Genomic DNA, 115,343 nt, shown 5'->3' on the forward strand with positions numbered 1-115,343 from the left:
TTTACAGACCATAAACAAAGAACAGGACCAGATATTGTTTGCTCTATGGATGAAAATGATTGTAAAGAGTTGATTGAAGGTAGTAATATGATTTGGAAAATGCGTGGTGGCACAAAAAAACCAGCAAAAGAAGAGCAGGTAACTATAGATTTTGCGTTTGCTACAGTAGTTACTATCAAAGAGATTAAAAAAGGAGAGGTTTTTACAAAAGATAATCTGTGGGTAAAAAGACCTGGAACAGGAGAAATTTTAGCTGAAGATTATAATTCTATTTTAGGAAAGAAAGCTACTAGAAATATTGATAATGATGCGCATTTAAGTTTAAATGATATTTGTATATAAAAATGACTGACATTATTAATTTTATTTCGTTTCTTCAAAAAAAAGTTTTCAAACCAGTTTTAATACCTAGTTACATAGTTAATAGAGCTTTAGAAAGTACTATTTTAGATGTAAGATATCATTTTCCAGAGACTAATGAAAACGAAATTATATTTAGGATAATTAATAATAAGAACGAATTAGCCATTTTCTTATACCGATTAGGTAGCGAATTACATAATGTTAATCTAGATAATTTAACGCCTCAGGTACATTGGTTACTAAAAGAATTATGCTCTTGTGAAATTTATTTTAATAATAAAATAGATGAAGGTTTTTATATAGTTCATGGGCAATCTACTATTATTGGAAGTAGAAATAAAATTGGTAGAGGTTTTAAAATTCATCAAGGGTGTACAATTGGGCATAAAATTAATGGAAAAGGAACAGGTAATATCATAGGAAATAATGTAGTTATGTACTGTAATTCGTCTATTATAGGAGAAAATAAAATTGCAGATAACGTTGTTATTGGAGCTCATACTCTTGTAAATAAAGATGTAGAAAAAGATAAAATTGTAATAACAAACACTAAAACTATTTACAGAGAATAAATGAAAAAGATAGTTTTCTTAACAGGAACTCGTGCAGATTTTGGGAAGCTTAAATCATTAATAAGAATTACTCAAAAATCTACAGATTTTGACGTGCAGATATTTGCTACAGGAATGCATTTAGATGAAAAATATGGTCTTACTGTAAATGAAATTTATAAAAGTGGTTTTACGAATATAGCTACTTTTCAAAACCATGTAGGCGCAGAGTTTATGGATAGAACTCTAGCAAAAACAATTCAAGGTTTTTCTGAATATATAGCTATTCAAAAACCAGATTTAATTATTGTTCATGGAGATAGAGTAGAAGCTCTAGCAGGCGCTATTGTTGGGAGTTTAAATAATATTTTGGTTGGACATATAGAGGGAGGAGAGATATCTGGTACTATTGACGAACTTATTAGACATTCTGTTAGTAAATTATCTCATATACATTTGGTTTCTAATCTAGAAGCAAAAAAAAGGTTGATTCAAATGGGGGAATTAGAAAGCTCTTTGCATGTTATAGGTTCTCCTGATTTAGATTTAATGAACCCTAAAAAATTACCTAAATTAACAGAAGTTAAAAATTATTACGATATTAAATTTAAAGAGTTTGCTATTGTAATGTATCACCCAGTAACTACAGAATATCATAAGATTATAGAACAAACGAAGACCTTTGTAGATGCTTTACTAGCATCTACAAATAACTATATTGTTATTTATCCTAATAACGATTTAGGAACTAAAGAAATACTAAAAGAATATCAAAGACTCGAAAATAATAAACGATTTAAAATTTTTCCTTCTTTAAGATTTGAATATTTCTTAAAACTTTTAAGTAAGGCGCAATTTATAATAGGCAATTCTAGCGCAGGTATAAGAGAAGCTCCTTTTTATAATATTCCAACAATAGATGTAGGAACTAGGCAACACAATAGAGGTAATGCAATTTCTATTAAGAATGTAAAACATAACGAGCAGCAAATATTAGAAACAATAAACAATGTTGAAAATAGTTCTAAAAATAATGTAAATATAGAATTTGGAAATGGAGAAAGTGATATTTTATTTTTAGAATTACTTAAGACAGAAAATTTATGGAAAGTAAATAGACAAAAACAATTTCAAGATCTATAGAATGAAAGTATTAGCAATTATACCTGCCAGAGGAGGGTCTAAAGGAATTCCTATGAAAAACATTATTAATTTCAGGGGAAAACCGTTAATACAATGGACTATTGAAGCCGCATTACAATCTAAATATATTACAGAAACCATTGTATCATCTGATAGTAATGAAATTCTAGAAGTTGCTAAAAAAAATAAAGATGTATTACTATTAAAAAGACCTAACTATTTAGCAGAAGATTCAACCAGAACAGAACCTGTATTAAAACATGCTATAACTAGTTTACAAAATAAAAAATATGACTATATTATTTTATTACAGCCAACCTCTCCATTAAGGGATTCTAAAGATATAGATGCTTCTTTTAAAAAAATAGAAAAACAAAATGCAGATTCTTTAATTAGTGTTTGTAGTGTAGAGCATCATCCGTATAAAACTTTTAAATTAGATGAAAACGGTTTCTTAAAAGGTATTATTAATAATGATTTTCCTTTTAGTCCAAGGCAAATATTACCCGATACTTACAGAGCAAATGGAGCAATTTATATTATTAAAACTAAGAAATTTCTTGAAAAAGAACTTTTAATAACAGATAATACGATAGATTACCAGATGAGCAAACAAAAAAGTTTAGATATAGATACTAAAGAAGATTTAATATAATAGTTTATGAGCATATTAATTGTGGTTCCCGATGGAGTAGGTATTAGAAACTATTTGTTTGCAGATATTATTCCTTTACTATTAAAATCTAAAAATAAAGTAATTGTATATCATTCTTTAGATGTTAATGCACTAAATGAAGTAAAAAAACTGCATAATATAGATTTTGAAGATAAAGTAATTAAAAACTATAAAGAATCTATTAAACATAAGTTTTTTAGAGAAACTATTGCTTTTGCTAGGTTAAACTACAACGCACAATTAGTGAAAAATACTACGATTTTAAAGAATTGGAATTATAATAAAAAAGGTGTACAAAAGCTTTTTTATAAGCTAGTACAAGTTTTAGCTAAGTTTTGTAGTAAAAAATATTCTCGAATTTTATGGTTAGAAAATAAATATGAAAACTGTTCTCTAAAATATTTAAACAATGAAATAGATTTTTTAAAAAAAATAGAACCAAAAACAATTTTTTGTACACATCAAAGAGCTATTAAAGCAATACCTATAGTTAAAGCTGCTAATTTATTAGGAATAAAAACAGTTGGTGTAATTTATTCTTGGGATAATATACCAAAAGCTAGATTAGCCGTTAAAACTGATAAATATTTAGTTTGGTCTAAGTACATGAAAGAAGAGGTTAAACTATTTTACCCAGAAATAAGTAAAGATAAAATTATAGTTACTGGTACACCTCAGTTTGATTTCTATAAGGACAAAAATAATATCTTACCAAAACAAGTTTTCTTTGAAAAATATAATTTAGATTTAAAAAAGAAAACAATTTGTTTTTCTGGTGATGATGTACTGACCTCTCCTTATGATCCAAATTATTTAGAAGATATTTGTAAAGCTATCGTGAAAAATGATCATGAAAAAGAGTATCAAATTATCTTTAGAAGATGTCCAGTAGATATATCAGATAGGTATAAAAAAATTTTAGAGAAATATGTAGATATAGTTATTCCTATAGAACCAGCATGGAGTAATAATTCTAAAAACTGGACAACTTTATATCCTTATTATGAAGACATAAAAATACTTACAAATATTTGCGCTCATTCAGATTTTGTTATTAATTTAGGGTCTACAATGGCTCATGATTTTGCTTTTTTTAATAAACCTGCAGCATATTTAAATTACAATACAGTTAAAGATTTTAATTGGGATGTAGATACCATATATAAATTTCAACATTTTAAGTCGATGCCTACAAAACAATCTGTATATTGGATAAACTCTAAAAAAGAAATTTTTTCGGTTATTAAAGAAGCTATAAATCGAAAGTATTCTTTAGGCACTGAATGGTTAAAAACAATAAATTTAGATAGTGATAACATTTCTAAGAATATTGTGAATAATCTTACAAATTAAATTTATTATTTAAAATGCATATTCTTTTTTTGACAAATGAGTATCCTTATAAAAATGAAGCCCATGGAGGTATAGGTACTTTTATTAAGTTTTTAGCAGAACAATTGATAGAAAACAATATAAAGATTTCTGTATTAGGGGTTTATAATATTCAAGAAGATGAAACTTATAAACTTAATAAAATAGATGTTTATAGGTTAAAAATATCTAAATGGAAATTTGCAAAATTTTACGATCATAAGATTAGAATTTTAAAATGCATAAAAGAAATCCATAAAAAAAAACAAATAGATATTATTGAAGGAAGTGAATTGAATTTTGCTTTTTTCCCTTACAAATCATCATATAAGAAAGTAATTAGGTTACATGGAGGGCACCATTTTTTTGCCTCTGAAGAGCAAAGAAAAGTTAATAATTGGAAAGCTTATCAAGAAAAAATATCTTTTAAAAAAGCAGATAATTTTGTAGCAGTAAGTAATTATGTTGGCTACAAGACAAAAAGGCTTTTAAAAAACAACTTTACTTACACTACCATCTATAATAGTATTGATTTACGACCTTTTTATAAGAGTTCTTATAATAAAGAACATTTATACAAGTTGTTATTTGTTGGAACGGTTTGTTATAAGAAAGGAATAGATAGTTTAATAGATGCTATACCAATTATAAAAAAGAAATATCCAAATGTGGTTTTAGAAATAATAGGTAGAGATTGGGTAGATAATAATGGTAATTCTTACACAGGATTATTAAAGAAAAGAATAAAAGACATAGATAAACATAATATAAAATTTACAGGTAGTATTCCATACAAGGATATACCTAGAAGACTAGAGGAAGCTCAATTATGCGTTTATCCCTCAATATCAGAATCTTTTGGGTTAACTTTAATTGAGGGAATGGCTATGGGAAAAGCAATTATAGCGAGTAATATAAAACCCTTTAATGAAATTGTAGGAAATTCTAATTCAGTACTCTTTTTTAAACCCAACTCTAAAGAAGATATTAGTGAAAAAGTAGTTCATTTATTTTCAGACCATAAAAAGAGATTAGAATTAATAGAAAAGAGTAGGAAACATATCTTAGAATGTTTTGATTCTGATAGTATTTTAGAAGATAATATTTCATTTTATAAATCAATTTTAAGATAATGAAATTTGGAATTATAACGCATGCAATTCATAAACAGCATTCTGACAAAATTTATGCTTATGAGCCTTATGTAAGAGAGATGAATTTATGGGCTAAATATGTCACTGAAATAAAAATTTTATCACCAATTTCAAAAGAAAAACTAACTGCTATAGAAAGTGAATATACTGGAGTTAAAGTTAAATTAGAAAAAATACCTAGTCTGCATATTAAAAATATTGCATATGCATTGCATAATATTTTATACATTCCTTTAATTTTTTTTAAAATTATAAAATTTATAAAAAATGTAGATCATATACATTTACGATGCCCTGGTAATATTGGACTTTTAGGTGCTTTAGCTCAAATATTTTACCCTTCTAAACTAAAGACAGTAAAATATGCAGGTAATTGGGATCCAAATAGCAAACAGCCTGTTAGTTATAAGATTCAAAAATGGATTTTATCGAATACTTTTTTAACAAAAAACTGCAAGGTTTTGGTTTACGGAAATTGGGAAAATCAATCAAAAAATATAATTCCTTTTTTTACAGCATCCTATAAAAAAAATGAAATAGAAATAGTAAAGACTAAAAACTTATCATCAGTAATTAAATTTATCTATGTTGGCGCTTTCTCGGTTGGTAAACAACCTATGTTAAGTGTAAAAGTTATAGAAAAACTTTCTAAACAAGGTTTTAATGTACATTTAAATATGTACGGAAATGGTGATAAATTTACTGAAATATATAATTACATAAAGGAAAATTCGCTTCAAAACATCATTGTTTTACATGGAAATAAACCCAAAATTGAAGTAAAACAAGCTTTTAAAGAATCACATTTTTTACTGTTTATTTCTAAATCTGAAGGTTGGCCTAAAGTTGTGGCAGAAGCAATGTTTTGGAGTTGTTTACCAATATCATCAAATGTTTCATGTGTAAATTACATGCTTGGTAATGGTTCAAGAGGAAGTGTTTTAAAACCTGATGCTAACATTGAAGATATTATGATTGAAATAAAAAGATATTTAAATGATGAAAAAAGATATCAAGAAAAAGTTTTAAATGCAACCAATTGGTCTCAAGAGTATACTTTAGACAAATTTGAAGTTGAAATTAAAAAAATTTTAGAGAATAATTATGAGTAATTTAGGTGTTGTTCAGATTATTGATTCATTAGAAACAGGTGGTGCAGAAGTATTAGCGGTTAATATAGCCAACGGTTTAAATGAAATAGGTTTAAACTCACATATTTGTGCAACAAGAAAAGAAGGTAAATTAATAGAAAACATCAATAATAAAGCAAATTATATATTTTTAGATAGAAAAAAAACGGTAGATATTAAAGCTTTAATGAAATTAAAAAGATATGTAAATATGAATAACATATCAGTGATTCATGCACATGCAACCTCAATATTTATGGCTTTTTGTATAAAAGTAATAAATCCTAAATTAAAAGTAATATGGCATGATCACTATGGAAAAAGTGAAAACTTGAACTATAGATCAAGTATATTTCTAAAACTTTTTTCATTTTTTACGCATTCTATAATATCAGTGAATGTAAAGTTGAAAGACTGGTCTGAAAAAAAATTATACTGTAAAAATGTTTTTTTTGTAAATAATTTTGCGAGCTTTAATTTAGTAAAAGAAAAAACAAAATTGAATGGTGAAAATGGAAAGAGAATAATTCATTTGGCAGCTTTTCGAAATCAAAAAAATCATCAATTTTTGATAGAGGCTTTTGCAAAACTAAATAAAGATAAGCCAGATTGGACTTTGCATTTAGTAGGAAGACTTGGGAATGATTTATATACACAAAAAAACTTAGCATTAATTAAAGAATTGAATTTAGAAAAGCATATTTTTGTTTATGATGTTAAAATGGATATCAAAAATATTTTATTACAATCAGATATTGGGGTTTTATCGTCCAGTTCAGAGGGTTTGCCTTTGGCTCTTTTAGAATACGGTTTAGCTAAGTTGCCTGTAGTTTGTACAAATGTTGGTCAATGTTCAGATGTTGTTATTGATAAAAAAACGGGTTATTTAATTGAAAGCAATAATATGAATCAACTAGTTGATAAATTAGAATTGTTAATAGAATCAGAAACTGATCGAATTAAGTTTGGACAAAATAATGAAATCAATATTAAGAAAAACTATTCTATAGGTCCTTTTTTAAAAAAAATAATTAAAATTTATAATTCTTAATTTTGATAAAATTAATCCTTCAAAATAAACTTGTATTCATATTAGTGCATCTAGCTTTTGGCTACTTAGGTACATTTAGTTTTTTTCCAAAAATTTTTGGTTTTGGTATTATTTTAATTCCTATTTATTTCATTTTTAATTCAAAAAATGAAAATGAAGAAGCGTTACTTTTTGCAGCTTATATTGTTGGTGCAGAGGTTTACATTCGTATGACTAGTGGTTTTATATTTTATGAAACAGGAAAGTATATTGTTATATTATACCTTCTATTAGGAATGTTTGTAGGTAAATTTAAACAAATTTTTTCTGTCCAATATGTCTTTTACCTTTTACTCTTATTATTAGGAATTATATTTACTAAAGTTCCTGAAGGAGAATCGTTAAGAAAAAATATTCTTTTTAATTTAAGTGGACCAATTGTATTAGGTATTTCTGCAATATACTGCTATCAGAGAAAGGTTTCCGCTCAAAGATTAATGGATGTTTTATACTTTATGCTATTGCCATTATTTTCTATGATAATTTATCTTTATTTTAGGACACCAGATTTAAGTGAAATAGTATTTGGAGGTGAAGCAAATTTTAAAACCTCTGGAGGATTTGGGCCAAATCAAGTTGCAACTGCAATTGGTCTAGGTATGTTTATTTTAACAGTTTATATACTATCAAATAAACAACTAACTGGTTTAATTTATATCGCTGCTATTTTTTTAATTTATTTTTCTTATCGTGGTTTATTAACTTTTTCACGAGGTGGAATTTTAACAGCTATAATTTCTATTGCTTTTTTTGTTGTATTTTTCTTGATGTACAAAAAAATATCATTTACAAAGTTTTTTAGATACCTAATGCTAGCATTGGTTTTTATATTGTCTATTTGGATATATACATTAGACATTACAAACGGAATGTTAAATAATCGTTATACAGGAAAAAATGCAATTGGAGTTCAGAAAGATATTACGACAGGTAGAGTAGATATTTTGAAAATTCAAATGGGTAATTTTTTAGAGAATCCTTTAGGTATCGGTGTTGGTAATGGTAAGTATGAAAGGCTAAAAAAAGGAGAAGCAATTACTGCAGCATCACATAATGAAGTCGGTCGTTTGTTAGAAGAACACGGTTACATAGGTTTTATTTTATTAATAACACTAATTACAATTCCGTTATTTAACTTCCTAAAAGGGAATTCTTATCAAAAAGCATTTATAATTGCATTTTATTTGATTTGGTTTTTAACAATAAATCATTCTGCTATGAGAATTGCTCTTCCTGGATTCGTTTACGCTTTAAGTTTGTTAAATATCACAAATATTGATGAATTAGAAAACACAGAAGACGAGAATTTAATGATTGCCGAAAATGAGTATTAAAATTCTCTACATAGGTAATAACAATACTAAAAATGAAACTACTTTAAAACTATTAAGTAATTCTCTTTTAAATGAGGATTATGATATAATTGTTACGTCTAACAAACAAAATAAGTTTTTTAGGCTTTTAGATATGTGCGTTCATATACTAAAACTAAGTTTTAAATTAGATTTTGTTATTATTGATACTTACAGTACAACAAACTTTTATTATGCTTTTATATGTTCTCAAATTTGTAGAATTTTTAAATTAAAATACATTACTGTTTTACATGGAGGTAATTTACCAAGTAGACTCAAAAAAAATAAATTCTTATCTAGTTTAATTTTTAATAATGCTTACAAGAATGTTTCGCCTTCCATGTATCTAAAAAAGGAATTTGAAAATTATAATTATGTAGTTGATGAAATACCAAATATTATTCAAATTGATAAATATCCGTTTTTAAAAAGAAATAATATAAAACCTAAGTTGCTCTTTGTAAGAGCCTTTCATGAAATTTATAATCCAATAATGGCTTTAAATGTATTAAAAGAAGTTTTGAAATCTTTCCCAGAAGCAACTTTGTGCATGATTGGTCCAATAAAAGATAATTCACATCAAAATTTTTTAAATCTTGCGAGTCAATATAATTTAATTGATAAAATTGAAATTACAGGTTTCTTATCTAAGGAAGAGTGGCATAAAAAATCTAAAGAATTTGATATATTTATAAATACTTCTAATTTTGATAATATGCCCGTTAGTGTTATCGAAGCTATGGCTTTGGGTTTGCCAATTGTTTCTACCAACGTTGGTGGACTTCCATATTTAATAGATGAAAATATTAGTGGTTTATTAGTTGATAAAAACGATGTTAAAGCAATGGCGAATGCCATCAATTTAATAGTTGAAGGAAAGCATCAGAATCTAGCAATAAATGCCAGAAAAAAAGTAGAAAGTTTTAGCTGGAATTCAGTAAGAAAAAAGTGGTTAGAAATACTAAAATAGATGATACACAAGTTTATTTACCTTTTAGGACAAACTTTTAGGAATCCATCTCTTAGAAAAAACTATCAGTTTTTAAAAACTACTGAGAATTGGTCTTTAGAACAGTTAGAAGAATATCAGTTTAAAAAAATTAGAGAAATAATAAAGTTAGCAATAGAAAATTCTACTTTTTATAGAGATAAATTTGCTAAAGTCAATACTCAAAAAATTAAATCGCTTGATGATTTGAAATTAATTCCTGTTTTGACTAAAGAGGAATTAATTGAAAACGTTAATGAAATTCACACCAATTTAAAGTTTCGTAAACAATTTTTGGCAACAACATCAGGTACTTCTGGTCAATCATTAAAATTTTACAGAAATGAAGAAGCAGATTCGTTTAATAGAGCAGCAATTCAACGAGGTTATTCTTGGCATAATGTTAATCCTTGGGATAGAAATGGGTATTTCTGGGGATTTAATTTCTCCTTTATTTCTAAAATAAAAAATAAGCTTTTAGACAAACTCCAAAATAGATTTAGAATCTTTAGTTTTGAAGACAAGTCTCTAAAGAGTTTCATCAAGAAAACTAAAAATGCAACTTATATTCAAGGTTATTCTTCAATGATTTATCAAACTGCTGTATTAATCAATAAACTCAATTTAGAAAAACCTAAAAACTTAAAATTAGTTAAAGGTACATCAGAAAAAATCTTTGATTCATATCAAGAAGAAATAAAAAAAGCTTTCGGATTGAAAATGGTTAGTGAATATGGCGCTACCGAAGCAGGAATTATAGGTTTTGAATGCGATAGAGGAAGTATTCACATAAATATGGAAGGTGTTTACGTTGAAGAAGTTAACAACGAGATTTTAATAACGAATCTGCAATTAAAATCATTTCCTATTATTAGATATAAGTTAGGCGATTATATTTCTTTGGCTCCAAGAAATGAGAATTGTACTTGCGGAAAGAAACATCTAATTATTAAAGAAATAACAGGTAGAGTAGGAGAAAATATTTACGGGATAGAAAATATGTATCCAAGTTTATATTTGTATTACATTTTTAAAAATATTTCAAAAAAAGAAAATATAAATTTAAACTATCAAGTTTTACAAGAAGAAAAAGGTAAATTGGTGTTTTTAATTCAGAATCAAATCGAAGCAGAACTTCAGCAAAAGCTTTGTAAAGAAATAAAGCAACATTTTAAAGATGATATCAATTTCGAAATTAATACGGATACAGAGTTAAAAAAATCTAACGGTAAATTAAAAAACTTTATTTCTACCATAAATGAATAATTTGGTTTCTATAATAACACCTAGTTATAATTCATCAGCTTTTATATCAAAAACCATAAATAGTGTTTTAAATCAAACCTATAAAAATTGGGAAATGATTATTGTTGATGATTGTTCTACGGATGGCAGCAATAAATTGATTGAAAGTTTTATCGCGAAAGACAGCAGGATTATGCTACATAAATTAGCTAAAAACTCTGGAACAGCAATAGCAAGAAATACTGCAATAGATATAGCAAACGGTGAATTTATAGCTTTTTTAGATAGTGATGATATTTGGTTGCCTAACAAATTAGAGCTTCAAATAGATTTTATGATTCAAAACAATTATAATTTCACACACACCTCTTACAGCACTATAAATGAAACATCAGAAAAACCAATTAAAAACTTTATTTGTAGATCAACTCTAAATTATAAAAACATGCTTTATTCTAATAGAATTGGATGTTTAACAGTAATTTATAATGCTAATAAATTGGGTAAAATTTACATGCCAAATGTTAGAAAAAGGCAAGATTATGCGCTGTGGTTAAAAATTTTAAAAATTGAAGAACACGCCTTTGGTATTCCAGAAATTTTAGCACATTATAGATTAAGAAACCAGTCTATTTCTAATAATAAGTTTGAAATGCTTAAGTGGAACTTCCATCTATTTAAAAATATTGAAAAAATGTCATATGTTAAATCATTTTTTTATCTTTCGTGCAATGTTTTGAATAAACTATTTTAATGAATCAAAAAAAATATTTTAATATATCTGAGCGTAAAATTTTGCTTAGAGTAATAGATACAATAGTTATTATTACTAGCTTGTATTTTTCTTTTGAAATATTAAATTTTAGTTATTTTAACTTTTATAGTAATAGTTTATTAGTTTGGGCATTCTTACTTATTTCATATTATTTAATTTTTGGAGAAATTTTTCAATTATTTAATTTGAACATTTCTAACAATAGGTATCTAGTACTTAGAAGTATCGTTGTTACTGCTTTTGCAACAACAATATTTTACGTTTTCACACCATTTTTATCACCTATTCTACCTAATAATAGACTTCAAATTGTCTATCTTTTTTTAATTCTAGCAATACCAATTGTTGTTTGGAGGTTTTTATACATTCAGTTAATATTTTCTCCAAAGTATTTTAAAACTATAATTTTTATCGGGAAATCTGATAAGATAAAAGGGATGTTAGAAAAAATTCAAAAAGATAACTTTCATAACCTTAGGGCTTATTTTTCTGATAAAGAAATAGATAATGTTAAGGGTTTTAGAAATGTTGAAACTGAAAAACTTTCAGAATTTTTTACTGATAATAGTATAAATGAGATTATAGTTTCTAAAGATGGTTTATCTGATGAAGTTTTAGAATCGTTAAATAAAGAGTTGATTTTTCTTTTTCAAAAAGGATTTAATATTGCAAGTTACGAGTCTTTTTATGAAGAAATAAACTTAAGAGTTCCTAAAGAATATTTAGAACTTAATTTTTATAAGCATATTAATTTTAGTAAAAACAATACTAACAGGTTTTATTTATTTGGTTTAAGAGTAACAGATGTTTTTATTGCTTTAATTGGTTTGATTGCTTTTTTAGTTGTTTTTCCTATAATTTTAATAGGAAATATTTTTGCTAATCGTGGTCCTCTTTTTTATTCTCAAGATAGAGTAGGGCAAAATGGTAAGATTTTTAAGATTTATAAACTTAGGTCTATGGTTACAAATGCAGAGAACAATGGTGCAGTTTGGGCTCAAAAAAATGATACAAGAATCACAACATTCGGTAAATTTTTAAGACATACAAGGTTAGATGAAGTTCCTCAATTTTACAACATCTTAAAAGGGGATATGGGAATTATTGGTCCTAGACCAGAAAGACCAGAATTTGTAAACGATTTAGAAAACAAAATTCCGTTTTACTCTATAAGAAATATTGTTAGACCTGGATTAACGGGTTGGGCTCAGGTAAATTACCCGTATGCAAATACAATTAAAGAACAAGAAATAAAACTTAGATACGATTTGTATTATATAAAAGAAAGAAGTGCTTTTCTTGATTTTAAAATCTTAATTAAAACCATTACAACAATCTTATTTTATAGAGGGCAATAAGTTTTTTAGTAAATAGAAATATCTAATATTTAATAATATTAAAATCGGAATTAAAGTTACAGGAAAGCTCTGTAAACCTAATATCCATAATAACGGAACTAGATTCAATAAAACTATAGTCCCTTTTAAATAACTTTTCATCCAAAGTTTTACCGATTTTTTTAATAATAAAAATGCAATAATAATATTAGGGATAAATGCCCATAATACATTAAAATTATTTGGAGCAGTTGTATGTGATGAAAATAACCATAGATAAGTTAAAATTAAACCAATTAAACCGGTTATAAAGAAGATTAAAAAATCTAAAACTTTAGATCTTTTATTATTTTTAATATTCTTAACAGTTATAAATAAAACTATAATTAAAAGAGCAGAAAAAATAAAAATCGGACTTACAATAAAGTTATTATTTTGAACTTCTTTATAATTTAATAATACATCTTCTCGTTTAACAAAGTCTACAATTCTTCCGTTTCTTTTAATTTTAGCATTCTTAGATGTTTTGTACAAATAATCAGGTAAATAAGTGTAGGCAATTTGATTTCTTTCTTTATCTAAGATAGTACCAGCAATTAAATTAATTCCAAAGTTACCCCAAGTATTCCAGGTAATTTCGTTGTTCATTAATTGCCTTAATGTTTTATTATTTTCTATCTCATTACTTTCTAAAATTAAATTTTCTTTTAAAACTTCAAGAGAAATATCTTTAAGTTTAGATGCACAATTATTAAAAAAAGGATCGTATAAATACGTTGCATTTTCTTTTAGAGCATTTTTTTCTAAATATAAAAAGACTTGCTGTTTTTCTGATGTATTTAAATTTAAAACCTGTTGTTTTAACCAACGTTTATCTCTCATGTAACTATTAAAAAAATAGACAAAATCATATTTAGCCAATAGGTAGTACATTTTACCGTGAGCAAAATTTAATAGAAAATTAGGTTTATCAAAATCAAATATTCCATAGTTATAAATAACATCTAAATTTAAAGAAGGGTCTTTAATTCTAATTGCAGAATGACCAAATTTCTCATATAACTCTTTACCAGGACCTGCAGTAACAATAGATATTTCTGAGAAAGTAGATAATTTCTGAGCATGATTAATTTTAAATAATAATAAAAAGATAGGAAGAACTATACGTAGTTTTTTTATCATAATATATTAAGGTCTAAGTAAATTATAATCTATGGTAATAGAAAAAATATTAGAATACAAAGCGTTTCCGACACTACCAATATTAGTTAAAGCATAATCAACTTGAATTCCTTTATAATTAAATCCAACACCAAAATTTGGTTGTGTGTTTAAAGATTTAGAGCCATCAAATTCTGTTTGATATTGAAAATTACCAACACCAGCTCTTAAATAAACAATATTTTCATAATCTAATTGCAACCCAATTGCCGGATCTATACTTCCTGCATCCGAAGAGAAGATATCATTTGTTCTAGCAAAACGTACATTTAAATCTACTTCTGTTTGTAAATTAAAAAATCGGCCAATTTTAAAATCTCTGGCAACACCTAGTTGTAGTTTTGGTTTTGTAATTTCTGTACTTTGTGGTAATTCTTGATTTTGACCAGGAATTGCATCTCTAATTTTTTCAAATTCTTCTTCATTTATAGCCCAACTATTAAAAGTTGTAGTTATATCTCTAGCCATTAAACCAAATTTCCAATTATTTCTTTCAAATTGAAGACCAATATCAAAACCAAATCCCCAAGAAGAAGCAAAATCGCCAATTGTTCTTCTTACAATTTTTGCATTAACGCCTAACTTAACATCTTTAAAAATTAAGTTTCTAGCATAAGCTAGATTAAACGCATAATCTGCTGCAGAAAATAAACTAATTCTATTAAAATCTATGTTTCCGTCGCTATCAATTAACTGTGTCGTATTTAAAATATCATCTACACCAAATCGAATAACAGAAACTCCTAAAGCACTTTCTTTATCTATAGGCATTGCAAAAGCCGCATGGTTGTAATTTGCAATTCCTGCAAAATAAGAGGCATACATTAAAGAACCTTGATAATCTTCGATACCAACTAAACCTGCAGGATTCCAATAAGTTGCATTTACGTTATTTGTAGTAGCTACAACAGCTTTACTTTTACCTAAAGCAGCAGCATCTACACCAATATTTAAAAATTCATTAGAGTAATTTCTAAATGCCTGCGCGTTAATTAATACAGTTAAGAATAAGAAAAAAAGTAAAATTCTATATTTCAAATGACATGATTTTTCTGTAACAAATATCTTAAATCCTATTAAAATAACATTAGTTTTAGTAAGATATTGTTTCATAAAATTATATTTGAATTTTTTCTTCGATAAAAGAAGCTATTTTGGTTTCAAGCCAATTATTTTCTTCTGTTTTAAAGGAACTCATAAAACCACAATGACCACCAAATTCTGGGATTTCTAAATAAAATTTATCCGATTTAATAGCTTCTTTTCTTGGGTAACATTCTGCAGATAAGAAAGTATCATCTTTAGCATTTACAAGTAAAGTTGGTCTATCTATTTTAGATAAATAAGGTTTAGAGCTCGCTTTTTCCCAATAATCTTCTGGATTTTTAAAGCCAAAAACAGGTACCGTATATAAATATTCTAAATGTTTAAACTTTGTTGCTTTTTTTAAGCGTTCTTTATCTAATTGAAACTCTGGAAATTTATTCGCTTTATCTAAAATTTTACTTTTTAAAGTCTTAAAAAATACTTCTACATATAATCTATTTTTGAATTTGTCTAATTCTTTTTCTGCAGAAGTAATATCAATTGGTACAGAAACAGCAATTCCTCCTTTAACAATGTTAGATAGTTTATCCTGATACTCTCCTAAATACTTTAAAGTTAAATTTCCGCCCAAACTAAAACCTATAATTACTATTGAATCGTAATTATAGTTGGTATTAATATGTTTAATTACAAAATCTACATCTTCGGTTTTACCACTATGATAAGTGTCTAAAAGTAAATTGTCTTCACCACTACAACTTCTTAAATTTAACGAAACAGTATCTAAACCTTTACTATTTAAATGATTTACAGAAGAAATAATATATTTTGATTGAGAACTTCCTTCTAAACCATGAATTAACAATACCAAATTTTTAGAACCAACTTTAGAAAAATCTAAATCGATAAAATCATTATCCCAGGTAGAAATTCTTTTACGAGAATAAGTACAAGTTTCCTTAGAAAATAAAGGACGATAAATTGTATTAAAATGTCCGTTTTTAAAAGGTAAAGTAGGAGAGAAGTCCGATTTTAATATTGGCATTCGTAATGATTTGTATGATAATTTTTAAAAATACATAAAATATTAATAGTTTTAGAAAATTACCAAATTAGGATTTATTATTTTAGCCCTCTAATCAAATTTTATAATGAAAAAACACATTCCTAACTTACTAACATTAGGTAATTTATTTTGCGGAACAATTGCAACCATTTTAGCTGTTAATAATAATTTTGTATTTGCAGGTTTATTCGTGGTTTTAGGTATCTTTTTTGATTTTTTTGATGGTTTTGCTGCTCGTTTATTAAACGTTTCTGGAGAATTGGGAAAACAATTAGATTCTTTAGCAGATATGGTAACTAGTGGTGTTGTGCCAGGAATTATAATGTTTAAGTTGATAGGAGACAAGGTAATTGGTTCAGATACATTTACTGATGAATTTAACTTACCAACTATAATTCCGTTTGTAGGATTGATACTAACTTTAGGCGCATGCTACAGATTAGCAAAATTTAATATTGATACAAGACAATCTGAATCTTTTATAGGATTACCAACACCTGCAATGAGTTTATTTGTAATTTCATTACCATTAATTTTAGAATATTCAGATCTAGAATTTGTAAATGATCTTATTAGAAATAATTATTTCTTAATAACGATTACACTTTTATTAACCTATTTAATGAATGCAGAACTACCTTTGTTTTCTTTGAAATTTAAAAATTATGCAATCAAAAATAATATCGTTAAATATTTATTTTTATTAATATCAATTATAATGATTATCAGTTTACAATATTTATCGATTCCTTTAATAATAACAATTTATGTATTATTATCGCTCATATCAAATTCTAAAAAAGCGTAAATAAAAAAAGCATCAATTTTAAATTGATGCTTTTTTTTGTAGAATAAGGTTTGTCTTAAAATACTTTACGTTTTTTAAGCTCAAAATCTTTACCTAAATATACTTTTCTTACCATTTCATCAGCAGCAAGTTCTTCTGGTGTACCTTCTTTAAGAATACTTCCGTTGTACATTAAATACGTTTTATCTGTAATAGCTAAAGTTGCTTGTACATCATGATCTGTAATTAAAATACCAATATTTCTGTCTTTTAAATGCGCTACAATACTTTGTATATCTTCTACAGCAATAGGATCTACACCTGCAAAAGGTTCATCTAAAAGAATAAAGTTAGGGTCTGAAGCTAAACATCGAGCAATTTCTGTTCTTCTTCTTTCTCCACCAGATAATAAATCACCTCTGTTTTTACGAACATGACCAATATTAAATTCTTCTATTAAAGATTCTAATTTTATCTTTTGTTCTTTTTTAGAACGTCCTGTAAATTGTAAAACAGACATAATGTTGTCTTCTACAGAAAGTTTTCTAAAAACAGAAGCTTCTTGTGCTAAATATCCAATCCCTTTTTGCGCACGTTTGTACATGGCATCTTGGGTTATTTCTTCATCATTTAAAAATATTTTACCAGCATTTGGTTTAATCATACCAACAATCATGTAAAAAGAAGTAGTTTTACCAGCACCGTTTGGTCCTAATAAACCTATAATTTCTCCTTGTTGTACTTCTAAAGAAATACCTTTTACAACTTTTCTACTTCCGTAGATTTTCTGAATGTTATCTGCTCTTAAAATCATATTTTAAATATGTAGTTTTTGGGTTTGTTAAAAGTAGTAAAAAACTACTTTGCTATTCTTAAAGGTATCTTAAACAGTTACTCTTTTTCATCTAACATTTCCCAATATTCTACTGCTTTTCTTAAGTGAGGTATAACAATTGTACCACCAACTAAATTGGCAATAGACATTGTTTCCATCATTTCTTCTGTTGTTACTCCGCTTTCTTTAGCCGATTCTAAATGATATTGAATACAATCATCACATCTTAAAACTGCAGAAGCAACTAAACCTAATAGTTCTTTTGTTTTTACTGGTAAATGCCCTTCTTTAAAAGCATTTGTATCTAAATTAAAAATTCTTTTAATTACTTTATTATCAGAATCTAAAATTTTCTTGTTCATTTTAGAACGGTAGTCGTTAAATTCTTGGACTTTTTTGTGCATCTTTTAATTGTTTTTTGATCACCATTTTTGAAACTTTGATACTTATTTCATATAAAATAAGTATCGGAATTGCTACAATAACTTGACTAGCAATATCTGGAGGCGTAATAATAGCTGCTAATATTAGTACAACTACTAACGCATGTTTTCTGTATTTTTTTAAAAATTCTGGAGTTACCAATCCTATTTTAGTTAAAAAATAAATTAGAACAGGTAATTCGAATAAAATTGAAATTCCCAATAACATATTAGTTACCAAACCAATATGAGAATCCATTGTAAAATTATTCTGAATTAAATCTGTAATTTGATAATTGTACAAGAAATGAATTGAAATAGGCGCAATTACATAAAAGCTAAATGCGATTCCGCAGAAAAATAAAAAAGAAGCTATAAAAATAAAACCTCTCGAGTTTTTAATTTCTCTTTCTGTTAATCCTGGTGCAATAAAACGCCATAATTCCCATAATAAATAAGGAAATGCAAGTATTATTCCTAAAATTAATGAAGACCAAATAGCATTCATTAATTGTTGTGTTGGTTTTAAACTGATTAAATTATCATTAAATTTTACGTTACAAAAAGTGCTATCTAATCCTAAGAAATTAAAAAAGTCACAAAAAACCTGATAGGTTATAAAATCTGGTTTTCTATGCGCTAGTAAAAAGTATTCGTAGACTTCTTTCTGAAAAATGAATAATAAAATTCCGATAATAAATATTGCTGATGCACTTCTTACCAAATGCCACCTTAATTCTTCTAAATGTCCTAGAAAAGACATTTCTTTTTGTTCTTCTGCCATTAGAAAATTCCTTCTTTAATTAAATCATGTAAATGTACAACACCAACATATTCATTTTTATCGTTTATTACTAAAATTTGAGTAATACTATTGTTTTCTAACTTATCTAAAGCCTCGATAGCCATTGCGTTTTCTAAGACAGTTTTTGGGTTTTTACCCATAATGTCTTTTGCCGTAAAATGGTTTATGTCTGTTGTTTTGCTAAGCATTCTTCTAATATCGCCATCAGTAATAATACCTACCAACGTTTCGTTTTCTAAAACAGCTGTAACACCTAATCTTTTTTCTGATATTTCTACAATAACTTTTGCAATAGAATCTGTGCTATTCACTTTAGGAACCTGATTATTTGCAATTAAGTCAGAAACTCTTAGGTATAAACGTTTACCCAAAGCACCTCCTGGATGATATTTAGCAAAATCTTTGCTAGAAAAACCTCTTAAATCTTGCAAGCACATAGCTAATGCATCTCCCATAACTAATTGTGCTGTTGTGCTAGTTGTTGGCGCCAAATTATTTGTACAAGCTTCTTTTTCTACAAAAGTATTTAAAGGGAAATCGGCATTTTTACCTAAAAAGGAATCAACGTTACCTGTTATAGCAATAATTTTATTACCATAATTTTTAATTAACGGAACCAATACTTTAATTTCTGGAGTATTACCACTTTTAGACAAACAAATAACTACATCATTTTCTTGTACGTTTCCTAAATCTCCATGAATTGCATCTGCTGCATGCATAAATATTGCAGGTGTACCTGTAGAGTTAAAAGTTGCTACAATTTTGTTTGCAATATTTGCGCTTTTGCCAATTCCTGTAATTATGACCCTTCCGTTTGCATTTAATATAAAATTAACGGCATTTTCGAAGTTATCATCTAATAAATTTGCTAAATTCGCAATTGCACTACTTTCCAATAAGATAGTTTCTTTTGCGGTTTGTAGTATTGGATTAATTTTTTTCAATAGTTTTGTATTTTATTAAAACAAAAAAAAGTTATATCTTTAGATATAAGAAACAGGCAAATTTACTACAAAAAATAGTTTCATCAAACTATATAAAGGTTTGTATTTTGTTTTTAACGTTAAACGAATATTTTATAAATGGATTTACATAGCCCTCTAAAAAAGTTCTTTGGATTCAATAAATTTAAAGGCTTACAAGAGCAAGTTGTTAATAGTATTGTAAATGGTAATAATACTTTTGTTATTATGCCAACAGGAGGTGGTAAATCTCTATGTTATCAGCTACCTGCATTAATGCAAGAAGGTACAGCAATTGTAGTTTCTCCGTTAATTGCTTTAATGAAAAATCAAGTAGATGCCATTAGAGGTATTTCAGAAAATAATGGTGTTGCCCATGTATTAAATTCTTCTCTTAACAAAACAGAAATTGCAAAAGTTAAAGAAGATATTTCTAACGGAGTTACAAAACTTTTATACGTAGCACCAGAATCTTTAATTAAAGAAGAATATGTTTTATTCTTAAGAACTCAAAAAATTTCTTTTGTAGCAATAGACGAAGCGCATTGTATTTCTGAATGGGGACATGATTTTAGACCTGAATACAGAAATTTAAAACACATAATTAAAGCTATAGATAATGTACCTGTTATTTGTTTAACTGCTACAGCTACAGAAAAAGTACAAGAAGACATTTTAAAAACTTTGGGTATAACAGATGCCAATAGATTTAAAGCTTCTTTTAATAGACCAAACTTGTTTTACGAGGTTAGGCCAAAAACCAAAGAAGTAGAAAAAGATATCATTCGTTTTGTAAAACAAAGAATTGGTAAATCTGGTATTATATATTGTTTAAGTAGAAAAAAGGTAGAAGAAGTAGCTCAAATATTGCAAGTTAATGGTTTAAATGCTGTTCCTTATCATGCTGGTTTAGATGCAAAAACAAGAGCAAAACATCAAGATATGTTTTTGATGGAAGATTGTGATATTGTGGTTGCTACCATAGCTTTTGGAATGGGAATTGATAAGCCAGATGTTCGATTTGTTATACACCACGATATTCCTAAAAGTTTAGAAAGCTATTACCAAGAAACTGGTAGAGCAGGTAGAGATGATGGCGAAGGTTATTGTTTGGCCTTTTATTCTTATAAAGACATAGAAAAGTTAGAAAAATTTATGTCTAGTAAACCAGTAGCAGAACAAGAAATTGGTCATGCTTTGTTACAAGAAGTTGTAGGTTATGCCGAAACTTCTATGAATAGACGTAAATATTTATTGCATTATTTTGGTGAAGATTTTGATGAAATAAACGGTGAAGGAGCCGATATGGATGATAATTCTAGAAATCAGAAGAAAAAACACGAAGCAAAAGAAGATGTAATTAAACTGTTATCTGTTGTTAAAAATACAATGCAAAAATATAAATCTAAAGAAGTTGTAAATACTTTAATAGGTAAAGAAAATGCATTATTAACTTCTCATAAAACACATTTACAACCATTTTTTGGAATTGGTAAAGAGAAAAAAGCAGCTTATTGGATGGCTTTGGTTAGACAAGTTTTAGTTGTAAACTTTATAAAAAAAGAAATAGAACAATACGGAGTCGTAAAATTAACTAAAGAAGGAGAAAGTTTTTTAGAAAAACCAGTTTCTTTTATGATGACAGAAGATCATTCATATTCTGAAGAAAATGACAATACAATAATTACAAATGCTAAGTCTGCTGGTGCAGCAACAGATGCTACATTGGTTAAACTCCTAAAAGATTTACGTAAAAAAGTAGCTAATAAACAAGGTGTTCCTCCGTTTGCTGTTTTTCAAGATCCGTCATTAGATGACATGGCTCTAAAATATCCTATTAATTTAGAAGAACTTTCTACAGTTCATGGAGTAGGAGAAGGTAAAGCAAGAAAATTTGGTAAAGACTTTGTAGCATTAATTTCTAATTATGTTACAGAAAATGAAATTTTAAGACCAGACGATTTAATTGTAAAAAGTACTGGTACAAATTCTGGAATAAAGTTATATATCATTCAGAATACAGATAGAAAACTTCCTTTAGAAGACATTTCGAAATCGAAAGGTTTAGAAATGACTGAACTAATTAAAGAAATGGAAGCAATTATTTTTTCAGGTACAAAACTAGATATTAATTATGCTTTGGATGATGTTTTAGATGAAGACCAACAAGAAGAAATCTATGATTATTTCATGGAAGCAGAAACCGATAAAATACAAGAAGCTTTAGATGAATTTGATGGTGACTATGATGAGGATGAATTACGTTTAATGCGTATTAAATTTATAAATGAAGTAGGTAATTAACCAACTTTATTGCAATATTTTAAAGTCTATTTTTAAGAATTAATTTCTTTAAAATAGGCTTTTTTTATAGCGTAAAAATAGTAAGTAAGATTCCTAAAAGAATTGCTGTAAACTTTTGTATATTAAATTTATGATTTTCTGAACTTTCAAATAGAATAATAGTTGAAATGTGTAAGAAAATTCCGATTATTAAAGCAATAATTTCAGCATAATAATCTGTGAAAAAACCAATTTTATTTCCTATTAAAACTCCCAACGGACTCATTAATCCGAAGAAAAAAAGAAATCCAAAAATTGTTTTTTTACTGTACTTTGTATTTACTAAAAAGGTGGTAAGTACAATGGCAATTGGTATTTTATGCACTACAATTGCCCATAACAAATTATCATCAGAATGATTTATAGGCAAACCTTCGGAAAATGCATGTAAACATAAACTTAAAAATAATAAGGTGGGAAACTTTTTGCCGTCTGTATGAATGTGAATATGACCATGTTCTGCTCCTTTAGAAAAAGATTCTAAAATCGATTGTAAAATTATTCCAAAAAGAATAATAATTCCTATTTTTTTAGGATCTGTAGTCGTTTCGTAAACTTCTGGCAACAAATGTAATATAGTTACAGAGAGCAAGTAAGAACCACTAAAAGCTAACAATAATCGAACTATTTTGGTACTTGGTTTTATTACAAAAACTAATAAAGAACCAATTAAAACAGAAGATATTAATAAGATGTTTATCATTTAGCTACAATAATTAATCTATTAGAATTATCAGCATCAAAATTATTTAAACTATAATCACCAAAAGTTTCAATAATTGTAAAACCAACAGCGTCTAAATAAGAAGTCATTTTTTCTAAATCTAAAAATTTCACTCTTTCTGTATAAGCGTGATTTTTACCATCAGCAACAAAAGAAATATGTTTTAAGATAAATCCGTTAACGATTTCTCTTTTAATATCAAAAGTAATACCTTCTACTGTTTTAGTTTCTTGTGTAACTAAATTGGTTTTCACTTTATTTGCATTTAAAAAATCAAAAACAAAAAGGCCATTTTTAGTTAACGCACTTTTAATGTTTTTAAGAATTAAAATGTCTTGTTTATCATCATCAAAATAGCCAAAACTTGTAAAAAGATTAAAAATAGCGTTATATGTATCGTCTAAATTAACACGCATATCGTGTACTTTAAAACTTAACGTATCATTTTCGAACTTTTTTGCGTACTTAATACTGTTTTCAGATAAATCTGCTCCGGTTACTTTATAACCTAGAGAATTTAAATATACAGAATGCCTTCCTTTACCACACGGCATATCTAAAACAGTACTTTTCTTATCGATGTTTAAATAAGTAGTAATATTTTTAATAAATAGTTGTGCTTCAGAGTTATTTCTATCCTTGTAAAGAATGTGGTAATACTTTGTATTAAACCAATCTGTAAACCAATCTTTTGTTTTCATAAGTGCTTTGAGTCTGTAAAAGTAACTAAAACTTACATTCTGTAAAATGAAATTTTAACAAAGTATTTTAAATTAATATTAAAAGCTTAATAGTCTATTGTATAATTTAATTATTAATTTAAAACTTCCGTATTCTAATAACATCATTCTAACAATTAAATGTATTTTTGCATACAATTTTACAAGTATGAATAGAGATTTTAAAATGACAGCAACAACACTTTTTGGTTTAGAAGGTGTGTTGGCAGACGAACTTAAAAAATTAGGAGCACAAGATGTTAAAGAAGCAGTAAGAAGTGTTTCTTTTAGAGGAGATACAGGTTTTATGTACAAAGCTAATATCGCTCTAAGAACGGCTGTTAGAATTTTAAAGCCAATAAAAACTTGTAAAATTTATGATGAAGAAGATTTATATGAAGCTATTCAAAAAATAAAATGGGAAAACTATTTAGATGCCGATGGTACTTTTGCAATTGGTGCTGTAGTAAATTCTAAAAATTTTACATCAAACTCTCATTATATCTCTTTAAAATCTAAAGATGCAATTGCAGATTATTTTCGTCATAAATATCATAAAAGACCAAATGTAGATTTAAAATACCCAGATGTTAAAGTACACGTTCACATTCAGAAAGATTGGTTAACTGTTTCTTTAGATTCATCCGGAGATTCTTTACATAAAAGAGGTTATAGAACCGCTACTAACATTGCACCAATTAATGAAGTTTTAGCAGCCGGAATGGTATTATTATCTGGTTATACTGGTGATGAGAACTTTATTGATCCAATGTGTGGTTCTGGTACAATTTTAATAGAAGCAGCAATGATTGCCAATAATATTCCTGCAAATATTAACAGAAAACTCTTTGCTTTTGAGCATTGGAAAGATTATGATGAAGATTTGTACTTTACCATTCAAGATGCATTGTTAAAGAAAATAAGAAGTTCTCACTTTAAAATTATGGGCTTCGATAAAGCGCCATCTGCGGTTCAAAAAGCAAAAGCAAATATAGAAAGTGCAAATTTAGATGAGTTTATAGGTGTACATCATGTGAACTTTTTTAATTCAACAAAAGAAGTTTTTGGTAACACAACAATTCTATTCAATCCGCCATATGGCGAAAGATTAAACATCGATACAGAAGAGTTTTACAAAAAAATTGGTGACACTTTAAAACACAATTATCCTGGTTCTACGGCTTGGTTAATCACATCAGATACAGATGCTCTAAAATGTGTAGGTTTAAGAACCTCTAAGAGAATTGCTCTTAAAAACGGAGATTTAGATTGTAAATTTGTAAAATACGAATTGTACGAAGGAACCCGTAAATTTAAAGAACGTAAACAAGAAGACACTTCTGAAGATTAATTTTTAGAAGCTATTTCCTGCTTTTCGCACTCGCTTTTTTTCGAAACTCAAAAAGAGCTCAAACAAACGCTACAATCAGGGCTAAACATATTAAACAGTAAAATTTAGAATTAAAAAAAGGAATTGCTTTCTTATTTTAGTTCTATTTTTTATTAGTTTTGATGCTATAGTAATAATTAAATTATAATTAGCGAATTCTAGATTCTATGCATTTTATAGACGTTATTTTACCAATTCCTATTCAGAAGACATTTATTTATTTGGTTACAGAAGATGAAGCCAATTTCTTACAAAAAGGTATGCGAGTAGCGGTATCTTTTGGTAAAACCAAAATGTATACAGGTTTGGTATTTAATATTCATAACAATGCACCAACATTATATGAGGCTAAAGAAATTCATCAAATATTAGATGAAACACCAATTGTAAATGAGCTACAATTGCAACATTGGCAGTGGATTGCTAATTATTACATGTGCTCTTTGGGCGATGTGTATAGAGCATCGTTACCATCGGCTTTTTTATTAGAAAGTGAAACAATACTTTTTAAAAACGAGGCTTTTATAGACGATACTATTTTAGCAGATGATGAGTTTTTAATTTTCGAAGCGCTACATCATCAATCTCAATTAACAATACATCAAGTAGTTGCTATTCTTGGTAAAAAGAAGGTAATGCCAATTGTAAATTCTTTAATAAAGAAATCTGCAATTTATGTTAAAGAAGAAATTTACGAGCAATACAAACCCAAATTAGTAAAATATGTACGATTAAATTCTACTTATAATTCAGATACTGCTCTAAACAAATTATTAGAAGATTTATCTAGAGCAAAAAAACAACGAGAAGCCGTTTTAACCTTCTTTCAATTAGCGACATCAAAAAAACCTATAAAATCTAAAGATTTAGAAACGTCTGCAAATGTTTCTTCATCAATATTAAAATCTTTAGTAGATAAAAATATTTTTGAGTTTTATCACATTCAAACTGATAGAGTTCAGTTTAAAGGAGTTACAAACGACTTAAAAGTATTAAATGAGTTCCAATCGAAAGCACTTTTAGAAATAAAAGAAACTTTTAAAGATAAAGATGTTACACTTTTACACGGCGTTACAAGTTCTGGTAAAACAGAAGTTTATACAAAGCTAATTCAAGAAGTTTTAGATCAAGGCAAACAGGTTTTATTTTTATTACCAGAAATTGCATTGACAACACAAATTATAACACGTTTGCAATTTTATTTTGGCGAACAAATTTCTGTATTTCATTCTAAATATTCTATAAACGAAAGAGTAGAAGTATGGAATAATGTTTTAAATAACAAGCCTAAAGCAAGAATCGTTTTAGGTGCTAGATCATCTGTTTTTTTACCTTTTTCTAATTTAGGATTGATTGTAGTAGATGAAGAACACGAAACTTCTTATAAACAATTCGAGCCTTCACCAAGATACAATGCAAGAGATGCAGCTATTGTTTTAGCTAAAATACATAAGGCAAAAATACTCTTAGGTTCTGCAACACCATCTTTAGAATCTTATTTTAATGCTACTCAAAATAAATATGGTTTTGTTTCTTTAAATAGACGCCATGGTAATGTACAATTGCCAAAAATAGAGCTTATAGACGTTAAGACAAAGCATAAGAAAAAAGAAATGACTGGGCATTTTTCTGATAGAATGCTTTTATTAATAAAAGAAGCTTTAGAAGAGAAAGAACAAGTTATTTTATTTCAAAATAGAAGAGGCTATTCGCCAGTTGTAGAATGTAAAACTTGTGGTGTTTCACCAGAATGTCCAAATTGCGATGTTACTTTAACATATCATAAATTCAAGCACGAATTAAGATGTCATTATTGTAATTACCAAAGAGCAATGCCAAATAGTTGTGGTGCTTGCGGTAGTAACACTTTAGACACAAAAGGTTTTGGTACAGAACAAATTGAAATAGAATTGAAAGAACTATTTCCAGACTATAAAATTGGTAGAATGGATTTAGACACAACACGTGGTAAATACGGTTATCAAAAAATAATAGGCGCTTTTGAAGCAAAAGAAATAGATATATTGGTTGGTACACAAATGCTTTCTAAAGGTTTAGATTTTGAAAACGTTTCTTTAGTAGGAATTTTAAATGCAGATACCATGTTAAATTTTCCAGACTTTAGAGCACATGAGCGCGCTTACGATATGATGGTACAAGTTTCTGGTAGAGCAGGTAGAAGTAAAAAACAAGGAAATGTAGCTATTCAAACTTACAATCCTTATCACCAAATATTACAACAAGTTTCTACTACAAGTTATACAGAAATGTATAAAGAACAATTGCAAGAACGTTGGCAATATAAATATCCGCCGTATTACAGACTTATAAAAATTACGCTAAAACATAAAGATTATAATAAAGTAGATTCTGGTGTTAACTGGCTTTTTAAAGCATTGTACACTTCATTTGGCGAAAATGTTTTAGGTCCAACGGCGCCCGCAGTTTCAAGAATAAGAAATCAATACATTAAAAATATTGTAATAAAGATTCCGCCGAAACAAAGTTTGGTAAATACTAAAAATCAGATTACAAAAATTAGAAATACCTTTGAAGCAGTAAAAGATTTTAGACCTATTCGGTTTATTATAGATGTTGATGCTTATTAGTAATTTAAAATATGTAAATTCTAAAAAAAAACTTTATGATATTAAAAAAAGAATACGATTTAATATGTATTGGTGGCGGAATTATGAGTGCTACTTTGGCATTAATTACTAAACTTTTAGATCCAAAGAAAGAAATTTTAATTTTAGAAAGGTTAGACAAAGTTGCTCAAGAAAGTTCTGCTGCATGGAATAATGCAGGTACTGGTCATTCTGCTTTGTGTGAATTAAATTATTGTCCAGAAAATAAAGACGGATCAATCTCTATAAAAAAGGCCATCGATATTTGTTCGCAATACGAAACTTCAAAACAATTTTGGTCTTTTTTAACTAAAGAAGGTTTCTTAGAAAATCCAGAAGAATTTATTGCTTCCGTAAAACATCATAGTTGGGTTTTAGGTAATGATAATGCAGATTATTTAGAAAAAAGATTCAAAGCTTTTAAAGAACATTTTATGTTCGATTCTATTGAATTTACAAGAGAAAAAGAAAAGATGAAGGAATGGTTTCCTTTAATTACAGAAAATAGAGATGAAAGTGAAGTAATGGCAGCCTCTAGAATTGATAGAGGAACAGAAATGAATTACGGAGTTTTAACGGAGAAACTATTTTCAATTTTAGAAAAAGATTTTGATACACCAGTGCATTGTAGTATGGAAGTATTAGATATTGATCCTGACACAGATTTAGATTGGACTGTAGAAATAAAGAATTTAAAAACAAAAAAAACACATCAATTAGAAGCAGAACATGTTTTTATTGGAGCAGGAGGCGGCAGTTTATTATTACTACAAAAAGTAGAAATTGACGAGAAAGAAGGTTATGGAGGTTTTCCTGTAAGTGGAGAATGGTTGGTTTGTAAAAACGAAGAAATTATTAAGCAACACAATGCTAAAGTATATTCTAAAGCAGGAATTGGAGATCCACCAATGTCTACACCACATTTAGATACACGTTTTATTGATGGAAAACGTCAATTAATGTTTGGTCCTTTTGCTGGTTTTAGTCCGAAGTTTTTAAAAGAAGGTTCTCATTTAGATTTGTTTAACTCTATTCAGTTTGATAATATTCCTTCTATATTTGGTGCTTTTTGGCACAATTTACCATTAACTCAATATTTAATAGAGCAAGTTTTAATGAGTAAAGAAGACAGAATGGATTCTTTACGAAAGTTTGTAAAAGATGCTAAAGATGAAGATTGGGAAGTTGTAAAAGCAGGACAAAGAGTTCAAATTATCAAAAAGGATGAATTTGAAGGCGGAAAATTACAATTTGGCACAGAAGTAATTTCTAGTAAAGATGGAAGTATTACGTGTTTGTTAGGTGCTTCACCAGGAGCATCAACAGCAACTTCTATCATGTTAGAAGTTATTGAAAAAGCATTTCCAGAATTGATAAATTCATCAGAAGTAAAAGAAAAATTAAAACAAATGGTGCCTTTTTATAAAACAGAAATCACCAAAGAATTGTTTGATAAAGAATTAGAAAAGAGTAAGATTTCTTTGAAATTATAATTTTGATATATTTTTCCAATCAGCAATAATCTCTTTTTCTTTAACTAAAACAGAATCTTCTTTTTGCTCAAATTTTGCACGTCTTTCATCCGTTAAATTATCAGAATACCACCAATTGTGCGTTTCTTTTATAGATGTTTTTGTGTCTCTAAATGTCAAACCATTTTTTATAGCTAAAGTATTACTAACTCTTGCAGAACCATAATTGTATTCATCAACAGGAATCCATGGTACTAAAGATAATACGTTATGTTTTTTAAGAAAATCATAATCATCAATTTGTACTATAGTAGATTCCGCATTAAAAGTATGCTGAGTTTTGGTAACAAAATCTAGCATGGTTTCTTTATCAGAAGGACCAACAACATTGTAAGTTCCTGCAGATTTTTGTTCGGCTAAACGAATTGTAAATTCTGCAACATCTCTCACATCAATATATTGTACAGGGTCATCTGTTTTACCAGGAACTAAAATTTCGCCACCTTTTGCCAATCGAACAGGCCAATGCATAAATCTATCTGTTTTATCACCAGGACCAAACATGTAAGTTGGTCTTACAATTATAGAACGCTCTTTACCAAAAGCTTTTATGGTTTCTTGTTCAGAATTAGCTTTCATAACTCCATACCAATATTCCATTTTTAGCATTTCGTCTTCAATAACTTCGGGTTCTTTTAAAAGAACTTTTTGGTCTTCTTTAATATCTGCAGTTTTATAAGGGAAATAAACTCCTGTAGATGATGTATACACATAAACACCACAATTATCTTTTAATAATTGAGCTGTTTTTTGAGTCCATTTAGCTTTTTTACCAGAATTATCAATAACAATATCCCATTTTTTGTTTTCTAAAGCAGATAAATTATTCTCTCTATCACCAATTAAATGTTCAACTTTATCAAAAACTTCTTTATTTACGTTTGGTTTTGTTTTTCCTCTTGTAAAGATAGAAACTTTGTGACCTCTTTCTAAAGCATATTTAATTTGATGTGGACCTAAAAAACTTGTTCCGCCTAGAATTAATATTGATAATTTATTTTTATCAATAGAACTACAAGAGAGCAAACTACTACTTAACAAAGGAATACTTGCACTTAATAAAACACTATTTTTAATAAATTTTCTTCTAGAATTACTCATATTTTACTACTGATTTTGATAACTTTAGCTAATATAATTAAATAATTATATTTTTTTAGGCAACCATTTTAAAACATTTGTAGTCTATATATTTGTAAGGCAGTTAAAACAGAAAAAAGAGGCTTGAAAATTATAACATTGCATAACAAACAAAAATCGTTAATTAAAAAAGCGATTGATAACAACAGAGAAGCGCAAAAACAATTGTTCGAGCAACATTCTCCTAAAATGTTGGGTGTTTGTAGGCAATACGTAAAAGATATGCATCATGCAGAAGACTTAATGTTGCAAGGTTTTTTAAAAGTTTTTACCAACTTATATAAATTTAAACACGAAGGTAGTTTTGAAGGTTGGATTCGAAGAATAATGGTGAATACGTGCATTTCTTATCTCAGAAAAAAGAACCTTGTAGATGTATCTGATGAAGATTTTGTGTTTAACGATGCGGCAACAGAAAGTTTAGAAAATACTTCGGTAGAAGATATTCAGAAATTAATTGACAAATTACCAGAAGGTTATAAAATGGTATTTAATTTATTTGCTATCGAAGGATATAAACACTCTGAAATTGCAAAAAAATTAGATATTTCAGAAAACACATCAAAATCGCAATTATTTAAAGCACGTAAATTATTGCAAGAAAATTATAAAAAAATGAATAAAGTAATTCATGAAAACAAATAAGTTAGACAATAGCGTAAAAGAAAAGTTTGCAAATAGAACTTTAGAACCATCGGTTTCGGCTTGGGAACGTTTATCTACAAAATTAGATGAAGAACCAAAGCAAAAAAAGAAAGGTTGGTTTTTTTATATAGGTTATGCTGCAAGTATTATCGTAATAATTTCGATAGGATTTTTTATTTTTTCTGATGAAGACATCATCATTAAAAACGATACAATTATAGTAGAAGAAGTTATAGATACTGTAAATATTATTAAAAATATAGAAGAACATTTTAATGAAGTTTCAGTAGAAAAAGCAATTGTAAAAAACGAACAGTCAATAGAAGAAAAAACCAAAAAAATTGATAATATCAAACGTGATATTACAAGTAAAAGCACTAAAGTTGCTCAATTTAATAATAAAAACAAGAAAATAGAGAAATCATTAGTAGATAAAACAACAAGAACAACAACTAATGTAGTTGCAAAAAATGAAGTAAACCCTAGTTCTGATTTGAACAAAGAAAAATTTAGTATTACCGTAAATGCAGATGACTTGTTAAAATCTATATCTACAAAAAGTAAAAAAGTAGAAGCGTATTACGCAAATAATAATATTAGTGAAGAAGAACTTTTAAAAGCGATTAAATCTGAGCTCATAAAATCTGATTTAAAAGTGAACCCAGAAACTATATTGGCAGAAGTAGAACGAAGTATTAATGATGATGTTTTTGAAAATAATTTTTTAAAATCTTTAAAGAAAAAAATATCTAACATTGCTACTGCAATTGCTAGTCGAAACAATTAAATAAAAAAAAACAAACCTGATAAAACAATTTATAATGAAAAAAATTACAATCATATTCCTCTTAATGTTGTCGATAACAACATTTGGTCAAGAAAAAAGAACTTTTGAAAAAGAAGTAAGAAAAATATCAAAAAAGATAGAAGAAATTACAAAAAATCAGAAAGATTCTTTAAAATCAAAAGTTATTGCAATTGATAAAAGATTAGAAAAAGGAGAAATTACAAAAGAAACAGCAGATAATTTAAAGAAAGACGTTGCTAAGTATCATGCTAAACAAATAGAAGAACAAGTTAGTAAACAAGAACAATTATTACAGGTACTTGTTCAAGAAAAAACAAATGGAAAAATTATTAGTGCAGACGATAGCGATTTAAATGAAGAAGATGTAAATACTTTTAAAGTAGGTAACAAAACTTTTCGTTTTTCAATAAACACCAAAGATATTAATGACGAGAATGATTTAGATAGAGAAAGAAAAGAGAGAAGATGGCGAAGAGACGGAAAAAATAATAGAAGAACAACAAGCCAATTTGTATTTGCTTTAGGTGTAAACAATGTTTTAGAAGATCATAAATTTAGTTCTTTAAGCGATTCTGAATATAAATTTTGGCAATCTCATTTTTATGAAATTGGTTTTACATGGAAAACAAGATTAACAAAAGAAGCTTCGCAAGTATACTTTAAATATGGTCTTTCTTTTCTTTGGAATAACTTAAGGTTAGATAACAATCAATCTCATATTAAAAACGGAGATAGAACAGATATTGTAGTATTTCCCAATAATTTAATCGAAAGTAGGCTAAGACATGTTCAAATGAATATTCCTATGCATTTCGAATGGGATTTTTCTAAAAACAAAAAATATAAAGATGGTTTTGTTTATGATAGAACAAACAGAGGTTTAAGAGTAGGTTTAGGTGGTTTTGTTGGTGTTAAACTGGGTACAAGACAATACTTAGAATATGAAGATGATAGAAATGTTAAAGTGCAAGAAATTCAGTTTAACAATTATAACATGAATACAGTAAACTACGGATTAAGTGCTTATGTTGGTTATAAATCTACAAGTTTGTATTTAAAATACGATTTAAATCCTTTATTTAAAGATACCGAAACAAGAAATATTTCTATGGGACTTCGTTTAGATTTAAACTAAGAAATCATAAAAATTATAATTGATAATAAAAAAGTCAGCTCATTTGAGCTGACTTTTTTATTGATTTAGGGAATTATTAAAGATTAATTATTAAAATTTAATTATTAAGAATCTTAATTAGTAATCTCATAAAAATTATACAATATCAAATTTTGTTTCAAATATCAAAAAAAATCAAACTAAATTTACTCGCTTAAAATATCTAAATTAAGCAAAATGATAGTTGGAATTCCTAAAGAAATTAAGAACAACGAAAGTAGAGTAGGTATGACACCTGCAGGTGTTTTTGAACTTACAAAAAGAAATCATTCAGTTTTTGTGCAATCTACAGCAGGAGAAGGAAGTGGTTTTTTTGATAAAGATTATCAAGAAGTTGGCGCTACAGTTCTAGAAACCATAGAAGAAGTTTACAGTAAAAGTGAAATGATTGTAAAGGTTAAAGAACCAATAGCATCAGAATATCCTTTAATTAAAGAAAACCAAATAGTATTTACTTATTTTCATTTTGCATCTAGCGAACCGTTAACACTTGCTATGATCAAAAGCAAAGCGATTTGTATAGCTTATGAAACTGTAGAAGATAATGACGGTACATTACCACTTTTAACACCAATGTCTGAAGTTGCCGGAAGAATGGCAATACAACAAGGTGCTAAATATTTAGAAAAACCAATTAAAGGGCGTGGTATTTTATTAGGAGGAGTTCCGGGTGTAAAACCTGGTAAGGTTTTAATTTTAGGTGCAGGAGTTGTTGGTGTGCAAGCTGCAAAAATGGCTGCAGGTTTAGGTGCTCATGTAACCATTATGGATATCAACATGAAAAGACTACGTTACGTAAATGATGTATTACCTAATCATGTTACTACCGCTTTTTCTAGTGAATATAGTATTAGGCAATTAATTAAAACGCATGATTTAATTGTTGGAGGTGTCTTAGTTAAAGGAGGTAAAGCGCCCAAATTAATTACCAAAGATATGCTAAAAGAAATGAGACCAGGTACCGTTATTGTAGACGTTGCTGTAGATCAAGGTGGTTGTTTTGAAACTACAAAAGCTACAACACATGAAGATCCTACATATATTATTGATGATGTTGTACATTATTGTGTTGCAAATATGCCAGGTGCTGTGCCTTATACATCTACAATGGCATTAACAAACGTAACTTTACCATTTGTTCTAAACCTAGCCAATAAAGGTTGGGAAAAAGCATGCGAAGAGGATCAAAACTTATCTAAAGGATTAAGTATTGTAAAAGGAGACGTTGTTTATAAAGAAATAAACGAAGCTTTTAATCTTTAAAATTATCTTAAAAAAAGCTGGTAAATAAACATTTCAATATTATTAGTGCTAATAATTAAAAAGTTACTATATTTGCACCCTTAAAAATAAACAATAAATATTTAATTTATGAATCATTACGAAACTGTTTTCATTTTGAATCCCGTTTTATCTGATACTCAGATAAAGGAAACAGTACAAAAGTTTAATGACTATTTGGTTTCTAGAGGTGCCGAAATGATTTCTAAAGAAGATTGGGGCTTAAAAAAATTAGCGTATCCAATCCAAAAAAAGAAAAGTGGTTTTTATCACTTATTCGAATACAAAGTAGCTGGAGAAGAAATTGCTGCATTTGAGTTAGAATTTAGAAGAGATGATAGCGTTATGCGTTACCTTTCTGTTAAATTAGACAAACATGCTGCAGCTTGGGCTAAAGTTAGAACTGAACGTGTTAAATCTAGTAAAAAATAAGAAATGGCATCAATAGAACAACAAGCAAAAGGTGGTAAATCTGCTGACGTTAGATATTTAACGCCATTAGATATAGATACAAAAAAAGAAGCAAAATACTGTAGATTTAAGAAGAAAGGTATCAAGTATATCGATTATAAAGATGCAGATTTCTTAATGTATTTAGTAAACGAACAAGGTAAAATTTTACCAAGACGTTTAACAGGAACTTCATTAAAGTATCAACGTAAAGTTGCACAAGCAATAAAAAGAGCGCGTCATTTAGCGTTAATGCCTTACGTTGGAGATTTGTTAAAATAATAAAGAAGTAGAGACATGGAATTGATATTAAGACAAGACGTAGAAAATTTAGGATTTAAAGATGATGTTGTATCTGTGAAAAACGGTTACGGTAGAAACTTTTTAATCCCTACAGGACAAGCAGTTTTAGCTACTTCATCTGCAAAGAAAGTTTTAGCAGAGAATTTAAAACAAAGAGCTTTTAAAGAAGCTAAATTAGTTGAAGATGCAAATGCAATTGCAGAAACAATTAAAGGGTATGAAATTAAGATTGCATCTAAAGTTGGATCTGGAGACAAATTATTTGGTTCTGTAAACAACATAGATTTAGCTGCAGCATTAGCTAAAGCTGGTACAGATATTGATAAGAAATTTATCAAAGTTACTGGTGGTAATGTTAAAAGATTAGGAAAATACGAAGCTGCTGTAAGATTACACAGAGCAGTTGTTGCTGATATTACTTTTGAAGTAGTAGCAGAGTAACTAAAATGTTAACATATTGTTAAAAAAAAGCATCTACTTTATAAGTAGATGCTTTTTATTTGTTTTATTTTTGAGATGTAAACTCAAATTATACAAAATGAAGCAAAAATTTATTTTAGTGCTTTCTTTATTTTTATTTGCAGTAATTAGCGTAAACGCTCAAGTTACTTCATCAAAGATTAAAGGAATTGTAACAGATGTAACAGGAGAACCATTATTTGGTGCATCCATTTCGGTATTACATGTACCAACAGGAACTTTAACTGGTACAACCGCTCAAGACAATGGTAGGTATACTGTATTAAATTTAAGAGTAGGTGGTCCTTACAAAATAACATTTAGTTATTTAGGATTTAAATCTCAAGAAGTTAATGACGTATTTTTACTACTTGGAAAAACTACTAACATCGATGGTAAGTTAGCAGAAGAAGGGCAATCATTAGATGAAATAGTAATTTCTTCATCAAAAAACAAAACTTTTAATAGCGATAGAACGGGTGCACAAACAAGTGTTTCTGCTATGCAATTAAAAACATTACCTACAATTTCTAGATCTACTGCAGATTTTACGCGTTTAGAGCCTTCGGCTAGTGGAAATTCTTTTGGTGGTAGAAATGATCAGTTTAATAACTTCTCTTTAGACGGAGCAATTTTTAACAATCCATTCGGATTAGATGCGCCAACTCCAGGAGGACAAACAGGTGCACAACCAATTTCTTTAGATGCAATTGATCAGGTTTCTGTATCAACAGCGCCTTACGATGTAACATTATCTGGTTTTACAGGAGCTTCTGTAAATGCAGTAACTAAAAGTGGTACAAACGAATTTACAGGAACTGTTTATGGTTTTTATAGAAATGAAGATTTAACGGGTAGTAAAGTTAATGGTCAAGATATTTTTGTGCCAGAATTAACTCAAAATCAATACGGAGTTAGTATTGGTGGACCAATAGTAAAAAATAAATTATTCTTTTTTGCAAATTTTGAAAAAGATGAACGTGTAGATTTAGGACAAAATTGGTTACCAAATAGAGGTTCTGGTTTAATAAATGAATCTAGAGTTTTAGAGCAAGATTTAATCAATGTTAAAAATGCTCTTGCAGGTATTGGTTATGATACTGGTAGTTACGAAGGTTTTACACACGACACAGAATCTACAAAAGGTATTTTTAAATTAGATTGGAATGTGAATGAAAACAATAGAGTTGCTTTTATTTATAATTTCTTAAATGCATCTAAAGATAAACCTGCGCATCCAACTGCAATTAATAGACGTGGACCAGATTTTAACACTTTACAGTTTCAAAACTCAGGTTATAGAATTAATAATAAATTAAATTCTTTTCAATTTGAATTGAATTCTAATTTAACAGAAAATACTACAAATAAGTTACAATTAGGATATTCTCATTTTGAAGATTCAAGAGATCCTTTTTCTGCCCCAGCACCAGTAATCAATATTTACAAAAATGGTTCGCCATATATTATAGCTGGTCATGAACCTTTTTCTATTAACAATAGATTAGATCAAAAAGTATTTCAATTAACAAATAATATGAACTTTTTTCAAGGAGATCATACTTATACAGTTGGTTTTTCTTTCGAAAAATTTATGTTTAAAAACTCGTTTAACTTAAAAGGTTATGGTTTTGATGTTTTTGGAAATGTTGATATTAATAATTTTGATGCAAATAATTACGCGAATGCATTAGCAAATGCTCAGACTACTTTTAATACTAAAAATAATTTAGGTGAAGGAGTAGATGGTGGATGGAATTTAGCTGAAATGAATTTTGGCCAATTAGCTTTTTATGTTCAAGATGAATGGGAAGTTAATAACAATTTTAAACTTACATACGGTATAAGATTTGATAAACCTTTATTCTTTGATACATCAGAATTAGCTCAAAAATTTATAGATACAGAAAATTCAGAATGGTTTGTACCAGGAATAGAATATACAGATCCAGAGACAGGAAATCCTTACGTATTTGATTCTACAGAAATGCCGTCTAACCAATGGTTAATTTCGCCAAGAGTTGGTTTTAACTGGGATGCTAAAGGAGATTCTAGTTTACAAATTAGAGGTGGAACAGGATTATTTACAGGTCGTTTACCGTTTGTATGGATTGGAAACCAAGTAAGTGGTTCTGACGTATTCTTTTATCAAGTTGTAGATCCAGATTTTAAATTTCCACAAGTTTGGAGAACAAATATTGGTATTGATAAACGTTTAGAAAACGGAGTAGTTTTAACTACAGATGTTTCTTACACGAAAGACATTAACGGTGTTCATGTACAAAATTGGGGATTAAAAACACCTTCTGGCACTTTAAGTGGTGTAGATAATAGACCTGTTTATTTAGCAGGAGATCATGCAACTTCTTTCTTAGGAAATGCTAACGCATATACTTTAACTAACTCAAACAAAGGTAGAATTTGGAATGCTTCTTTTAAAGCTCAAAAAACTTTTGATAATGGTTTGTATACAACTATTGCTTATAATTATTTAAATGCTAAAGATGTAAACTCTATCGAAGCAGAAATTACAGGTGATGCATTTGCATTTAATCCAGCATTAAATAATGTAAACGACGAGCAGTTAAGTTATTCTAAATATGGTGATACACATCGTATAGTTGGTGTTGCTAGTAAAAAGTGGACTTACGGAAATGACAAATGGTCTACTACTTTATCTGCATTTTTTGAATATGCACAAGGTGGAAGATTTAACTACACATATGGTGGAGACATTAACGGAGACGGTGCAGCCGGAAACGATTTAATTTACATTCCAACAACTAGTGAAGTTACACAAATGCAATTCTCTGGAGCAGGACAAGCAACTGCTTTCGAAAACTATATTCAGCAAGATGATTACTTAAACGGTAGAAGAGGAGAATATGCAGAAAGATACGGAGCCTTGGCACCTTGGAGAGGAAAATGGGATATCAAATTATTACAAGATTTAAACATAAACGTTGGTAATGGTAAAACAAATACTGTTCAGTTTAGTGTAGATATTTTAAACTTTGGTAATCTATTAAACTCTAAATGGGGTTTAATTCAGCAACCAAACAGTGTACAACCAATTGGTGTTAGTTTTGATAATGCTGGTGACCCAGTTTATACTTTTGATGAAAATCAACAAACAACTTTTGGTTACTCATCTTCATTATTATCAAGATGGCAAGCTCAAATTGGTTTACGTTATATTTTCTAAATCAATTAAGAATTAAGATATTTGAACCGCCCAATTATGGGCGGTTTTTTTTATATATAATATTATGAAATATAGACAACTTACTAAAGAACAGTTTGAAAGTTTACATGAAGAATTTGCTAGATTTTTAGCTTCGCAAAGTATAGATGTTAAAGAATGGAATCAAATTAAGGAAGAAAAACCAAAAATTGCAGAAGAAGAAATGAATGTTTTTTCTGATATTGTATGGGATGATGTTTTAACAAAAACGAAGTTTGTAGAACATTATTCTAAAACAGCTGTAAACCTTTTTAAATGTGATGAAAAAAAAATTAAAAGAATTGCCATAAAAATAAATTGGGACATTAATTTACTAGAGCAAGAAGGTTTTGAGTGGTTAATGAAAAATCCTTTAGACAATTCTGTAGATATTTTTACTGGAGATAAAGAATACAATACAGAGAGAAATAGCGAAATATTTGATTTAATTGAAAAAGGAGGATCTATATCTAGAGGAGAAATTTTCAACTATTTTGAGCAAATTATCGCTTAATAAAATTTTATTACCATTCATCTATACTTTTTTGTATCTTGTCTACAGATAAATCTGTTTAGCCTACTATAAAAGTTAACAACTCTTTATTAGATTATTTTTGTCTAAAATCAAGGTAAATTAATCATGGGTAAACAAATTAATATACTGTTAATAGAGGATAATTTAATCGAAATAATGAAAATGAAAAGAACTATTTCATTATTAGAATTAACACACAATATTACAGTAGCAAAAAACGGAGAAGAGGCATTAGAAATTTTAGAAGATAAAAGTAAATTTCCTGATTTAATTTTATTAGATTTAAACATGCCAAAATTAAGTGGAATAGAATTTCTTACAATTCTAAAAGGTAATGATGAAATTAAACATATTCCTACAGTAATTTTAACGACTTCAGACAATCAAAAAGATTTAGAAGAATGTTATAGTATAGGGGTTTCTGGATATATGCTAAAACCTTTAAAATATGACGATTACGTTAAAAAAATAGAAACTGTATTAAATTATTGGAGCATTAATGAATTAAAAAAATATTAGTTATGAAAGGTATTGTTTTCACTGAATTCTTAGATTTAGTTGAAGAAAAGTTTGGTATTGAAATGGTTGATAAGATTATTTCGCAGTCAACATTAGAATCAGAAGGTATTTATACATCTATTGGTACGTATAGTTTTTCTGAAATGTTACAACTACTAAAACACTTAAGTGAAAACACTAATATATCTATTGATAACTTATTGTTAGTTTACGCAGAACACTTTTTTAGTGTTATAGAAAATAGTTACCCTGGTTTATTAGCAACCTACAAAGATCCCATAGAAATGATTTCTTCAATAGAAGATCATATTCATATAGAAGTTAGAAAAATTTACCCAGATGCAGAGCTCCCTACTTTTATAGTAGAAGAAAAAACTGAAGATTCTTTAGTTTTAATTTATAAATCTAGTAGAGCTATGCATCATTTTGGTCTTGGTTTAATGAATAAAACTTTCGCACACTTTAATTCTACAGCAAATATTGTTTTAGAAAAAATAAAGGAAGATGGTACGGTAGTTAAATTTCTTATTAATAAAAATTAATGAGTCAAGAAAAAATTGACATATTAGAAAGAGCTCTCAAAAGAGAGAAATCTGCAAGAAAAGCAGCAGAAAAAATTCTAGAAGATAAATCTAGAGATTTATATTTTGTATCTGAAAAGTTAAAAGATACTAACACAAAATTAGAAACATTATTAGATGAAAAATCTATACAATTAGAGGGTGTTTTCGAAAATATTGTAGACGCATTTGTTGTAATGGATCTCAGTGGAAAAGTTGTCAAATTTAATGAACCTGCAATACATCTTTTTGGTTATGATATTAATAATGAAACCTTAAACGTTAAAGATTTAGTTTATAAAGAAGATATGGAATATGCAATATCTTCTTTTTTTGATTTACTAACCAAAGGTTTTTTTAAGAATTATCAATCTAGGATTTACACAAAATCTAAGCAAATAAAATGGGTTCAGATTAATGCTAGTATCATCTATAATAAAGAAAAACAACCTATTGGTGCACAAGGTATTGTAAGAGATATTACAGAGAAAAGAGCTGCAGATGAAAAATTATTAGAGTCTAAAAATAGACTATCTGCTTTAGTTTTAAATTTAAATAGTGGAATTATTTTAGAAGATGAAAACAGAAAAATCTCTCTAACAAATAATAAATTTTGTCAACTATTTAAAATTGATGAGAGTCCAGAAGATTTGTATGGTAAAAACAGTGATTGGGCTTTAGATGAAATAAAAACACTCTTTAAAAAGCCTGATGAATTTGAAAACCGAATTATTGAAATAGTTTCTAACAAAACTGCAGTTTTTGGAGATCATTTAGAATTGAAGGATGGAACAGTTTTAGAAAGAAATTATATGCCAATTATAGTTTCTGGAAATCTAAATGGTTTTTTATGGACATTTAGAGACATTACTTTAGAGAAAAATTATAGTTTAAGTTTAGAAGCTCAAAAAGCAAAGTATAGCAATATAATTGCTAACATGAATCTAGGTTTAATAGAGATAAATACAGATAATGAAATTTTGATGGTAAATCAAAGTTTTGTAGATATGTCTGGTTATTCAAAAGAAGAATTAATAGGTCAAAAAGGTAATATTTATTTTCCTTTAACTGATGTAGATACAGAAAAGTTAAAAGAAAAAAGAAAGAAAAGACTTAAAGGAGAATCTGATTCTTATGAACTTAAAGTTAAAACAAAATCTGGTGAAACTAGACATTGGCTAGTAAGTGGTGCCCCTAATTATAATCTTTCTGGTGAAATTGTAGGTTCTATAGGTATCAACTTAGATATTACAGAATTTAAAAAATTAGAACTTCAAAAAGAAAAAATATTAAAAGAGTTAGAAAAAAGAAATGAAGAGTTGCATGAGTATGCACATATTGTTTCGCATGATTTAAAATCTCCTTTAAGAAGTATAGATGCTCTGGTTTCTTGGATTAAAACAGATAATGAAGGGAAATTTGATGAAATGACACTCGAAAATTTCAATCTAATTAATACTACATTAGAAACAATGGAAAAATTATTTTCTAATGTTTTAGAATATTCTAGTGCTGGTTCTAATACTTCTTCTCTCGATGACGTAGATTTAAATGTTACATTATCCGATTTAAAGAGCTTTTTGTATGTACCAGAAAACATTTCTATTAACGTTGTTAATACTTTACCAGTTATAAAAGGAGATAAAACTAAATTTCAGCAATTATTCCAAAATTTTATTAGTAATGCAATTAAGTTTTGTGATAAAGAAGTAGGTTTAGTAGAAGTTGGGTACGAAGATAAAAACACCTTCCATCAATTTTTCATAAGAGATAATGGTATTGGTATAGAAAAAAAGTATCACGAAAAAATTTTTCAGGTATTTCACTCATTAAATAAAAGAAAAGATTCTACAGGAATTGGTTTATCAATCGTAAAAAAAATAATCGATCTACACGAAGGTGATATTTGGCTAGAAAGTGAACCAAATGTAGGCACAACTTTTTTCTTCACACTAAAAAAGAACTAAAATGAAAACGGTACAATTAAAAAAAAATAAAAATTCTAATTGGAAATACTTATCAGAAAATATTAGTTTAAAAAAACCCTTAGTACTTGTTTTCGGTAATCGTTTTTTATTAGAAGATGAAAATATTTACCAAGAAGTTAAAGAAATGTTTACTGATGGACATATTGTATTTGGTTCTTCTTGTGGTGATATTTCTTCTGATGCAATCGATGAAGAAACAATTACAATTACAGCTATAGAATTTGAAAAAAGTACTTTTGAAATAAAAACTGCCAATGTAAATGAAAACAAAATTGATGATCATTACGACAGTTTTAAAGCTGGTAAAGATTTAATTAGTAAGTTTAACACAAAGAATTTAAAGTATATTTTTGTGGTTTCTGAAGGTAGTTTTTTAAACGGAAGTCAATTTACTACGGGTATGAACGCCGCTACAGATGATAATCTTTTAATTACTGGTGCTTTGTGTGGTGATGATGCAAGATTTGAAAAAACAGTATCTTCTTATAATGAGAACCCTAAACAAGGTGAATTGGTAGCAATTGGTTTATATGGCGAATCATTAGAAGTTTCATTTTCTATTAATGGTGGTTGGACACCTTTTGGCCCTGAAAGAATAGTAACAAAATCTAAAGGAAATATTTTATACGAGTTAGATAATTTACCAGCGCTAGATCTTTATAAAAAATATTTAGGTGATAAATCTAAAGAATTGCCAAGTGCAGCCTTATTATATCCTTTAAATGTTAAGTCTGAAAAAGAAAAAAATTCTATCGTAAGAACTATTATTAATATTAATGAAGATGATAATTCGATGATTTTAGCAGGTGACATTATTGAAAATTCAAAAGTTCAATTAATGATGACCAATGTAGATAATATTGTAAATGCTGCAGAAAAAGCCGCTATTAGTGCATCAGAAATTAGAAAAAACAAGCCAGAATTAGCTATTCTGGTAAGTTGTATTGGTAGAAAATTAGTATTAGATCAAAGAGTAGAAGAAGAGGTTGAAGAAGTTATAGAAATTGTAGGTGAAACTACTACTGTAACCGGATTATATTCATACGGAGAAATTGCTCCTTTTATTGGTGAAAGTAATTGTCAATTGCACAATCAAACAATGACTATTACTTTAATCAGCGAATAATGAACTCTCTTTTAAAAAGACAAATCAGAAAATACTTACCTAAAGAACTTCGTGAAAGTGAAGATTTAGATGCATTCTTAGATGCTATAAATAAATCATACAAAACATCCGAAGAGCAGTTTGTAATGTTGCAAAGAGCTACAACAATTAGCTCTGAAGAACTATTTAATGTTAATAGTAAACTAAAAGAAGAAACTAATTCTCAAAAAAAAGTTATCAATAAATTAGAAGGTGTAATAGATCAATTACAATCTTATAATTTATTGGGAGATAGACCAGAAGAAACAACAGATTCGTTAACGCTTGTAGATTTTATTGATAATCAAACTAAAGAAATAATACGAATTAATAATCAAAAAGACGCACTCTTAAAAGATTTAGAATTACAAAATCAAGAGTTGAACGATTATGCCCAAATGGTATCGCATGATTTAAAATCCCCATTACAAAGTATAGAGACAATGGCCACTTGGTTGCAAGAAGATTATAAAGAAGCATTAGAACCATACGGAATAGAAAATTTAAAAATTATAAGAGAAAACGTATTAAAAATGGATAATTTAGTACGTGGTATTTTAGAGTACTCTACCATTAGAAGAATGGAAGGAGAATTTTATAAAGTTAATTTAAATGAAATTCTAAAAAAGTTGATTGGTCAACTAAAAATATCTGATTCTATTAAAATAACCGTTCCTAATAATTTACCTACAGTTTACGGTGACAAATTTAGATTAGAAAAATTATTCTATAATTTGCTAGATAATGCAATAAAATATAACGATAAAGAAGAAAAAATTATAAAAATTGGCTTTGAAGAAAATGAAAATTATTTTAATTTCTATGTAAAAGATAACGGACTTGGTATTAAAGAACGTTATTTTGATAAAGTTTTTGAGACATTTCAAAAATTAGATCATGAAAACAACTCTACAGGATTAGGATTACCAATTGTAAAAAAAATTATAGATATTTACAACGGTAAAATATGGATAGAATCTATTGAAGATAAAGAAACTACATTTTATTTTACATTAAAGAAATAAATATGGAAAAACCGAATTTAGATTATATAAATCAACTAGCAAGAGGAGATGAATCTATTAAGAAAGAACTTATAGATGTAATCAAAACTGAGTTTCCTGAAGAGCAAAAAGACTACTATGAAAGTGTAAAAATAGGTGAGTTCAAAAAAATTGAAGAAAATGTGCACCGAGTTAAACATAAAATTAGTATTTTGGGACTTGAGAAAAGTTACGAAATTTCTAATAAATTCGAACACAATCTTCGAGAATTAAATTTTAATGGTCAAGAAGACTTCGAAAAAATACTTGTAGCAATTTCTGAATATATAGAAACTCTATAATTTTTATGAATTGTATTATTATTGATGATGAAAAAATGGCTAGAACCATTTTAAAAACTTTATGCAATGAAGTTAAAGAATTAAATGTTCTAGAAGATTTTCCGAATGCTTTACAAGCAATCAAATATTTAAATGAAAATGCTGTAGATTTAATATTCTTAGATATTCATATGCCTGATTTTAATGGTTTAGATTTTATCAAAAGCATTAAAAATCCTCCAAAAATAATACTTACAACTTCAGATCCTCAATTTGCTATCGAAGCTTTTGAATATGATTTTATTATAGATTATTTACTAAAACCATTAGAGTTAGAACGTTTTAAAAAATCGATAGATAAAGCTAATAAAAAGGTTTTAACTACTTCATTACCTACATCAGAAAACAACCCAAAATCTTCTAATAATGAGATTGATAATGACTTTTATGTAAATATTGATAGAAGATTAATTAAAATAGATTTACCTAGTATTTATTTAATAGAAGCAAAGGGAGATTACATTAAAATTAAAACTGAAAATAAAGATTATACTGTACATTCTACATTAAAGAAAATAGAAGAAAAATTACCAGATTCTCTATTCCTTAAAATTCATAGATCTTATATAATCAATATTAAAAAGATAATAGATATTGAAGATAATAGTGTTTTAATTAAGAAAGATGTGGTACCTGTTAGTAGGTCTAAAAGACCTGAATTGATGAAAAGGTTAGATTTATTGTAATCTTTTATCTAAACTAAACTGATATTTGGTCTATAGTTTAGTTGTAAATAGCGAATAAAGTATATCAAATTTACCTTTATTACTATTTTTGTGGTATAAAATTATATCATGAAAAAATTGTTACTAATATTAATTTCTACTGCAATTACCTCGATAAATGCACAGAATAAAAATAGTTTAGACAATTTTATTTCTAATGAAGGATCTTTACATAAAAATACCACTTCCGTAGTTAATTATTTACCAAAAACTGGTGTCTTTAATTCGGAAACTACAAATATTTCTCAGCCGTCAGATTTATTAACTACTGCAAACGCAAATGAAATATTTATTGTAGACTATTATAAAAATAATAAAAAGGTTTCTACTGTATTAGCATCAAAAACAAAAGCGAATATATATGATCATTCAAAAGTAATATACGATAGATTTTATAATGATTTGTTAGAAGACATTACTATTTTAGAAACAAGAGGGCATCAAATTATTTGTTCTAAAATAAAAAGAGCTAACGGAAAAATTGAATATAGTTTGAATTTTTCTATAAGAGAAAATACTAATGAAAACGAATTATTTAGTTTTTGGAATAGAGATCAATATCCTACAGGAAAATATCAGAATTTTCAAATATGGGGAAGTTCTTATTTACAAGTAGAGTTTATTGCTAATTTTATTATTGATAAACAAACCCGACTAAACGGTTTAAAAAGTTTAAAAAACAAAGATATAATTCCCAATGTATTTGTAAAGTCTGGTTCTTATGCAAACGGACTATTAAAATTAATTATTATTAATAAAACTAGTGAAACTGCTGTTATTCTAAATAGTAATATAGCAGCTACAGAAATTTACAAGCATAAAAAAACATCTAAAACTATTGCTTTATTTGGTGCTTATACTGAAGTATTACAAATTGAAACAGGTATTTTATTTGACATCGGTTTTACTTTGCAAACTAACAATTCTGTTCAAAAAGATGCTTTATATTTAGCAGATGGCCCTTGGGGGTTGGATTATTTGAATGAATATGCAACTATCAACAACTTTAAAATAAACGTTAAAAATAAAAGTAATTCAGAAAAAGCTCATAAAGTTGATAGAAATGCATCTGTAACCGGAGAAGTTAAAGGAAACGTAAATCTATTTAGACATCTTTTACCAAGAGATCAAACTTTAGACGTAAAAAACTATAGTTTTGTAAATTTTGCATCAATAAATAATAAACCTGTAGAAATTGTAATAATGCAGGAAGATGGCAGAACTTGGGATAATAGATTAAGATACTCGATACCAGCAACATCAGAATTAAGAAATTTTAGTATTCCTTTTTCTGATTTTAAAGATGCCAATGGTAATTCTGCTGTAGTTACTAATATTAAAACAATTGTTTTTTCTGTTATAGGAGATTATACAAACTTTGTGCCTTTTGATATAGAAGTTAACGATTTGTCTTTCACATCAATTACAGTATTAAATCAAGAAGAACAGTTAAAAAACTCAAACGCAAAACCATTTAATTATCCTAATCCGTTTTCTAGCAATACAACCATGGTATTATCTTCTAGTTCTTCATATATAATTTTACAAGTGTATGATTCTTTAGGTAGAGTAGTAGATACTAAAAAAATAGATACAGATAGTACTCAATTGCGAGCAACTTATAAAGCGCCAAATTTAAAAAATGGTCAATATAAATATTTATTAAAGGACGAAAAAGGTAAAACCTTTTCGGGTACATTTTTAATAAACTGAAATTAAAAACATATAATGGGGAAATAGTAAAGGTGAAAGTTAGTTCTTTTGCATTTACTTTTTATAAATCGGTTTTTTTAGAAAAATCCATTTAAATCTTAAACCAAATTCTGTGTAAGTAAAACCTGTAGAACCTGCTGTTGCTACTGCAGAAGCAATGTTACTTTGTAAACCATAAATGTTTATCAAAGCTCGGTCAGAAAACTTGTATCCTAATTTTGCGTCGATTCTATAAGTACTTAAACTATCATCATCTTCAATATACTGCAAACCAGTTGCTGCGGTTAAACCATAAAACCATTCTTTATTCTTTGCTGCGGTTTCATCTTTTATCAAGTTTATAAATAATTCTACGGCATTAAATTTACTTGGACTAAAATAGTTACCTCTTTTTTCTTTAAATGATATATTTTGATAATTTACACCTGCTTTTACTGATGGTTTTGAAAAAATATTATAATATAAAGAAGTAAATAATAAATTTCTAGAATTTTCATCACTTTGCCAAGTATAATAATATTGGGTAAACCAACCTAAATTAAAATTAGTGTTTAAACTATAATTTGCAATAATATTATTCTGTACAATTTGATCATTTAATAAAGCAGCGTTAAAATTCTGAATATCTCTTTTGTAGCCAATCTCTAAGTTTTGTAGTTTAAAAGGCTTTATGTTTAAAGAAATATCTGTTAATAATTGTGTGTAACTTTCTTGTGCAGATTCTGATTTTGTAGCACCAAAATTAGCTTTTAAAGTTAAATTATTTAAAAGTTGATAAGAGGCACCTAACAATATATTATTAGTTGTTGCTTCTACTGCAGTTACACTATTTTTTGTTGTTCTGTAATTGTAATTTGCAAGTATTTTGAATTTTGTAGAAAAAGGAATTTCCGTTTTAAAATCAAATGCATTGGCTTTGTTGTTTCCATTATCATAAGAATATGAATATTTTGTTTCTAAATGTGGCGTAAAGCTTAAATCTAATTGTTTTATAAAGTTTTTGGCATCTTTTTGATCATCATAAAAAGTAAGAGTGTTTTCTGCACTTTTATAAGCCTTTGTGTAATATCCAGAGGCTTTAAAAGCATTTGCTTTTCCTAGGTTTCCATCAAAAGAAGCGCTATCTTTTTGTAAAATTGAATTATAATCGGCTATACTTTTCTTAAAATCACTTTTATAAATATTTAAAGTTGCTCTAAGTGATAATATCCAATTTTCTGGAGTAGAATTATTTTCTAATAATTTTTGAATTTCATTTTCTGCAGCAGAATATTTTTTATTCCAAATTAATGCCTGAATATATCTTTCTATTGTCTGATTTTTTAATGTTTTTGATGTATTCTCTTTGATGCTATTTAACGATTTCTCGCTAATTTTTAAAGCTGTTTTATCATCTTCTGCTAAATGATACGATAGAGCAATACCATTTAAAGAAGTTAATAAATCTGCAGGATTTTCTCCAATAATTTCATAAGTTTCTTTCGCTTTATCTGTTTGGTTAGAAATTAAATATAAGTTTGCAAGATTTAATAAAGTTTCTTTGTCATTTTTAAAAGTAACTAGGTTTTCTTTTAATAAAGCTTCTGCTTTTTTATATTCTTGGGTTTTTACTTTAGCACTCGACAAGCCTAGTCTCATGTACTTTTTTGAAACTAATGCATTGTTATTTCCAGGAGAAACTGCCAAAGCTTTATCAACATTAATAAGAGCATTTTCATATTCTTTTAAATTAGAAAGTGTATTTGCGTAACCTAATAAAGCAGCAAAACTTTTATCATTTTCTTGCAATAACTTTTCATAATATACCTTTGCATCTTTATAATTTTTACTCCATAATAATGATTCTGCATAATTTAATTTCACTTCAAAATCGGCAGGATAATCTTTTAATAAATCTGTAAAGATTCCAACTGCTTTAGCTGAATTCCCATTTAAACCTACAGCACGACCATAACATAATCTAGCAGTTTTATTTGTTGGATAATCTTTTAAAACTTCATTAAAAAAAACTTCTGCTTTTTTATATTTTCCGGTTTCTAAATACGTAAAACCTTCTTTCATGTCTTGACATAAAGTATTTAAACTAAAAAAGAATACACAAAAAAGTGTAGTAAAAATATATTTCATATCTAACCTGTTTTGATTGTAATTTAAAGAATAAAAATATTCTTTTAAACGGCATAAAATTGTAATTGAACGATTAAATCTACTCATTTTAATAGAACTAAAAGATATTTACAGCATTATTAACATAAAAATAAAGATAATGCCATTAGAAATTTCAAAAAAAGACAATAAATTTTATTTAAAAGGAAAAATTAATTCTGAAACGGTTCCTTATTTTATTTCTTTTTTTGATAAAATTAGATCGAAGCAAATAATTATTAACATTAATAATATTAAAGAAATTGATAAATTAGGATTACTAACAATTTATAATTTTTTAGATAAGTCTCATATAAACAATATGTTATTTTCTGTAGAAGGCTATGGTTGTAAAGAAATTTATGACTATTTTCAGGAAATGAAAATCGCTTAAAAGAAACCCAAACTATGCAAGCATTAATTAGATTTGTTAAAAAAGGTATAAAACCAGAACAATTGTTTATGTTAAGTGTACTACTAGTAAATGGTGGTAATTACTTATATAACTTGGTTTTAGGAAGAATTTTAGGTCCAGAAAAATTTGCTGATGCAGCTATTTTAATCACTTTTCTATTAGTACTATCTTTTGTTGCCATGACTTTTCAATTGGTAACGGCAAAGTTCTCTGTACTTTTCGAAGATTCTGTATTTAGTGGTTTTATTTCTAAAATATATAAGAATGCGCTATTTACTGGTGTTTTTTTGGCAATTTTAATAGTAGTTTTTTCATTACAATTACAAAGCTTTTTTAGAACTACATCTTCTACAATGTTTGTTATTTTCGGAATTGGCGTTCCTTTTTATTTTTTAATGAGCGTAAATAGAGGTGTTTTTCAAGGAAAACAAGAACTTAAGTCATTGTCTATCACGTATCAATCAGAAATGATTAGTAGACTGTTGTTAACTTTTACTTTATTATATTTATTAGATATTGATTCTTCTTTAATAATTGCAATTGGTATATTTTTCTCATTCATTTTCGGACTTTTGCCTTTTAGAACAAGCAATTTTTATTTATCTAAAAAGTTTGTTTTAGATACTGCCAACAAAAAATTAGTAAAAAACTTTTTTATCATTACAGCATTTTATGAGCTTACACAGATTATTATAAACAATAGTGATATTTTATTAGTAAAACATTATTTTGAGTCTTATGAAGCTGGTTTATATGCTTCTTTAGCTTTAATAGGTAGAGTAGTATACTTTATTGCATGGATGTTTGTAATGTTGCTTTTACCAACTGTTGTACAATTAAAAAAAGAAGGAAAAGATACGTTACCAATACTTTTAAAATATGTAGCTTATATTGCTGTAATTGCTGCAACAATTGTAGTAAGTTGCTTTTTCTTTCCTGATGAAATTATAAAAATATTATTTGGAAGCGAATACCTATCAATTTCTAATCTATTATGGAAATATGCATCTGCTACTGGTATTTTCGCGATTTCTAACATCTTCGCATATTATTATTTATCTTTAGACAAGTATGTACCTGTAGTTTTATCTGGTATTTTCGGAATGTTACAAATAGTTTTGGTTGTACTTTTTCATGATTCTTTAGAGCAGGTTGTTCATGTACAAATTATAGCAATGGTTTTATTATTATTTGTACAGTTAAGCTTTTTCTTTTTTAAAGATTCTGTTAAGTCAAAAAAAATTGAAGAGATCACAAAAGAATAATATCTAAGCGAATTTTACAATTATCTATAGATAACTGTATTTCAACGTAGTTCGTTAAAAATTAAAAGAAAAAATAAAGAAATTTGTACTATTAAAAAGAAAGAATATGAAATTAGCAATTGTAACCGCTTATCCGCCAAGTAAAGTAACTTTAAATGAATATGCATATCATTTGGTAAAAAGTTTTAGACTTAAAGAAAAAATTACAGAATTAATTCTTTTAACAGATGTTACTAATGATGAAAAGGATTTAGACTTTGAAGAAGATGGTTGTAAAATAACTGTAAAAGAATGTTGGAAATTTAATAGCTATACAAATGTTTTAAATGTAACAAAAGCTATAAACCAAACAAAACCAGATGCAATTTTGTATAATTTACAGTTTATGAAGTTTGGTGATAAAAAAGTTGCTGCTGCACTTGGCCTAACTTTACCATGGGTTTGTAAAATAAAAAATATACCTACTATTGTTTTACTGCATAATATTTTAGAACAAGTAGATTTAGAAAGTGCAGGTTTTACTTCTAATAAAATTGCTCAAAAAGTTTATAATTTTATTGGTACATCGTTAACAAGATTAATCTTAAAAGCAGATTTAGTAGCTGTTACTATGGATAAATATGTAGTTACGTTAAAAAATAAGTATAAGAAAGATTCCGTTAAAATGATTCCTCACGGAACTTTTGAAATTCCAGAAAATCCATCACAAGATTTACCTGAAGGACCAATGAAAATAATGACTTTTGGTAAATTTGGTACTTACAAAAAAGTAGAATCTATGATAGAGGCAGTAGAAATTGTAAGAAGTCAAACAGGTTTAGATTTAGAAATTGTTATTGCAGGTACAGACAATCCAAATGTACCAGGTTATTTAGATAGTGTTAAAAAGAAATACCAAAATGTACCACAACTTACTTTTACTGGTTATGTAGAAGAAGTAGAAGTAGCACCTTTATTTACAGAAAGTGCAGTAGTTGTTTTTCCGTATACATCTACAACAGGTAGTTCTGGTGTTTTACATCAAGCCGGAAGTTATGGTAGAGCAGTGGTAATGCCAAATTTAGGTGATTTAGCAACCTTGATAATTGACGAGGGTTATAGAGGAGAGTTTTTTGAACCAGAAAGCGTGCCAAGTTTAGCAAAGGCTATTAAAGCAATTGTAACTAATGATGAGTATAGAAAAGAATTAGGAGAAACAAACTACAAAGCTGCAACGGCATTTCCTATGGGAAGAATTACAGACATTTATTTAGAAGAATTTAAGAAAATTATAGAATCAAAGAAATAATTTTAGTTAGTAATATGTTTAAACGAAAGTTTCTTTTCTCCTAAACTATTTATAAAACCAAATTTTTTCTGCGGATTTGTTCTCCAAGGTAAGCGACCTAAAACTTCTTTAGGCACATTATCAAAATCATATAAAGTCCATGACATAAAAGAAATATTATTCTTTGTCAGGACTTTTTGCATTTCTGCATAATAGTTAGCTTGTTTTTCTTCAGAACTTGCAAAAGGTCTCCAAATTCCGCTATAAGAAGACAATCCAAATTCTTGCAAAACAATTGGCTTGTTAAGTATATTAAGCTTTAAAGTTAAGAAATCACTTTCAAACTTCTCTTTATCTTCGTAATAGTGAAACGAAATAATATCTAGTTTATCTTTTAATATTGTAGCACTTTCTGTGTTTGACCAACCAACTGTTACAGGGTGAACTTTGTCTATATCTTTAATTAAATCAATCATAAAATTTAACCAACCAACAACATTTTCTTTTCCTCTTGAATCAAAATCTAAGTTTGGTTCATTTTTTATATCCCAAGCTAATAAAGCTTCATGATCTTTAATTGCAGATACAATTTTTTCAGCATGCCTATGATTTAAAGTCCAATCTAACACATCATAATTACCATAAAAATCAAACAAAGTAACAACTGCTTTTAAATTATTCTTTTTAGCAACATCCAATACTTCTTTTAATTTTAAAATTTTGTTGTAATCTACGTTTGCTTTACCAAAATCTTCATATTGAACAAAAATTCTTATAGTATTTAAACCAGCATCTTCTATAATTTTAAAATCATTATCAATAATAGAAATATCATAATCTTCACCAAACATATCCCAAGGTGTTGCTTGCGGATAATAGTTAATTCCTTTTATATCATTATAGGCTAATGTTGCTGTGGTAATTTCTGGTTGATATGGTTTAGAGTTTTCTTTAACCATATGTCTTATTCGCCAAAAACCATCTTCTAGTAATAAAATATATCTATACGTATTAACCTCTGTAGTTTCTAAAATTAACTCATTGTCTTTAAAAACTTTTTTATATTCTAACGCATCTGTATCTGTTAAAACCAATAACTGCCCATCTTCACTAAAAAATTCGATATCTAAATTATGCTTTAATGTTGTAGATTCTACTGTAATATTATTTTTCTTATTGTAATCTAAAATGCTGTAAATATTAGTTCTTGCACTTTCTGTAAAATAATCTTCTATACCAACTCTTGTGTTTGTTTTGTATGCAATATGTTTTACATACCAAGCATCCAAATAATCATTTTCTACAGATTTTACTTTCTGATCGCTAATTTTTCTACCTTCATTTCCGTCATCTTTCCAAGTAACTTTTGGTAAATATTGATCTATTTTCTTAACCTCTGTATGCAACATTTTACTTCTGTCTGCACCGGTATTTAAGAAGCTGTATAAAGAACTTACTAAAAATAATAGTACACCAATAATAATTACATATGTAAGCATTAAGACGCCTCTAATTATTTTTCTATTAGTTTTTACCATACTTTTAAACCGTTAAATTCTTTTTCTATACCTGCAGTTTTTGTTTTGAAATCATAAATTCCGTCCTCAAAAATATTCGGATTTAAATTAAATTCTGCAAAACCAGCTTTAGATTCTCTAAATATAGTTTCTATCAATTTTTTATCCTTATAAATAAACAGTTTTACAATTAAACCGTCTGGTATAATTTGTCCCATAAAACTCTCTAAAGGACCAATTTTTATAGTTCTATTGTTATTATTAAAGTCTACAGTATAATTATCTATTACTTTCTTAAACTTAAGATTTATAACATTACTTTCGGAAATACCGATAGAATACGCTTTTACGCTCCAATTTTCTTCAAAATCTGGATGAATAATTTTCGCATGTGCTACACCATTTATTGTTGTACCAGTAGTTTTTAATATGTTTCCTTTTTTATTTGTAATGTAAAACTCTATAAAACTACCATCTATAATTACATTATTAAGACGGTCTTTTATTACTGATGTATAAAAGGTTGTTATTTGATTTCCGTCTGCATATTCATGATTCCTTTTTGCATAGATTTTAAAATTAGTAGCAATTGCAGGCATAATATTTACATCAAATTCTTTTGAATTTAAACCATAAGATTCTGATGAAATAATCATTCTACCACTTTTTAAAGGAGAATAAATATTTTTGTAACCTATTAATTTATCTGTAAAAATTGGGGTACTTCTTTCTGATTTTAAGAACTGATTTTTTACATCAACTTTACTATTATCTTTTATAGGATTGTCTAAACTATCTGTAGGTATTACAACTAACATTGTGTAATCTATTGCACCCGCGTCTATACTTGGCGGGCCTAAATACGTTTCTATGGTTTTGGGCTGTTGCAAAGAATTCACAAATAAACTACCAGAAATATTAGTTTCTAAACCTATCGTTTTCCATGTTAAAAGTCCTCTTTTTTTTGATAAAAATGTAGGGATTCTAAATGTTAATTTACCATCATTTTTATCAGGATGAATTATCGAAGAACCATAACTATTAGAGCAATAAAGATTAAAATTTAATGAATCTTTTACACCAAAATCTAAAAAAATCTCATCAGAAGCACGAAACTCTTTTTGCGTTGTAAGTAGAGAAACTTTACCTGCGGAATTTGTTTCTTGTGCATTTAAGCAAAGAGTTAAAAAATAAATAATTAGTAATATTAAATGTTGTTTTTTCTGCATTATTTAGGATTACCGATATACATATTCAATTCTATTCTTACATAACTAAACAAAGAATGTTCTACTTTTTGTAGTTTTCCAAATGTATGATTTTCAATTCTTTTAGGTATTATTTTAAAAGCAATATCTTCATTTGGCAAACCATTTACAAAACAAAAACTCATATCGTCGCTAATGGTCTTTATTGTTGGATTTTCTGGTATTTGATAATTAAAAGGCAGTTTTCTTTCTTGACGTATTCCTTCTTTTAAAAATAGATTATCAACCCAAATCATCTCTTTATCTTCATTATAAAAAGTAATTATTAATTGCGGAATTGTAATTTCTTGAATTCCGCTATTAAATAAAGTTCCGCTAATATTATTTTGAGAAATTTCTACATCACTTAATACAATATCTTTAAACAAATCTGAATTTGACGTATTACCAGCCGCTTGTAAATTAAATTTAGTTGGTTGTTCACTCAATTCTATTGGTGTAAATTCATCAGGATTAAATGTTTTAGGAATAGAATCTTTTGTTTTTGACCACGCAATTCCTTCAAAATTTATTCTGAAAGCACTTATTTCTTTTGGCATCAATTTATGCTTTAAAATATGTTTTGCATTATAAGTTGCAAGCTCTTTATTATCGTCGTTATAAAGTGTTCCTTTTAAAACCACATCCGAAGGTACATTGTCTATATTTTGTACTTCACCAATTATAGAATAACGCTTATTAAACTTAATTAATTTTGCAGAAACTATCTCTAAAACAGGTTGTTTTAAAACATCTTCATGATGTGTTTGTTCTGTGGTTATTCTTCTTCTTCCTTGATTAAAATAACCTGTTACATTTTTAGAATATAGTTGATCTGGTGGTAAATCTATCGATTTTTTTGTTGCTTTTATATACCATTTTCCTTTTCTCTTAACAGCTGTTCTATATTCTAATTTTGATAATTTTTCTAATGGAGTTATCCATTTTGTTTCTACCTTTAAAGTGGCTAAACTGTCTGTTTCTTTTATAACATCGGCAGTAATTGCATCTAATTTTGCGTATGAACTTAACAGACCATCTGTTACAGAAATTTCTAAAAGATATTGCGCTCTAGACATATCTCCTTCCGGATCTATATAACCATAACTTTTATTTAATTCTTTAAAATCTATAGCATCGTAATATGCTTTTACAACATTTTCTGGAGACCTTTGGGTATCATTTTTAATGTAAAACATGTAACATGCATATGAAATAACAATAATCATAATAACAGCCCAAATATGTAAAGATTTTAATACCAAACTAGAAAATTTGGTGTAGTTATTCTGAAATTTAAAATATGCTGGTTTTGGTTTTACCCTTGTTTTTAAACTATTTACAAATAAAGACTGCACATTAAACATAAATGCAATTAGAACTGTTAAAAACGGAATTGTACCCCAAATTATTTTTACCCAAGCAGGCACATCTTCTTTAGGTAAAATTGATGAAACTGGCGGTACATTTAACTTTTCCCAAACCATAATTCCGTTTTCTAATTGAGATAAACGTTGCCATCCACAGAAAAATAAAACCGGATCGTAAAATTTATCATTAGAAAAAATATACTTTAAATTGTATTTTTCTGGTGTTGTTAAAAATTGTTGCAAAGATCCAATACCAGCAACACCTTTAAATTTTGAATTTTCTAAACGTTCTATTGGTCTTGTAGTGAGCTCTGGTAGTCGTCTTGCAGAATGATAATTTCCGTCTACACTCATTGCATTTGTTTGTGCTGCTAACCAAGCCATTTGGTCGCCAAACCCTAAAGTTAAATAGCGCCAATGGTCATGAGAATCTTGGCTCAAAAAATTTACAATTGGTAGCATTTTAATTTTCTGCGGTTGAGAAGGTCTAAAATATCCTAAACTCATTGTAAAAATTACAATTGCAACATACATAGATGCTAAAATACCACCAATTAAACGATGGTAAACAGCGCCAAATTTTCGCTGTATTAATTCTTTTAAATCTCCTTCTACAAATCGATATATAAATTCTCCAAAAATGGGAATCGACATTATAGAACCCCAAAGTGTAAATCTGTCTAACGTTAAAATATTAAAGGCGGTTTCACCTAAAATCATCTTAGGAATTGGTGTTGTACCACCAGTACCTAAAATTACCAACATTGTAAAAGATAAACCAAAAAACAAGTATCTTTTACTATAATATCTATAAAAAATATAAGGTAAAATAAATAATAACAATCCCCACGGAATTGTAAAAAACACCAAACCAGAAGATGTAACTTCTATAAAACTATCTCTAGAACCATGCGGAATAGGAACTTGGGTAATAGGATTCTTCTTCGAGTTTAACCAATATGGAAAAATACAGAAAACAATTAAAAATAATGCAGATAGCCCAAAAGCCATATTCTTTTTTAACTGCTTAAAAAATGTTTTTATAAATAACGAAAATTTAACTTCTTTATAAGAATCTACTTCTTCTCGAGCAACATCCATAATTACAGTTCCAATCAACGGAAAAATAAAAAATAGCATTCCGAAAATAGGAGTAACGTGATGTGATGTTACGGTTACTGAAATTAATGAAAGTGATGTAAAAAAGAATTTATATTTACCTGTTTTTAACCATAAATAAATTTCTGGTAGCGCGTGCATTAATATCGAAACACCAACTATACTTGGTAATTGGCCAAAAATATGCAGTGTTTCTACAAATGAAGAAGAAAAAACAGCCAAAACAGATGCGTAACCTGCAACAGTTCTATTAGAAGTAATTAATAACGAATACCTATAGGAACCCGTTACAAATAAAATGATTGCAATTATTGCAACTGTAAATAATCCAAACTTTAAACCACCAATTAAAGATAAAGCTCCAATTGTTTGATGCACTAATGGCGGATAACTTTGTACCGTAAAGCCTGTATACCATTTGTAGTTCCATGGTTCAAACCATCCATTTGCATAATGATCTGCAAAAAATAAATGAATTAATGCATCATAAGTTGTTTCTAGCGTAAAAAATATAGAAGAGCCATGAAAAACAATGGCAAGTAATATTGCTGTAATTAAATATTTATTAGACTTCTCTTTCATTAACTATTTATAACTTATAATAATGTAAATATAAAAATTTTTAAGGTTAGTTTTTTTTTATTTAACTTTACTAACAAACCATTCATCTAAAGATATTTACCTTTAGTATCAATAAAAAAAAAAACAAAAGAAAACAAAAGTACATTTGTGTAATCGTTTTACAAAATAAACTCAACTATGAAAATACTTGCTATTGATGATCAGAAATTAGTTCTAATTCCTTTAGAAAACAGACTTAAAGAAATAGGATATGAAGTAATTACAGAAACTGATGGTCGTAAAGGAATCGAATTATTTAATTCTTTTCAACCAGATTTAGTAATTGTAGATATAAATATGCCTACAATATCTGGTTTAGAAATTGTAAAACACATTAGAAATTCTAATAGGCCTAAAACACCAATAATGATTCTTTCTGGAAATACAGATGATGATATGATTACAGAAGGTTTTGAACTTGGTGTAAACGATTACATGAAGAAGCCATTAAGTTTAACTGAAGTCTGTTTAAGGGCTAAGAATTTAATAGGTGTACCAGAAAATAACGGGCCTAAAAAGACTTTTAAAAACACAATTATTCAAGAAAGATGCGTAGGTGTTGTAATTCCTTGTTACAATGAAGAAAAAAGACTTTTTAGTACCGAATTTACAGACTATATAAAAAAGCATTCTGGGTATCATTTATGTTTTGTAAATGATGGTAGTACAGATAAAACGTTAGAAGTTTTAAATGAACTTAGAAAAGGTAGAGAAGACTTTATAACAGTTTACGATTGTGAAAAAAACGGAGGTAAAGCAGAAGCTGTAAGGCAAGGTATGTTACATATGGCCAAACAAGAAGATTTAGATTACATTGGATTTTTAGATGCTGATTTGTCTACAGATTTATCAGATTTTGATGATTTGGTTAAAACTATAGAAAACTCCAATTACAAAATTGTTAGCGGTTCTAGAATTAGTAGAATGGGTGCAAACATTACAAAAGAATCTGCAAGAAAGATTATTAGTTTAACTATTAACTATATAATTAGAAATATTCTAAAAATGGACTTTAAAGACACACAATGTGGTGCCAAAATATTTCATAAAGATGTAATAGACATCTCTTTTGGCGAAAAGTTTGTTACTCAATGGATTTTTGATGTAGAAATTTTTAGAAGAATAACATTACACTTTGGATTAGATAAAGCGAAAGAAATTCTTTGTGAGCAACCTTTAAAAAGATGGATTCATGCAGATGGTTCTAAACTTTCGATGAAAGACTCTGTTAAAATTGTTGGTCAATTAGCGCAAATAAAATGGCACTATAGAAAATAAATAGTACAAATTAAGTAGAGAAAGAGTAGGGACTTTCTCATAAAAAATTAAATTTTAATTAATTATGAGAAATGGTTTAGTTATCGTTTTTGATGAAACATCAAAAATTGATAAAGAGGTTTTAATAAAACCTTGTTTTAATAAAAAAGTAAAAATTTGCCTTGTTAAGAACGGAAATGTGCAAAATATATTAGATTTGCTTAACAAGTTTAAAGAACAATCTGATTGTGATATTTCTATATTAGATTTAAAAAAGCAAAAAAAAGAAATGCTTGCTATAAAAGCTGGTGCTAGATTTTTATCTAATGATGAAGAATTAGGTTTAATTTTATATTCAAAAAATATTTCTTTTTTAAAGCAGAAAATCTTTAAAAAAATTTCAAAATTAAATATAAAAGATTTTCTAAAAAAAGAAACTGATCAAAGAGTTTTGTTTAGAAAACTATATGATTTACAACAAGTTGTAAAATACCAATAACAGTAAATATTCGATATTAAAAATGAGAAAAATTTTCAAATTAAAAGGTAAAGTTCAAAATTATGATTGGGGTGGAACTAGTTACATTCCTAATTTAGTTTCAGAAAATATCAAAGAAAATACTACTTATGCAGAATATTGGATGGGCGCTCATATAAAAGCTCCATCAGAAGTTATCACAGAAAATGAAAATATCTTACTGGATAAATTCATAGCGGAAAATTTAACGGATAGTTTAGGTAAAGATGTAACCTCTAAATTTGGAAAATTACCATTTCTTTTTAAAGTCTTAGATGTTAATAATATGCTTTCTATTCAAGTTCACCCTTCAATAGAAGCAGCCATTAATGGTTTTAATTTAGAAGAAAGTAAAGGAATACCATTAACCGCTAAAAATAGAAATTATAAAGACAAAAATCATAAACCAGAAATAATGGTAGCGCTTAGTGATTTTTGGTTATTACACGGATTTTTAGAAAGAAATAAACTTATAAAAAATTTAGAGCAAACTAAAGAATTAAACTTTTTAAAGGAAATTTTCTTAGATAAAGGTTTTGCTGGTTTGTATAAATTAGTAATGAATTACTCTCAAAACGAAGTAAATAATATTTTACAACCTTTAGTTGATAGAATTCTGCCTAAATATGTAAATAATAAATTAGATAAAGCATCTCCTGCTTATTGGGCTGCTAAATCAATTCACGGTAAATCTAATAAAGATATTGATAAGGGTATTTTTTCTATTTACTTTTTCAATATTTTAAATGTTTCTAAAGGCGAAGCTGTTTTTCAAGATGCAGGTGTACCACATGCATATTTAGAAGGAAAAAACATTGAATTAATGGCGAATTCAGACAATGTTTTAAGAGCAGGTTTAACATCTAAACATATCGATGTTGATGAACTTATTAAAAATACAAAGTTTGAAGAAACCATTCCAGAAATATTAAAAGGAAATTTCAATTCTCAAAACGGTGAAACAGTATTTAAAACGAAGGCAATTGATTTCGAATTAAGTAAAATTTCCTTGGATGATTCTATTACTTATCATAAAACATCTAATTCAATAGAAATTTTAATTGCTTTAGAAGGAAATGCTACAATAAAAGATAATTCTTTTATTGTAGATTTAGATAAAGGAGAATGTATTTTGATAAATGCAAATACAGATTATAAAATTGAAACATCTAAACATGTAGAAATTTATAAAGCTAGTGTTCCCGAAATTAACTAAATTCTTTTAATAGTTCTAATAATTTATCGGTTCCAGAGCTGGCAACATCTTCAATAATTTCTAATTGTTTAAATTTTTTGTTTGATACAGAAGGTTTAGGATCTATAAAATATATTGGCGTATTTGATTTTACAAAATCTATTAAACTAGCCGCAGGATAAACTTGCATAGAAGTACCAATAATTACTAAAACATCTGCTTTTTCAACAATTTTAATAGCAGTTTCTAACAATGGCACCATTTCTCCAAACCAAACAATATGAGGCCTTAACTGGCTTTTCTTAGGACATAAATCGCCAAGATTTAAATCTTTTTTCCATTCAATAACATCGTTTTCGTTTAAAGTGCTTCTTACTTTTAACAATTCGCCATGTAGGTGTAAAACATCAGAACTACCAGCTCTTTCATGTAAATCATCTACATTTTGTGTTACAATATTTACATTAAAATATTGTTCTAATTCAACTAAATTAAAGTGTGCTTTATTCGGTAAAACTTCTAATAATTGCTTTCTTCTTTTGTTGTAAAATTCTAAAACTAATTCAGGGTTTTCATTAAATCCTTTAGGTGAAGCAACTTCCATTATGTTATGACCTTCCCATAAACCATCAGCATCTCTAAATGTTTTAATGCCACTTTCTGCAGAAATGCCTGCACCAGTTAATACAACCAAATTTTTCAATAGTATAGATTTTTATTATTTTTAGTAATAGTTATTGAAACCTAAAAATAATAATTTTAAGTTTGTAATTATGATTGATGATAAATTATTACAATATTTCGAAACTTTTTTAACAGAAAAAAGAAAATTATTATTTAAAAAAGTTCTTGAAGAAAGAACTCGCCACTTTACTGTTGTTTTAGAAGATATATATCAGCCTCATAATGCAAGTGCAGTTGTAAGAACTTGTGATATTTTTGGAATTCAAGATGTTCATACCATAGAGAATAAATATAATAATAGTGTTTCTAGACATGTTGCTAAAGGTTCTCAAAAATGGTTAAATCAATATAGATATAGAAACGATGGTGATAACACAAAAACTTGTTTAAACGGTTTAAAAGAACAAGGTTATCAAATTATTGCAACAACTCCACACAACGATTCTTGTCTATTGCATGATTTTGACATTACAAAAAAATCTGCATTTGTTTTCGGAGTAGAGGCAGAAGGTGTTTCTGATTATGTTATGGATACTGCTGATGGTTTTTTAAAAATACCTATGGTTGGTTTTACAGAAAGTCTAAATATATCTGTAGCTGCGGCAATTATTTTACAAGATGTAACTACAAAACTTAGAAATTCTAATTTAGATTGGAAATTGAGTGAAAAAGAGAAAAATAATATCTATTTCGATTGGGTAAAGAAAACTATAAAAAATGTAGATAAAATTGAAGAACATTATAACTTAAATGTCAAATAATGCCTGCAAATGTTACTTCTTATATTAACGGTAAATCAAACTGGAAAAAAGAATTAGAAACTATAAGAGCAATTCTTTTAAAACTCCCTTTAGATGAAGATATAAAGTGGGGAATTCCAGCCTATATTTATAAGGGTAAAAATATTTTAGGTTTTGCTGCTTTTAAAAACTATTGCGGAATTTGGTTTCATAACGGCGTATTTTTAAAAGATGAAGCTAATTTACTTGTAAATGCACAAGAAGATAAAACAAAAGCAATGCGCCAAATGAGGTTTTATAATTCAAATGAAATTCAACCAGAAATCATTAAAACTTATATTTTAGAAGCAATTTCAAATTCAGAAGCTGGCAAAGAGATTAAGCCAAAAAGAAATACAAAACCTTTAGCAGTACCTACCATATTGGCTTCTGCATTCTCAAGTGATAAAATACTAGCCGAAAAATTTAATAGTTTTACTATAGCAAAGAAAAGAGAGTTTTGTGAACATATTTTATCAGCAAAAAAAGAAACAACTAAACAAAATAGATTGGATAAAATAAAACCATTAATTCTAAACGGAATAGGCTTGTATGATAAATATAAAAAAATAAATTTAATTAACTATAACCTTTTGTATAGTTGAAGTAGAATCACATCTTTTTACTAATAAACTTACTTTCTCTAACTCTTTTTTACCTGTAACAAAATATTCTGCACATGGTTTTTGTCTGGGTTTTCCTTTACCAAAATCTACGTCACCATTTTCTAAAATTGTAGATATTTTAAGTGTGTCAATATCAAATTTTAGCATCGCATTTTTAGCTTCATCAGAAAAAAGACGCTTTTTTATTCTGATTGTTTTTAATGTTCTGGCATCCATACCATAATCGAAACTAGCATTTTTCTTTTGCCAGAAAAAATATACACCAATAGAACCTAAAGTTAATCCAACTAAATAATAAAAAATTCTTTTTGCTAACATGCTAAAATTTTAGAAATGCAAATTTAGTTTTTTTGTATGTATTTATTCAAATTGATCTACTTTATTTTAATAGAATAAAACATCAATAAAAACGTTACATTATTAAAAGATTAATATCTCTAAAAGGTAAATCGAACCAATCTGCAACTGTTTTGTTTGTTAAAATTCCGTGGTAAAAATACATACCATTTCTTAAACTTTTATCAAACCTAGCTGTATTCTCAAAACCTCCTTCTTCTGCAATATTTAATAAATAAGGCGTAAAGATATTACTAATAGATACAGATGCTGTTCTTGCATATCTTGCAGGAATATTTGGTACACAATAATGTATAACGCCATGTCTTACAAATGTTGGTGTTTGATGCGTTGTAACATTCGAAGTTTCAAAACAACCACCTCGATCGATACTTACATCTACAACAACGGCACCTTCTTTCATTTTTTCTACCATATCTTCTGTGGCACAAATTGGCGATCTGCTTTTACCTCGAATAGCACCAATTGCAACATCGCATCGCATTAAAGCCTTAGAAACAGATTTTGGTTGTAAAGTCGATGTATAAATAGGAGAGTTTAAACAATCTTGTAATTTTCTTAATTTACTAATCGAGTTATCAAATACTTTAACTCTTGCACCTAAACCAATAGCAGTTCTTGCCGCGTATTCACCTACAGTTCCTGCACCAAAAATAACTACACTAGTTGGCGGCACACCACCAATATTACCAAATAATAAACCGTTACCTTTATTAACGCCACTCATTAATTCGCCAGCAATTAAAATAGAAGCAGTACCAGCAATTTCGCTTAAAGATTTTACAATTGGGTAAGAATCATGCTCATCCTTTATATAATCAAAAGCAATGGCTGTAATTTTCTTTTTTGCTAAGCATTCAAAATATTTTTTTGATTGCGTTTTTAATTGAAGTGAAGAAATTAAAATAGCTTGCGGATTGATGTAAGCTATTTCATTTTCTGTAGGCGGTGCAACTTTTAAAATAATATTGCATTTAAAAGCTTCTTCTACGTTGTAAGAAATTTTAGCACCAGCATCAGAATATTCTTTATCTGTAAAATTTGCTCCGTCGCCAGCACCCGTTTCAATAACAATTCGATGACCGTTTGCTGTTAATGCTCCAACTGCATCAGGAGTTAAACAAACTCTTTTTTCACTTAGGTAAGCTTCTTTTGGCAAACCTATAAAAAGTTCTCCTTTTTGTTTTTTAATTTCTAATTTTTCTTCTTGAGGAATTAATTCTTCTTTACTAAATGGAGAAAATGAACTCATAGTTGGTTATTTTAGTTGAATGTTGCGTTGCCCATTTTCTAAAATTGATAAATGAATTTCAACAGCATCTAAAGGTAATAAATTTTCGACATTCTGTGGCCATTCTATAAGACACCAAGTATTATTATATAAGTAATCTTCAATACCCATATCTAAAGCTTCATTTTCATCTTCAATTCTATAAAAATCAAAATGAAAAACTTTTTCTCCGGAAAAAGTTTCATATTCATTTACCAACGAAAAAGTAGGAGAGGAGATATTATCTTCTACAGATAACACTTTACAAATTTGTTTAATAAGTGTTGTTTTTCCTGCACCCATTTCACCATAAAACAATAAAGTTTTATGAGCTGCAACTTTTATCAATTCTGTCGCAATTTCAGGTAAATTATCTAAGGAATAATCTTTATTCATATCACAAAAATAATAAAACTGATAGGTTTTTAAAGTCTATCAGTTTATTTTAATTCTATTATTTTATATTACTTAGGGCTATAAACCGCACAAGGAATAATAACTTCTTCTAAAGAAACACCACCGTGTTGGTATGTGTTTTTAAAATATTTTACAAAGTGATTAAAGTTATTTGGATAAGCAAAAAACAAATCTTCTTTTGCAAAAATAAACGGAGCATTCATTGCAACCGTAGGTAAAAAAATGTCTTTAGGGTTTCTTACAGCATACACGTCTTTATCTTCATAGGTTAGACTTCTACCAGTTTTGTACCTTAAGTTAGAACTTATGTTTTTATCGCCCACAACCTTTGTTGGATGTTTACAATTTATAGTACCATGATCTGTTGTAATTATTAATTTTTGTCCTAAAGCTTGTGCTTTTTGTATAATTTCGAATAACGGAGAGTTTTTAAACCAACTTAAGGTTAAAGATCTATAAGCTTTATCATCACCAGCCAATTCTTTAATAACTTCCATTTCTGTTTTAGAATGCGATAAAATATCAACAAAATTATAAACCACGGCAGTTAAGTCATTTTGTTTTGTACCGTTATAATTATCAGCTAACTCTTTACCACTTTTTAAGGTAGAAATTTTATAATATTCATGTTTAATATTTAAACTCAAACGTTTAATTTGAGCTGATAAAAATTCATTTTCAAATAAATTCATACCACCTTCATCAGTATCGTTTTTCCAAAATTCTGGATGCCTTTTCTCCATTTCTGAAGGCATTAAACCAGAAAAAATCGCATTTCTAGCGTATTGAGTTGCTGTGGGTAAAATAGAAAAGTAAGTATATTCTTCGTCTTTTTTATAATGATTGTTAATTAAAGGCTCTAAAATTCTGTATTGGTCGTAACGTAAATTATCAATCACAACCCAAAGTACACTTTGTTCTTTTTTAAGTTCTGGCACAACATAATCTTTAAACAACGTGTGCGAAAAAGTTGGCTTATCATTTCCTGTTAAAAAATCTTCGTAATTTTTTTTGATGAACTTAAAAAACTGTGAATTCGCTTCTTGTTTCTGACTTTCTAAAATACCAAGCATTCCAGGATCGCTTATGTTTTCTAACTCTAATTCCCAATGAATTAATTTTTTATACAATTCAATCCAATCTTCGTAAGAATTTACCATGGCTAAATCCATAGATATTTTTCTAAATTCTTGCTGATAATTAGATGTTGTTTTTTCGCTAATTAATCTAGAATGATCTAAGTTTTTCTTTAAACTTAATAATATCTGACTCGGATTTACCGGTTTAATTAAATAATCTGCAATTTTAGACCCAATAGCCTCTTCCATGATATATTCCTCTTCACTTTTGGTAATCATAACCACTGGTAAATTGGCTTTTTTCTGTTTAATTTCTGCAAGAGTTTCTAAGCCTGTTAAACCTGGCATATTTTCATCTAAAAAAACGATGTCAAAATTTTCTTCTTCAACTAAATTAATAGCATCTGCACCATTTGTGCAAGTTGTAACTCTATATTCTTTACGCTCTAAAAATAAAATATGCGGTTTTAATAATTCAATTTCATCATCTACCCATAGAATTTGTATGCTCATGTATTTCGTTTTATTCTTTAACGATAAATTTAAGTAAATGTTACTTCTATTATGCATGTTTAATGATAAAATATTGCCAATTTTATAATAATTTGACAAATAATAATTTCATCAATAAAATTTATGGTTTTTTTCGTAATTATCTCATCAGAAATATTGTATTTTGCATTTTTAGATAGATAATTTTAGTCCTTTTGAAGAAAAAAAAACCCAATAAACTTAAAATATTAAACGATCCTATTTACGGATTTATACAAATTCCTAATTCATTAATTTTTGATATTATAGAACATCCTTATTTTCAGAGATTAAGAAGAATAACACAAATGGGGTTTTCTAACTTGGTATATCCAGGTGCAAATCACACACGTTTTCATCATGCTGTTGGCTGTATGCATTTAATGCAAAAAGCAATAAGAGTTCTTCGCTTTAAACAGGTAGAAATTTCTAAGGATGAAGAAACGGCACTTTGTATTGCAATTTTGTTACACGATATTGGTCACGGAGCATTTTCTCATGCTTTAGAGCACAGTATTGTAAGCGAAATAAGCCACGAAGAAATTTCTTTAAAGTTTATGAAGAAATTAAATAAAGAATTTAAAGGAAAATTATCTTTAGCAATCGAAATTTTTGAAGGTAAAAATTCACGTAAATTTTTATGTCAATTAATTTCTAGTCAATTAGATATTGATAGATTAGATTACCTAAAAAGAGACAGTTTTTATACTGGTGTTACAGAAGGAAATATTTCATCCGACAGGTTAATTGCCATGATGAATGTTAAAAATGATGAATTAGTTATAGAACATAAAGGTATTTATTCTGTAGAAAAATTCTTAATTGCCAGAAGATTAATGTATTGGCAAGTTTATTTGCATAAAACAGGTTTAGTTGCCGAAAATATTTTGGTTAATATTTTAAAAAGAGCAAAAGAATTGGCAGAAAAAGGAGTAGAATTATACGCTAGTTCTTCTTTAAAATACTTCTTATATAATCCAATATCATCAGAAAACTTCACTTTAGAAACCTTAGAAATGTTTTCTAAATTAGATGATTATGATGTATTATCTGCTATTAAAGAATGGGTAAATCATGATGATAAAGTTTTATCACTTTTAGCTAAAATGATTGTTGATAGAAAGTTATTAAGAGTAGAAATTCAACAAGGAATTTTTAATGAGTCTTACATTCAAAAGAAAAAAGAAAAAGCCATTAAAAAACTAGGCATTGAATTAGATGAAGTAAATTATTTTGTTTTTCATCAAGAAATAAGCAATCAAGCTTATAATTTAAAAACACCAATATATATTTTAAATAAAAAAGGAAAACTTAAAGATATTGCAAAAGCTTCAGATCAATTAAACCTACAAGCTTTAACTTTACCGGTAATAAAACACTTTATTTGTTATCCAAAATAACCTTAGATTAGAGTAAACGGTATAATTTTTATATTTTTGCGTTTGATGAAATTTAAAGCACAACAAATAGCAGATATATTAGAAGGTGATATCGTTGGTAATCCTGATGAAGAAGTTTCTAAATTATCTAAGATAGAAGAAGGTGAAAAAGGTTCTTTAACTTTTTTATCAAACCCTAAATATAATTCATATATATATACTACAAATGCTTCTATAGCAATAGTTAATAAAAGTTTTATTCCAGAAAAAGATATTACCACTACTTTAATTAAGGTAGATGATGCGTACAAATCATTTTCTAAATTATTAGAGTTTTACAACGAGGTAAAAAATAATAAATCGGGTAGAGAACAACCTCATTTTATTTCAGAATCTTCTTCGATAGGTGATCATGAATATATAGGAGCGTTTGCATACATTGGTGAAAATGTTAAAATTGGTAACAATGTTAAAATTTATCCGAATACTTATATTGGGGACAATACAGTTATAGGAAATAATTCAACAATATTTGCTGGAGTTAAAATATACTCAGATACAATTATAGGTAATAATTGTAAAATTCATTCTGGAGCAATAATAGCTGCAGATGGTTTTGGTTTTGCTCCAGATGAAAATGGAGAATACAATGCAATACCACAAATTGGTAACGTAATTATTGAAGATAACGTAGATATTGGTGCTGCTACAACAATAGATAGAGCAACCTTAGGATCTACAATTATTAGAAAAGGAGTTAAATTAGACAATCAAATACAAATTGCACACAACGTAGAAATTGGTAAAAACACAGTAATTGCCTCGCAAACAGGTATTGCAGGTTCTACCAAAATAGGCGAATCTTGTATGATTGGAGGACAAGTAGGTGTTGCAGGTCATATTAAAATTGGTAATAATGTAAAAGTGTTAGCACAAGCAGGTGTAACCAAAAGTTTAAAAGACAACGCTTTTGTAAATGGAACACCAGCATTTAAGTTTAATGATTATAATAAAAGTTATGTTCATTTTAAAAATTTACCAAAAATAGTAGCAAACATCAATCAATTAGAAGAAGAATTGAAGACTCAAACAAAAAAATAATGAGTAAGAAACAAAAAACAATACAGAAAGAAATTAGTTTATCTGGTGTAGGTTTACACACAGGTAATACGGTTACAATGACAATGAAACCTGCACCAACAAATCATGGTTTTGCTTTTAAAAGAGTAGACTTAGAAGGTGCACCTATTATTGCTGCAAAAGCAGAATATGTTGTAAACACACAAAGAGGAACTAATTTAGAAAAAAACGGTGTTCAAATACAAACTTCAGAACACGTTTTAGCTGCTGCAGTTGGTTTAGATATAGACAACTTATTAATAGAAATTGATGCTTCTGAGCCACCAATTATGGATGGTTCATCAAAATTCTTTATAGAAGCTTTAGAAAAAGCTGGTGTACAAGAACAAGATGCAGATATAGAAGAGTATGTTGTAAAAGAAATTATTTCTTACAAGGATGAAGTTACAGGAAGCGAAATTATTTTAATGCCTTCGGATGAGTACCAAGTAACTACAATGGTAGATTTTGGCACTAAAATTTTAGGAACTCAAAATGCTACTTTAGATAAAATTGCAGACTTTAAAGAAGAAATTGCAGATGCAAGAACTTTTAGTTTTTTACACGAAATTGAAATGTTACTTGAAAATGATTTAATTAAAGGTGGCGACCTTAACAATGCAATTGTATATGTAGATAAAGAATTGTCTGAAAGTACAATGCAAAAATTAAAAAAGGCATTTAATAAAGAAGACATTGCTGTTAAATCTAACGGAATTTTAGATAACTTAACACTACATTGGGCAAATGAAGCAGCTAGACATAAATTATTAGATGTTATTGGTGATTTAGCTTTAGTTGGTACAAGAATTAAAGGTAAAGTTATCGCGAATAAACCTGGTCATTTAATCAATACTTTGTTTGCTAAAAAATTGGCTAAAATTATAAAAGCAGAAAAAAGAAACAATGTTCCTTCTTTTGATTTAAACTTACCACCGTTATTAGATATTCATCAAATAATGGATATTTTGCCTCACAGACCTCCATTTTTGTTAATTGATAGAATTTTAGAGCTAACAGATACGCATGTTGTTGGTATGAAAAATGTAACAATGAACGAAAATTTCTTTGTTGGACATTTTCCAGGAGCGCCAGTAATGCCAGGTGTTTTACAAGTAGAAGCAATGGCACAATGTGGTGGAGTTTTAGTTTTAAATACTGTACCAGATCCAGAAAATTACTTAACGTATTTTATGAAAATGGATAAGGTGAAGTTTAAACAAAAAGTTTTACCAGGAGATACTGTGATTTTTAAATGTGAATTAATTACACCAATAAGAAGAGGAATTTGTCATATGCAAGCATATGCTTATGCAAACGGAAAATTAGTTGCAGAAGCAGAATTAATGGCACAAATTTCTAAAATTAAGTAATATGAATCAACCTTTAGCATACGTACATCCACAGGCAAAAATTGCTAGAAATGTAGTAATAGAACCATTTACAACAATACATAATAACGTTACAATTGGTTCTGGTACATGGATTGGTTCTAACGTAACTATTATGGAAGGTGCTATTATCGGTAAAAATTGTAGAATTTTTCCAGGCGCTGTAATTTCTGCAATTCCTCAGGATTTAAAATTCGATGATGAAGAAACAACCGTAGAAATAGGAGACAATGTAACAATTAGAGAATGTGTTACGATTAACAGAGGAACATCCGATAGAATGAAAACTAAAATTGGAGATAACTGTTTAATAATGGCATATTGTCATATTGCTCATGATTCTTTTGTGGGTAACAACTGTATCTTTTCTAATAATTCAACACTTGCAGGTCATGTAACTATTGGAGATAACGTAGTTTTAGCAGGAATGGTTGCAGTTCATCAATTTGCATCCGTAGGAAATCATGCATTTGTAACCGGTGGTTCTTTAGTAAGAAAAGATGTACCGCCTTATGTAAAAGCAGCTAGAGAGCCTTTATCTTATGTAGGAATCAATTCAGTTGGTTTAAGAAGAAGAGGTTACACTACAGAAAAAATTAGAGAAATTCAGAATATTTATAGAATCTTATTTCAAAAAAATTATAATTATACACAGGCTATAGATATAATTGAGGCAGAAATGGAAGCTACGCCAGAAAGAGATGAAATAATTCAATTTATAAAAGATTCTCATAGAGGAATCATGAAAGGATACTTCAATTCTAACTAAAAAGTTTACAATTGATATTAATAATAAAAAAATTATAAAATAAAAACGAAATAATGGCAACAACATCAGATATTAGAAACGGATTATGTATAAAGTATAACAACGACATTTATAAAATTGTTGAATTTTTACACGTAAAGCCAGGTAAAGGTCCTGCTTTTGTAAGAACAAAATTAAAAAGTGTAACCAATGGTAAGGTTGTAGATAATACTTTTCCTGCAGGAAGAAAAATTGATGATGTTCGTGTAGAAACTCACAAATTTCAGTACTTATATAATGAAGGTGATACTTATCATTTTATGAATGAGCAAGATTACACTCAAATTCAACTTCAAAAATCTGCTTTAGATAGTCCAGATTTAATGAAAGAAGGTGAAATTGTAACAATTATTATTAATTCTGAAGATGACATGCCATTATCTGTAGATATGCCAGCAAGTGTAATTTTAGAAGTTACACATACAGAACCAGGTGTTAAAGGTAATACTGCTACAAACGCAACAAAACCTGCAACAGTAGAAAGTGGTGCAACAGTAAATGTACCTTTATTTATTAATGAAGGAGATAAAATTAAGGTAGAGACTACAAAAGGAACTTACCAAGAACGAATTAAAGAATAGCCTTGAAATTCAAAGAATCTCAAACACTCCAACAAATTGCATCATTAATTGATGCTAAATTTGTTGGAGATCAAAATTTTAAAATCTTAGGTATTAATGAAATTCATGTTGTAGAACAAGGAGATATCGTTTTTGTTGATCATCCAAAGTATTACGACAAAGCATTAAATTCTGCTGCAACTACTATTTTAATTAATAAAGAAGTTGCTTGTCCAGAAGGTAAATCTTTACTAATTTCTGATGACCCTTTTAGAGATTTTAATAAAATAACTAAAAGCTTTAATCCATTTATAGTTTCTAAAGTTAGTATTTCTGAAAGCGCAACAATAGGAGAAAATACAGTTATTCAACCAAATGTATTTATCGGAAACAATGTTAAAATTGGTAAGAATTGTGTAATTCACCCAAATGTAACTATTTATGATAATTCAGTTATTGGTAATAATGTTACTATTCACGCAAATACAGTTTTAGGTGCAGATGCATTTTATTACAAGAACAGACCAGAGGGATATGATAAGTTAATTTCTGGAGGAAAAGTTATTTTAAAAGACAATGTAGATTTAGGAGCCTCTTGTACAATAGACAAAGGTGTTACAGGTAATACAACAATAGGCGAGGGCACAAAAATAGATAATCAAGTGCATGTTGGCCACGATACTGTAATTGGTAAAAAGTGTTTAATCGCATCACAAACAGGTATTGCAGGTTGTGTTGTAATTGAAGATGAAGTAACTATTTGGGGGCAAGTTGGTACAAATAGCGGTATAACAATAGGCAAAGGTGCTGTAATACTAGGACAAACTGGGGTTACGAAATCTGTAGCTGGCGGAAAAAGTTATTTTGGTACACCAATATCAGAATCAAGAGAAAAATTAAAAGAATTAGCAGAAATTAAACGATTTTTAAAAGATAGAAAGAATTCTTAATTTTCTTTTTTTTAAAGTTTCAAAAAGTTATTTTTGCGTAACAAAAATTAAATAGCAAACCAATGAGTGTTTTAGTAAATAAAAATTCAAAAATTATTGTTCAAGGTTTTACAGGTAGTGAAGGTACTTTTCACGCTGGTCAAATGATTGATTATGGAACCAATGTTGTTGGAGGTGTAACTCCAGGTAAAGGAGGTCAAGAACACTTAGGAAAACCAGTATTTAACACAGTTGTAGAATCTGTAGAAAAAGTAGGAGCTGATACCTCTATTATTTTTGTACCACCAGCTTTTGCTGCTGATGCAATTATGGAATCTGCTGATGCAGGAATTAAAGTAATTATTTGTATTACAGAAGGAATTCCTACAGCAGACATGGTAAAAGTAAAAGCTTATATAGACAATAAAGACTGTACATTAGTTGGTCCTAACTGTCCGGGTGTAATTACACCAGATGAAGCTAAAGTTGGTATTATGCCAGGTTTTATCTTTAAAAAAGGTAAAGTAGGTATTGTATCTAAATCTGGTACATTAACTTATGAAGCTGCAGACCAAGTTGTAAAACAAGGTTTTGGTATAACTACAGCAATCGGTATTGGTGGTGACCCAATTATTGGAACTACTACTAAAGAAGCTGTTGAGTTATTAATGAATGATGATGAAACTGAAGCAATTGTAATGATTGGTGAAATTGGTGGTAATTTAGAAGCAGAAGCTGCTCAATGGATTAAGGCTGATGGAAATAGAAAACCAGTTGTTGGTTTTATAGCAGGACAAACTGCACCAGCAGGAAGAACAATGGGGCACGCAGGTGCAATTGTTGGTGGTGCTGATGATACTGCACAAGCAAAAATGAAAATTTTAGCTGAAAATGGAGTTCACGTAGTGAGTTCACCTGCTAAAATAGGAGAAATGGTTGCAAAAGTTTTAAACTAGTTTTAAAATTAATCAATATATAAATTCCCGTTTTTACGGGAATTTCTTTTTTATAGTTGAGAAACTTTGATAGCGATAAGTTTAAAATGATAAATTGAAAATTATGAAATTATTAGAAAATAAATCAGCAATAATAACAGGAGCTACAAGAGGAATTGGTAGAGGTATTGCAATAGAATTTGCAAAGCAAGGTGCAAATGTAGCATTTACTTATAGTTCTTCTGTAGATGCTGCAAATGCTTTAGAAGAAGAATTAAAATCTTTCGGTGTATCTGCCAAAGGTTACCAATCAAATGCTGCAAATTTTGATGCAGCACAAGAATTAGCAAAAGAAGTTCATAAAGAATTTGGTGCTATTGATATTTTGGTAAACAACGCAGGTATAACAAAAGATAATTTGTTAATGCGTATTTCTGAAGATGATTTTGACAAAGTAATTGAAGTTAATTTAAAATCTGTTTTTAATTTAACAAAAGCTGTTATAAGACCAATGATGAAACAGAGATCTGGTTCTATAATAAACATGAGTTCTGTTGTTGGTTTAAAAGGTAATGCAGGTCAAGCAAATTATGCTGCTTCTAAAGCTGGTATTGTAGGTTTTTCTAAATCTGTAGCTTTAGAATTGGGTTCTAGAAACATTAGAAGTAACGTTATTGCACCAGGATTTATAGAAACAGAAATGACTGCAAAATTAGATGAAGCAACTGTACAATCTTGGCGAGACGGTATTCCTTTAAAAAGAGGAGGACAACCAATAGATATTGCAAATGCATGTGTATTTTTAGCTTCTGATATGAGTACTTATATTACCGGACAAACATTGTCTGTAGATGGCGGAATGCTCACATAAACTACATTTTATAAAATAAATAAAACCTGTAACAATTTTAACGTTACAGGTTTTCTTTTTTAAAATAGTTATTTATATCTTTCACTAAAATAGTTTTAATTGCAAGCAACAACCATATTTTACATCATTTTAGCTTTATTAGTAAGTATTGTTATTTCATATTTTCAATATTTTTACAAGAATAAAAGCAAGCACAAAGTAAATATTCTTCTTTTTTCACTAAAAAGCATTTCGATTTTTATTTTACTCGTATTATTTATAAACCCTAAAATTAATACTAAATCTTACAAAAATGAAAAGCCGAAACTATCAATTTTAGTAGATAATTCTAAATCATTGCGTTTTTTTAAAGATGAAAATAAATTAGAAAACGTACTTAGCAAGTTAAAAACCAATGAAAAACTACAAAGTAAATTTAATATTGAAATATTTCTATTTGATAAAACATTAAAAGTATCTGATTCTGTAGATTTTAAAGGAAATGAAACCAACATATACAAATCTTTAAATACATTAAAGCAATTAAATAAAAAGGAAAATGCGCCAATAATTCTATTATCTGATGGAAACCAAACGATTGGTAATGATTACGAGATCATAAACTCTAAACAAAAAATATATCCGGTAGTATTTGGAGATACAACTAAGTATAAAGACTTAAAAATTAGTCAGGTTAATGTAAATAAATATAGTTACATAAAAAATAAATTTCCTGTAGAAGTAATTTTAAACTATGATGGTTTAGAGAATGTGAACTCAATATTTAAAATTTATAGCAATGGTAAAACTGTATTTTCAAAGAAAGTAAAATTCAACAAAAATGATAATTCAAAAATAATTACAACTAATTTAACTTCTTTAAAAGAAGGTATTAATTATTACACTGCAACTTTAGATAAAATTGAAAACGAAAAAAATACTCGAAATAATAGAAAAAACTTTTCTGTTGAAGTTATAGACGAGCAATCTAAAATACTAATTTTATCCTCTATAAAACATCCAGATATCGGAGTATTAAAAAAAGCAATTGAAAGTAATAAACAAAGAAGTGTAACACTCGAATATAATATTGATGGCAATATTGAATCAAATGATTTTCAATTAATTATACTATACAATTTAAATAATCAATTTAAATCTATTATTTCAAACATAAAAGCTAATAATCTAAATTTTTTATTGATTAATGGTATCAATTCTGACTGGAATTTTATCAACAGACAAAAATTTGGTTTTTCTAAAAAAGCAATTAATCAAACTGAAAATTATGCACCAATTTTAAATAATTCTTTTTTAACTTTTTTACAAAAAGATATTGGTTTTAATGAAATGCCTCCATTGGTTAATAACTTTGGAGAAATTACTTTTTCTAAAGATTATCAAAGTTTATTATTTCAAAATATCAACGGATTAAATACAGAGCAACCACTAATTTCATTTTTAGAAGAGAATAACCAAAAAATTGGAGTAATTTTTGGAGAAGGTTTATGGAAATGGAGAGCATCTAATTATCTACTAAATAATTCGTTTACAGAATTCGATCAATTTATTGGTAACATTGTTCAATATTTATCTTCTCAAAAGAAAAGAGCACGATTAGATGTAAATTCAGAAAACTTATATCCTGCAAATTCATTAGTAAATATAACAGCATTTTATACAGATAAAAATTACAAATTTGACGCTAGAGCCTCTTTAGAAATTATAATAACCAACAAAGAAACTAAGAAAAACACAAAGCTACCTTTCTCTTTAATCAACAACTCTTATCAAGTTTCTTTTGAAGATCTTGAATCTGGTGATTACACCTACAAAGTTTCTGTATTAGGACAAAAAATCAATAAATACGGTAGTTTTAAAATAACTGATTATGATGTTGAGGAGCAATTTACAAGCGCTAACGTAAAAAAATTAGAAAAGCTAGCTAATAAAACAGGAGGGAAGCTATATCATAAAAACAACCATCAACAGTTAATTAACGACTTGTTAAATGATTCTTCTTATTTCACAACACAAAAATCTATTGTAAAAGAACAAAATTTAGTCGATTGGAAATGGATTCTTTTGTTAGTTGTCATTTTATTTACATCAGAATGGTTTATTAGAAAATATTTTGGTAAAATTTAATTCTACCTTATAGATTGTGATTCCTAAAGTTATATCGTAAATTTGACTTTAAATTTAATCAATATAACAAATGGCAAATAATCAAATGGATATAAAGTTTCCAAAAGGTGGAGTATTCTTCGTAATTCTTGCAGTTGCTGCATTAATTTTATTCTCAAAATCTACAGTTACTATCGGACCCGGTGAAGGCGGTGTAATTTTTGAAACTTTAGGGGATGGTATTAATACTGAAAAAACGTACGGAGAAGGATTTCATATTGTGGCTCCTTGGAACAAAATGATTGTAAGAAAAGTACGTCAGCAATCTATTTCTGATGAAATGAATGTACTTTCTGTGAATGGATTGGAAGTTAAAGTAAACGGTACTATTTGGTATGAACCAGAATTTTCTAATCTTGGTAATTTAATTAAAACAAAAGGAGAAGATTACGAAAGAGAATTACTAGACCCAGCAATTAATGCTGCTGCTAGAAGCGTTGTAGGTAGATATACACCAGAACAATTATATTCTAGTAAAAGAGATGTAATAGAACAAGAAATTTTAGATGAAGTTAAAAACGTTTTAAAAGATCAATATTTAATTGTAAAAAGAGTTTTAGTTGAAGATGTTAAATTACCGACTACCATTAGAACCGCAATTGAAACTAAATTAAAACAAGAACAAGAATCATTAGAATATGAATTTAGGTTAGCAAAAGCTAAAAAAGAGGCAGAAAGACAAAAAATTGATGCAGAAGGTAAAGCTGTAGCAAATAAGATTTTAAGTGCTTCTTTAACCGATAAAATTCTTCAAGAAAAAGGAATTGAAGCAACTTTAGAGTTATCTAAATCTAGTAACAGTAAGGTTGTATTAATTGGTGCAGGAAAATCTGGAATGCCAATTATATTAGGTAATCAATAAGAAAATATTTCTAAACATTTTAATAAAAAAAATCCAGCTTAATGCTGGATTTTTTTTTGCTTGTATATTTCTTCTATCTATTAAAATACTGTTAAAGAGAATTTAAAATGTAACAAATACTAAAATATGGCGTCTTAATAATATAGATTAGGTCTAAAGTTTTCGGGTAACTATAAATTTAATCATCAAAATAGAATTTAAAAATAACTAAGCCTTAAAAAGTTTAGTTTGTAATTAGTTTTTAATAGTTGATTAAGGTCAGAAATCGTTGGTTTCTGGCCTTTTTCATTTAAGACTAATTCTTTTTATCCGGAATTTTGTTACGCTCTATTTTACCCTTTTTTAAGGCTTTGTAATTTTCATAACAATCTAATACTGCTTCAATCATTTGTAAATCTGATGCTTTTTTAATAAAATATTCAGAATAATTACAATCGGTTAATAACTCAGACAATTCTTGTCTATCCATGTCTAAATATTCCATCATAACTTCTCTATCAAACTTACCAGCAAGCATTTTACGCAAGTCGTCTTCTTTTTTTAGTTTCTGAAGCTTTCGAAGTTGTTTTGGTTTTTTACCGAATAAATTATACAAGAAATCTACCGGTTGAAACAAGGCTGCAACAGGAGATGAGAAGTTTTTGGCTTGTGGTTTACCAACCTCATAAGTTTGTTGTAGACCATTAATATGTATTCTTGTAAATCTATCTTTAGGCACTTGTTTTACATCAATTTCTAAAACACCTATTAATTTTGTAGAACGAATTACAACTTCTTTTACACTTTCTGGTTTTTCATAAAGCGCAATTTCTAACTCGTTTCCTTTAAGTAAATCGTTTGTAACTTTTAATTTTATTGAAGTAAACCCTAAGTAAGAAACCAAAATAGTATCATTAACTTTTGTTGGTAATTCGAAAAAACCTTTATCATCAGTAATAGTTCCACTAACTGTATTTAGATTCAAAACATGGGCCGCACTTAAGACTTTTTTATTTTCAGCGTGTATAATTTGCCCTTTTAAAACTTTAGTACGTAAAGTGTCTGCTTGAGAGAATGTGCTTAAAGAGGCTAAAAAGCACAAGATTATAATCAGTTTTTGCATAAAAACAAAATTAATGATAATCCGTTATACTTTGGTTAATTATTTGTGAAAGAAGTTATTTTAAGTCAATTTGTGCGCACGAGAAGATTCGAACTTCCACTTTCTTACGAAAACAACCCCCTCAAGGTTGCGCGTCTACCAATTTCGCCACGTGCGCAAATTAATATAAAATAAAAAAGTTAAGCTTTCGCTTAACTTTTTTGTGACCGGGCTGGGGCTCGAACCCAGGACCCTCTCCTTAAAAGGGAGATGCTCTACCAACTGAGCTACCAGGTCTTTTTCTTAAATCGGTTGCAAATATACTATCAATCATTGGATTTATTAGCATAAAAATGATTTTTTTTTATCGATATTTGTAAAAAAATAAAAATAATGAAAATTATACTGTTAGGATACATGGCTTCTGGAAAATCAACAATCGGTAGAGAAGTTTCTAAAAAGCTGAATACTAATTTTATAGATTTGGATGATTACATCTCTAACAGAGAAAAAATGACAATTTCAGAAATCTTTAAAAATAAAGGAGAAATCTATTTTAGGATAAAAGAAAACAAATATTTAAAAGAAATTTTAGATTCTGAGGAAGATTTTATACTTTCTTTAGGAGGAGGAACACCTTGTTATGCCGGTAATATGGATTTAATTAAAGCGAGTACAGCTACATCTATTTACATAAAAGCAAGCATAAAAACTTTGGTCGATCGTCTTAAGAATGAAAAAAACACAAGACCTCTTGTATCAGAATTAAATGATGACAAATTATCTGAATATGTTGCTAAACATCTTTTTGAAAGACGTTTTTTCTATGAGCAAGCAGATACAACTATTAACTCAGATAACTTAACAAGTAAAGAAGTTGTTACAGAAATTAAAAAATTATTAAACTAAATACGCTAAAGCACCATCGTTACTAAACTCTACCTGAACATGTTCTTTAATAGAAGTTGATAACGAAATTCCTTTAAAATCTGCTTTTACTGGATATTTTTTATGATTTCTATTTACCAAAACTGCTGTTTTAAACCTTTTTAAAGGAACTTCTAAAAAATGTTTAATACCATAAATTAAAGTAGTACCAGAATTTAAAACATCATCAACTAAAATAAGAGGTTTATTCTTGTAATCTTCTACAGAAATGGAAGTTGAAACAGGTAGTAAAGGTTGTTTTTTATTGATATTGACTTCACAAAGTATCACTTTTAATGAAGAAATTTCTTCTAAAATAGTGGCTATTTTTTTTGAAAAAACGAAACCATTACCTATAATTCCAGCAACTACAACTTCACTTTCAGAACTATTGCTTTCATAAATTTGATATGCAATTCTTCTAATTTTCTGATTTATTTGAGTGTTATCTAAAATAATATTATTTTCTGCAATCATTACTCTTCTGTTGTATAATCTTGATAATTATCTATATCTCTTCTATCTTTTTTGGTTGGTCTACCAATTCCTTTTTTCCTATAGTAATCTTTTGCATATTTTAAAAGTTCTGTTTTTTCGAACTCTTCTTTTGGTGTCACATCTTTTCGATATTGATCTACCAATTTTGCGCCAACTCTACTTTCTGGTAAATTTAAAACTTTTATTTGATAATTTATCTGATTTTTACGAACTACAATTAATTCGTTACCAAAAACTTCTTTAGATGGTTTTATACTTTTACCATCTATCTTAACTTGCCCTTTTTTACATGCTGTTGTAGCAATACTTCTTGTTTTAAAAACTCGAATACACCACAAATATTTATCAATTCTCATAAAATAAGTTAAAATATAATTTTTGTCTTTTTACAAAGGTATAAAAATGGTAAATTGCACGCTTAAATTTTAAGTTAAATGAATAAAATAAAAAATATTTTCTTTCTTCTTTTATTAGGAGTGGTAGTAATGTATTCTTGTGATGATGATAATAACGGTTTTTTTAATCCGTTTGCAGACATTAATTATGAAGAATTAGCAATAAAAGATAACGATTCTATTGTAAAATTTTTAAAAAACAATTATTACGACACTGATTTAGATTCTGTAAAAACATTGGTAAGTGGTAAAACTTCATTATTTGAAGATACAGATAAATTAAAATCTTATAAAGTTACAGAAAATGATATTGAACATACTTTATATGTTTACACAATAGAACAAGGTCAACCTTCACCAGTAAAAGGAAACCCAACAGTAATGGATTCTATATATGTAAAATATTCTGGTCAAGCTTTTGCAAATACAGAGTTGTTAACTTCTAATTTTGATAGAAATGACACTGGAGCATGGTTAACTTTAAATGCCGTTATTGATGGATGGAAGTATGGTTTTACAAATTTTTTAGGAGGTGAATTAAAAAAAGATAGTAATGGCGGAACACTTAACGGACCAATTACATATTTAAATACAGGTAAAGGAATTTTATTTATTCCTTCTGGTTTGGCGTATTCTTCAATTGACACTAACAATTATACAAGTAGTTTAGTAGACACAAACTTAATGTTTTACATTGAGTTATTAGATATCGTAGAAGATACAGATCATGATAATGACGGAATACCTTCTATTGATGAAGATGCAGACGGAGATGGTGATCCAACAAACGACTTTAGTGATAATAGCAATCCTGCTTTACCAGATTATTTAAATCCTAATGTATAATTAGAATTTTTACAATATTTAAAAAAGCTCTTGAATTCTTCAAGAGCTTTTTTTGTACAATTAAAACTAAATTTTAAAAGTTATAAATAATTTTAAAGTAGAATAGGTGAGTAAAATTACCAATTTATGAAACTCTATAAAGCTCTAAAAAAAACAATAAAACTATTTTCAGAATAGTTTAGAACTAAAAAAAAAGTCCTTGTATATACAAGGACTTTTTTAATATTTTATAAATGTTACTATAGCTTTAAAGATAAACCAAAAATAATTTGATCTGTTCTGTTATCTACAGTTACGTTAGCAAAATTTGCTTCAGTTTTAGATAAACCTCTTTCCCAACGAACATCGATACCAATTCTTCCTAATTCGATACCAGCACCCATTTGTAACCCAACAGAAAACTTATCAAACTCATCTGTAGTTAATCCAGAAAAGCTAAAATCATCTTCTATTATATACTGAAATGAAGGACCAATAAAAACATTGGCAACACCTAAAAATTTCTTACCTAATAAAACAGGAACGTCTAATTTTTTATATTCATATTCTGAAGTTGCATCGTTTGTATCTGTATACTCATTTTTTACTTGTGTAAAAACCAATTCTGGTCTAATATACAAACCTATTAAAGGTAATTTACCACGAAACCATAAACCTGCATGATAACCCGATCTAGATTCTCCTCCTTTAATAACATCACTTCCTGTAGAAGAAAAAGTTGCATCACCGTTATTATTGTAGTTTATACCTCCTTTTAAACCGAAATCGATTTGAGCATTAGAAGTTTGACTAAATGCAAAAGCCAAACACATCATTAAAATTACTTTTTTCATGTTTTTTAGATTTATAGTTTGTTAATGTTAAACGAATTTATTTTCTAGAAATTACTTTTTTAACAGCTTTTACAACTGCAGTTGCGTCTAAACCATATTTTGCCATTAATTGTTCTGGTGTTCCAGATTCTCCAAAAGTATCATCTGTAGCAACAAATTCTTGCGGAGTAGGAGCATTTAAAGCTAAAGTTCTAGAAACACTTTCTCCTAAACCACCTAATTTATTATGTTCTTCTGCAGTAACAATACAACCAGTTTTAGCAACAGATTTTAAAATAATATCTTCATCTAAAGGCTTAATTGTATGAATATTTATAACTTCTGCAGAGATACCTTGTGCTTCTAATTGTTCTGCTGCCTGCAAAGATTCCCAAACTAAATGTCCTGTTGCAACAATTGTTACATCTTTACCTTCTGTTAATTGAACTCCTTTACCAATTTCAAATTTTTGATCTGTTGGCATAAATACAGGCACTTTTGGTCTACCAAAACGTAAATAAACTGGCCCATCAAAATCTGCAATTGCAATTGTTGCAGCTTTTGTTTGATTGTAGTCACAAGTATTTATAACTGTCATACCTGGCAACATTTTCATCAAACCAATATCTTCTAAAATTTGGTGTGTAGCACCATCTTCACCTAAAGTAACACCTGCATGAGATGCACAAATTTTTACATTTTTACCAGAATATGCAACAGATTGACGAATTTGATCATAAACTCTACCTGTAGAAAAGTTTGCAAATGTACCTGTAAATGGTATTTTACCTCCAATAGTTAAACCAGCAGCAATACCAATCATATTTGCTTCTGCAATACCTATTTGAAAAAACCTTTCAGGGTTTTCTTTTATAAATTGATCCATTTTTAAAGAACCAATTAAATCTGCACATAAAGCAACCACATTTGGGTTTGTTCTTCCTAGCTCTGTTAATCCGTCACCAAAACCTGAACGTGTATCTTTTTTTTCTGTGTACGTGTATTTTTTCATTATTAAGTTGTAAAAAATGTTGTGTTGTAAATTTTGGTAAAAATAAACTTTTATTTGTCTTTAGGAAAAGAAAACGAAGATTAGAATTCGTTCTTTTTAACATAATTCTCTTAAAACTATAAAAAGACTAAAATCAATCTTAAAATTATAGCTTCATTAACTCACTATAAAGTTTTTGTACAGGCAAACCAACTACATTAAAATAGCTTCCTTCTATTTTTTCTATACCAATAAAACCAATCCATTCTTGTATGCCATAACTACCTGCTTTGTCAAATGGTTTATAATTTTTGATATAATATTTTATCTCATCCGAAGTTAAATTTTTAAAAGTAACTTTAGTAACATCATTAAATATCTTTTGAAAACTATTGGTTTTTAAAGAAACAGATGTTATCACTTTATGCTCTTTTCCAGACAAATTACTTAACATTTTAAATGCTTCATCGTTATCTTTTGGCTTACCCAATGCTTTGTTTTCTAACCAAACAATAGTATCTGATGTAACTAATAAATCGTTATGGTTTAAGTTTTTAAAAGCTTTCGACTTTAAATCTGCTAAATAATCGGTAATTTCTTCTGCTACTAATTCCTTCGGATAAACCTCGTTAACTGGCTTTAATTCTATCGAAAAATCTATTTCTAAGTCTTTAAAAAACTGCTGTCTTCTTGGTGATCCAGAAGCCAGTATAACATTGTATTTTGATAATTTTTGTTGAATCATGTGCTTAATTTAAAACAAATTTAATACTATTTATACATTTTAGTTATACGAAAATCGTTTTTTGATATGAGTTCAAATTAGAATCTTAAAGACAACTTTTTCGCTGTAAGTATTCTTAATTTTACATCAGAAAATTTAATTATAAATTAAAAAATGTAAGAGATTATGACTATAAATTTTGAATACCACGATGTAGAGGCTAGCGAGAGGTTAGAAGAATTTACAAAAGAAAAATTAGAGCATTTATACAAAAAATTTAATATGATTGTTAGAGCAGATGTGTTTTTTAAAACAGAAAATACAAGCTCTGATGAAACCGGAATGATATGTAACATTCGTTTAAGTGTGCCAGGGCCATGGTTATTTGCAGAGGCTACAAACAGTAATTTTATGAATTCTATATCAGAATCTATTAAAGAACTAGACAAACAATTAACAAAAAAGAAAGGTAAAATGGCAACTTATTAAAAAGTCATTTAGAATTTCAATCAAAAAAAATAGAATTATGAAAAAATCATATTTATTACAAAACTTTAATAATATTACAGATCTACCTTTAAACAATAGAGTTGTAATGGCGCCTATGACAAGAAGTAGAGCAGACAACGACCAAAATGTTGCTACCAAAGATTTACAAGGTTTGTATTATAAACAAAGAGCATCCGCAGGTTTAATAATTACAGAAGGATCACAAGTTTCTAAGCAAGCTGTTGGTTACATTAATACTCCCGGAATTTATAACGAAGCGCAGACAGAAGGTTGGAAAAAAGTTACTGAAGAAGTACACAAAGAAGGGGGTAAAATATTTATTCAGTTATGGCATGTTGGTAGAATTTCTCATCCAGATTTTCATAACGGAGCATTACCATTAGCACCTTCTGCGGTTAATGCAAATGTGCAAGTATATACGCCAGAAGGAGAAAAAGATACAGTAACACCTAAAGAAATGTCTTTAGAAGACATTAATCAAACAGTTTTAGATTTTAAAAATGCAGCCAAAAATGCAATGACTGCTGGTTTTGATGGTGTAGAAATACATTCTTCTAATGGTTATTTATTTCATCAATTTTTTAACGAAGAATCTAACATTAGAACAGATGAATACGGTGGAAATGTAGAAAATAGAACTCGATTTTTCTTTGAAGTTTTAGACGCTGTCAAAGAGGTTGTTCCAGAAAGTAAAATAGGTGTACGATTTAATCCTTCTTTAAACGGAATTTTCGGAATGAGAGTTACAGAGAATTCAATTCCAACTTTCGAGTACCTTTTATCAGAATTAAACGATTATAATTTAGCATATGTTCATTTATCAGAACCTTTTACAGATGTTTCTGATGTGCCACATGCAGTTACAAACATAGCAAAACATTTTAGACCTATTTATAACGGAACTTTAATGATTAATGCCGGTTTTGATGAAGCATCTGGAAATAAAATTATAGAAGATGGTTATGCCGATTTAGTAGCTTTTGGTAAACTATTTATTTCGAATCCAGATTTAGTAGAACGTTTTGAACAAGATGTAGATTTAGCAGATTGGGATAACGATACTTTTTACACAACTGGTAAAGAAGGATATACAGATTATGAAAAAGCTACGGTAGATGTAAGTGAAATTAAAAAATAAAATTTTAAAAAGATGATTAAACCAAGACAAGTAGTACCCGATTTAACTATTAACTTAGTTAACGACACAAAATGGAATTTAAAAGACCAAAAACCAGAAAATTTTACTTTGATATTTGTTTACAGAGGAAAACACTGTCCGGTATGTAAAAAACAATTAGAACAAGTAGAGAAAAAGATAGCAGATTTTAAAGAAAGAGGCGTAAACTTAATTGCAATTAGCGCCAACACAGAAGAAGTTGCAAAAGATACTTACAAAGAATGGGAAATAGAAAACTTACCTATTGGATATGACTTTTCTATTGAAGAAGCCAAAAAATGGGGGTTGTTTATTTCTAACGGAATTAGTGATAAAGAACCAAAACAATTTATTGAACCAGGTTTATTTTTAATTGATAAAGATCATAAAATGTATTGGCAGTCTATACAATCAATGCCTTTTGGACGACCTAATTTAAAAGATGTTTTGGGCGGAATAGACTATATTTTGAAAGAAGGATACCCTGCTAGAGGAGAAGATTAAATACATTTAAACTTCCAATATCTATAAAATGATATTGGAAGTTTTTATATTACACCAAATTATAATAACGTGCATTTAAAAAGACTTGTTAAAGATTTACCTAGTTTATTAAAAAAAACAGGCACAAATTGGCTTAATAGTGAACCTTTTGAGCTTAGTGCTATTGTTGCTTATTATGCTATTTTATCTTTACCTGCATTACTAGTTATAATTTTAAATTTAGTTGGTAATGTTTGGGGCAAAGAAATAGTACAAGGAGAATTGTTAGACGAAATAACCAAAGCAGTTGGTGTGCAAACTGCCGAGTCTATTAGATTGATGATGTTAGATAGAGGAGATGAAAGTGTTTCTATTTTTACAACAATTATTGGTTTTGGAACATTATTTTATGGTGCAACTGGTGTTTTTTACCAACTACAAGCTGCATTCGATAAGATATGGAAAACCCCAGAAAACAAACAAGAAAACGGTTTTATAAAAATGATTTTTAGCAGAATAAAAAGCTTTGGTTTCATTTTAATAATAGGTTTTTTATTACTGATAAGCTTTGTGTTAACAGCTTTAATTAGCACTTTTAATAAAAGAATCGAAAAATTCTTACCAGAAAGTTTATTCGAACATATTTATATTATAGATTTTTTAATGTCTGTTATTTTTATTTATGTACTTTTTGCAGCAATGTTTAAATACTTACCAAGCATTACTGTAAAATGGAGAGCTGTAAAAATTGGTGCTGCAGTAACCGCAATACTTTTTGTAATTGGAAAATTTTTAATGGCGTGGTATTTTAATGAAATGGAACCAGGCTCAACCTACGGTGCGGCAGGTTCTATTATCTTAATTATGCTTTGGGTATCTTACTCTAGTTTAATTCTTTTTTTTGGTGCACATTTTACCAAAGTATATGCAGATACTTATTTTATAAAATAAACTTCTAATAGGTAAATAAGATTATTTACAGAATTATACACTTTAAGCAAGAAGTCTAACTATCTTTGTAGCCTATTTAATTCTACAAAACTGCAGTAATGGCAAATCATATTAAAGATCAAAAGGAAATTTTACAAAAACTGAATATTAGTCAGTTAAATCCGATGCAAGAGGAAGCTATTGCTACAATCAAAAAAAATACAAATACAATTTTATTATCTCCTACAGGAACTGGTAAAACATTAGCTTTTGCTTTACCTTTATTAGATTTTCTAAATCCAGAAATAGAAGAAATTCAGGCGTTAGTATTAGTTCCGTCTAGAGAATTGGCTATTCAAATAGAACAAGTTATTCGTTCTATGGGTTCTGGATATAAAGTAAATGCAGTTTACGGCGGAAGACCCATGTCTAAAGATAAAATAGAATTAAAGCATTTACCAGCGATCTTAATAGGAACTCCTGGTAGAATATCAGATCATTTTGCAAATGAACGTTTTTCAAAATCATATATTAAAACTTTGGTTTTAGATGAATTTGATAAATCTTTAGAAGTAGGTTTCGAATATGAAATGAGAGGTGTTATTAATCAATTAACGGCTTTAAATAAAAGAATCTTAACTTCTGCAACACAAGGTGTTGAAATCCCTGATTTTGTAAGAATGGATAAACCAAATACGGTAAATTATCTTAAAGCTACAACTTCTAAACTTCAAATAAAAACAGTTGTATCGCCTGCTAAAAATAAGCAAAACACACTTTTACATTTATTGAATCATTTAGGCAATCAACAAGGAATCATTTTTTGCAATCTAAAAGATAGTATCAATACTGTAAGTAATTTTTTAGAAAGTAAAAATATTAAGCATGGTTGCTTTAGTGGCGGAATGGAGCAAAAAGATAGAGAAAGATCTTTAATTAAATTTAGAAATGGTACCAATCAATTATTAATTGCCACAGATTTGGCTGCAAGAGGAATTGACGTGCCAGAAATGAAATTTATCATTCATTATGAATTACCAAGTGCCGTAGAAGAATTTACACACAGAAATGGTAGAACAGCTAGAGTTTCTGCTAAAGGAACTGCTTATGTTTTAAAATGGAAAGATGAAAGAGTACCCGATTTTATTAAAAATGTTGAAGTAGCAAACATATCTAAACAAGCGGAAAGAAAAGCTGTTTTTTGGGAAACACTATTTATTTCTGGTGGAAGAAAAGACAAAATCTCTAAAGGTGATATTGCCGGTTTATTTATAAAACAAGGTAAACTAACTAAAGACCAACTTGGTGTTATAGAATTAAAACAAGATTGTGCATTTGTTGCTGTGCCTGCAAGTTTAACTGCGGATTTAGTTGATAAATTAAACAATTCTCGTTTAAAGAAGAAAAAAGTTAGAATTTACGAAGTCTAATTTTTTTTTAATTTTAAGTTTCATTTTTCCATCAGAATTAAAAATAAAGAAACCTAACTACGGCAATTATATAAACTAAAAACAGTAGTACATTTGCATAAAATATTTTTTTATGTTAAAACAGTTTTCCGAATTAGGAATTAATAATGAATTACAAAAGGGTTTAATAGATTTAGAAATTTCTAAGCCTACAGAAATTCAAGAAAAAGTGATTCCTATTGCTTTAAATAATAGTGAAGACATAGTTGCTTTGGCTAAAACAGGTACTGGTAAAACAGCTGCTTTTGGCTTGCCATTATTACAATTAATAGATACAGATAATTCGAATATACAAGCTGTAATTTTAGCACCTACAAGAGAGTTAGGCCAACAAATTGCTTCTAATTTAGAAGCTTATGCTAAATTTTGCCCTTCAATTTCTATTGCTACTATTTGTGGCGGAATACCAATAAAACCACAGATAGAACGTTTAAAAAAACCAACTCAAATTGTAGTTGCAACTCCTGGTAGACTTGCAGATCTAGTAAAAAGAGAAGCTATAAACATAAAAAATATCTCTTACTTTATTCTAGATGAAGCAGATGAAATGGTTAGCGCTTTAAAAGAAGGTTTAGATAGTATTATTAAGGAAATTCCTAAAAAAAGAAGAACACTACTTTTTACAGCTACAATGCCAGGTTCTATTAGACAAATGGTAAATAACTACATGTCTAAAAATGTTGTTCAAATTGAAGCTGATATGGCAACAATGGGTCATCAAGGAATTAATCATAAATATGTAGTTGTAGAACCGATAGAAAAATTAGAGGTTTTACTTCATTTTTTAAATTCTAAATCGGGCAAAAGAGGTATAATTTTTTGTAAAACTAAAGCTGCAGTAAATAAATTAGCCAAAAAATTAGCGATAAATAAATTTTCTTCTGGTGCACTACACGGTAGTTTAACTCAAGGAATTAGAGATCGAATAATGGATCAATTTAGAGAAGGACATATTGATACATTAGTTGCTACAGATTTAGCTGCCAGAGGTATCGATGTTAAAGATTTAGCATATGTTGTAAATTATCATTTACCAGATACGTATGACGCTTATGTTCACAGAAGTGGAAGAACGGCTAGGGCAGGAGCAAGCGGATTATCGTTATCCATCATTCAAAAGGAAGAAGAACAAGATATTACAGATTTTGAAAGAGAATTAGACATTAGGTTTGAAACTTTTAAAAAAGCAGATGCTAAAAGTATTGAAGAAAATAATGCTTTAGTTTGGGCAAATAAAATTTTTAAAACAAAACCTAACCGTTCTGTAGATGAAGATTTTAAAGCTCAAATTAAAACCATCTTTCACCATTTAACAAAAGATGAATTGGTAGATAAAATTTTAGCAAACTATTTAGCGAATACAAAAAATACATCATCAGAAACCACAAAAAATAAAAGGAAATAATAGTTTTAGTATTTTATGAGCAAAGAAATTAAAGAGAATAAAGAAGTTGCTGTTTGTATAGAAACTATTCAGAATTTATTAAAAGATACAAATCAACTTTTCGAATTACCAGAAGCACAAAGAATTGCTCTTTTTAAGGTTGCTGGTGAATTGTCTAGACCGAATAGAGACGAGTTTCAGCGAAGACGAAAAGATGCAAAAAAAGCTGCAAAACGTAAAAAAATTGAAAGTGATAAACATGCTAGAAAATCTACCGGAATAAGGTCTGCTAGAGAAGCTGCATTATTTGTTGCTCCTAAATTATTAGGCGCAGCTCAAATAGAAAAAGACACACCAGAATTAGAGTCACCAAGAAACTGTTACGTATGTAAAACAGTGTATACTAAATTGCATCACTTTTACGACACAATGTGTACAGAATGTGGCGATTTAAACTATGCTAAACGTTTTCAAACTACAGATTTAAAAGATCAAGTTGCTGTAATTACAGGTTCTCGTTTAAAAATTGGATATCATATAACCTTAATGTTATTAAGATCTGGTGCAACAGTTGTTGCCACTACTAGATTTCCTGCAGATTCTGCAATCCGTTTTTCTAAAGAAGAAGATTATAAAGACTGGAGCCATCGTTTACATATTCATGGCTTAGATTTAAGACACATACCGAGTGTAGAAATCTTTTGTAACTATATAGAACAGAAATACGATCGTTTAGATATATTAATTAACAATGCGGCTCAAACCGTAAGAAGACCTTCTGGTTTTTATTACCATTTAATGGAAAATGAAAAAAAGCCGGTAGATCAATTACCTAAATTAGCACAAACGCTGCTAAAAGATCATGAAGCTTGTCTAGAGGAATTGTCTAGCTTAAGTGTTTCTACAAACAAAACGAGTAAAAATAACGTTTTACCTGTAACATGGCATGGTCCAGAACCAGGAATTGGTTTGCGTAATTCTGCAGAATTATCTCAAATACCGTATAGTTTCGATAATTCTTTACAAGCAGCAGAAGTTTTTCCTGAAGGAAAATTAGATGCAGATTTACAACAAGTAGATTTAAGAAAAACCAATAGTTGGCGTTTAAGATTGGGGGAAATTGAAACAACTGAAATGGTAGAAGTTCAGTTGGTAAATGCTGTAGCTCCTTTTGTTTTATGCAACCGATTATCATCTTTAATGATGAAAGAAAATACGGGTAAAAAACATATAATTAATGTAACGGCAATGGAAGGGAAGTTTCATCGATTTAAAAAGGAAGATAGACATCCGCATACAAACATGGCAAAAGCTGCATTAAATATGTTAACGCACACTTCTGCATCTACATTTGCTAAATCTGGTATTTATATGAACGCTGTAGATACAGGTTGGGTTACAGATGAAGATCCGGCAGAATTATCAAAAAAGAAAACAGAAATTCACGATTTTCAACCACCACTAGACATTGTTGATGGTGCTGCTAGAGTTATGGATCCGTTAATTGACGGAATAAATACAGGAAAGCATTGGTGCGGTAAGTTCTTAAAAGATTATTTTCCTATCGATTGGTAAAACATTTTTTTAGACATTAAACATAAAAAAGCCCATCTTAAAAGATGGGCTTTTTAAGTTTAAAAAAATAAACTTTACTTATTTGATTTACTTAGTAAACCTCCTTTTGCACTGTCTACCGTGATTGTAAATTTAGAATTTCCTTTTACAATCCATCGTACTTTAACAACGCCGTTACCAGGTATATTTCTTACTCTTAATTTAGCCGGATTTACCTTTTGTTCTTTGTTAACGTTAAAATCTTCGTTAGAAACCAACATACCTGCAATTACTTTTACACCAGAAATTGATATATAATCTGGTCTTGTAATATTGTATTTTAAATCTTGACTAGCATGCGTTGGCATTAATCTATCATTTTTAATTGTAGCTGTAATTTCTTTTAAACCACCACTAATTTTCTTTTCAGATATATTAGAAATTGATAAATTAGGCATATGTTGTGCATGGTAAAATGTAAATGCCATGTTTCTATGTGCTTCTTCTTCTAACATAAAACCAGGTGTTGCTCTACCAAAATTCTTTTTAAAGCCACCAACTTCTATTTTGCCATAAGTAGGATGATCGTATTCCTTCCATGGTGTAAAAGCATCTCCCATTAACAACTCTTTATCAAAATCATAAGTTTGATTTCTATCTCTACCTCGTTTTTTATAATACGCAAAAGAAGTAAAAATCTCATTTGTAAAAGTGTAAATTCCTCTACTACCATAAAACCAATCTAATTCGCCACCAAATACCGAGTATAAGTCTTTATATACAGTTAAGTAACGATAACCAGGTAACATTTTTTCTCCTTTTTTACCAATAGCATCATAAATTCTTATGTCTTGTCTGTTGTATGTTGCTAAATCCTCTTGTGCACCAGGACCTCTTAAAATCATTCCGCCAGAGTTATGAAAACTTTGTGCACCTGCAATATTAGGATGCGCTAAAACAAAATCTGCAACGGCTCTTGTTTCTGGTAACGAAAAAGGATGCTTGTAAGCACCACGCTGAATATAATCTGGTTGCCATTTCCAACCCCAATCTCTATTTGGATCGTAATAACCATGTGTATCTTCATTTATTCTTCCGTCACCATCATTATCAATTCCTTCATTACCAAGATATTCATATCGCTGTGTTGTAACTACATCATCTGGCCCAATTGCAATCATTTTTCTAGGATCTAAAGGATCTACAATATAATTACCATCATCACTTTTTCTTCTCATTCTAGTAATAGAACCATCACCATCAATATCATCATAACCATCTTCATCAAACTTACCATCTCTATCATCATCCAAAGGAATCATACCAGATCTTGGGCTACTTCCGGTATTTGCTTCTTTCATAAAGTCGTTTCTAGCATCTGGATTTATAGTTGGTACAATGTAAAATATACGATCATTTAACATATTTGTTATGTACTCGTTATCATTAAAATTTTCTGTTAAATACCAAGCAGTGTAAATACTTATTTCTCCTCCTTGAATTTCATTTGAATGAATGTTTCCGTCTAAATAAAAACCAGGTTTTCTATCTGCTTTTCCTTCTTTATAATTTGTAATTGCTAACATCCAAATATCTTTACCTAAAGCAGATTTACCAATTGATTGCCTTTTTACTAAATTAGGATGCGCATCAGCAATTTTTTTACTTAAAGCAGCTAAACCTTCTGATGTATAATATCTATTAAAAGAAATTTGAACTTTTGGATTATGAGGTGAACCCGCAGCTCTAAAAACTTCTGAACTATTTTGTGCACCAATTGCTAATGGAAATAAAAATAATAGCAACAATGATTTTAATATATTTCTATTGAATTTCATCTTTTCTAATTTTTATTTATTTCAATTTTATTGTTGCAGAATCTAAGCCTGTATGCGATGTTCCTGCTTCTAATGTTACACTACCATTCCCTTTTATTAACCAAGAAAATTGTACAGAACTGTCACCATCTATACTATTTAATAATGTAATTTCTTTACCGCTAATAATTTCTTGATTCTTTTTTAAACCTATGGCGACTTTAATTTTTCTTAGCCATCTAGATCTTTTACCCATTTCTGTATGTGTTGGTAATAAACCGCTATTGTGCACGTCTACAGAAATTCTTGTAATTCCGTTTCCTACAGCTTCTGATGTTAAATTTTGAAGTGTAATATTAGGTTGCATTTTTGCCAATTCTATAATAAAATCTGTATGCTTTTTACTAATATCTGCCACTAATTTATAGGGCGGATTTATCATTTTATAAGGAGCAATACCACCAACTTCTACTTTTTTATTAGGAAAATCTGGATGAGAAACCGTTGTCCAATCTACAAATGCATTTTTAACATTTTCTTTTTCTGCCCATCTTAAGTAATTTACTACTTTATTTTTTGATGCTTTTTTAGCAGAATCTTTTACTTGAGGCACCCACCAACCCGGAGTTGACAATGCTAGTTTACCAAAATGAAAGTAAGACCATTGGAAAAAATCACCACCTTTGCCTTTAGAACTAGGAGCATTTTTAGCTTTAATAATTTTATTATACTTATCTGATAAAAACTTATTTAAAGCTGCATCTTGTTTTAAAACACTAGTTACAACTCGTTTTTTGGCACCAGAGGCACTATATTTTAAAGGTGTAGATAAATTGTTTTCTGGCCCTAATGTTACAATGGCAAAAATATTCCATCGATCGTATAAAAAAGAAAGTAAATCTCTATTTTCTTTTTCAGAAACAGGATGTTCTCCGGCACCAGGTGTAAAATATTGATAATTATAGCTAAAATTTTTATTGAATAAAATTCCGCCTTTACCGTCTTCATTAAAAGCGCCATCTTTATCATTATCAATTCCTTCACTTAACAATTTATAAGTTCCTTTTTCGCCTTTATTAATATCGGCTTTTACAAGAACTCTGTCATCTTCTTTTAATGTTGTGTAATCGCCTGTAATATCTTCTACACGCATCATGGTTATCAAACCATCATTATTTAAATCGTCAAAAGAATCTTCATTTACAGCACCGTCTCTATCATCATCTGTCTTTTTAGCATTACCATTTTTATAATGTTTTAAAGACGAAAAATAGTTTTCTGTAGCATTCGGACTCATGTTCGGAAAAATGTAAAAAGTAGTTTTTTCTAAAACATTTGCATGATTTTTTAAAATGTTATCTGCAATATTAACAGCCATTTCTGGTCCTAAAATATGAGAACCATCTACACCACTTACAATTGCAATTGCTGGTTTATTTTCTGCATTGCCTTTAGATAATGTTAATGCCCAAATCTTATGCCCACCAATTGTAGTGGTTAATGCTTCTAATTTAGTATTAGCAGCATTCGATTTTTGAAGTGTTTTGATTTTTTGAGTAAGTTTACTGTAATTACTATAATCGGATTGTGCCGAAATTTGTAACGTAGTAAAACAAATTGTCATCCCTATCAAAAAGAGAGATGCTCGTTTTTTATTAAACATAATAGTTAAGTTTGGTTAATTTAAATAATTATGTTTAAATATATAGTTTTCTATATATAATGCATTCTTTAGTGTCTTTTACACCTAAATATTAAGGATTGTTTAACAGATTTTAACATTTTTAAACTAAAAAGTTGTAATTCTTTAAAGAATTACAACTTTTATTGATATTATAAAGAAGTGTTATTTTTGGATTGAAATAGGTTTTAATTTTATAAAGCCTAAAAAATCTAATACTTTAATAATTTGATATGTTACATCAATTTCGTGCCACTTTACGCCAAAATTTGCACTACTAGCATGTTTGTGATGATTGTTATGATATCCTTCTCCCATCATTAAAAAATCAAAAGGAAATAGATTTTTACTCGTATTTGTCATTTTATAATTTACGTAACCATAAATATGACCAAACCAATTGATAATAACTCCGTGAATTGGTGCCATTAAAAGTGCAATTGGTAATAAAAACCATTGCCATAATGCAGTTGTAAAATAAGCAAAAAATAAGATGTAAAAAGCAATCCAGAGTAATCTAGAAAAACGAGAACTTGCATAGCTATCAAAGCTTTTCCATTGTGGTACGTTCTTGGTAAACTTACTATCTACTGGTATTTTTTGTTGATTAATTTGCTGATAAATTGTTTTAGTTTTCCACATCATTGCAAATAAATTAGAATCGTAAGAAGGTGAGTGCGGATCTTTTTCTGTGTCTGTATATGCATGATGCATTCGATGCATTATACCATAACCATAAGCGCTTAAATAACTAGAACCTTGAAAAAACCAAGTTAAAACAAACGTAACACGCTCCATGGTTTTAGACATTGTAAAAACCTGATGTGCAGCGTACCGATGTAAAAAGAAAGACTGAAAAAATAAGCCTCCGTACCAAAGAATTACTACAAATAAAACTATAATCATTAATGTTTTTTTGCAAAGATAAATTGATATCAAAAGCAAAACAATGAACCCAAATCAATAAAAAATTATACTCTTTTTCTTATTCTACTTAGGGCTTGCGCTGTTACACCAATGTAAGAACTAATATATTTTAACGGTATTACTTTTAACAACTCTGGTCTTTCTTTAAAAAGCTGCAAATAACGTTCTTCTGCTGTTAAGTTTAGCAAATTTTGTTCTCTTTTAGATTTTATTAAAAAAAGTCTTTCTGCTGTTAACCTACCAATTAAATTACCAATTTGTGTCGTTTTATAAACTTCTTGTAAATCTTTATATGTAATGCTTAAAATTGTAGTTTTTGTAAGCGTTTGTAATTGATATAACGAAGGTCTTTGTGTTAAAAAAGAATCATAAGCACTTACAAACTGATTTTTAAAACTAAAACCAAATGTAATTTCTTTTTCTGGATTTTCTTTAGGTATAAATAACCTAACAACACCAGATTCTATAAAAGAAATATGATTTTCTATTTCGTTGATTTTTAAAAAAGTGGTTTTCTTCGGAATTACTCTTCGTTGTAATTTAGAGGTAAAAAAGTTCCAATCTTTATCAGAAATGTCTGCAATTTGATTGATATATTCTTTTATTTGATCCACTTTTTTAAATACTTAAAATTAGATGCAAAGATAAGCTTCTTAGTATTAATCCTAATGGAGTAGGAGCTTTAAATTTTTAAAATCCTGCGGCATATAATATCAAGAAAACACCAATCATAATTCCCGCTAAAGGCACTAGTTTTTTACGTTTATTTTTTTCTTTGAATAAAATACCTCCAATAACAACCGCAATAATTAACTGACTTCTTTTAATTGCTGATAAAAGCATTATCAAAGCTTCTGGATCTTGTAAAGCTTTAAAATAAAAATAATCTGCAGCTTGTAATAAAATACCAACACCAATAATTGTATATCTAAATTTAAACGCTTTTCTTTTTTCGGAATACGGAAACCAAGTTACCGCTAAAATTATCAACAAAATGAACACCGTGTAAAAACAAAACCAGAATTGCAATGTCTGCGGATTTAATAACAAACTCTGAATTAAAAACTTGTCATACAAACCACTAGAAGCACCTAAAAAAGTAGCACCAATAATAGCAAATATCCATTTGTTTTTTTTAAAAATAATTCCTTCTTTTTTACCAACTCTAGAATAAAGAATTACAGAAAATATAATTAAAAAAAAGCCAATCCATTGTAAAAAAGTAGGTTGTTCATTATAAATTATAATAGCACCAATAAAAGTAAAAAAAGGTCCTGCAGATCTAATAGGTGCAACAATTGTTATTGGTAAAAATTTTAATGCTTGATATGCCAATACCCATGAGGCAGCCATAATCATCGATTTTATAAAAATAAATCCATGAGTTTTTAACGGAATTGAAATGATGTAAAAACCAATTTCTTTTGTGTAATCTGGGTAAAAGATTGACATAAAATAAAAAGGCAAAAGCACTAAAAAACCAGAAGCTATTGTACCAAATAATACCGGAAAAACCTCATTACCTTGTACTGCATGTTTTTTGCATAAATTATGTAATCCTAAGAAAAGTGCAGCCAATAAACCTAAATACATCCACATGGCGCGAAGATAGTTTTTTGAACTATTTTATTGAAAATAATTACATAAAAAAAGGTTGCCGTTAAACGGCAACCTTTATAATTTATTTTAGTTTAAATTATTTTAAACTTTCTAATAATTTTTCTGCTACTAACTCAGAAGAAGCTGGATTTTGACCTGTAATTAAATTACCGTCTTGAATTGCATAAGCAGCCCAATCTTCTTTTTTAGAATAGATTCCGCCATTTGCACTTAGCATATCTTCAACTAAAAATGGTACCACAGAAGTTAATCCTACAGCATCTTCTTCAGTATTTGTAAAACCAGTTACTTTTTTTCCTTTAACAAGTGGTTCTCCGTCTGTTCCTTTTACGCTTTTTAAAGCAGCAGGAGCGTGGCATACAAATGCTACAGGCTTTTCTTGAGAATTAAACTTCTCTATCAAAGCAATTGAAGTTGCATCATTTGCTAAATCCCATAATGGTCCGTGACCACCAGGATAAAATACTGCATCAAAATCATCTGCATTCATATCAGACAACTTTTTAGTATTCGCTATTTTAGTTTTTGCTTCTTCATCTTTATTAAATCTATCTGTGTCTTCTGTAGCAGCATCTGGTGCATCACTACTTGGATCTATTGGTGCAGCTCCTCCGTTTGGTGTTGCAATTGTAATGTTAGCACCTTTATCTAATAATGTATAATATGGGTTTGCAAATTCTTCTACCCAAAATCCTGTTTTTTTTCCTGTATCTCCTAATTTGTCGTGAGATGTAAGTACAAATAATACGTTCATATTTTTATTTATTTTAGTTTTTATTGATGTTTCAGAATCATTTTCTGAAGTTTTTTTTGATATTTTATCTTTACAACTTGATGCCGTAACAATAGTTAACGCGATGGCAATAGTTTTTAGTAATTTCATATTAATAAGCCATTTTTACAATTTTTTCAACTCTTTCTGGAGACAATGTTTGATGTTCTCCTAAACCTGTCCAACCACGATCTGTAAAACGTTGCGCAATTTTTTCTGCAGTACCTTCATACTCTTTTGTATAATCAGATAGTTTTGTATCGATACCTAAATTATTAAAAAATGCTTCTGTTTTAGTAATTGCTTCATATGCTTTATCATCTGTACTACCTTCGGTAATTCCCCAAATTCTTTCTGCATATTGTGCTAACTTTTCTTTTTTATCTTCAAAGTTAAACTTGTAATGGCTAGGTGCAATAACTGCTAACGTACGTGCATGATCTATACCAAATAAAGCTGTAAGCTCATGACCAATCGCATGAACTGCCCAATCTGTTGGCACACCTTTCTGAATTAAACCATTTAAGGCCATTGTACAACTCCACATAAAATTAGAAGCTGCTTTGTAATCTGTAGGATCTTCTAATACCTTAGGAGCAATTTCTATCAGTGTCTGTAAAATACTTTCTGCAAATCTATCTTGCAATAATGCACCAACAGGGTACGTCATGTATTGTTCTAAAACATGTGTAAACGCATCTGTTAAACCATTAACTAATTGACGTTTAGGAATAGACGTTATTACTTGAGGATCTAATATCGAAAAAACAGGAAATAAACCAGGACCACCCATGGCTAATTTTTCTTTAGTTTCTTCTCTAGTAATTACGGCTCCAGAATTCATTTCAGAACCCGTTGCTGGTAAAGTTAAAACAGTACCAAAAGGCATTCCTTTTTCTGTTCTAATATTTTTAGTTAAAATATCCCAAGGTGTTTCGCCATCATAAACTGCTGCAGCAGATAAAAATTTTGTTCCATCTATTACAGAACCACCACCAACAGCTAATAAATATGTAATATTTTCATCTTTAATAACTGTTAAGGCATCCATTAGCTTTGCATATTCCGGATTTGCAGGAATACCTCCAAACTCAGTAACATCAACATCAGCTAAAGCAGTTTTTACTTGCTCATAGATTCCGTTTTTCTTAATACTTCCACCTCCGTAAAGCAATAATACTTTTGCATCCGCAGGAATTTCTTCTTTGATATTTTTTATTGTGTCTTTACCAAAAATAATTTTGGTAGGATTTTTAAAATCGAAATTATTCATTTTTCTTTTTTTTGGGTTGATACTTCGTAATATTAAATTACTACTCTATAACAGTTACTAAATCTTTCATTGGCTTTCTAACTTTAACTAAGTTCACCAACCAATCTTCATCTTCTTTTCTATAACCTAAAGGCAATAAAACTGCACTTTTTAAACCTTTTTCATTTAAGTTTAAAATTTCATCTACTGCAGCAGGGTCAAAATCTTCTAAAGGTGTTGCGTCTACGCCTTCATAAGCAGCAGCAATAATTGCGTGTGCAAAAGCAATGTATGCTTGTTTTGCAGCATGATTAAAGTTTTCGTCTGCATCTTTTTGCGGATAAGAACTTAACAACATTTGTCTGTAATTTTCCCATCCTTCGTTTTTAAAACCACGAATTTCATTGGTTAAATCGAACATATAGTTAATTCTTTCTTCTGTATACGTGTCCCAAGCAGCAAAAACTAAAAGGTGAGAACAGTCTGTAATTACAGATTGATTCCAAGCAATTGGTCTAATTTTTTCTTTAATTTCTTGATTTTTTACAACAATAATTTCAAAAGGCTGCAAACCACTTGATGTTGCTGCTAATCTAGAAGCTTCTAAAATTCGCTCTATTTTATCTTCAGATACTTTTTCACCGTTCATTGCTTTTGCGGCGTATCTCCAATTTAATTTATCTAATAATTCCATGTTATTCTAATTTATATCTATTTGTTTATTTGATCACTTTTATACTGTTCCATGCCGATTCGTAGGCGTCATCTAAATGCGTTTCATTTAAAGTGAACGAACCTCTTTTTTGAGAAATCATTAAAAATGATAACGGATTTATTGCATACGCATACAATAAATAATCTGACATGGGTTTGATTAAATTTTGTTCTTTTCCTTTAGTCCATAAGTCGAGTAGGGGCTGTAAATGTTTAATACCTTCAATTCTACTTGGCTCATCAATCATTGGTGTGTTGTCGCATTGTGCTAAAAACATTGCATTTTCACATTCTTTCAATTTAAACTCTGCAATTCTGTGCCATATCAATTTAAATCCTTCTTCTACAGGCATATCTGCACTATAATTTTCGAAAGCGTAATCTGTATATTTTGCTTTCACTTCTATGTACGTTTTATTTACCAAGTCTTGTTTATTCTCGAAATATAAGTAGATCGTTGCAGGAGAAACCTTAGCCATTTTAGCTATTTTACTCATAGGTGTTGCATGAAAACCGTTGTTGTTAACCAACTCTATAGTGGCTTTTATTAACGCGTTTCTTTTGTCTATGCTTTTCTGAAGTTTTACCATTGTTTTCTAATTACGATGCAAATATAGTAAAAAAATGAATGTTCATTCTTTTTTTTAACAAAACTTAACATAATACTTAATAAACTGATAACTAAACCCTAATAACCGATTTTATAAACGGGTATTTATACGTTAAAGCAAAAATTGGATAATAAATAAGTTTGTATCACTTAAACTTTAATTAATAATTATGAGCTATTTACCTTTTAGACCCAATGCAAAATCTATCGATATTGATAACAAAAGAGAAAATTCTGTTAGAAATGCTTTTTCAGAATTTTTGATAGAAAACTATGGTAAAGATTATCAAAGTACAGTCGAAGAACATAGAAGTAGACCCAAAGCAAATCATTTTAACGAACACATAAATTCTGAAAAAGCAGACAAACCAATAGTCGGAATTATTGGTGGCGGTTTTGCAGGTTTATATTCCGGATTGATACTACAGTCTTTAAATATAGAGTTTGAAATATTTGAAAGCTCAGAAAGGGTAGGTGGTAGAATAGATACTTGGTATTCTACAAAGTATGATGCAAAAGATACAAACAAAGCAGGTTTGTACGGTGAAGTAGGTGGTATGAGAATTCCACAGTTTTCTAATGATATGCTACCGGTACAACAACTTGCATTGTCTGTAAATGCAGTTCTAAAAAGAAACGATTTAGAAGATACCATGTTAATTTGGAGAAAATTCTATTACAATTCTCCGGTACAAAGATTGCGCTATAACAACATGAAAAATCCAATTTTAGCAGAAGATTCTAATCTAAATGCTTTAAATTTTGGTGTAGATAAAGGCGGAGATATCCCAATGGTTTGGGTTACTAAAACAACGCTAGGTTCAGAATCTTTTTTACCAATTAATAAAATTTTAAATAAAGTGAATGAACCTTTTATCACGGCAATTAATCATTCTTTTTCAAAAGGATTTAAGAAATTAATGAAGTTTGACAATTTTTCTATGTGGGCGTATCTTACCAATGTTTTTACACTTGGCGATTTAGGTGAATACTACAATCCTGCAATGGGAGAAAAAACAGCTCATTTACCTTACAATATTGCCAGTTATCTAGAAACCTTAAATGTTGGTACGGGCATGTATTCTGTATCTTTTGTAGAAATTATATTGGCAAGTTATGATTGGGATGGTAGCAAAAACTCGTACGATGCCACAGATCAAAATATTTATATGATTACGATGGATAAAGGAATGCAACATTTTCCTGATGCTTGTAAAACTGTTTTAAATTTAGAGAAAGGTATTTTACCAGAAGACGGACAAAGAGCACAAGAATTAATTGGTATGAAACCGGGTTTAAATGGTAAAGTTGGGTACTCTCCAGATAATTTAACAATAGCCGCAGAACCACCAAAAACAGTTCCGGCTGCAGATGCTTCTGCACCAGTACAAGGTTCAAAATCTAAAAAGAAAGAACGTGTACATTTAGAACACAGAGTTACTCATATTAATTATGATGAACACTTATACGAAGGTCATGGTGGAGTTAAAATGACCATTAGAAATCATGGTGAAACTAAAGAAAAACAGTATCCGTATGTAATTACAACATTGCCAAACGGAGCGTATTTAAACGGAGATTTAAAAGAAAATTTCTTTGATAATTTATCTTTTTCAAAAGCAAGAGCTATTAGAGAATGTAATTATATGCCGTCTTTTAAAGCTTTTATTACATTTAAAAAACAATTTTGGGCAACTTTAGGCGAAAGACAAGGTAAAGGTTTGGGCGTTGCAGTGTCAGACAAATCGAACAGACAAATTGTATATCCTTCTTATGGCTATGATGCAGAAGGTGGTGTTTTACAAATTTACTGTTGGGCACAAGATGCCGAAAGAATAGGTGCGCTTTCTGATGAGGAAAGAGTAAACGAATGTTTAAAAGGAATTCAATATTTATATCCAGAAGTAGATATTTACGAACATTTTGCCGGCTATAAACCAGAAGAAACTACCAAAACTTGGTTTTGGGATAATCATGCCAATGGTGGTGCCTTTGCTCTTTTTAAACCAGGCCAGTTTAAAAGTTTATATCCAACCTTGTTAACGCCAGAATTTAATGGTTCTTTACATTTTGCGGGAGAATGTTGTTCTGTTCACCATGGATGGATTGTTGGTGCTCTAGATTCTGCATACAACGCCGTGTTAAGCATTTTAAAACAAGCTGGCGCGCACGATAAAATTAAGCAAATGGAAACTACTTGGGCAACCTTATCATCACCCGATGTGGCCTTAACCAAAATGAGCAAACAATTGGTTTAAACAGATATTTTTTTAGAATACTCCATAAAATTAGCTTCAAAACGTTTTAATGTAGCATCTAATTTTTCAGCATAAATTACAAACTGACATTTATGAATGCTTTGTGTAATAGAAATTATATCTGTGTATGGAGATTTTTGAGATAAAAAAGAAGCATCATCAACACTTAAAATTTTTACTTGTGTTGTGTTTAATCCTTCTAGTAGTAATAATTTATTTACAATTTTAGGTGTTGAAATAAGAATGTCTATTCCTTCAAAAATTTCAGATTTTAAAAGGTCTATATGTTCTTTTTCATTACCAAAATAAACTCTTAAGCTTGTATGTCTTGTATATAATAAAAAAGCATTGTACAGTTCTTGTGCTTTTTCGTTGTCTTCTACTAAAACAATAGCTCTTGGTGCATCACCTTCTTCTTCACACTTTAATTTATGTAATGTTGTAAGTATTAATGTTGTTGATTTACCACTGTTTTCTGAAGCTGTACAATATAAATTTGCGCCACTTTTAATAGCAGGAATTGCTACTTTTTGAAATTCTGTTGGTACAGAAATTTCGAAAGAAGTTAATTTTTCTTTTAAGTGATTGTGTAATTTTTTAAAAGGCTTTTCCATTTAAAATACTATTTAGAATACAGTTATATAAAGTAAGGGCAAATATACAATTTAATTCATGTTTGCTATCTATTAAATACCTTAGTTATCGATGGTTTTTGTATTTTATATTTTCCAAGTAAAACTGATGGTTAGCCCTTTCCCTTTATCAGAATCTATGGTAATTTCTCCTTTATTCTGAGTAATAATCTTTTTAACAATAGCCAAACCAATTCCTGTACTTTCTACATCTTCATTAATTTTTAATTGACTAAATATTTTAAAGATTTTATCGTGGTATTTTTCTTCAATTCCGGGTCCATTATCAGTTACACTAAACAAATACCCTTCTGCTATTTCTTTAACATCAATCTTTATAATTGCCTTTTCTTTGTCGTTGTGCTTAATTGCGTTGCTAATTAAATTTTGAAAAACATGACTTAGTTCTGTTTCATTTGCATAAATATCTACATCTTTTTCAGGTAAAAGGATGCTACTTTTATGCTGATTATCTACAACACTAGATACCTTGTTTAATAGTTGATGTATGCTAAAAAAGGCTTTTACTTTATTGCCTTTTGCGGCTTTAGAATATGCTAATAAACCATTGATTAAAGATTCCATTTTAGAAACAACATCTTTTAAAAGTTTTAAATGATACTTTGTATTATCATCTAAATTGTCTTTTAAATCTTCTTCTATAAAAGAAGCCAAAGAGTACACCGAAACTAACGGAGATTTTAAATCGTGAGAAACAATATGATTAAAATCGTCTAACTCTGTATTGTAATTTTCTAGAAGCAATAAATTTTCTTCTAACTTTAAGTTGGCTTGCGATAATTTTTTTGATTGCAACGAAATTTCCTTTTTTTGTTTAAGAGCCAATTCTTTAGAAATTTCTAACTGTTTAAAAGAAATCGAAAAACGATTCATTAAAAGCATAGACAATAATAAAAAAGCAACAACATAACCAAAGTTTACAAAAATTATGGCAAAATCATTTTCATCAATAAAGAAAAATATATGAATGATAAAAATTGCAGATCCTAATAACATGCTTATCAAAAGTAATATCGATTCAGATTTTTTTATAAAAATAACTTTAATAATTATAAACGCTACATACGTTAGATTTAAAAGCATTAAAACTAAAAATGGCATTAAGAGATATGTAAAGTAGGGTGCTGGTAAAATGATTGCCAAACTTGTAAGCGTCCAAAAGCTAATTTTTATAATTTTAGCGTACATAGCATGCCTAAATTTTTTATAAATATCATTAAAAAATAAGCTTGCTGCAGAACCGCCTAAAAATAAAGCAACATATTCTATTCTAGTTAATAATAACCAGTTAGCATTTTCAAAAAGGTGTGTAAATGGCGCATAACGATCACTTAAAGCCATGTAAGACAAAGCAATACACATTATTGCAAAATGTAACACCGCTTGGTCTTTGCTCCAATACCAAAGGTAAAAAAACAAGAAAAAGACTCCTATAAAACCAAGGCAACCAATAAAAATCATATCGGCAACAATACGTTTCGTTTTCTTATCAAATAATTGTTTTGTGGGTGCAATAACTAAAGGTTCTGTAATACCACCTTTAGAGTGATAAAAGTTAGCAACTTGCAAAACGATTTCGAAAGTAGACTCGTTTGTATTTAAAGGAATAATCTGCGAAAACCTTCGATGTAAGGTTTCTTTTCTATTGGTACCCACAACACCTATCTCTGAAATAAACTCTCCGTTAATCCAAAGTTTTGAAGCAGCGTAAATTTTAGGAATGTATAATGACGATGCAACTCGATCACTAGGTATGGTCACCGTTTTTGTATAGGTTGCAAAACCCAAAGAAGGTAAACTTTTTTGGTTGTTTAAAGTAAAATTTGTCCAATTTTGTAGAGAAACCTGCTTGTAAATTGTAGCAGATTTAACACTTTCTGGTGTTAAAAGTTGATTCCAATAAAAGTTCCAATCGGTATCTAAAACAATCTTATCATTTGATCTTAAACTACTAGAATCCTTAGCAACATCAATGTTCTTATTTACTTTTTGAAAACCATAAAGATTTATAAACGTACTTAAAAATATAAAAAGAAAGCTTACTAACTTCAATTGTAAAATGTTTGTTAAGATTGCAAAATACAATAAAGATTTTGTTTACTTTTTAAATAATTTAACTTTCTAAAGCCTAAGCGCATCAAACTTCACATTTACATACTATTAGCAATTTAAAGTGTTCAATTTGTATTATCTATGTTTTAAAAGAAAGCATTCTTATTTTTTAACATAAACATTTTGACAATTGTATTCTACATATTGATTAAAAAGTATAATTTTAGATTTTTAAAATAACCAACACTACTTACATGAAATTTATCCATTTTATATGTCTATTTCTGTTATTTACAGCTTGTAAAAAGACAGAAGTACACCTTACTAAAATTACTGCAAAAAATATTGCGATTGATAGTACCCTAGAATCATCAGCAAAAATTGATAGTATCATTGCACCTTATACTAGAAATATGATTGGTGAAATGGAAAAAGTATTAAGTTATGCGCCTTATAATTTTACCAAAAAAAGCGAAAACAGACAAAGCGCTTTAGGGAATTTAATGGCAGATATGTGTTTTGAAATGGCAAATGCGATGTTTAAAGATAAAACAAACGCAGCAATCGATTTTTCTATGTTTAACAGTGGTGGTTTGCGTGCAAATATTTCTATGGGAGACGTAACACAAGAAGACGCTTTTAATTTAATGCCTTTCGAAAATGAGTTGGTTGTTGTGCAACTATCTGGTGCTAAAATAGAAGCGTTGGTAAGCTATTTTATAGCTTCTAAAAGTGCACATCCTTTGTCTAAAGAAGTTGCATTAAACATCCGTAAAGATGGTTATCAATTAAAAATTAAAGGACAAAATTTTGATAAAAACAAAACCTATCATGTCTTAACATCAGACTATTTACAAGGTGGTGGCGATAGCATGAACTTCTTTAAAAATCCTATAAAACTAACAAAGTTAGATTATAAGGTTAGAGATGCCATCATCCATTACTTTCAACAAACAGATACCATAAAAGCCGCAATAGATAACCGTGTAACTTTATAATTATGAAAAGAAGAAAATTTATAAAACAATTAGGTGGCGCTGCAGCTTTATCTATGGTAGATGGTTTGGTTTTACCAACACTTGCTACGAACCATAAGCGTCATATTACTATTTTACATACCAACGATACACATAGTCATATAGAACCTTTTGATGCAGATCATAGCAGAAACCCAAATAGAGGTGGAGTGGCAAGAAGAGCTACATTGGTAGAACAAATTAGAAAGGAAAACAAAAACACGTTATTGTTAGATGCTGGTGATATTTTTCAAGGAACACCGTATTTTAATTATTTTGGTGGCGAGCTTGAGTTTAAGCTAATGAGCATGTTAAAATATGATGTTGCAACCATTGGTAATCATGATTTTGACAATTCTATAGAGGGTTTATACAAACAATTGCCCAATGCTAAATTCGATTTTGTTTCTGCGAATTACGATTTTAAAAATACCGTTTTAGATACGCATGTAAAACCTTATAAAATTATTGTAAAAGATGGTATTAAAATAGGAATCTTTGGTTTAGGTATTGAGCTTGAAGGATTGGTAGGCAAAAAAATGTATAAAGAAACAGGATATTTAGATCCGGTAGAAATTTCTCAGGATATTACTAAAAAGCTTAAAAATGAAGAAAACTGCGATTTAATTATCTGTTTATCTCATTTAGGGTATTATTATAAAAATAATCCGAATAAAATTTCTGATCTAAACCTTGCGGAAGCAACCAAAGACATCGATTTAATTATTGGCGGACATACACATACCTTTTTACCGAAACCAACACTGGTAAAAAACCTAGACGATAAAAATATATTGGTAAATCAGGTTGGTGCTTATGGTATCAATTTGGGTCGTATTGATTTTTATTTTGACGAAAACAAAAATAAATCTGCGAATGGTACCACAATTTTAGTTTAAAAAATTCTTAAACTGCTTTACCTATATATAAATGAAAAATTAAGTTGAAAAAATTATAAAAATTTTAGGTCGTTTATAAAAACTTTGTATATTCGCACACCTTAAGAAAACAAGGTTGTTTTTTTACAATAAAGGCTACTTTAAAACTAGCTGTATATCGTATTAAAATAGCACAAAAAGGGGAGATACTCAAGCGGCCAACGAGGACGGACTGTAACTCCGTTGACTATGTCTTCGCAGGTTCGAATCCTGCTCTCCCCACAACTTGTTTTTCACTTCAAAACACCCCAAAAATCAATATAATTTATCATAATAGTTTGCTATCACTAAACAATCTATGTTTTGATAGTACGCTAAGATTTTAGCAAATTGTATACAATTTTTAGCGGATATGCTATCTCTAGTATTTGCATAATTGTAGGTAGCTTTTAACTTTGTACGCAACCCCGTATTTATACCTATAAAACAAGACTTAAAAAAAATTAAGTATATTTAGGCTAACGTACTCTATGTCAAAAGAGTAGGTTACTAAGAAAAAGTACTTATGAAAAAAGAAAAAAAACAACAACCCGCGGTACAAAACAAGCATTTAGCGTATGATGCACATTTGTTAGAAAATGAAGTATGGCTAACTACAGAACAAGCCATGGCGCATTTAAATGTTAGCCGCAGCACCATGTATCGTTTACGCAAACAGCACAACATACCTAGTTTTAAATTAGGTCATAGCCCTATGTATCCAAAACATTTGTTAAATAAATTGTTTATTAACAAGGCATTGGGCAATGTAAAAATCTAAATAGATTTTATACATAATTTGTAGGTTGTTTATAAAAAACACCTGATTTTAAAGTATACAAAAAAGTGTTTGTACACAACTAACTACTCGTTGTGTGCAAACACCTTATACACATGTTTTAAATTTTAACCTACAGGATGTTACAGCACCGTAACTGCCCCCATATACGTGCTTATCGCAGCAAAGTTGGTTGATGGTTTGCTAAAAGAGGCCCAAATTTCTACATTAAAAGTTGCCATAAAATTGGGTAATGTTACACTGGCTGTGGTAGCGCTTCTATCTGCTACAGTGGTGTTGGTATAAAACAAATTTAGATCGGGTGCATACACCACTACCATTAAAGTATCGGTAGCGGTTGCTTTGCCTTGGCCGCTATTGTCTTGCCAACTAAAGTTTAGGGTTTGGTTTGCTGCAGCTACCACGGCACCGCCATCAATTCCTCTTAAATCGCCTTTACTTATCAACACTTTTGGGTAATCCATTACGGCACCTTGTGGTGTATTTATTACTGCGTTTTTAAGATGGTAAGAGGTTGCCAAATTGGCTCGCGATTTATCGCCTTGCGCACTGCCAAAATAACTATTTAAAATTTCTACAATCGGACTTAAAAACCCAATTACAGTTTTAAATTTTTGGCGTTGTTCTGTTTGTTTTTCTGTTGCTGTATAATTACCACGTTGTGGTAAACTACGCATTACATTTTTACCCCTCCATCTAGAGCCTACTACGTTACCTACTTTTCCAGAAAATCCGCCTAAGATGCCTTTTTCAAATGTTGCCATACTTCTTTTTTTTTATGATTAATAGAAACCAAACATACAGACTAAAGCACACGAAAACAAGTACTTGACACCTGCTGACACGTATTGACACAAACTGACGTTTTGTAAACGCTTTTGAAACTTTATGACCAAAATTGACCTATTAAGACACGTTATGACACATCTTGATACGTACTGACACAGCTACGCAAATTTTATAGTGATTTATTCGAGTTTGCTTCGGGGTTTGTTCGGGTGCGGGTAGGGGTTATTTTTAAAAAATGGACTTTTTACGGAGAATTCTACTAGCAAACTGGTATCAGGCTGCTAACAATTGGTTTAAAAATGCAGGGTGTCGTTTGTATTTTAAGATACCAAACTCTTGGTTAGAAGATTTTATAAAAACAAATTTAAAGTTATGTAAAAACGTTTTTATTACGCAAGCCCTGTAATCATTTGATACTATTGGGATGCGATAATTTAGGTGTTTTTTAATTTTCTGTAATTTCTTTATTGATTTTAGAAATTAACAAAGCCCAAATCGGAATATTTAAAAGAAAGAAATACTATTAAAACTTGAATTTGATTTTATACTTGAAAAAATAAAATGCCTAAAAGAACTCCGGTTAAAAAGAAACCTAAAGCTATTATTAAAATTGCTTTTCTTGTAAGTGCTAATTTTCCAATGAAAATCTATTTCATATTTTTTTTAGTTTTATCGGAATTAACGGTAACGGTTAGTTTAATGGAAAATTAGCAAAAAAAACTATAACTTTAAGTTAAACTCTTAATTGCTATTTTATATATACATTATTGTAAACTGACTTTATATCGCAAACTTGCTAGCGTTGGCGTGAAAGCTCTTTTAAATTTGTGAGGCACGAGCAAACTTTAAATGTGCTTGCACTAGCGTTGGCTTTTTACATTCCGGTTATCAATTCCTTTGCTTTGTCCAACGTAAATGCTCCATCAACTTCCTTCTTGTCAAAAATCATAAAATAAGAAAAGTCGTGTCCAGCTTGCCTTTCCCATTCGTTTCCGAGTCTGCATTTTCCTTCGCTGTCTGAACCATCCAAATGGTCTCCTTTTGTCTCGATTAAAATGGTTTTCCCAGATTTAGTTCTCAAAATAAAGTCAGGATAATGATTGGCTTTAAATCCGTTGATGTAAAATCCTTTCCCTCTTTCTAAATTTCTATGCCAAAACTCAATATTAGAAGAAGTTCCGATTTCCATTATTACTCTTTCCTCAAAGTTGTTCATTGTTCCTTCTTTTTCATACAATGAATTTCCGATTGAAGAACCAACATTTCCAGGAACAATTTCCTTTGCTAATTTCCAGTTTTCTTTTGCAGTTATTCGCTTTGATTTAATTAAATCCATAAATCTAGTTTCTGCGTAAGCATCTGATAATTTTCTAATATGTGCCTTAATTTTATCTGTATAACTCCATTTTCTAACTAAAATGTCACGCATTTGTTCTGCGTTCATTCCGTTTAGTATTCTACCAACATAAACTTTTATTTCTTGGTCTGGAATAGGATACATATTTCCAATAATCTGCATTATTTGATGTGTAATATCGCTTATTTGAGCATCTTTTGGTTTTGCCAAAATATATTCTGCAATTGGGTCTTTTACTTGACTTTCTTCAATTTTCACCCAATCTGGTGTGTAATTATCTTTTACAGTTTCTGTTAAATCTACTTTGTATAAATCAGATGATATTTTGTCAAAGTCGATTTTTGTATCTTCATCTGAAAGTTTGAAATCTTTCAATAAAGATTCTCTGTTTAATAATTCTTGGTCAGTTCCAAAAATATCGCTTGCTGTTACCTTTAGAAAAAATTGAGGAAAATCTATTTTATTAATGATTCCTTTGTTTGCTTCTTTTACTCGATAGCGTTTAACTTTATCTCCCATTTCTTGAAAAATATTTTCGTCAACAGGTTGTTTTTCCTGTTCCTTTATTTGCTGTTCTAATTCATTATTTTCTTCTTTAGAAATTGATTCCATTTCTTGATTGAAAGGATTATTTTCAATTTCCTCTTCACTTGCATTTGGGTCGAATGAAATACGCTTTTTATCAATTGTTTCTTCTTCGGTTTCTTTTTGTTGCTCCGGAAATAGAAAAGACTCAACAGGATTTACAACTTCTGTTTGCTTTTCTTCTTCTGTCATTTTATCTGAAACTCTGTGTTCATTTCCACTAAATCCAGATGCTTTTAGACCTTCAACAATACTTTGTAATGTGTCATTAAATTTTGCCGAAGCTGTAAGAACATAAGAAAGGTTTAATTGAAACGCTTTATGTTTTTGAACGTAAGGTTGACGAAGTACACGACCTAAAATTTGCTCAACATCTACTGCACTCGATTTATCTGCCAATGACGCTAATATGTATGCAAATGGACAATCCCAACCTTCTTTTAAAGCGTTTATTGTTATGATATAACGAACTTCACAATCTTTACTTTGTAAATTTGGAATGCTTTTAAGTTCGTCAATATTAGCAGTCTTGATTTTTATTTGATTTTCTGGAATGCCTAAACCTAATAATTGTTCTTTTAATTTCTCAAAAGTTGTGTTGTCATTTTTTGTTTTTGGCTGTGCCTGAAACAAAACGATTGGTCTAATGTATTTTCCACCATCAGCTTCTTCTTTTTTTGCAAGTATTTCTAATTTGCGTTGTAAATGTAAAGCGTTGTTAATGACTTCTGTTTTATCGTGATTGTTGTAAACGATAACAGGAAGTTTAACCATATGTTCTTTTTTTAGTTCAATTGCAGGAACTAAACTCACAATATTACTATTGTCTTTTGGCGTTGCAGTTAAATCTAAAATAAAAGATGGATTTAAGTTTTTAAGCATATCTACGCTCAAATCACTTTCTGCATTATGGCTTTCGTCAACCACCAAAACAGGATGTAAACTTCTAATAACATTAATTAAAGCAGTATCGTCAACATCTTCCAAAATATGTTTTCTATTTGCGTATTGAGGAACAAAAGAAGCCAATTCACCATTTTCTTGATATACTTTTCTATCTTCTTTTTTCCTAGCTCGTAAACTGGCGAAACTTAAAACAAATATGCTTAACTGTTCTTTTACTATTGTAGGATTGAAATTTGAACCTTGTAGTAAATCCTCTTTTTGATAAATTTCAACTTTGTGATTAAAAAGTGCATTTAGTTTTTGGCGATATGGATGGTCTGAACTTGACAAAGCATTTACCGTTTGTTGTAATAAATTGCTCCAAGGTACTAACCAAATAACTGCCTTTGTTTTACTTGTATCATAAGCCGAAAAAATTGAATTCAATGCATTTACAGCAATAAAAGTTTTTCCACCAGCAGTTGGCACTTTTATACAAACGTGTGCTGAATTTGGAATGTTATTTTTGTAAGGTTGCATTCCTGTATTATCCAAAGGATTATATGGCCCAATTTTATCTTCCCAGTATTGGTTAAATGCAGTTGCTACATTCTTATGTTCTTGAACATATTCCAAATATTCTTCAAGATTTTCTATTACTTTCTGTTGATAGCTTTTTAATTCCATAATTTAAAATCTTGTAATATCTCTTGGTATTTTTTTAAAAATGATGTTGTTTTTTGCCATAAAATCTCTTGGTAACAAACAGTTATCTGCATATATAACATATTGTTCACCTTTTGTCTTTATAATTTCTAAAGCATCAAAATCTAAAGTAGTTAGCATACTTTTTTCGTAGATGAAGTAATAAACTGAATTGTCTTTTTTACCTAAAAAGTAATTTGCTCCTTGTGATTCTTTAAAATGTGTTCTGGTTTCTGAAAACCAAATATATTCTCGGATTTTACCTATTCCAACCTGTTCATTTAAGTTGTGATTTTCATCAAAAAGAGGTAAGCCCAATTCGTAAAAATCAAAATCTCCACCAGTTCCTTCAATTTTTTTGTCTCCTTTGCCATAACCTTTTGAAGCTCGTTTATTCCTTTCTGCTGTTATATCATTGGCATAATCTTCCATTTCTACTAAAATGAACTTTCTATTACCATTGTCTTTTTTATTTAAATTTAGAACAGCATTACCTGTGGTACCTGAACCAGCAAATGAATCTAGAATTATTGCATTTTTATCCTTGATTGCTATGTTGATTAGATATTCTACAAGTTTTGATGGTTTAGCAAAATCGAATTTGATACCAAGTTTTAATAATTCTTTCGAACCGTGTCTGTTCTCATATTCAGAAATCAAATTTGTTGGCGTTTGACCTTCTTCCTGTCTTTTTTTGAGCCAAATTTTAGTATATATATTCCATTTTGCTGGGTTACCATTAGAGTCAATTAATACTTCATTTTTTGTTTTCTTAAAAACGATATTTCCTTCTTTCTTTTCTTTTAAGTATCTTTCTGCTGTCCATCTCCAAACTTTGTCATTTTTAGTTTGAGGTGGTATTGAAGCACCATCTGTAACTTTATCGGGAAAAATGTTTCCATTTGGTATAACAAATGTTCCATCAGGACATTCTATATAATATCTTTGGTTTACGCATCCTCTCAATGGGTCTAGAGTTGATTGATAAAGACCAAAAGCTCGATAATTTTCACCTTTTCTTTTTCCTTCTTTCTCTACTTGATTGTATAATTTTTTTACCAACTTTTCATCTAATTCAGCTTTGAAATCAGAAACGTTTGATTTATTTCTAGCATACACTAAAACATAATCTATATTTGGCGAAAAATAGTTTCCTTTATTTCCTCCTGATTTCATTACTCTGGAAACTATACCGCATTTATTTAGACCTCCAAATATTTCATCACATAAAGTTTTCAGATTACTAATTTCATCTTCTCCTATACTAATAAATATAATGCCATCTTGAGATAATAATTTATGAAGTAATTGTAAACGAGGATACATCATACACAACCATTTATCGTGTCTGGTTAAATCGTCACCATCTTTTCCCACGACTTCTCCCAGCCACTTTTTAATTTTTGGATGGTTGACATTGTCATTATAAACCCAACTTTCGTTCCCTGTATTGTAAGGTGGGTCAATGTAGATACATTTTACTTTTCCAGCATATTCAGGTAATAAACTTTTGAGAGCTTCTAAATTGTCTCCGTGTATTATTTTATTTCCGCTTTCTGTTGGTTCGGTTTGTTCTCCTTTTTTAGCAGTAAAGCCGTATTTGTGTTCCAAAACTCTGTAAGGTACATCTTGATGATGGCTTATAACTTTGTCTTTTCCTATCCAATTGAGTGTTGGCATATTATTGTTGGTCTTTATTAGATATTATTAATTCTTTCACGTCCACATCTAAAATATTGGCAATCTCCATTAAGGTTTCCAATC

The 115,343-nt window shown here is 28.7% G+C and carries 106 protein-coding genes and 3 tRNA genes (2 of these 109 cut by a window edge); 67 read left to right on the forward strand and 42 right to left on the reverse strand.

The window, feature by feature from the left end:
- The 13 genes in view from neuB to WG950_RS01810 are tightly spaced (at most 14 nt apart) and all read left to right on the forward strand, a layout consistent with a single transcriptional unit that may run on beyond the window.
- On the forward strand, positions 1 to 342 hold the end of the coding sequence (gene neuB / locus WG950_RS01750) for an N-acetylneuraminate synthase (RefSeq protein WP_340933762.1). Its footprint begins 705 nt before the window's first position; 342 of the gene's 1,047 nt are visible here — the last part of the coding sequence; its start codon lies beyond the left edge, outside the window; it ends in the stop codon at positions 340 to 342.
- Between the two features lie 2 nt (positions 343 to 344).
- Complete coding sequence (locus WG950_RS01755) at positions 345 to 935, forward strand: hypothetical protein (protein WP_340933763.1); 591 nt, start codon at positions 345 to 347, stop codon at positions 933 to 935.
- Positions 936 to 2,057 carry a UDP-N-acetylglucosamine 2-epimerase gene (neuC, locus tag WG950_RS01760; RefSeq protein ID WP_340933764.1) on the forward strand — a complete coding sequence of 374 codons (1,122 nt, stop codon included), beginning with the start codon at positions 936 to 938 and terminating at the stop codon, positions 2,055 to 2,057.
- 1 nt (position 2,058) lies between these two features.
- Positions 2,059 to 2,712 carry an acylneuraminate cytidylyltransferase family protein gene (locus WG950_RS01765; RefSeq protein ID WP_340933767.1) on the forward strand — a complete coding sequence of 218 codons (654 nt, stop codon included), beginning with the start codon at positions 2,059 to 2,061 and terminating at the stop codon, positions 2,710 to 2,712.
- 6 nt (positions 2,713 to 2,718) lie between these two features.
- Entirely contained in the window at positions 2,719 to 4,086 is a 1,368-nt protein-coding gene (locus WG950_RS01770) for a hypothetical protein (protein WP_340933769.1), read from the forward strand.
- A 14-nt stretch (positions 4,087 to 4,100) separates the two neighbouring features.
- On the forward strand, positions 4,101 to 5,237 hold the full coding sequence (locus WG950_RS01775; protein ID WP_340933770.1) for a glycosyltransferase family 4 protein: 1,137 nt from the start codon (positions 4,101 to 4,103) through the stop codon (positions 5,235 to 5,237).
- Positions 5,237 to 6,370, forward strand: coding sequence for a glycosyltransferase (locus tag WG950_RS01780; protein ID WP_340933772.1), 1,134 nt, complete (start codon positions 5,237 to 5,239; stop codon positions 6,368 to 6,370). Before WG950_RS01775 ends, WG950_RS01780 begins: the two co-directional genes overlap by 1 nt.
- Positions 6,363 to 7,439: a glycosyltransferase gene (locus tag WG950_RS01785; RefSeq protein ID WP_340933774.1), complete on the forward strand. Its 1,077-nt coding sequence runs from the start codon at positions 6,363 to 6,365 to the stop codon at positions 7,437 to 7,439. Before WG950_RS01780 ends, WG950_RS01785 begins: the two co-directional genes overlap by 8 nt.
- A 2-nt stretch (positions 7,440 to 7,441) precedes the next feature.
- Positions 7,442 to 8,812, forward strand: a complete 1,371-nt coding sequence (locus tag WG950_RS01790) for an O-antigen ligase family protein (protein WP_340933776.1) — start codon at positions 7,442 to 7,444, stop codon at positions 8,810 to 8,812.
- Positions 8,802 to 9,803: a glycosyltransferase family 4 protein gene (locus WG950_RS01795; RefSeq protein WP_340933777.1), complete on the forward strand. Its 1,002-nt coding sequence runs from the start codon at positions 8,802 to 8,804 to the stop codon at positions 9,801 to 9,803. Before WG950_RS01790 ends, WG950_RS01795 begins: the two co-directional genes overlap by 11 nt.
- Complete coding sequence (locus WG950_RS01800; protein WP_340933778.1) at positions 9,804 to 11,087, forward strand: phenylacetate--CoA ligase family protein; 1,284 nt, start codon at positions 9,804 to 9,806, stop codon at positions 11,085 to 11,087. It begins immediately after the preceding gene.
- On the forward strand, positions 11,080 to 11,820 hold the full coding sequence (locus WG950_RS01805; RefSeq protein ID WP_340933779.1) for a glycosyltransferase family 2 protein: 741 nt from the start codon (positions 11,080 to 11,082) through the stop codon (positions 11,818 to 11,820). The genes WG950_RS01800 and WG950_RS01805 overlap by 8 nt, the downstream gene beginning before the upstream one ends.
- Positions 11,820 to 13,199, forward strand: coding sequence for an exopolysaccharide biosynthesis polyprenyl glycosylphosphotransferase (locus WG950_RS01810; protein WP_340933782.1), 1,380 nt, complete (start codon positions 11,820 to 11,822; stop codon positions 13,197 to 13,199). The genes WG950_RS01805 and WG950_RS01810 overlap by 1 nt, the downstream gene beginning before the upstream one ends.
- Here the strand turns inward: WG950_RS01810 and WG950_RS01815 are convergent.
- The 3 genes from WG950_RS01815 to WG950_RS01825 all read right to left on the reverse strand — a co-directional run bounded on the left by WG950_RS01815 (position 13,179) and on the right by WG950_RS01825 (position 16,491).
- The gene (locus tag WG950_RS01815) at positions 13,179 to 14,360 is read right to left on the reverse strand and encodes a DUF4105 domain-containing protein (protein ID WP_340933784.1); all 1,182 of its coding nucleotides are present in this window, start codon (positions 14,358 to 14,360) and stop codon (positions 13,179 to 13,181) included. The genes WG950_RS01810 and WG950_RS01815 overlap by 21 nt on opposite strands.
- A gap of 6 nt (positions 14,361 to 14,366) precedes the next feature.
- Positions 14,367 to 15,437 (reverse strand): PorV/PorQ family protein, encoded by a 1,071-nt coding sequence (locus WG950_RS01820; protein ID WP_340935221.1) that lies wholly within the window; start codon positions 15,435 to 15,437, stop codon positions 14,367 to 14,369.
- Between the two features lie 79 nt (positions 15,438 to 15,516).
- The gene (locus WG950_RS01825; RefSeq protein WP_340933786.1) at positions 15,517 to 16,491 is read right to left on the reverse strand and encodes a YheT family hydrolase; all 975 of its coding nucleotides are present in this window, start codon (positions 16,489 to 16,491) and stop codon (positions 15,517 to 15,519) included.
- A gap of 106 nt (positions 16,492 to 16,597) precedes the next feature.
- On the opposite strand from WG950_RS01825, the gene WG950_RS01830 reads away from it, so the two are divergent.
- On the forward strand, positions 16,598 to 17,320 hold the full coding sequence (locus WG950_RS01830) for a CDP-alcohol phosphatidyltransferase family protein (protein WP_340933787.1): 723 nt from the start codon (positions 16,598 to 16,600) through the stop codon (positions 17,318 to 17,320).
- Positions 17,321 to 17,375: 55 nt separating this feature from the next.
- On the opposite strand, the gene lptB is transcribed toward WG950_RS01830, so the two are convergent.
- The 4 genes from lptB to WG950_RS01850 form a co-directional block, all read right to left on the reverse strand.
- Entirely contained in the window at positions 17,376 to 18,113 is a 738-nt protein-coding gene (lptB, locus tag WG950_RS01835) for an LPS export ABC transporter ATP-binding protein (RefSeq protein WP_077809359.1), read from the reverse strand.
- Positions 18,114 to 18,190: 77 nt separating this feature from the next.
- Complete coding sequence (locus WG950_RS01840; RefSeq protein ID WP_340933791.1) at positions 18,191 to 18,538, reverse strand: carboxymuconolactone decarboxylase family protein; 348 nt, start codon at positions 18,536 to 18,538, stop codon at positions 18,191 to 18,193.
- A complete protein-coding gene (gene tatC / locus WG950_RS01845) occupies positions 18,513 to 19,340 on the reverse strand; it encodes a twin-arginine translocase subunit TatC (RefSeq protein ID WP_077809357.1) in 828 nt (275 codons plus the stop codon). Before tatC ends, WG950_RS01840 begins: the two co-directional genes overlap by 26 nt.
- The gene (locus WG950_RS01850; RefSeq protein WP_340933794.1) at positions 19,340 to 20,308 is read right to left on the reverse strand and encodes a KpsF/GutQ family sugar-phosphate isomerase; all 969 of its coding nucleotides are present in this window, start codon (positions 20,306 to 20,308) and stop codon (positions 19,340 to 19,342) included. The genes tatC and WG950_RS01850 overlap by 1 nt, the downstream gene beginning before the upstream one ends.
- A 138-nt stretch (positions 20,309 to 20,446) precedes the next feature.
- On the opposite strand from WG950_RS01850, the gene WG950_RS01855 reads away from it, so the two are divergent.
- Positions 20,447 to 22,630 (forward strand): RecQ family ATP-dependent DNA helicase, encoded by a 2,184-nt coding sequence (locus tag WG950_RS01855; protein WP_340933796.1) that lies wholly within the window; start codon positions 20,447 to 20,449, stop codon positions 22,628 to 22,630.
- 64 nt (positions 22,631 to 22,694) lie between these two features.
- Here WG950_RS01855 and WG950_RS01860 read toward each other — a convergent pair whose 3' ends face one another.
- On the reverse strand, positions 22,695 to 23,372 hold the full coding sequence (locus WG950_RS01860) for a ZIP family metal transporter (RefSeq protein ID WP_340933798.1): 678 nt from the start codon (positions 23,370 to 23,372) through the stop codon (positions 22,695 to 22,697).
- Positions 23,369 to 24,094 (reverse strand): class I SAM-dependent methyltransferase, encoded by a 726-nt coding sequence (locus WG950_RS01865; RefSeq protein ID WP_340933801.1) that lies wholly within the window; start codon positions 24,092 to 24,094, stop codon positions 23,369 to 23,371. The genes WG950_RS01860 and WG950_RS01865 overlap by 4 nt, the downstream gene beginning before the upstream one ends.
- 187 nt (positions 24,095 to 24,281) lie before the next feature.
- On the opposite strand from WG950_RS01865, the gene WG950_RS01870 reads away from it, so the two are divergent.
- The 3 genes from WG950_RS01870 (at position 24,282) to mqo (ending at position 29,622) form a co-directional block, all read left to right on the forward strand.
- Complete coding sequence (locus WG950_RS01870; RefSeq protein ID WP_079738891.1) at positions 24,282 to 25,463, forward strand: THUMP domain-containing class I SAM-dependent RNA methyltransferase; 1,182 nt, start codon at positions 24,282 to 24,284, stop codon at positions 25,461 to 25,463.
- Positions 25,464 to 25,669: 206 nt separating this feature from the next.
- Positions 25,670 to 28,111 (forward strand): replication restart helicase PriA, encoded by a 2,442-nt coding sequence (gene priA, locus WG950_RS01875; RefSeq protein WP_340933805.1) that lies wholly within the window; start codon positions 25,670 to 25,672, stop codon positions 28,109 to 28,111.
- 35 nt (positions 28,112 to 28,146) lie between these two features.
- Complete coding sequence (gene mqo / locus WG950_RS01880) at positions 28,147 to 29,622, forward strand: malate dehydrogenase (quinone) (RefSeq protein ID WP_340933808.1); 1,476 nt, start codon at positions 28,147 to 28,149, stop codon at positions 29,620 to 29,622.
- Here the strand turns inward: mqo and WG950_RS01885 are convergent.
- The gene (locus WG950_RS01885) at positions 29,617 to 30,762 is read right to left on the reverse strand and encodes an NAD-dependent epimerase/dehydratase family protein (protein ID WP_340933811.1); all 1,146 of its coding nucleotides are present in this window, start codon (positions 30,760 to 30,762) and stop codon (positions 29,617 to 29,619) included. The genes mqo and WG950_RS01885 overlap by 6 nt on opposite strands.
- A 123-nt stretch (positions 30,763 to 30,885) precedes the next feature.
- On the opposite strand from WG950_RS01885, the gene WG950_RS01890 reads away from it, so the two are divergent.
- The 17 genes from WG950_RS01890 (at position 30,886) to WG950_RS01970 (ending at position 47,712) form a co-directional block, all read left to right on the forward strand.
- Entirely contained in the window at positions 30,886 to 31,446 is a 561-nt protein-coding gene (locus tag WG950_RS01890; protein ID WP_079738887.1) for an RNA polymerase sigma factor, read from the forward strand.
- Positions 31,433 to 32,233 carry a hypothetical protein gene (locus tag WG950_RS01895; RefSeq protein ID WP_340933816.1) on the forward strand — a complete coding sequence of 267 codons (801 nt, stop codon included), beginning with the start codon at positions 31,433 to 31,435 and terminating at the stop codon, positions 32,231 to 32,233. The genes WG950_RS01890 and WG950_RS01895 overlap by 14 nt, the downstream gene beginning before the upstream one ends.
- 34 nt (positions 32,234 to 32,267) lie before the next feature.
- The gene (locus WG950_RS01900) at positions 32,268 to 33,389 is read left to right on the forward strand and encodes a hypothetical protein (protein ID WP_340933820.1); all 1,122 of its coding nucleotides are present in this window, start codon (positions 32,268 to 32,270) and stop codon (positions 33,387 to 33,389) included.
- Between the two features lie 216 nt (positions 33,390 to 33,605).
- Positions 33,606 to 34,691, forward strand: a complete 1,086-nt coding sequence (ald, locus tag WG950_RS01905) for an alanine dehydrogenase (protein ID WP_340933822.1) — start codon at positions 33,606 to 33,608, stop codon at positions 34,689 to 34,691.
- A 108-nt stretch (positions 34,692 to 34,799) separates the two neighbouring features.
- The gene (gene rpsF, locus WG950_RS01910; RefSeq protein ID WP_077809346.1) at positions 34,800 to 35,141 is read left to right on the forward strand and encodes a 30S ribosomal protein S6; all 342 of its coding nucleotides are present in this window, start codon (positions 34,800 to 34,802) and stop codon (positions 35,139 to 35,141) included.
- A 3-nt stretch (positions 35,142 to 35,144) separates the two neighbouring features.
- Complete coding sequence (gene rpsR, locus WG950_RS01915) at positions 35,145 to 35,441, forward strand: 30S ribosomal protein S18 (RefSeq protein WP_077809345.1); 297 nt, start codon at positions 35,145 to 35,147, stop codon at positions 35,439 to 35,441.
- Between the two features lie 15 nt (positions 35,442 to 35,456).
- On the forward strand, positions 35,457 to 35,903 hold the full coding sequence (gene rplI / locus WG950_RS01920) for a 50S ribosomal protein L9 (protein ID WP_079738883.1): 447 nt from the start codon (positions 35,457 to 35,459) through the stop codon (positions 35,901 to 35,903).
- A gap of 97 nt (positions 35,904 to 36,000) precedes the next feature.
- Positions 36,001 to 39,126, forward strand: coding sequence for a TonB-dependent receptor (locus WG950_RS01925; RefSeq protein ID WP_340933827.1), 3,126 nt, complete (start codon positions 36,001 to 36,003; stop codon positions 39,124 to 39,126).
- A 64-nt stretch (positions 39,127 to 39,190) separates the two neighbouring features.
- Entirely contained in the window at positions 39,191 to 39,658 is a 468-nt protein-coding gene (locus tag WG950_RS01930) for a DUF6495 family protein (RefSeq protein ID WP_340933829.1), read from the forward strand.
- Between the two features lie 126 nt (positions 39,659 to 39,784).
- Positions 39,785 to 40,198: a response regulator gene (locus tag WG950_RS01935; protein ID WP_077809342.1), complete on the forward strand. Its 414-nt coding sequence runs from the start codon at positions 39,785 to 39,787 to the stop codon at positions 40,196 to 40,198.
- 2 nt (positions 40,199 to 40,200) lie between these two features.
- The gene (locus WG950_RS01940; RefSeq protein WP_340933832.1) at positions 40,201 to 40,740 is read left to right on the forward strand and encodes a heme NO-binding domain-containing protein; all 540 of its coding nucleotides are present in this window, start codon (positions 40,201 to 40,203) and stop codon (positions 40,738 to 40,740) included.
- Entirely contained in the window at positions 40,740 to 42,725 is a 1,986-nt protein-coding gene (locus WG950_RS01945; protein WP_340933835.1) for a PAS domain S-box protein, read from the forward strand. Before WG950_RS01940 ends, WG950_RS01945 begins: the two co-directional genes overlap by 1 nt.
- Position 42,726: 1 nt before the next feature.
- Positions 42,727 to 43,872, forward strand: a complete 1,146-nt coding sequence (locus WG950_RS01950; RefSeq protein WP_340933836.1) for an FIST signal transduction protein — start codon at positions 42,727 to 42,729, stop codon at positions 43,870 to 43,872.
- Positions 43,872 to 44,915 carry an ATP-binding protein gene (locus WG950_RS01955; RefSeq protein ID WP_340933838.1) on the forward strand — a complete coding sequence of 348 codons (1,044 nt, stop codon included), beginning with the start codon at positions 43,872 to 43,874 and terminating at the stop codon, positions 44,913 to 44,915. Before WG950_RS01950 ends, WG950_RS01955 begins: the two co-directional genes overlap by 1 nt.
- Positions 44,916 to 44,917: 2 nt before the next feature.
- A complete protein-coding gene (locus tag WG950_RS01960; RefSeq protein ID WP_340933841.1) occupies positions 44,918 to 45,235 on the forward strand; it encodes an Hpt domain-containing protein in 318 nt (105 codons plus the stop codon).
- Positions 45,236 to 45,240: 5 nt separating this feature from the next.
- Positions 45,241 to 45,960 carry a LytR/AlgR family response regulator transcription factor gene (locus tag WG950_RS01965; RefSeq protein WP_340933844.1) on the forward strand — a complete coding sequence of 240 codons (720 nt, stop codon included), beginning with the start codon at positions 45,241 to 45,243 and terminating at the stop codon, positions 45,958 to 45,960.
- Between the two features lie 108 nt (positions 45,961 to 46,068).
- A complete protein-coding gene (locus tag WG950_RS01970; protein ID WP_340933846.1) occupies positions 46,069 to 47,712 on the forward strand; it encodes a T9SS type A sorting domain-containing protein in 1,644 nt (547 codons plus the stop codon).
- A 54-nt stretch (positions 47,713 to 47,766) separates the two neighbouring features.
- Here WG950_RS01970 and WG950_RS01975 read toward each other — a convergent pair whose 3' ends face one another.
- Positions 47,767 to 49,839, reverse strand: coding sequence for a tetratricopeptide repeat protein (locus WG950_RS01975; protein WP_340933849.1), 2,073 nt, complete (start codon positions 49,837 to 49,839; stop codon positions 47,767 to 47,769).
- 139 nt (positions 49,840 to 49,978) lie between these two features.
- Here WG950_RS01975 and WG950_RS01980 point away from each other — a divergent pair, with 139 nt between their 5' ends.
- From WG950_RS01980 to WG950_RS01990, 3 genes are all read left to right on the forward strand, one after another.
- A complete protein-coding gene (locus tag WG950_RS01980; RefSeq protein ID WP_079738872.1) occupies positions 49,979 to 50,251 on the forward strand; it encodes a hypothetical protein in 273 nt (90 codons plus the stop codon).
- 14 nt (positions 50,252 to 50,265) lie between these two features.
- Entirely contained in the window at positions 50,266 to 51,537 is a 1,272-nt protein-coding gene (locus WG950_RS01985; protein ID WP_340933853.1) for an oligosaccharide flippase family protein, read from the forward strand.
- A gap of 106 nt (positions 51,538 to 51,643) precedes the next feature.
- Complete coding sequence (locus tag WG950_RS01990) at positions 51,644 to 52,825, forward strand: glycosyltransferase (RefSeq protein ID WP_340933857.1); 1,182 nt, start codon at positions 51,644 to 51,646, stop codon at positions 52,823 to 52,825.
- A gap of 2 nt (positions 52,826 to 52,827) precedes the next feature.
- Here the strand turns inward: WG950_RS01990 and WG950_RS01995 are convergent, their stop codons facing one another.
- Genes WG950_RS01995 through WG950_RS02005 form a run of 3 tightly spaced genes read right to left on the reverse strand, consistent with a single transcriptional unit; the run spans position 52,828 to position 58,639 of the window.
- Entirely contained in the window at positions 52,828 to 54,342 is a 1,515-nt protein-coding gene (locus WG950_RS01995; protein WP_340933860.1) for a glycosyl hydrolase family 5, read from the reverse strand.
- Positions 54,336 to 55,550 (reverse strand): hypothetical protein, encoded by a 1,215-nt coding sequence (locus tag WG950_RS02000; RefSeq protein ID WP_340933861.1) that lies wholly within the window; start codon positions 55,548 to 55,550, stop codon positions 54,336 to 54,338. The genes WG950_RS01995 and WG950_RS02000 overlap by 7 nt, the downstream gene beginning before the upstream one ends.
- Entirely contained in the window at positions 55,550 to 58,639 is a 3,090-nt protein-coding gene (locus WG950_RS02005; protein WP_079738867.1) for a hypothetical protein, read from the reverse strand. The genes WG950_RS02000 and WG950_RS02005 overlap by 1 nt, the downstream gene beginning before the upstream one ends.
- 177 nt (positions 58,640 to 58,816) lie before the next feature.
- Between WG950_RS02005 and WG950_RS02010 the strand changes: the two genes are divergently transcribed.
- The 3 genes from WG950_RS02010 to manA all read left to right on the forward strand — a co-directional run bounded on the left by WG950_RS02010 (position 58,817) and on the right by manA (position 61,668).
- Positions 58,817 to 59,956: a response regulator gene (locus WG950_RS02010; protein WP_340933865.1), complete on the forward strand. Its 1,140-nt coding sequence runs from the start codon at positions 58,817 to 58,819 to the stop codon at positions 59,954 to 59,956.
- A gap of 64 nt (positions 59,957 to 60,020) precedes the next feature.
- Complete coding sequence (locus tag WG950_RS02015; protein ID WP_340933867.1) at positions 60,021 to 60,434, forward strand: hypothetical protein; 414 nt, start codon at positions 60,021 to 60,023, stop codon at positions 60,432 to 60,434.
- A 22-nt stretch (positions 60,435 to 60,456) separates the two neighbouring features.
- Complete coding sequence (gene manA / locus WG950_RS02020; protein ID WP_340933868.1) at positions 60,457 to 61,668, forward strand: mannose-6-phosphate isomerase, class I; 1,212 nt, start codon at positions 60,457 to 60,459, stop codon at positions 61,666 to 61,668.
- Here the strand turns inward: manA and WG950_RS02025 are convergent.
- Positions 61,661 to 62,350, reverse strand: coding sequence for an SIR2 family NAD-dependent protein deacylase (locus tag WG950_RS02025; RefSeq protein ID WP_340933869.1), 690 nt, complete (start codon positions 62,348 to 62,350; stop codon positions 61,661 to 61,663). The genes manA and WG950_RS02025 overlap by 8 nt on opposite strands.
- Positions 62,351 to 62,420: 70 nt before the next feature.
- Between WG950_RS02025 and WG950_RS02030 the strand changes: the two genes are divergently transcribed.
- Together WG950_RS02030 and WG950_RS02035 are read left to right on the forward strand one after the other, a co-directional pair.
- Positions 62,421 to 63,092: a TrmH family RNA methyltransferase gene (locus tag WG950_RS02030; protein ID WP_340933871.1), complete on the forward strand. Its 672-nt coding sequence runs from the start codon at positions 62,421 to 62,423 to the stop codon at positions 63,090 to 63,092.
- Complete coding sequence (locus tag WG950_RS02035) at positions 63,092 to 63,715, forward strand: YdeI/OmpD-associated family protein (protein ID WP_340933873.1); 624 nt, start codon at positions 63,092 to 63,094, stop codon at positions 63,713 to 63,715. The genes WG950_RS02030 and WG950_RS02035 overlap by 1 nt, the downstream gene beginning before the upstream one ends.
- On the opposite strand, the gene WG950_RS02040 is transcribed toward WG950_RS02035, so the two are convergent.
- The 4 genes from WG950_RS02040 to WG950_RS02055 form a co-directional block, all read right to left on the reverse strand.
- Positions 63,686 to 64,054 (reverse strand): DUF4258 domain-containing protein, encoded by a 369-nt coding sequence (locus WG950_RS02040; protein WP_077809322.1) that lies wholly within the window; start codon positions 64,052 to 64,054, stop codon positions 63,686 to 63,688. The genes WG950_RS02035 and WG950_RS02040 overlap by 30 nt on opposite strands.
- Positions 64,055 to 64,148: 94 nt before the next feature.
- Entirely contained in the window at positions 64,149 to 65,345 is a 1,197-nt protein-coding gene (locus WG950_RS02045; protein WP_077809321.1) for an alanine dehydrogenase, read from the reverse strand.
- A gap of 6 nt (positions 65,346 to 65,351) precedes the next feature.
- Positions 65,352 to 65,759, reverse strand: coding sequence for a tRNA (adenosine(37)-N6)-threonylcarbamoyltransferase complex ATPase subunit type 1 TsaE (gene tsaE, locus WG950_RS02050; RefSeq protein ID WP_340933877.1), 408 nt, complete (start codon positions 65,757 to 65,759; stop codon positions 65,352 to 65,354).
- Between the two features lie 68 nt (positions 65,760 to 65,827).
- Positions 65,828 to 67,372 carry a bifunctional response regulator/alkaline phosphatase family protein gene (locus WG950_RS02055; protein ID WP_340933879.1) on the reverse strand — a complete coding sequence of 515 codons (1,545 nt, stop codon included), beginning with the start codon at positions 67,370 to 67,372 and terminating at the stop codon, positions 65,828 to 65,830.
- A 194-nt stretch (positions 67,373 to 67,566) separates the two neighbouring features.
- On the opposite strand from WG950_RS02055, the gene WG950_RS02060 reads away from it, so the two are divergent.
- The 10 genes from WG950_RS02060 to WG950_RS02105 all read left to right on the forward strand — a co-directional run bounded on the left by WG950_RS02060 (position 67,567) and on the right by WG950_RS02105 (position 78,410).
- Positions 67,567 to 68,790, forward strand: coding sequence for an HD domain-containing protein (locus WG950_RS02060; protein WP_172830889.1), 1,224 nt, complete (start codon positions 67,567 to 67,569; stop codon positions 68,788 to 68,790).
- A gap of 45 nt (positions 68,791 to 68,835) precedes the next feature.
- A complete protein-coding gene (gene lpxD / locus WG950_RS02065; RefSeq protein ID WP_340933881.1) occupies positions 68,836 to 69,870 on the forward strand; it encodes a UDP-3-O-(3-hydroxymyristoyl)glucosamine N-acyltransferase in 1,035 nt (344 codons plus the stop codon).
- Entirely contained in the window at positions 69,870 to 71,261 is a 1,392-nt protein-coding gene (locus WG950_RS02070) for a bifunctional UDP-3-O-[3-hydroxymyristoyl] N-acetylglucosamine deacetylase/3-hydroxyacyl-ACP dehydratase (protein ID WP_340933884.1), read from the forward strand. Before lpxD ends, WG950_RS02070 begins: the two co-directional genes overlap by 1 nt.
- 1 nt (position 71,262) lies before the next feature.
- On the forward strand, positions 71,263 to 72,048 hold the full coding sequence (gene lpxA, locus WG950_RS02075) for an acyl-ACP--UDP-N-acetylglucosamine O-acyltransferase (protein WP_077809315.1): 786 nt from the start codon (positions 71,263 to 71,265) through the stop codon (positions 72,046 to 72,048).
- 53 nt (positions 72,049 to 72,101) lie between these two features.
- Positions 72,102 to 72,668: an elongation factor P gene (gene efp / locus WG950_RS02080; protein ID WP_340933888.1), complete on the forward strand. Its 567-nt coding sequence runs from the start codon at positions 72,102 to 72,104 to the stop codon at positions 72,666 to 72,668.
- Positions 72,669 to 72,670: 2 nt separating this feature from the next.
- Positions 72,671 to 73,597: a UDP-3-O-(3-hydroxymyristoyl)glucosamine N-acyltransferase gene (locus tag WG950_RS02085; protein WP_340933889.1), complete on the forward strand. Its 927-nt coding sequence runs from the start codon at positions 72,671 to 72,673 to the stop codon at positions 73,595 to 73,597.
- 62 nt (positions 73,598 to 73,659) lie between these two features.
- Positions 73,660 to 74,532 (forward strand): succinate--CoA ligase subunit alpha, encoded by an 873-nt coding sequence (gene sucD / locus WG950_RS02090; protein WP_077809312.1) that lies wholly within the window; start codon positions 73,660 to 73,662, stop codon positions 74,530 to 74,532.
- 103 nt (positions 74,533 to 74,635) lie between these two features.
- The gene (fabG, locus tag WG950_RS02095; RefSeq protein ID WP_077809311.1) at positions 74,636 to 75,382 is read left to right on the forward strand and encodes a 3-oxoacyl-[acyl-carrier-protein] reductase; all 747 of its coding nucleotides are present in this window, start codon (positions 74,636 to 74,638) and stop codon (positions 75,380 to 75,382) included.
- A 336-nt stretch (positions 75,383 to 75,718) separates the two neighbouring features.
- Entirely contained in the window at positions 75,719 to 77,509 is a 1,791-nt protein-coding gene (locus WG950_RS02100) for a VWA domain-containing protein (RefSeq protein WP_340933895.1), read from the forward strand.
- 70 nt (positions 77,510 to 77,579) lie between these two features.
- Complete coding sequence (locus WG950_RS02105; RefSeq protein WP_077809310.1) at positions 77,580 to 78,410, forward strand: prohibitin family protein; 831 nt, start codon at positions 77,580 to 77,582, stop codon at positions 78,408 to 78,410.
- Positions 78,411 to 78,705: 295 nt separating this feature from the next.
- Here the strand turns inward: WG950_RS02105 and WG950_RS02110 are convergent, their stop codons facing one another.
- The 3 genes from WG950_RS02110 to WG950_RS02120 form a co-directional block, all read right to left on the reverse strand.
- Complete coding sequence (locus WG950_RS02110) at positions 78,706 to 79,512, reverse strand: carboxypeptidase-like regulatory domain-containing protein (RefSeq protein ID WP_340933897.1); 807 nt, start codon at positions 79,510 to 79,512, stop codon at positions 78,706 to 78,708.
- Between the two features lie 73 nt (positions 79,513 to 79,585).
- Positions 79,586 to 79,669, reverse strand: a tRNA-Leu gene (locus tag WG950_RS02115).
- 46 nt (positions 79,670 to 79,715) lie between these two features.
- A tRNA-Lys gene (locus WG950_RS02120) sits at positions 79,716 to 79,788 on the reverse strand.
- Positions 79,789 to 79,884: 96 nt separating this feature from the next.
- On the opposite strand from WG950_RS02120, the gene WG950_RS02125 reads away from it, so the two are divergent.
- Positions 79,885 to 80,400: a shikimate kinase gene (locus tag WG950_RS02125; RefSeq protein WP_340933898.1), complete on the forward strand. Its 516-nt coding sequence runs from the start codon at positions 79,885 to 79,887 to the stop codon at positions 80,398 to 80,400.
- Here WG950_RS02125 and WG950_RS02130 read toward each other — a convergent pair.
- Positions 80,392 to 80,895 (reverse strand): phosphoribosyltransferase domain-containing protein, encoded by a 504-nt coding sequence (locus WG950_RS02130; protein WP_340933900.1) that lies wholly within the window; start codon positions 80,893 to 80,895, stop codon positions 80,392 to 80,394. The two genes, WG950_RS02125 and WG950_RS02130, sit on opposite strands and share 9 nt — an antisense overlap.
- Positions 80,895 to 81,272 carry an RNA-binding S4 domain-containing protein gene (locus WG950_RS02135; RefSeq protein ID WP_079738851.1) on the reverse strand — a complete coding sequence of 126 codons (378 nt, stop codon included), beginning with the start codon at positions 81,270 to 81,272 and terminating at the stop codon, positions 80,895 to 80,897. Before WG950_RS02135 ends, WG950_RS02130 begins: the two co-directional genes overlap by 1 nt.
- A gap of 78 nt (positions 81,273 to 81,350) precedes the next feature.
- On the opposite strand from WG950_RS02135, the gene WG950_RS02140 reads away from it, so the two are divergent.
- Entirely contained in the window at positions 81,351 to 82,157 is an 807-nt protein-coding gene (locus tag WG950_RS02140; protein WP_340933903.1) for an FKBP-type peptidyl-prolyl cis-trans isomerase, read from the forward strand.
- 239 nt (positions 82,158 to 82,396) lie between these two features.
- Here WG950_RS02140 and WG950_RS02145 read toward each other — a convergent pair whose 3' ends face one another.
- From WG950_RS02145 to WG950_RS02155, 3 genes are all read right to left on the reverse strand, one after another.
- A complete protein-coding gene (locus WG950_RS02145) occupies positions 82,397 to 82,990 on the reverse strand; it encodes a porin family protein (RefSeq protein ID WP_340933905.1) in 594 nt (197 codons plus the stop codon).
- Between the two features lie 37 nt (positions 82,991 to 83,027).
- Positions 83,028 to 83,981: a transketolase family protein gene (locus WG950_RS02150; RefSeq protein ID WP_340933907.1), complete on the reverse strand. Its 954-nt coding sequence runs from the start codon at positions 83,979 to 83,981 to the stop codon at positions 83,028 to 83,030.
- 145 nt (positions 83,982 to 84,126) lie between these two features.
- The gene (locus WG950_RS02155) at positions 84,127 to 84,705 is read right to left on the reverse strand and encodes a Maf-like protein (RefSeq protein ID WP_340933910.1); all 579 of its coding nucleotides are present in this window, start codon (positions 84,703 to 84,705) and stop codon (positions 84,127 to 84,129) included.
- 165 nt (positions 84,706 to 84,870) lie between these two features.
- On the opposite strand from WG950_RS02155, the gene hpf reads away from it, so the two are divergent.
- The 7 genes from hpf (at position 84,871) to WG950_RS02190 (ending at position 92,191) form a co-directional block, all read left to right on the forward strand.
- Positions 84,871 to 85,173, forward strand: a complete 303-nt coding sequence (gene hpf, locus WG950_RS02160; RefSeq protein WP_340933913.1) for a ribosome hibernation-promoting factor, HPF/YfiA family — start codon at positions 84,871 to 84,873, stop codon at positions 85,171 to 85,173.
- Positions 85,174 to 85,210: 37 nt separating this feature from the next.
- On the forward strand, positions 85,211 to 86,332 hold the full coding sequence (locus WG950_RS02165) for an alkene reductase (protein WP_340933916.1): 1,122 nt from the start codon (positions 85,211 to 85,213) through the stop codon (positions 86,330 to 86,332).
- Between the two features lie 12 nt (positions 86,333 to 86,344).
- Entirely contained in the window at positions 86,345 to 86,854 is a 510-nt protein-coding gene (locus WG950_RS02170) for a redoxin domain-containing protein (protein WP_340933918.1), read from the forward strand.
- Between the two features lie 69 nt (positions 86,855 to 86,923).
- Complete coding sequence (locus tag WG950_RS02175; RefSeq protein ID WP_340933920.1) at positions 86,924 to 87,784, forward strand: YihY/virulence factor BrkB family protein; 861 nt, start codon at positions 86,924 to 86,926, stop codon at positions 87,782 to 87,784.
- 98 nt (positions 87,785 to 87,882) lie between these two features.
- Complete coding sequence (locus WG950_RS02180) at positions 87,883 to 89,193, forward strand: DEAD/DEAH box helicase (protein ID WP_340933922.1); 1,311 nt, start codon at positions 87,883 to 87,885, stop codon at positions 89,191 to 89,193.
- Between the two features lie 112 nt (positions 89,194 to 89,305).
- A complete protein-coding gene (locus tag WG950_RS02185) occupies positions 89,306 to 90,637 on the forward strand; it encodes a DEAD/DEAH box helicase (protein WP_340933923.1) in 1,332 nt (443 codons plus the stop codon).
- Between the two features lie 15 nt (positions 90,638 to 90,652).
- Entirely contained in the window at positions 90,653 to 92,191 is a 1,539-nt protein-coding gene (locus tag WG950_RS02190; protein ID WP_340933925.1) for an SDR family oxidoreductase, read from the forward strand.
- 74 nt (positions 92,192 to 92,265) lie between these two features.
- On the opposite strand, the gene WG950_RS02195 is transcribed toward WG950_RS02190, so the two are convergent.
- The 9 genes from WG950_RS02195 to WG950_RS02235 all read right to left on the reverse strand — a co-directional run bounded on the left by WG950_RS02195 (position 92,266) and on the right by WG950_RS02235 (position 101,543).
- On the reverse strand, positions 92,266 to 94,008 hold the full coding sequence (locus WG950_RS02195; RefSeq protein WP_340933927.1) for a M14 family metallopeptidase: 1,743 nt from the start codon (positions 94,006 to 94,008) through the stop codon (positions 92,266 to 92,268).
- Between the two features lie 16 nt (positions 94,009 to 94,024).
- A complete protein-coding gene (locus tag WG950_RS02200) occupies positions 94,025 to 95,650 on the reverse strand; it encodes a M14 family metallopeptidase (protein ID WP_340933930.1) in 1,626 nt (541 codons plus the stop codon).
- Between the two features lie 183 nt (positions 95,651 to 95,833).
- Positions 95,834 to 96,574: an acyl-CoA desaturase gene (locus WG950_RS02205; protein ID WP_340933931.1), complete on the reverse strand. Its 741-nt coding sequence runs from the start codon at positions 96,572 to 96,574 to the stop codon at positions 95,834 to 95,836.
- Positions 96,575 to 96,639: 65 nt separating this feature from the next.
- A complete protein-coding gene (locus WG950_RS02210) occupies positions 96,640 to 97,209 on the reverse strand; it encodes a Crp/Fnr family transcriptional regulator (protein WP_079738839.1) in 570 nt (189 codons plus the stop codon).
- Between the two features lie 76 nt (positions 97,210 to 97,285).
- Complete coding sequence (locus WG950_RS02215; protein ID WP_340933934.1) at positions 97,286 to 98,194, reverse strand: EamA family transporter; 909 nt, start codon at positions 98,192 to 98,194, stop codon at positions 97,286 to 97,288.
- A 97-nt stretch (positions 98,195 to 98,291) separates the two neighbouring features.
- Positions 98,292 to 99,098, reverse strand: a complete 807-nt coding sequence (locus WG950_RS02220) for a type 1 glutamine amidotransferase domain-containing protein (RefSeq protein WP_340933936.1) — start codon at positions 99,096 to 99,098, stop codon at positions 98,292 to 98,294.
- A 1-nt stretch (position 99,099) separates the two neighbouring features.
- Positions 99,100 to 100,260 carry an iron-containing alcohol dehydrogenase gene (locus WG950_RS02225; protein ID WP_340933937.1) on the reverse strand — a complete coding sequence of 387 codons (1,161 nt, stop codon included), beginning with the start codon at positions 100,258 to 100,260 and terminating at the stop codon, positions 99,100 to 99,102.
- Positions 100,261 to 100,300: 40 nt separating this feature from the next.
- Positions 100,301 to 100,933: a nitroreductase family protein gene (locus WG950_RS02230; protein ID WP_340933939.1), complete on the reverse strand. Its 633-nt coding sequence runs from the start codon at positions 100,931 to 100,933 to the stop codon at positions 100,301 to 100,303.
- 25 nt (positions 100,934 to 100,958) lie between these two features.
- A complete protein-coding gene (locus tag WG950_RS02235; RefSeq protein ID WP_340933940.1) occupies positions 100,959 to 101,543 on the reverse strand; it encodes a TetR/AcrR family transcriptional regulator in 585 nt (194 codons plus the stop codon).
- 190 nt (positions 101,544 to 101,733) lie between these two features.
- Between WG950_RS02235 and WG950_RS02240 the strand changes: the two genes are divergently transcribed.
- Entirely contained in the window at positions 101,734 to 103,821 is a 2,088-nt protein-coding gene (locus WG950_RS02240) for an NAD(P)/FAD-dependent oxidoreductase (RefSeq protein ID WP_340933942.1), read from the forward strand.
- On the opposite strand, the gene WG950_RS02245 is transcribed toward WG950_RS02240, so the two are convergent.
- Both WG950_RS02245 and WG950_RS02250 read right to left on the reverse strand, forming a co-directional pair.
- Entirely contained in the window at positions 103,818 to 104,435 is a 618-nt protein-coding gene (locus tag WG950_RS02245) for a DEAD/DEAH box helicase (protein ID WP_340933944.1), read from the reverse strand. The genes WG950_RS02240 and WG950_RS02245 overlap by 4 nt on opposite strands.
- A gap of 105 nt (positions 104,436 to 104,540) precedes the next feature.
- Entirely contained in the window at positions 104,541 to 106,526 is a 1,986-nt protein-coding gene (locus WG950_RS02250) for an ATP-binding protein (protein ID WP_340933946.1), read from the reverse strand.
- 254 nt (positions 106,527 to 106,780) lie between these two features.
- Here WG950_RS02250 and WG950_RS02255 point away from each other — a divergent pair, with 254 nt between their 5' ends.
- From WG950_RS02255 to WG950_RS02270, 4 genes are all read left to right on the forward strand, one after another.
- Positions 106,781 to 107,524, forward strand: coding sequence for a 5'-nucleotidase (locus tag WG950_RS02255; protein ID WP_340933947.1), 744 nt, complete (start codon positions 106,781 to 106,783; stop codon positions 107,522 to 107,524).
- A 2-nt stretch (positions 107,525 to 107,526) separates the two neighbouring features.
- Complete coding sequence (locus WG950_RS02260; protein ID WP_340933948.1) at positions 107,527 to 108,441, forward strand: metallophosphatase; 915 nt, start codon at positions 107,527 to 107,529, stop codon at positions 108,439 to 108,441.
- 179 nt (positions 108,442 to 108,620) lie between these two features.
- Positions 108,621 to 108,702, forward strand: a tRNA-Tyr gene (locus tag WG950_RS02265).
- 283 nt (positions 108,703 to 108,985) lie between these two features.
- A complete protein-coding gene (locus tag WG950_RS02270; protein WP_340933949.1) occupies positions 108,986 to 109,240 on the forward strand; it encodes a helix-turn-helix domain-containing protein in 255 nt (84 codons plus the stop codon).
- Between the two features lie 140 nt (positions 109,241 to 109,380).
- Here the strand turns inward: WG950_RS02270 and WG950_RS02275 are convergent, their stop codons facing one another.
- The 4 genes from WG950_RS02275 to WG950_RS02290 form a co-directional block, all read right to left on the reverse strand.
- Positions 109,381 to 110,022, reverse strand: coding sequence for a DUF6266 family protein (locus WG950_RS02275; protein ID WP_340933951.1), 642 nt, complete (start codon positions 110,020 to 110,022; stop codon positions 109,381 to 109,383).
- A gap of 899 nt (positions 110,023 to 110,921) precedes the next feature.
- Complete coding sequence (locus WG950_RS02280; protein ID WP_340933953.1) at positions 110,922 to 113,561, reverse strand: DEAD/DEAH box helicase; 2,640 nt, start codon at positions 113,559 to 113,561, stop codon at positions 110,922 to 110,924.
- 3 nt (positions 113,562 to 113,564) lie between these two features.
- Entirely contained in the window at positions 113,565 to 115,259 is a 1,695-nt protein-coding gene (locus tag WG950_RS02285; protein ID WP_340933954.1) for a site-specific DNA-methyltransferase, read from the reverse strand.
- Between the two features lies 1 nt (position 115,260).
- On the reverse strand, positions 115,261 to 115,343 hold the 3' end of the coding sequence (locus tag WG950_RS02290) for a helix-turn-helix transcriptional regulator (protein ID WP_340933955.1). 118 nt of this gene lie beyond the right edge of the window; 83 of the gene's 201 nt are visible here — the last part of the coding sequence; its start codon lies beyond the right edge, outside the window; its stop codon occupies positions 115,261 to 115,263.

Source organism: Polaribacter marinaquae, assembly GCF_038019025.1.
Classification (GTDB): Bacteria; Bacteroidota; Bacteroidia; order Flavobacteriales; family Flavobacteriaceae; genus Polaribacter; species Polaribacter marinaquae.

Bases quoted from the DNA above. Each gene is read 5' to 3' on its own strand.
- WG950_RS01755 (WP_340933763.1), top strand. From the start codon at position 345: ATGACTGACATTATTAATTTTATTTCGTTTCTTCAAAAAAAAGTTTTC.
- neuC (WP_340933764.1), top strand. From the start codon at position 936: ATGAAAAAGATAGTTTTCTTAACAGGAACTCGTGCAGATTTTGGGAAG.
- WG950_RS01765 (WP_340933767.1), top strand. From the start codon at position 2,059: ATGAAAGTATTAGCAATTATACCTGCCAGAGGAGGGTCTAAAGGAATT.
- WG950_RS01770 (WP_340933769.1), top strand. From the start codon at position 2,719: ATGAGCATATTAATTGTGGTTCCCGATGGAGTAGGTATTAGAAACTAT.
- WG950_RS01775 (WP_340933770.1), top strand. From the start codon at position 4,101: ATGCATATTCTTTTTTTGACAAATGAGTATCCTTATAAAAATGAAGCC.
- WG950_RS01780 (WP_340933772.1), top strand. From the start codon at position 5,237: ATGAAATTTGGAATTATAACGCATGCAATTCATAAACAGCATTCTGAC.
- WG950_RS01785 (WP_340933774.1), top strand. From the start codon at position 6,363: ATGAGTAATTTAGGTGTTGTTCAGATTATTGATTCATTAGAAACAGGT.
- WG950_RS01795 (WP_340933777.1), top strand. From the start codon at position 8,802: ATGAGTATTAAAATTCTCTACATAGGTAATAACAATACTAAAAATGAA.
- WG950_RS01800 (WP_340933778.1), top strand. From the start codon at position 9,804: ATGATACACAAGTTTATTTACCTTTTAGGACAAACTTTTAGGAATCCA.
- WG950_RS01805 (WP_340933779.1), top strand. From the start codon at position 11,080: ATGAATAATTTGGTTTCTATAATAACACCTAGTTATAATTCATCAGCT.
- WG950_RS01810 (WP_340933782.1), top strand. From the start codon at position 11,820: ATGAATCAAAAAAAATATTTTAATATATCTGAGCGTAAAATTTTGCTT.
- WG950_RS01815 (WP_340933784.1), bottom strand. From the start codon at position 14,360: ATGATAAAAAAACTACGTATAGTTCTTCCTATCTTTTTATTATTATTT.
- WG950_RS01825 (WP_340933786.1), bottom strand. From the start codon at position 16,491: ATGCCAATATTAAAATCGGACTTCTCTCCTACTTTACCTTTTAAAAAC.
- WG950_RS01830 (WP_340933787.1), top strand. From the start codon at position 16,598: ATGAAAAAACACATTCCTAACTTACTAACATTAGGTAATTTATTTTGC.
- lptB (WP_077809359.1), bottom strand. From the start codon at position 18,113: ATGATTTTAAGAGCAGATAACATTCAGAAAATCTACGGAAGTAGAAAA.
- WG950_RS01840 (WP_340933791.1), bottom strand. From the start codon at position 18,538: ATGCACAAAAAAGTCCAAGAATTTAACGACTACCGTTCTAAAATGAAC.
- tatC (WP_077809357.1), bottom strand. From the start codon at position 19,340: ATGGCAGAAGAACAAAAAGAAATGTCTTTTCTAGGACATTTAGAAGAA.
- WG950_RS01855 (WP_340933796.1), top strand. From the start codon at position 20,447: ATGGATTTACATAGCCCTCTAAAAAAGTTCTTTGGATTCAATAAATTT.
- WG950_RS01860 (WP_340933798.1), bottom strand. From the start codon at position 23,372: ATGATAAACATCTTATTAATATCTTCTGTTTTAATTGGTTCTTTATTA.
- WG950_RS01865 (WP_340933801.1), bottom strand. From the start codon at position 24,094: ATGAAAACAAAAGATTGGTTTACAGATTGGTTTAATACAAAGTATTAC.
- WG950_RS01870 (WP_079738891.1), top strand. From the start codon at position 24,282: ATGAATAGAGATTTTAAAATGACAGCAACAACACTTTTTGGTTTAGAA.
- priA (WP_340933805.1), top strand. From the start codon at position 25,670: ATGCATTTTATAGACGTTATTTTACCAATTCCTATTCAGAAGACATTT.
- mqo (WP_340933808.1), top strand. From the start codon at position 28,147: ATGATATTAAAAAAAGAATACGATTTAATATGTATTGGTGGCGGAATT.
- WG950_RS01885 (WP_340933811.1), bottom strand. From the start codon at position 30,762: ATGAGTAATTCTAGAAGAAAATTTATTAAAAATAGTGTTTTATTAAGT.
- WG950_RS01895 (WP_340933816.1), top strand. From the start codon at position 31,433: ATGAAAACAAATAAGTTAGACAATAGCGTAAAAGAAAAGTTTGCAAAT.
- WG950_RS01900 (WP_340933820.1), top strand. From the start codon at position 32,268: ATGAAAAAAATTACAATCATATTCCTCTTAATGTTGTCGATAACAACA.
- ald (WP_340933822.1), top strand. From the start codon at position 33,606: ATGATAGTTGGAATTCCTAAAGAAATTAAGAACAACGAAAGTAGAGTA.
- rpsF (WP_077809346.1), top strand. From the start codon at position 34,800: ATGAATCATTACGAAACTGTTTTCATTTTGAATCCCGTTTTATCTGAT.
- rpsR (WP_077809345.1), top strand. From the start codon at position 35,145: ATGGCATCAATAGAACAACAAGCAAAAGGTGGTAAATCTGCTGACGTT.
- rplI (WP_079738883.1), top strand. From the start codon at position 35,457: ATGGAATTGATATTAAGACAAGACGTAGAAAATTTAGGATTTAAAGAT.
- WG950_RS01925 (WP_340933827.1), top strand. From the start codon at position 36,001: ATGAAGCAAAAATTTATTTTAGTGCTTTCTTTATTTTTATTTGCAGTA.
- WG950_RS01930 (WP_340933829.1), top strand. From the start codon at position 39,191: ATGAAATATAGACAACTTACTAAAGAACAGTTTGAAAGTTTACATGAA.
- WG950_RS01935 (WP_077809342.1), top strand. From the start codon at position 39,785: ATGGGTAAACAAATTAATATACTGTTAATAGAGGATAATTTAATCGAA.
- WG950_RS01940 (WP_340933832.1), top strand. From the start codon at position 40,201: ATGAAAGGTATTGTTTTCACTGAATTCTTAGATTTAGTTGAAGAAAAG.
- WG950_RS01945 (WP_340933835.1), top strand. From the start codon at position 40,740: ATGAGTCAAGAAAAAATTGACATATTAGAAAGAGCTCTCAAAAGAGAG.
- WG950_RS01950 (WP_340933836.1), top strand. From the start codon at position 42,727: ATGAAAACGGTACAATTAAAAAAAAATAAAAATTCTAATTGGAAATAC.
- WG950_RS01955 (WP_340933838.1), top strand. From the start codon at position 43,872: ATGAACTCTCTTTTAAAAAGACAAATCAGAAAATACTTACCTAAAGAA.
- WG950_RS01960 (WP_340933841.1), top strand. From the start codon at position 44,918: ATGGAAAAACCGAATTTAGATTATATAAATCAACTAGCAAGAGGAGAT.
- WG950_RS01965 (WP_340933844.1), top strand. From the start codon at position 45,241: ATGAATTGTATTATTATTGATGATGAAAAAATGGCTAGAACCATTTTA.
- WG950_RS01970 (WP_340933846.1), top strand. From the start codon at position 46,069: ATGAAAAAATTGTTACTAATATTAATTTCTACTGCAATTACCTCGATA.
- WG950_RS01975 (WP_340933849.1), bottom strand. From the start codon at position 49,839: ATGAAATATATTTTTACTACACTTTTTTGTGTATTCTTTTTTAGTTTA.
- WG950_RS01980 (WP_079738872.1), top strand. From the start codon at position 49,979: ATGCCATTAGAAATTTCAAAAAAAGACAATAAATTTTATTTAAAAGGA.
- WG950_RS01985 (WP_340933853.1), top strand. From the start codon at position 50,266: ATGCAAGCATTAATTAGATTTGTTAAAAAAGGTATAAAACCAGAACAA.
- WG950_RS01990 (WP_340933857.1), top strand. From the start codon at position 51,644: ATGAAATTAGCAATTGTAACCGCTTATCCGCCAAGTAAAGTAACTTTA.
- WG950_RS01995 (WP_340933860.1), bottom strand. From the start codon at position 54,342: ATGGTAAAAACTAATAGAAAAATAATTAGAGGCGTCTTAATGCTTACA.
- WG950_RS02000 (WP_340933861.1), bottom strand. From the start codon at position 55,550: ATGCAGAAAAAACAACATTTAATATTACTAATTATTTATTTTTTAACT.
- WG950_RS02005 (WP_079738867.1), bottom strand. From the start codon at position 58,639: ATGAAAGAGAAGTCTAATAAATATTTAATTACAGCAATATTACTTGCC.
- WG950_RS02010 (WP_340933865.1), top strand. From the start codon at position 58,817: ATGAAAATACTTGCTATTGATGATCAGAAATTAGTTCTAATTCCTTTA.
- WG950_RS02015 (WP_340933867.1), top strand. From the start codon at position 60,021: ATGAGAAATGGTTTAGTTATCGTTTTTGATGAAACATCAAAAATTGAT.
- manA (WP_340933868.1), top strand. From the start codon at position 60,457: ATGAGAAAAATTTTCAAATTAAAAGGTAAAGTTCAAAATTATGATTGG.
- WG950_RS02030 (WP_340933871.1), top strand. From the start codon at position 62,421: ATGATTGATGATAAATTATTACAATATTTCGAAACTTTTTTAACAGAA.
- WG950_RS02035 (WP_340933873.1), top strand. From the start codon at position 63,092: ATGCCTGCAAATGTTACTTCTTATATTAACGGTAAATCAAACTGGAAA.
- WG950_RS02040 (WP_077809322.1), bottom strand. From the start codon at position 64,054: ATGTTAGCAAAAAGAATTTTTTATTATTTAGTTGGATTAACTTTAGGT.
- WG950_RS02045 (WP_077809321.1), bottom strand. From the start codon at position 65,345: ATGAGTTCATTTTCTCCATTTAGTAAAGAAGAATTAATTCCTCAAGAA.
- tsaE (WP_340933877.1), bottom strand. From the start codon at position 65,759: ATGAATAAAGATTATTCCTTAGATAATTTACCTGAAATTGCGACAGAA.
- WG950_RS02055 (WP_340933879.1), bottom strand. From the start codon at position 67,372: ATGAGCATACAAATTCTATGGGTAGATGATGAAATTGAATTATTAAAA.
- lpxD (WP_340933881.1), top strand. From the start codon at position 68,836: ATGAAATTTAAAGCACAACAAATAGCAGATATATTAGAAGGTGATATC.
- WG950_RS02070 (WP_340933884.1), top strand. From the start codon at position 69,870: ATGAGTAAGAAACAAAAAACAATACAGAAAGAAATTAGTTTATCTGGT.
- lpxA (WP_077809315.1), top strand. From the start codon at position 71,263: ATGAATCAACCTTTAGCATACGTACATCCACAGGCAAAAATTGCTAGA.
- efp (WP_340933888.1), top strand. From the start codon at position 72,102: ATGGCAACAACATCAGATATTAGAAACGGATTATGTATAAAGTATAAC.
- sucD (WP_077809312.1), top strand. From the start codon at position 73,660: ATGAGTGTTTTAGTAAATAAAAATTCAAAAATTATTGTTCAAGGTTTT.
- fabG (WP_077809311.1), top strand. From the start codon at position 74,636: ATGAAATTATTAGAAAATAAATCAGCAATAATAACAGGAGCTACAAGA.
- WG950_RS02105 (WP_077809310.1), top strand. From the start codon at position 77,580: ATGGCAAATAATCAAATGGATATAAAGTTTCCAAAAGGTGGAGTATTC.
- WG950_RS02110 (WP_340933897.1), bottom strand. From the start codon at position 79,512: ATGCAAAAACTGATTATAATCTTGTGCTTTTTAGCCTCTTTAAGCACA.
- WG950_RS02125 (WP_340933898.1), top strand. From the start codon at position 79,885: ATGAAAATTATACTGTTAGGATACATGGCTTCTGGAAAATCAACAATC.
- WG950_RS02130 (WP_340933900.1), bottom strand. From the start codon at position 80,895: ATGATTGCAGAAAATAATATTATTTTAGATAACACTCAAATAAATCAG.
- WG950_RS02135 (WP_079738851.1), bottom strand. From the start codon at position 81,272: ATGAGAATTGATAAATATTTGTGGTGTATTCGAGTTTTTAAAACAAGA.
- WG950_RS02140 (WP_340933903.1), top strand. From the start codon at position 81,351: ATGAATAAAATAAAAAATATTTTCTTTCTTCTTTTATTAGGAGTGGTA.
- WG950_RS02145 (WP_340933905.1), bottom strand. From the start codon at position 82,990: ATGAAAAAAGTAATTTTAATGATGTGTTTGGCTTTTGCATTTAGTCAA.
- WG950_RS02150 (WP_340933907.1), bottom strand. From the start codon at position 83,981: ATGAAAAAATACACGTACACAGAAAAAAAAGATACACGTTCAGGTTTT.
- WG950_RS02155 (WP_340933910.1), bottom strand. From the start codon at position 84,705: ATGATTCAACAAAAATTATCAAAATACAATGTTATACTGGCTTCTGGA.
- hpf (WP_340933913.1), top strand. From the start codon at position 84,871: ATGACTATAAATTTTGAATACCACGATGTAGAGGCTAGCGAGAGGTTA.
- WG950_RS02165 (WP_340933916.1), top strand. From the start codon at position 85,211: ATGAAAAAATCATATTTATTACAAAACTTTAATAATATTACAGATCTA.
- WG950_RS02170 (WP_340933918.1), top strand. From the start codon at position 86,345: ATGATTAAACCAAGACAAGTAGTACCCGATTTAACTATTAACTTAGTT.
- WG950_RS02180 (WP_340933922.1), top strand. From the start codon at position 87,883: ATGGCAAATCATATTAAAGATCAAAAGGAAATTTTACAAAAACTGAAT.
- WG950_RS02185 (WP_340933923.1), top strand. From the start codon at position 89,306: ATGTTAAAACAGTTTTCCGAATTAGGAATTAATAATGAATTACAAAAG.
- WG950_RS02190 (WP_340933925.1), top strand. From the start codon at position 90,653: ATGAGCAAAGAAATTAAAGAGAATAAAGAAGTTGCTGTTTGTATAGAA.
- WG950_RS02195 (WP_340933927.1), bottom strand. From the start codon at position 94,008: ATGAAATTCAATAGAAATATATTAAAATCATTGTTGCTATTATTTTTA.
- WG950_RS02200 (WP_340933930.1), bottom strand. From the start codon at position 95,650: ATGTTTAATAAAAAACGAGCATCTCTCTTTTTGATAGGGATGACAATT.
- WG950_RS02205 (WP_340933931.1), bottom strand. From the start codon at position 96,574: ATGATTATAGTTTTATTTGTAGTAATTCTTTGGTACGGAGGCTTATTT.
- WG950_RS02215 (WP_340933934.1), bottom strand. From the start codon at position 98,194: ATGTGGATGTATTTAGGTTTATTGGCTGCACTTTTCTTAGGATTACAT.
- WG950_RS02220 (WP_340933936.1), bottom strand. From the start codon at position 99,098: ATGAAATTACTAAAAACTATTGCCATCGCGTTAACTATTGTTACGGCA.
- WG950_RS02225 (WP_340933937.1), bottom strand. From the start codon at position 100,260: ATGAATAATTTCGATTTTAAAAATCCTACCAAAATTATTTTTGGTAAA.
- WG950_RS02230 (WP_340933939.1), bottom strand. From the start codon at position 100,933: ATGGAATTATTAGATAAATTAAATTGGAGATACGCCGCAAAAGCAATG.
- WG950_RS02235 (WP_340933940.1), bottom strand. From the start codon at position 101,543: ATGGTAAAACTTCAGAAAAGCATAGACAAAAGAAACGCGTTAATAAAA.
- WG950_RS02240 (WP_340933942.1), top strand. From the start codon at position 101,734: ATGAGCTATTTACCTTTTAGACCCAATGCAAAATCTATCGATATTGAT.
- WG950_RS02245 (WP_340933944.1), bottom strand. From the start codon at position 104,435: ATGGAAAAGCCTTTTAAAAAATTACACAATCACTTAAAAGAAAAATTA.
- WG950_RS02255 (WP_340933947.1), top strand. From the start codon at position 106,781: ATGAAATTTATCCATTTTATATGTCTATTTCTGTTATTTACAGCTTGT.
- WG950_RS02260 (WP_340933948.1), top strand. From the start codon at position 107,527: ATGAAAAGAAGAAAATTTATAAAACAATTAGGTGGCGCTGCAGCTTTA.
- WG950_RS02270 (WP_340933949.1), top strand. From the start codon at position 108,986: ATGAAAAAAGAAAAAAAACAACAACCCGCGGTACAAAACAAGCATTTA.
- WG950_RS02275 (WP_340933951.1), bottom strand. From the start codon at position 110,022: ATGGCAACATTTGAAAAAGGCATCTTAGGCGGATTTTCTGGAAAAGTA.
- WG950_RS02280 (WP_340933953.1), bottom strand. From the start codon at position 113,561: ATGGAATTAAAAAGCTATCAACAGAAAGTAATAGAAAATCTTGAAGAA.
- WG950_RS02285 (WP_340933954.1), bottom strand. From the start codon at position 115,259: ATGCCAACACTCAATTGGATAGGAAAAGACAAAGTTATAAGCCATCAT.